81 protein-coding genes are annotated in these 83,480 nt (G+C 65.1%); 39 read left to right on the forward strand and 42 right to left on the reverse strand.

Features of this window, described 5'->3' with window-relative positions; translation table 11 throughout:
• On the forward strand, window positions 1–493 hold a 493-nt coding region (locus tag ACZYZ5_RS15620), incomplete at its 5' end, for an acyl-CoA carboxylase biotin carboxyl carrier protein subunit (protein WP_463902884.1).
• Here ACZYZ5_RS15620 and ACZYZ5_RS15625 read toward each other — a convergent pair.
• Window positions 459–1,388, reverse strand: a complete 930-nt coding sequence (locus ACZYZ5_RS15625) for a helix-turn-helix transcriptional regulator (RefSeq protein WP_463902886.1) — start codon at window positions 1,386–1,388, stop codon at window positions 459–461. The two genes, ACZYZ5_RS15620 and ACZYZ5_RS15625, sit on opposite strands and share 35 nt — an antisense overlap.
• 191 nt (window positions 1,389–1,579) lie before the next feature.
• Here ACZYZ5_RS15625 and ACZYZ5_RS15630 point away from each other — a divergent pair, with 191 nt between their 5' ends.
• Window positions 1,580–2,623 (forward strand): NAD(P)-dependent alcohol dehydrogenase, encoded by a 1,044-nt coding sequence (locus ACZYZ5_RS15630; RefSeq protein WP_463902888.1) that lies wholly within the window; start codon window positions 1,580–1,582, stop codon window positions 2,621–2,623.
• 164 nt (window positions 2,624–2,787) lie between these two features.
• On the forward strand, window positions 2,788–3,168 hold the full coding sequence (locus ACZYZ5_RS15635; protein WP_463902890.1) for a DUF7793 family protein: 381 nt from the start codon (window positions 2,788–2,790) through the stop codon (window positions 3,166–3,168).
• 64 nt (window positions 3,169–3,232) lie between these two features.
• Here the strand turns inward: ACZYZ5_RS15635 and ACZYZ5_RS15640 are convergent, their stop codons facing one another.
• Window positions 3,233–3,973: an IclR family transcriptional regulator gene (locus ACZYZ5_RS15640; protein WP_463902891.1), complete on the reverse strand. Its 741-nt coding sequence runs from the start codon at window positions 3,971–3,973 to the stop codon at window positions 3,233–3,235.
• A gap of 178 nt (window positions 3,974–4,151) precedes the next feature.
• On the opposite strand from ACZYZ5_RS15640, the gene ACZYZ5_RS15645 reads away from it, so the two are divergent.
• The 8 genes from ACZYZ5_RS15645 (at window position 4,152) to ACZYZ5_RS15680 (ending at window position 11,378) form a co-directional block, all read left to right on the forward strand.
• Window positions 4,152–4,655 (forward strand): tripartite tricarboxylate transporter TctB family protein, encoded by a 504-nt coding sequence (locus ACZYZ5_RS15645; RefSeq protein ID WP_463902893.1) that lies wholly within the window; start codon window positions 4,152–4,154, stop codon window positions 4,653–4,655.
• A gap of 2 nt (window positions 4,656–4,657) precedes the next feature.
• Complete coding sequence (locus tag ACZYZ5_RS15650; RefSeq protein ID WP_463902894.1) at window positions 4,658–6,160, forward strand: tripartite tricarboxylate transporter permease; 1,503 nt, start codon at window positions 4,658–4,660, stop codon at window positions 6,158–6,160.
• A gap of 69 nt (window positions 6,161–6,229) precedes the next feature.
• Entirely contained in the window at window positions 6,230–7,234 is a 1,005-nt protein-coding gene (locus ACZYZ5_RS15655) for a tripartite tricarboxylate transporter substrate binding protein (RefSeq protein ID WP_463902895.1), read from the forward strand.
• 31 nt (window positions 7,235–7,265) lie between these two features.
• Entirely contained in the window at window positions 7,266–7,895 is a 630-nt protein-coding gene (locus ACZYZ5_RS15660; RefSeq protein WP_463902897.1) for an RraA family protein, read from the forward strand.
• A 20-nt stretch (window positions 7,896–7,915) separates the two neighbouring features.
• A complete protein-coding gene (locus ACZYZ5_RS15665; RefSeq protein WP_463902898.1) occupies window positions 7,916–8,704 on the forward strand; it encodes an NAD(P)-dependent oxidoreductase in 789 nt (262 codons plus the stop codon).
• An 80-nt stretch (window positions 8,705–8,784) separates the two neighbouring features.
• Window positions 8,785–10,122, forward strand: coding sequence for a TRAP transporter large permease subunit (locus ACZYZ5_RS15670; RefSeq protein WP_463902899.1), 1,338 nt, complete (start codon window positions 8,785–8,787; stop codon window positions 10,120–10,122).
• Between the two features lie 12 nt (window positions 10,123–10,134).
• Window positions 10,135–10,392: a hypothetical protein gene (locus tag ACZYZ5_RS15675; protein WP_463902900.1), complete on the forward strand. Its 258-nt coding sequence runs from the start codon at window positions 10,135–10,137 to the stop codon at window positions 10,390–10,392.
• Complete coding sequence (locus ACZYZ5_RS15680; RefSeq protein WP_463902901.1) at window positions 10,389–11,378, forward strand: cyclase family protein; 990 nt, start codon at window positions 10,389–10,391, stop codon at window positions 11,376–11,378. The genes ACZYZ5_RS15675 and ACZYZ5_RS15680 overlap by 4 nt, the downstream gene beginning before the upstream one ends.
• A 118-nt stretch (window positions 11,379–11,496) precedes the next feature.
• Here the strand turns inward: ACZYZ5_RS15680 and ACZYZ5_RS15685 are convergent, their stop codons facing one another.
• From ACZYZ5_RS15685 to ACZYZ5_RS15705, 5 genes are all read right to left on the reverse strand, one after another.
• Complete coding sequence (locus tag ACZYZ5_RS15685; RefSeq protein WP_463902903.1) at window positions 11,497–11,988, reverse strand: hypothetical protein; 492 nt, start codon at window positions 11,986–11,988, stop codon at window positions 11,497–11,499.
• A 69-nt stretch (window positions 11,989–12,057) separates the two neighbouring features.
• Window positions 12,058–13,404 (reverse strand): permease prefix domain 1-containing protein, encoded by a 1,347-nt coding sequence (locus ACZYZ5_RS15690; RefSeq protein WP_463902904.1) that lies wholly within the window; start codon window positions 13,402–13,404, stop codon window positions 12,058–12,060.
• Window positions 13,404–13,766 carry a PadR family transcriptional regulator gene (locus tag ACZYZ5_RS15695; RefSeq protein WP_353916841.1) on the reverse strand — a complete coding sequence of 121 codons (363 nt, stop codon included), beginning with the start codon at window positions 13,764–13,766 and terminating at the stop codon, window positions 13,404–13,406. The genes ACZYZ5_RS15690 and ACZYZ5_RS15695 overlap by 1 nt, the downstream gene beginning before the upstream one ends.
• 119 nt (window positions 13,767–13,885) lie before the next feature.
• Complete coding sequence (locus ACZYZ5_RS15700) at window positions 13,886–14,599, reverse strand: GAF and ANTAR domain-containing protein (protein ID WP_463902905.1); 714 nt, start codon at window positions 14,597–14,599, stop codon at window positions 13,886–13,888.
• A gap of 27 nt (window positions 14,600–14,626) precedes the next feature.
• Window positions 14,627–15,307 (reverse strand): GAF and ANTAR domain-containing protein, encoded by a 681-nt coding sequence (locus tag ACZYZ5_RS15705; protein ID WP_463902906.1) that lies wholly within the window; start codon window positions 15,305–15,307, stop codon window positions 14,627–14,629.
• A gap of 637 nt (window positions 15,308–15,944) precedes the next feature.
• Here ACZYZ5_RS15705 and ACZYZ5_RS15710 point away from each other — a divergent pair.
• Together ACZYZ5_RS15710 and ACZYZ5_RS15715 are read left to right on the forward strand one after the other, a co-directional pair.
• Window positions 15,945–16,214 (forward strand): hypothetical protein, encoded by a 270-nt coding sequence (locus tag ACZYZ5_RS15710; RefSeq protein ID WP_463902908.1) that lies wholly within the window; start codon window positions 15,945–15,947, stop codon window positions 16,212–16,214.
• Window positions 16,211–16,588: a DUF6221 family protein gene (locus ACZYZ5_RS15715; protein ID WP_463902909.1), complete on the forward strand. Its 378-nt coding sequence runs from the start codon at window positions 16,211–16,213 to the stop codon at window positions 16,586–16,588. Before ACZYZ5_RS15710 ends, ACZYZ5_RS15715 begins: the two co-directional genes overlap by 4 nt.
• Before the next feature lie 82 nt (window positions 16,589–16,670).
• On the opposite strand, the gene ACZYZ5_RS15720 is transcribed toward ACZYZ5_RS15715, so the two are convergent.
• The 3 genes from ACZYZ5_RS15720 to ACZYZ5_RS15730 all read right to left on the reverse strand — a co-directional run bounded on the left by ACZYZ5_RS15720 (window position 16,671) and on the right by ACZYZ5_RS15730 (window position 20,093).
• A complete protein-coding gene (locus ACZYZ5_RS15720; RefSeq protein ID WP_463902910.1) occupies window positions 16,671–17,699 on the reverse strand; it encodes a cytochrome b/b6 domain-containing protein in 1,029 nt (342 codons plus the stop codon).
• 620 nt (window positions 17,700–18,319) lie between these two features.
• On the reverse strand, window positions 18,320–19,306 hold the full coding sequence (locus ACZYZ5_RS15725) for an electron transfer flavoprotein subunit alpha/FixB family protein (protein ID WP_463902911.1): 987 nt from the start codon (window positions 19,304–19,306) through the stop codon (window positions 18,320–18,322).
• Window positions 19,307–19,316: 10 nt separating this feature from the next.
• A complete protein-coding gene (locus ACZYZ5_RS15730) occupies window positions 19,317–20,093 on the reverse strand; it encodes an electron transfer flavoprotein subunit beta/FixA family protein (RefSeq protein WP_463902994.1) in 777 nt (258 codons plus the stop codon).
• A gap of 215 nt (window positions 20,094–20,308) precedes the next feature.
• Between ACZYZ5_RS15730 and ACZYZ5_RS15735 the strand changes: the two genes are divergently transcribed.
• Window positions 20,309–20,566: a hypothetical protein gene (locus ACZYZ5_RS15735; protein ID WP_463902913.1), complete on the forward strand. Its 258-nt coding sequence runs from the start codon at window positions 20,309–20,311 to the stop codon at window positions 20,564–20,566.
• A gap of 191 nt (window positions 20,567–20,757) precedes the next feature.
• On the opposite strand, the gene ACZYZ5_RS15740 is transcribed toward ACZYZ5_RS15735, so the two are convergent.
• Window positions 20,758–21,204, reverse strand: coding sequence for an Hsp20/alpha crystallin family protein (locus tag ACZYZ5_RS15740; protein ID WP_463902915.1), 447 nt, complete (start codon window positions 21,202–21,204; stop codon window positions 20,758–20,760).
• Between the two features lie 162 nt (window positions 21,205–21,366).
• Between ACZYZ5_RS15740 and ACZYZ5_RS15745 the strand changes: the two genes are divergently transcribed.
• A complete protein-coding gene (locus tag ACZYZ5_RS15745; protein ID WP_353917869.1) occupies window positions 21,367–21,555 on the forward strand; it encodes a hypothetical protein in 189 nt (62 codons plus the stop codon).
• Window positions 21,556–21,647: 92 nt separating this feature from the next.
• Here the strand turns inward: ACZYZ5_RS15745 and ACZYZ5_RS15750 are convergent, their stop codons facing one another.
• From ACZYZ5_RS15750 to ACZYZ5_RS15770, 5 genes are all read right to left on the reverse strand, one after another.
• Window positions 21,648–22,055 (reverse strand): VOC family protein, encoded by a 408-nt coding sequence (locus tag ACZYZ5_RS15750; RefSeq protein WP_463902916.1) that lies wholly within the window; start codon window positions 22,053–22,055, stop codon window positions 21,648–21,650.
• A gap of 312 nt (window positions 22,056–22,367) precedes the next feature.
• Entirely contained in the window at window positions 22,368–23,870 is a 1,503-nt protein-coding gene (locus ACZYZ5_RS15755; RefSeq protein WP_463902917.1) for an FAD-dependent oxidoreductase, read from the reverse strand.
• An 80-nt stretch (window positions 23,871–23,950) separates the two neighbouring features.
• Window positions 23,951–24,361: a four-helix bundle copper-binding protein gene (locus tag ACZYZ5_RS15760; protein ID WP_463902919.1), complete on the reverse strand. Its 411-nt coding sequence runs from the start codon at window positions 24,359–24,361 to the stop codon at window positions 23,951–23,953.
• A gap of 604 nt (window positions 24,362–24,965) precedes the next feature.
• The gene (locus ACZYZ5_RS15765; RefSeq protein WP_463902921.1) at window positions 24,966–26,165 is read right to left on the reverse strand and encodes an NAD(P)/FAD-dependent oxidoreductase; all 1,200 of its coding nucleotides are present in this window, start codon (window positions 26,163–26,165) and stop codon (window positions 24,966–24,968) included.
• A 222-nt stretch (window positions 26,166–26,387) separates the two neighbouring features.
• Entirely contained in the window at window positions 26,388–27,032 is a 645-nt protein-coding gene (locus tag ACZYZ5_RS15770) for a TetR family transcriptional regulator C-terminal domain-containing protein (protein ID WP_463902923.1), read from the reverse strand.
• A gap of 138 nt (window positions 27,033–27,170) precedes the next feature.
• On the opposite strand from ACZYZ5_RS15770, the gene ACZYZ5_RS15775 reads away from it, so the two are divergent.
• The 3 genes from ACZYZ5_RS15775 (at window position 27,171) to ACZYZ5_RS15785 (ending at window position 31,342) form a co-directional block, all read left to right on the forward strand.
• Window positions 27,171–28,694: an APC family permease gene (locus tag ACZYZ5_RS15775; protein ID WP_463902925.1), complete on the forward strand. Its 1,524-nt coding sequence runs from the start codon at window positions 27,171–27,173 to the stop codon at window positions 28,692–28,694.
• Window positions 28,695–29,606 (forward strand): carbon-nitrogen hydrolase family protein, encoded by a 912-nt coding sequence (locus tag ACZYZ5_RS15780; protein WP_463902926.1) that lies wholly within the window; start codon window positions 28,695–28,697, stop codon window positions 29,604–29,606.
• Between the two features lie 98 nt (window positions 29,607–29,704).
• Complete coding sequence (locus tag ACZYZ5_RS15785; protein WP_463902928.1) at window positions 29,705–31,342, forward strand: amidohydrolase; 1,638 nt, start codon at window positions 29,705–29,707, stop codon at window positions 31,340–31,342.
• A 340-nt stretch (window positions 31,343–31,682) separates the two neighbouring features.
• Here the strand turns inward: ACZYZ5_RS15785 and ACZYZ5_RS15790 are convergent, their stop codons facing one another.
• Window positions 31,683–31,820, reverse strand: a complete 138-nt coding sequence (locus ACZYZ5_RS15790; RefSeq protein WP_463902929.1) for a hypothetical protein — start codon at window positions 31,818–31,820, stop codon at window positions 31,683–31,685.
• A gap of 218 nt (window positions 31,821–32,038) precedes the next feature.
• Between ACZYZ5_RS15790 and ACZYZ5_RS15795 the strand changes: the two genes are divergently transcribed.
• The 8 genes from ACZYZ5_RS15795 to ACZYZ5_RS15830 all read left to right on the forward strand — a co-directional run bounded on the left by ACZYZ5_RS15795 (window position 32,039) and on the right by ACZYZ5_RS15830 (window position 40,514).
• Window positions 32,039–32,584, forward strand: coding sequence for a GNAT family N-acetyltransferase (locus tag ACZYZ5_RS15795; protein ID WP_463902930.1), 546 nt, complete (start codon window positions 32,039–32,041; stop codon window positions 32,582–32,584).
• A 49-nt stretch (window positions 32,585–32,633) separates the two neighbouring features.
• Window positions 32,634–33,899 carry a 3-hydroxyacyl-CoA dehydrogenase family protein gene (locus tag ACZYZ5_RS15800; protein WP_463902931.1) on the forward strand — a complete coding sequence of 422 codons (1,266 nt, stop codon included), beginning with the start codon at window positions 32,634–32,636 and terminating at the stop codon, window positions 33,897–33,899.
• A gap of 74 nt (window positions 33,900–33,973) precedes the next feature.
• A complete protein-coding gene (locus ACZYZ5_RS15805) occupies window positions 33,974–35,155 on the forward strand; it encodes an acyl-CoA dehydrogenase family protein (RefSeq protein ID WP_463902933.1) in 1,182 nt (393 codons plus the stop codon).
• A gap of 10 nt (window positions 35,156–35,165) precedes the next feature.
• Window positions 35,166–36,800, forward strand: a complete 1,635-nt coding sequence (locus ACZYZ5_RS15810) for an AMP-binding protein (protein WP_463902934.1) — start codon at window positions 35,166–35,168, stop codon at window positions 36,798–36,800.
• Window positions 36,801–36,885: 85 nt separating this feature from the next.
• A complete protein-coding gene (locus ACZYZ5_RS15815; RefSeq protein WP_463902935.1) occupies window positions 36,886–37,569 on the forward strand; it encodes a TetR/AcrR family transcriptional regulator in 684 nt (227 codons plus the stop codon).
• A gap of 147 nt (window positions 37,570–37,716) precedes the next feature.
• Window positions 37,717–38,625, forward strand: coding sequence for a hypothetical protein (locus ACZYZ5_RS15820; protein WP_463902936.1), 909 nt, complete (start codon window positions 37,717–37,719; stop codon window positions 38,623–38,625).
• Window positions 38,622–40,100, forward strand: a complete 1,479-nt coding sequence (locus ACZYZ5_RS15825) for a PGAP1-like alpha/beta domain-containing protein (protein ID WP_463902938.1) — start codon at window positions 38,622–38,624, stop codon at window positions 40,098–40,100. The genes ACZYZ5_RS15820 and ACZYZ5_RS15825 overlap by 4 nt, the downstream gene beginning before the upstream one ends.
• Before the next feature lie 18 nt (window positions 40,101–40,118).
• Complete coding sequence (locus ACZYZ5_RS15830; protein ID WP_463902940.1) at window positions 40,119–40,514, forward strand: hypothetical protein; 396 nt, start codon at window positions 40,119–40,121, stop codon at window positions 40,512–40,514.
• Window positions 40,515–40,585: 71 nt separating this feature from the next.
• On the opposite strand, the gene ACZYZ5_RS15835 is transcribed toward ACZYZ5_RS15830, so the two are convergent.
• Window positions 40,586–41,071 (reverse strand): tetratricopeptide repeat protein, encoded by a 486-nt coding sequence (locus ACZYZ5_RS15835; RefSeq protein ID WP_463902941.1) that lies wholly within the window; start codon window positions 41,069–41,071, stop codon window positions 40,586–40,588.
• A gap of 133 nt (window positions 41,072–41,204) precedes the next feature.
• On the opposite strand from ACZYZ5_RS15835, the gene ACZYZ5_RS15840 reads away from it, so the two are divergent.
• The gene (locus ACZYZ5_RS15840) at window positions 41,205–41,990 is read left to right on the forward strand and encodes a GNAT family N-acetyltransferase (RefSeq protein ID WP_463902942.1); all 786 of its coding nucleotides are present in this window, start codon (window positions 41,205–41,207) and stop codon (window positions 41,988–41,990) included.
• 26 nt (window positions 41,991–42,016) lie between these two features.
• On the forward strand, window positions 42,017–42,253 hold the full coding sequence (locus tag ACZYZ5_RS15845; RefSeq protein ID WP_463902944.1) for a hypothetical protein: 237 nt from the start codon (window positions 42,017–42,019) through the stop codon (window positions 42,251–42,253).
• 107 nt (window positions 42,254–42,360) lie between these two features.
• Here ACZYZ5_RS15845 and ACZYZ5_RS15850 read toward each other — a convergent pair whose 3' ends face one another.
• Together ACZYZ5_RS15850 and ACZYZ5_RS15855 are read right to left on the reverse strand one after the other, a co-directional pair.
• Window positions 42,361–43,647, reverse strand: a complete 1,287-nt coding sequence (locus ACZYZ5_RS15850) for an MFS transporter (protein ID WP_463902946.1) — start codon at window positions 43,645–43,647, stop codon at window positions 42,361–42,363.
• Between the two features lie 21 nt (window positions 43,648–43,668).
• Window positions 43,669–44,910 (reverse strand): M20 metallopeptidase family protein, encoded by a 1,242-nt coding sequence (locus ACZYZ5_RS15855; protein ID WP_463902948.1) that lies wholly within the window; start codon window positions 44,908–44,910, stop codon window positions 43,669–43,671.
• A 137-nt stretch (window positions 44,911–45,047) separates the two neighbouring features.
• On the opposite strand from ACZYZ5_RS15855, the gene ACZYZ5_RS15860 reads away from it, so the two are divergent.
• On the forward strand, window positions 45,048–46,079 hold the full coding sequence (locus ACZYZ5_RS15860) for an Lrp/AsnC family transcriptional regulator (RefSeq protein WP_463902949.1): 1,032 nt from the start codon (window positions 45,048–45,050) through the stop codon (window positions 46,077–46,079).
• A 320-nt stretch (window positions 46,080–46,399) separates the two neighbouring features.
• On the opposite strand, the gene ACZYZ5_RS15865 is transcribed toward ACZYZ5_RS15860, so the two are convergent.
• Window positions 46,400–47,422, reverse strand: coding sequence for an acetylxylan esterase (locus ACZYZ5_RS15865; RefSeq protein WP_463902951.1), 1,023 nt, complete (start codon window positions 47,420–47,422; stop codon window positions 46,400–46,402).
• 187 nt (window positions 47,423–47,609) lie between these two features.
• Between ACZYZ5_RS15865 and ACZYZ5_RS15870 the strand changes: the two genes are divergently transcribed.
• The gene (locus tag ACZYZ5_RS15870; RefSeq protein ID WP_463902952.1) at window positions 47,610–48,341 is read left to right on the forward strand and encodes a FadR/GntR family transcriptional regulator; all 732 of its coding nucleotides are present in this window, start codon (window positions 47,610–47,612) and stop codon (window positions 48,339–48,341) included.
• Between the two features lie 64 nt (window positions 48,342–48,405).
• Window positions 48,406–49,188, forward strand: coding sequence for a glucosamine-6-phosphate deaminase (locus ACZYZ5_RS15875; protein WP_463902954.1), 783 nt, complete (start codon window positions 48,406–48,408; stop codon window positions 49,186–49,188).
• A gap of 39 nt (window positions 49,189–49,227) precedes the next feature.
• Here the strand turns inward: ACZYZ5_RS15875 and ACZYZ5_RS15880 are convergent, their stop codons facing one another.
• The 8 genes from ACZYZ5_RS15880 to ACZYZ5_RS15915 form a co-directional block, all read right to left on the reverse strand.
• Entirely contained in the window at window positions 49,228–50,469 is a 1,242-nt protein-coding gene (locus ACZYZ5_RS15880) for an N-acetylglucosamine-6-phosphate deacetylase (protein ID WP_463902956.1), read from the reverse strand.
• A gap of 11 nt (window positions 50,470–50,480) precedes the next feature.
• Window positions 50,481–51,167, reverse strand: a complete 687-nt coding sequence (locus tag ACZYZ5_RS15885; protein ID WP_463902957.1) for an N-acetylmannosamine-6-phosphate 2-epimerase — start codon at window positions 51,165–51,167, stop codon at window positions 50,481–50,483.
• 45 nt (window positions 51,168–51,212) lie between these two features.
• Complete coding sequence (locus ACZYZ5_RS15890; protein ID WP_463902959.1) at window positions 51,213–52,151, reverse strand: ROK family protein; 939 nt, start codon at window positions 52,149–52,151, stop codon at window positions 51,213–51,215.
• A gap of 44 nt (window positions 52,152–52,195) precedes the next feature.
• Complete coding sequence (locus ACZYZ5_RS15895; RefSeq protein WP_463902961.1) at window positions 52,196–53,113, reverse strand: dihydrodipicolinate synthase family protein; 918 nt, start codon at window positions 53,111–53,113, stop codon at window positions 52,196–52,198.
• Window positions 53,114–53,159: 46 nt separating this feature from the next.
• Window positions 53,160–53,966 carry an ABC transporter ATP-binding protein gene (locus ACZYZ5_RS15900; RefSeq protein WP_307457530.1) on the reverse strand — a complete coding sequence of 269 codons (807 nt, stop codon included), beginning with the start codon at window positions 53,964–53,966 and terminating at the stop codon, window positions 53,160–53,162.
• Complete coding sequence (locus ACZYZ5_RS15905) at window positions 53,963–56,065, reverse strand: dipeptide/oligopeptide/nickel ABC transporter permease/ATP-binding protein (RefSeq protein WP_463902962.1); 2,103 nt, start codon at window positions 56,063–56,065, stop codon at window positions 53,963–53,965. Before ACZYZ5_RS15905 ends, ACZYZ5_RS15900 begins: the two co-directional genes overlap by 4 nt.
• Window positions 56,066–56,068: 3 nt before the next feature.
• Window positions 56,069–57,025 carry an ABC transporter permease gene (locus tag ACZYZ5_RS15910; protein WP_463902963.1) on the reverse strand — a complete coding sequence of 319 codons (957 nt, stop codon included), beginning with the start codon at window positions 57,023–57,025 and terminating at the stop codon, window positions 56,069–56,071.
• Window positions 57,026–57,137: 112 nt separating this feature from the next.
• A complete protein-coding gene (locus ACZYZ5_RS15915) occupies window positions 57,138–58,796 on the reverse strand; it encodes an ABC transporter substrate-binding protein (RefSeq protein WP_463902965.1) in 1,659 nt (552 codons plus the stop codon).
• Window positions 58,797–58,876: 80 nt separating this feature from the next.
• Here ACZYZ5_RS15915 and ACZYZ5_RS15920 point away from each other — a divergent pair, with 80 nt between their 5' ends.
• Complete coding sequence (locus ACZYZ5_RS15920) at window positions 58,877–59,761, forward strand: DUF4862 family protein (RefSeq protein ID WP_463902966.1); 885 nt, start codon at window positions 58,877–58,879, stop codon at window positions 59,759–59,761.
• A gap of 28 nt (window positions 59,762–59,789) precedes the next feature.
• Here the strand turns inward: ACZYZ5_RS15920 and ACZYZ5_RS15925 are convergent, their stop codons facing one another.
• On the reverse strand, window positions 59,790–61,508 hold the full coding sequence (locus ACZYZ5_RS15925; RefSeq protein ID WP_463902968.1) for a sialidase family protein: 1,719 nt from the start codon (window positions 61,506–61,508) through the stop codon (window positions 59,790–59,792).
• A gap of 568 nt (window positions 61,509–62,076) precedes the next feature.
• Between ACZYZ5_RS15925 and ACZYZ5_RS15930 the strand changes: the two genes are divergently transcribed.
• The 3 genes from ACZYZ5_RS15930 (at window position 62,077) to ACZYZ5_RS15940 (ending at window position 64,083) form a co-directional block, all read left to right on the forward strand.
• Window positions 62,077–62,427, forward strand: coding sequence for a DUF3846 domain-containing protein (locus ACZYZ5_RS15930; RefSeq protein ID WP_463902969.1), 351 nt, complete (start codon window positions 62,077–62,079; stop codon window positions 62,425–62,427).
• A 257-nt stretch (window positions 62,428–62,684) separates the two neighbouring features.
• The gene (locus tag ACZYZ5_RS15935) at window positions 62,685–63,284 is read left to right on the forward strand and encodes a GNAT family N-acetyltransferase (protein ID WP_463902971.1); all 600 of its coding nucleotides are present in this window, start codon (window positions 62,685–62,687) and stop codon (window positions 63,282–63,284) included.
• The gene (locus tag ACZYZ5_RS15940; RefSeq protein WP_463902972.1) at window positions 63,268–64,083 is read left to right on the forward strand and encodes an IclR family transcriptional regulator; all 816 of its coding nucleotides are present in this window, start codon (window positions 63,268–63,270) and stop codon (window positions 64,081–64,083) included. Before ACZYZ5_RS15935 ends, ACZYZ5_RS15940 begins: the two co-directional genes overlap by 17 nt.
• On the opposite strand, the gene ACZYZ5_RS15945 is transcribed toward ACZYZ5_RS15940, so the two are convergent.
• From ACZYZ5_RS15945 to ACZYZ5_RS15955, 3 genes are all read right to left on the reverse strand, one after another.
• Complete coding sequence (locus ACZYZ5_RS15945; protein WP_463902973.1) at window positions 64,065–64,247, reverse strand: SRPBCC family protein; 183 nt, start codon at window positions 64,245–64,247, stop codon at window positions 64,065–64,067. The two genes, ACZYZ5_RS15940 and ACZYZ5_RS15945, sit on opposite strands and share 19 nt — an antisense overlap.
• 393 nt (window positions 64,248–64,640) lie before the next feature.
• Entirely contained in the window at window positions 64,641–66,692 is a 2,052-nt protein-coding gene (locus ACZYZ5_RS15950) for a BCCT family transporter (RefSeq protein WP_463902974.1), read from the reverse strand.
• 10 nt (window positions 66,693–66,702) lie between these two features.
• Complete coding sequence (locus tag ACZYZ5_RS15955) at window positions 66,703–67,053, reverse strand: bifunctional 3-phenylpropionate/cinnamic acid dioxygenase ferredoxin subunit (RefSeq protein WP_463902976.1); 351 nt, start codon at window positions 67,051–67,053, stop codon at window positions 66,703–66,705.
• Between the two features lie 228 nt (window positions 67,054–67,281).
• Between ACZYZ5_RS15955 and ACZYZ5_RS15960 the strand changes: the two genes are divergently transcribed.
• Together ACZYZ5_RS15960 and ACZYZ5_RS15965 are read left to right on the forward strand one after the other, a co-directional pair.
• Entirely contained in the window at window positions 67,282–68,502 is a 1,221-nt protein-coding gene (locus tag ACZYZ5_RS15960; protein ID WP_463902977.1) for an NAD(P)/FAD-dependent oxidoreductase, read from the forward strand.
• A gap of 54 nt (window positions 68,503–68,556) precedes the next feature.
• The gene (locus ACZYZ5_RS15965) at window positions 68,557–69,693 is read left to right on the forward strand and encodes an aromatic ring-hydroxylating oxygenase subunit alpha (RefSeq protein ID WP_463902979.1); all 1,137 of its coding nucleotides are present in this window, start codon (window positions 68,557–68,559) and stop codon (window positions 69,691–69,693) included.
• A gap of 47 nt (window positions 69,694–69,740) precedes the next feature.
• Here the strand turns inward: ACZYZ5_RS15965 and ACZYZ5_RS15970 are convergent, their stop codons facing one another.
• The 4 genes from ACZYZ5_RS15970 to ACZYZ5_RS15985 form a co-directional block, all read right to left on the reverse strand.
• A complete protein-coding gene (locus ACZYZ5_RS15970; protein ID WP_463902980.1) occupies window positions 69,741–70,541 on the reverse strand; it encodes an IclR family transcriptional regulator in 801 nt (266 codons plus the stop codon).
• Between the two features lie 438 nt (window positions 70,542–70,979).
• Window positions 70,980–71,567 (reverse strand): GTP cyclohydrolase I FolE, encoded by a 588-nt coding sequence (gene folE, locus ACZYZ5_RS15975; RefSeq protein WP_463902995.1) that lies wholly within the window; start codon window positions 71,565–71,567, stop codon window positions 70,980–70,982.
• Between the two features lie 8 nt (window positions 71,568–71,575).
• The gene (locus ACZYZ5_RS15980; RefSeq protein WP_463902981.1) at window positions 71,576–73,903 is read right to left on the reverse strand and encodes an FdhF/YdeP family oxidoreductase; all 2,328 of its coding nucleotides are present in this window, start codon (window positions 73,901–73,903) and stop codon (window positions 71,576–71,578) included.
• A 12-nt stretch (window positions 73,904–73,915) separates the two neighbouring features.
• Window positions 73,916–74,785: a methylenetetrahydrofolate reductase gene (locus ACZYZ5_RS15985; RefSeq protein WP_463902983.1), complete on the reverse strand. Its 870-nt coding sequence runs from the start codon at window positions 74,783–74,785 to the stop codon at window positions 73,916–73,918.
• Between the two features lie 171 nt (window positions 74,786–74,956).
• Between ACZYZ5_RS15985 and ACZYZ5_RS15990 the strand changes: the two genes are divergently transcribed.
• Window positions 74,957–75,652: a GntR family transcriptional regulator gene (locus ACZYZ5_RS15990; protein ID WP_463902997.1), complete on the forward strand. Its 696-nt coding sequence runs from the start codon at window positions 74,957–74,959 to the stop codon at window positions 75,650–75,652.
• 31 nt (window positions 75,653–75,683) lie between these two features.
• Here the strand turns inward: ACZYZ5_RS15990 and ACZYZ5_RS15995 are convergent, their stop codons facing one another.
• The 5 genes from ACZYZ5_RS15995 to purU form a co-directional block, all read right to left on the reverse strand.
• Complete coding sequence (locus ACZYZ5_RS15995; RefSeq protein ID WP_463902984.1) at window positions 75,684–77,492, reverse strand: anthranilate synthase component I family protein; 1,809 nt, start codon at window positions 77,490–77,492, stop codon at window positions 75,684–75,686.
• Entirely contained in the window at window positions 77,489–78,364 is an 876-nt protein-coding gene (locus ACZYZ5_RS16000) for a bifunctional 5,10-methylenetetrahydrofolate dehydrogenase/5,10-methenyltetrahydrofolate cyclohydrolase (protein ID WP_463902986.1), read from the reverse strand. Before ACZYZ5_RS16000 ends, ACZYZ5_RS15995 begins: the two co-directional genes overlap by 4 nt.
• Window positions 78,361–78,987: a cyclodeaminase/cyclohydrolase family protein gene (locus tag ACZYZ5_RS16005; protein WP_463902987.1), complete on the reverse strand. Its 627-nt coding sequence runs from the start codon at window positions 78,985–78,987 to the stop codon at window positions 78,361–78,363. Before ACZYZ5_RS16005 ends, ACZYZ5_RS16000 begins: the two co-directional genes overlap by 4 nt.
• A gap of 131 nt (window positions 78,988–79,118) precedes the next feature.
• Window positions 79,119–81,611: a GcvT family protein gene (locus ACZYZ5_RS16010; protein ID WP_463902988.1), complete on the reverse strand. Its 2,493-nt coding sequence runs from the start codon at window positions 81,609–81,611 to the stop codon at window positions 79,119–79,121.
• 54 nt (window positions 81,612–81,665) lie between these two features.
• Window positions 81,666–82,580 (reverse strand): formyltetrahydrofolate deformylase, encoded by a 915-nt coding sequence (gene purU / locus ACZYZ5_RS16015; protein WP_463902990.1) that lies wholly within the window; start codon window positions 82,578–82,580, stop codon window positions 81,666–81,668.
• 120 nt (window positions 82,581–82,700) lie between these two features.
• Here purU and ACZYZ5_RS16020 point away from each other — a divergent pair, with 120 nt between their 5' ends.
• On the forward strand, window positions 82,701–83,381 hold the full coding sequence (locus ACZYZ5_RS16020; protein WP_463902992.1) for a GntR family transcriptional regulator: 681 nt from the start codon (window positions 82,701–82,703) through the stop codon (window positions 83,379–83,381).
• Window positions 83,382–83,480: the final 99 nt, after the last annotated feature.

An 83,480-nucleotide genomic window follows, 5' to 3' on the forward strand; every position in this document is an offset into this window, starting at 1 on the left:
ATCCCCGGACTTCACCTCCGAAACCGGCCTCGGCATCCACACCCGCTGGATCGAAACCGACTTCGCGGACACCATCGCCGCCGACCCGCGCTTCAGCACCACCACGCCCGACGGCGAACGCCGCACCATCACCGTCGAGCTGGACGGCCGCCGGATGGCGGTCGGCCTGCCGGCGGACCTGCTGGACGGCTGGGCGCTGTCTACCCGGGCTCTGTCCGGGGGGCCCCTGCCCGCGGGAATGTCCGTGGACGCAGCCGCCGACGGCGGTGCTGCTGCCCACCCGGGCGAGCTGCGCGCCGGGATGGCCGGGACCGTGGTCAAGTGGCTCGTCGAGCCGGGTGCCGAGGTCTCGGCCGGGGATCCCGTCGTTGTGCTGGAGGCGATGAAGATGGAAACCCAGGTCTCCGCACACCGCGGCGGGACCCTGACCGGCCTCCGCGCGGAAGCCGGTGGCGTCGTTACTGCTGGCTCGGTGCTGGCCCTGATCGGGTAGTCGATGACGGCCGCGGCTGCTCCGCCTCGGCCCGTTGGGTCTCTGAACGCTGGGTCGCGGCCCAGCTGGCCAGCAGCCGCAGCGCGTCCCCGGTGGGGGAACCGGGCTCGGCGGTGTAAACAAGCAGCGACAGGCCGGCGTCGGCGGCGAGATCCAGGCCCTCGTACATAAGGTGAAGGTCACCGACCACGGGGTGCCGGAGATGCTTGAGCCCGGTGTTGTGCTGGCGCACGTTGTGGGCCGCCCACCGGGTGCGGAACTCTTCACTGCGCGTGGAAAGTTCCCCGACAAGGTCGGTTAGGCCCCGGTCGTAAGGGTCCCGGCCGGCCTCGGTCCGCAGGATCGCCACCGTGTCATTCGCGGCGCGCTCCCAGTCCGGGTAGAACCCGTAGGCACGGCTGTCGAGGAAGATGAACCGGGCGTGGTTGGCCGGACGGACCGGGCCGGCGTACATCTCGGAATACAGCGCGTAGCCAAGCTGGTTGGCGGCGAGGATGTCCAGGCGTCCGTTGCGCACGAACGCCGGGGCGCCGGTCATCGCATCGAGCACCAGCTGCACACTCGCCCTGACGGGTTGGGCGGCGGGGCGGCGGCGCTGCGGCTTGCGGCTGGTGCTGGCGGCCCGGGCCAGGTCGAACAGATGCGCCTGCTCCGCCTCATCCAGCTGCAGCGCCCGCGCCAGGGCCTCCAGGACTCCCTCGGAGACTCCGGAGAGGTTTCCGCGTTCCAGCCGGGTGTAATACTCGACACTGACCCCGGCGAGCGTGGCGACCTCGCCGCGGCGCAGCCCGGGGACCCGGCGGTTGCCGCCGTAGACGGGCAGACCCGCCTGCTCCGGCGTGATTTTCGCCCGCCGGGTGGCCAGGAAGTCCCGGGTCTCGCTCTGGTTGTCCATACCTTCAACGGTAGAGGGTGCGGCGCTGTGAGGGAGTCCCTGCCAGTACCCCTCACAGCAGGGCCTCCCTCACCGGCGGCCGAGTGGTGTTTGATGGATAGTGCCCCCGATGACGACCGGGCCGAAAGGCCGCACCGGACCGGTGCCGGACGCCGGGGCACCCCCCCACACCATCCACAAGCAGGAGATCCATGCTTACCGTTAACGCTTACGCCGCCCCCTCCGCGACGGAATCCCTCGTGCCGACCACCATCGAGCGCCGGGACGTTGGCCCGCACGACGTCCTGATCGACATCAAGTTCGCCGGCATCTGCCACTCCGACATCCACACCGTCCGCGGCGACTGGGGCCCGCAGCAGTACCCGCTGGCGCCGGGCCACGAAATCGCCGGCATCGTCTCCGAGGTCGGTTCGGCCGTCACCAAGCACGCCGTCGGCGACCGGGTCGGCGTCGGCTGCATGGTGAATTCCTGCCGCGAGTGCGTCAACTGCCAGAAGGGCGAGGAGCAGTACTGCCTCGCCGGGAACACCGGCACGTACGGCGCCGTGGACCGCGACGGCACGATCACCCAGGGCGGCTACTCCACCCATGTGGTGGTGACCGAGGACTTCGTCGTGCGGATTCCCGAGGGCATCGAGCTCGACGTCGCCGCGCCGCTGCTTTGCGCCGGCATCACCACCTACTCGCCGCTGCGGCACTGGGGTGCGGGACCGGGCAAGAAGGTGGCGGTGGTGGGCCTCGGCGGTCTCGGACACATGGCCGTCAAGCTCGCCCACGCCATGGGTGCCGAGGTGACCGTGCTGTCACAGTCGCTGAAGAAGCAGGAGGACGGGCTGAAACTGGGCGCGGACCACTACTTCGCCACCAGCGACGAAACCACCTTCACGGATCTGGCGGGGTCCTTCGACCTGATCATCAACACCGTTAGCGCCAAGATCGACATCAGCTCCTACCTGCAGCTGCTGACCCTCGACGGCGCCCTGGTGAACGTGGGCGCCCCGGCCGAACCGCTCCCGGTGAACGTCTTCGCCCTGATCATGGGACGCCGGTCCTTCGCCGGTTCGGCAATCGGCGGTGTCCGGGAGACCCAGGAAATGCTTGACTTCTGCGCCGAGCACAACCTCGGCGCCGAGATCGAGGTCATCCCGGCAGGGAAGATCAACGACGCCTACGAGCGCGTGCTGGCCTCCGACGTGCGGTACCGCTTCGTGATTGACACCTCCACGCTGGGCTAGTCCACGCGCTGCCGCGGCAAAGAGCCAGGCAGGGGCCCGTCCGGTGTCAACCGGCCGGGCCCCTTCCGGTTCCGCTGGGTTGGGCGGGCAATAGGAACGTCCGCCGGGGCGCACCGGGACTACGCTGCCGAGCATCGTCCCAGCTCAGGCCTACAATGAACCCAATGAACCCTGAACCAGCTGTCGCCGCCGAAGGAAAGAATTCGCTGAGCGTGCGCGAAGGGATCATTGAATCCGTCTGGCGCCCCGGTTCGTTTGTGGACGTCGACGACGCCAAGGACGCCATGCTGGCCGTGGAACGAATCAGCGGCGGCACTCCGATGCCGATGCTCTCCGAAATGACCGACGTGGAGATCAGCGCGGCAGCCAGGTACGAGTTCGCGCAGACCACGGGCGTACTGGCCATCGCGGTTCTCGGGTCCAGCGCCGTGGACCGCGTGGTGGCCGCCGCCATGAGCCGGCACACCCTCTACCCGCACGAGTTTTTCACCTCCAGGATCGCCGCCATGACCTGGCTGGCGGACGTCGCCAGGGGCCGGGGCTAAGTTCTCCCTGTCCGGTTTGGGCGGGCGGGCTTGGGGCGCGCAGTTGTCCGCCAACGGTTTCCGGCTAGTACACGGAGCCTTGAAGCAGTTCTGACAGTCTGCCCGCGGCGCGGCGCAGTTCGGGAACGGCTGCCTTGAGTGCTGGTTCGGTGGCTGTCTCGACCGGGCTGGTCAGCGCAATGGACTCGCTGGGGCGGCCGGCCCGGTTCGGAACGGCGACGGCGACCGACAGCACGCCCGTGGCGCGCTCATCGGCGGAGTACGCATACTCGACCCCCGAATCGGGCAACCGGGCGCGCAGCTGCTCGACGGTAAATGTGGGTGCTTCTTGGCCAGCTGCGATGGCGGCGGCCGTAACCTGTTGCAGCTCCTCGTCGGTCGCCGAGGCCAGCAGGATTTTGCCTGCCGCGCCAACCGTCAGCGGGAGCCGCTTACCCAGGGGCAGATCGTAGGTAAGGGGCGATGCGCCGTCGACCCGGGCGACCAGGATTCTCTCAAAGCCCAGTCTCGTATAAAGGGATACCGTGAGTCCCGTTTGCGAGGCCACCTGCTGGAGAACCGGACGGGCAGAAACTACGAGCGGATCGTTCTCAAGATAGCTTCGGGCAGCGGGCAGGACGGCAGGTCCGATCCGGTACGACTTATCCGTCTGGCTGACCATGCCGAAGTCCTGAAGAACGCGCAGGATCCGCAGCGTGGTCGGCAGGCTCATCCCACAGGTCCTGGCCAAGTCACTGAGCCGCTGGGGCCGTTCCGCGCGCTGAAGCTCGGCAAAGACCTCCAGCGCGCGGGAGAGGGAACGCATGTTCCCCGCTTTTGGGCCATCCTCGGCTGAGCCGGCTGAGTGTGTCGAAGTCACCGTCATTCTTTCATTCTATGTAATTTCATTGCGCTTGACAGCGCGTGTGTCTCCTGTCACTATTTCTCTAGACGCAATATTCTTCCATTGTATGAAATTTAGGCTCATGGAAAGTAAGGAAACGATGACAACGGAGTCACTCATAACGAAACCCGAGAGCGCAGTCCGAGTGGCTCCCTCGGTGCTGGTGGGTATCGGCGCTTTTGCCGCGGTAGGCGTCTATGTTCTGGTCGGTTCCATCGAACTCAACCTCTGGACTTCACTGGGCCCCGGACCTGGCTTGTTCCCCTTCGCGATGGGGGCAGTTCTTGTCGGCATGGCCGTTCTGTGGCTGGTCCAGGAGCTGCGCAGCCCCAGCGACACCGCCGAAGGGGTCGACCGGCGACTGGTGGTCGCCGTTGTGCTGAGCCTGACGATCCTCGCCGCCCTGATGGACCTGCTCGGCTTCCAGCTGAGCATGTTCCTGTTCCTCATGTACCACCTGTTGCTGCGCGGCGGCCGGTCCTGGGTCTCCTCGCTGATCACGGCCCTCGCCGGAAGCATTGGAGCGTTCTACGCCTTCAATTACGGCCTGAACGTGACCCTGCCCGTTTCCGCCTTCCCGCTGCTGAACACGATCGGACTTTAGACGTGGAGACACTCAACGAACTTTTGGGCGGTTTCGCGGCCGCCATGACCTGGCAGAATCTGATCTTTGCTTTCCTGGGCTGCCTCCTCGGCACCATCATCGGAGTCCTGCCCGGAATCGGTCCCGTCGCCGGTGTGGCACTCCTGATACCCCTCACGATGAACCTGGATGCGACCGGCGCGATCATCATGCTGTGTGCCATCTTTTACGGCACCGCCTACGGGGGAACCATCACCAGCGTCCTGCTGAACACTCCCGGTGAAGCAGCCTCTGCAATCACGACCATCGACGGCTACGCGATGACAAAGATGGGCAAGGCCGGGGCGGCACTGACCATCGCCGCCGTCGGATCTTTTGTCGGCGGAACAATAGCAACCATCGGTCTGGTCGCGGCCGCCAAACCCCTCGGGGAACTGGGTCTGCTCGTCGGACCACCGGAGTTCTTCGCCCTGATGGTCGTCGGCATTTCCCTCCTCGTCGCACTGGCCGGCAAGTCCATGGTCAAAGCGGTCATCTCCGGCGCCCTGGGCCTCCTGATCGCCATGGTCGGCATCGACCCCGTAGCCGGTGCACCGCGGTTCACTTTCGGCATGGACCGGCTCCTGGACGGGGTCAGCTTCGTCGCTGTGATCGTGGGCGTCTTCGGACTCTCGGAACTCCTGTCCCACCGCAAGGACACCGCGACCCCCACGGTGCACGCACCGAACATGCGCTCGCTGCTTCCCACCGGGAAGGAATGGCGCCGGAGCGCCCCGGCCATGGCCCGCGGCACGGGCATCGGCTTCGGACTGGGCCTCATCCCGGGCATGACAGGCTCCGTGTCATCCCTGCTGGCCTATGGCGCCGAAAAGAAGTTTTCCCGCCACCGCAACCAACTGGGCAAGGGCGCCATTGAGGGTGTCGCCGGTCCCGAAACAGCCAACAACGCCCACGCAAACGCCGCACTGATCCCGCTCTTCACCCTCGGCATCCCGGCGTCACCGACGATCGCCGTACTCATGGGAGCCTTCCTCCAGCAGGGCCTCACCCCGGGCCCGACCCTCTTCACCGAACACTCCGAAATCGCCTGGGCAATCATCGCCAGCCTGTTCATCGGAAACCTCCTCCTGCTGGTTCTGAATGTTCCCCTGGTCGGTCTCTGGACCTCCATCCTCCGTGTACCGTCATCGATCCTGACGCCCCTCATCCTGCTCTTCATGGTCATCGGCGCCTACACGATCAACTTCAGCGTCTTCGACGTCTTCGTGATGATCGGCTTCGGACTGCTCGGACTCGCCCTGCGCCACTTGGATATCCCGCTGGCCCCCATGGTGCTGACCCTGGTCCTCGGACCGCTCATGGAGCGCTCCCTGCGGGAGTCCCTCGAAATCTCCCAGGGCGACTTCGGGATCTTCACCAGCCGCCCCATTTCCGCGGTCCTGATCGGCCTCGGCGTCCTGATCGTCTTCAGCCCGCTGCTTAAGCTCCGCAAGCCCAAGGCACTGAACGAAGATCCCGAAACGTAAACCGCCGGGATGGCCGGCTGTTCACATCCGGCACCTGCATCCACTCATCCACTTCAAAGGAGAAGAACAATGATCACCCGTTCACGAATCGCCACTGCCTTCGCGGCAGCAACCCTGATCGCACTCACCGGCTGCGGCGCCAACGCCGACGCCGCCAACACCGCCGCTAACGACTTCCCGAAAAAGGGCAAGTCCATCGACCTCGTCGTGGCCTTCGCCTCAGGTGGCGCCGTCGACACCGCCGCCCGGCTCATCCAGCCGATCCTGGAAAAGGAACTCGGCACCAACGTCGAGGTCATCAACAAACCCGGCGCCGGCGGACAGATCGGCTACACCCAGCTGACCAGCGCCAAACCTGATGGGTACACCATCGCTGCGACCGGTTCCCCCTCGGTGGTCGTCTCGCCGCTGGATCCCGCCCGCGGTGCCAAATACACCCGCGACAGCTTCCAGCCCCTCGGCCGGCAGGTCATCGACCCCGCCGTCATCGCAGTCCAGCCCGACAGTCCCTACGAGACGCTGAAGGAGCTCCTGGACGCCGCCAAGGCAGATCCGAAGTCCATGACCGCCAGCACCACCGGTCTGCAGACCGGTGAACACTTCGCCATGGCGCAGATCCAGGAAGCTACCGGCGCCGAGTTCGCGCCGGTCCACTTCTCCGAGGGCGCATCGCAGGCCACGACGGCGTTCCTCGGCAAGCACGTCGACATCCTCGTCGCCAACGTCAGCGACGTGACCGACCTGACCAAGCAGGGCAAGGCACGCGTGCTGGGCGTCATGACGGCCGAGAGGTCCCCGTCCCTGCCGGACGTTCCCACGTTCAAGGAATCCGGATACGAAGTTGAGGCCGGCACCGTCCGCGGCTACTCTGCCCCGGCCGGGCTGCCGGATGCCGTAGCCAAGAAGCTCGAAGCTGCCATCCAGAAGGGCATCGAAGACCCGGCCGTCGTGCAGAAGATGAACGACCTTGGCCTGCAGACCAGCTACCTCTCCGGCGAAGACTACAAGCAGTTCTGGGCCGGACAGGAAGAGGACTTCAAGAAGGTCCTCCCGCTGGTTCAGAAAACCGACTAGTCCCACGCGTTCCCCGACGGAAGAATTCATCATGACAACCCCAGCAATTGACACTATTGACACCGACTTTCCCCGCCCGGACCGGGACGTCGTGGAACGGCTCGCCAAGCTGCCGGCCGCCAACATTGGCGACGCCATGGACCGCCTCGGCGTCGCACACTCCGCGATCCAGGCCATCTGGCCCGGAGCTCTCCTCGCCGGGCCCGCCTTTACAGTCTGGACCCGCCCCGGAGACAACCAGGGCATCCACCGGGCACTGGAATTCGCCCGCCCGGGAGACGTCATTGTTGTCGCCGGAGGCGGGGACGAATCCCGCGCCCTCCTCGGTGAACTCATCGGTGAGCGGGCCATCAACCTCGGCATCGCCGGCTTTGCCCTGGACGGGGCGGCACGCGACGCCGAAGCCCTCGCTGAAATCGGCATGCCGGTCTTCGCCCGTGCCACCACCCCCGCCGGACCCTACAAGAACGGACCCTCCCGTCTGGGGACGCCGATCTCATTCGGCGGGATCCCCGTCCTTCCGGGCGACGTCATCATCGGCGATTCCGACGGCGTGGTTGTCATTCCCCGGGAACAGGCAGCCGCAGTAGCCGAAGCCGCGGAAGCAGTTTTCGCGGACGAAACCAACCGCCGGCGAGCCATCGTCGCGGCCCGCCACTAAGCAAGTAAGGACAGAAACTCATGACAGCGTGCACCGTCATAGGCCTCGGCGAAGCCGGAGCCACCTACGCCGCAGCACTCATCGCCGCAGGCCACACGGTCACCGGATTTGATCCCGTGGCCCCGTCCACTCCCGCTGGCGTCATCAGGGCCGCAACGGCAGCCGACGCCTGCTCCGGGGCGGACGTGGTCCTCGTCCTCACCGGTGCGGCGGCCGCGCGAGCCGTTGCGATGGAGTGCCTGCCGGTCCTGCCCGCCGGCAGCTGCTACGCCGACTTCACCTCGTCCTCCCCGCAGGTCATGCGCGAACTCGGCCAGTTTCCCAGCCGGGCCGCCTTCTCCGACGTCGCCATCCTCGGACCGGTGCCCACGCTGGGAGCGAAGACGCCCTTGATGGTGAGCGGGCCCGGATCCCAGACTGTCGCTGATCTCCTGGCCCCGATCGGTGCGGAAATCGAAATCGCTGATGGCGAGCCGGGTGCGGCCATGGCCCACAAACTCCTCCGCAGCGTGCTGATGAAGGGCCTGGCTTCCGTGGTCGTCGAAGCCGTCACCGCGGGCCGGGCAGCCGGGCTCGAACGGTGGATCCGGGCTCAGATCGCAGGGCAACTGGCCGGTGAAGGCCAGGCGGTCATCGACAGGTTCCTCACCGGCACCGCCAAGCATGCCCTGCGTCGCTCCAAGGAAATGCAGGACACCGCGAGCTACCTCTCGGACCTCGGCGTGCCGGCAGAGATGACGTCCGCCTCCGCCACCGCCCTGACCCGCATGGCCGAGGAAACGGCACCGGCGGCTCCTGCCTTGCGCTGACCCGTCAACAGGGAAAATCAGGGACAATAGCCAACGATGAACGTTGCAGCAGCAAGACCTTCCCCGGCAGGAGCGGCAACATGATCGGCATCTGGGCCCTGGGAGCCTACCTTGCCGTCATCCTGCTCTGGACGACCGTGCTCAAGCGCAGCGTCGGGGAAGCCATGATCCTCGGCTTCATGGTGGTGCTTCCCTTCACTGGAGCCTCCGCCGTACAAATCGGAGGGGCAGCGCTGTACTCGGCCGTGACCGACGAAATCGTCTTCGCCACCATGGCGTTCGTCTTCATGGGGTACCTGCTGGACAAGACCGGAGTGCTGGACCGGCTCATCGACCTGCTGAACTCGCTGATCGGCGGCGTCAAGGGCGGCCCCGCGTGGGTCTCGACCGTAGCGTCCGCCGGCCTCGGCGGTGTCGTCCACAACCAGGCGGCCATTGCCGCGACCGTCGGCTCCGTCACCATCCCCTGGATGGAGAAATCCCGGCTCGACAAGCCTTCGGCCGCGACACTCGTCGCCGGTAACGCCGGAATGGGCATCACCTTCCCGTTCAGCGCGTCGATGTTCGTCCTCGTCGGGTCGGCCACGGTCGGGCCCCTGCTGGACGTCGACGACCTCGTCCTGCCCCTGCTCATTGGGGGACTGTGGTGCTTCCTGCACCGGCTGATCGTTACGTGGCTGCTGATCCGCCAGAGCGGGATGGCCCCGCTGGATGCCGCACACCGGCTGCCCGTCCGGGCAGCGTTCTTCCGCGGCTGGGCGACGATGCTGCTGTTCGTCGTCGTGGCCATCCCGCTGACCATCACGTCCGGCACTATCGCCACGGCATTGTCGGACTGGACTGGCGGAGACATCAGCAAGTCCGTCAGCGTCATCGTCTGGATCCCCGTGGTCCTCATCATTACCGGGGCACTGCTGGGCAGAAAGCAGCTGCCAGGCAGCGGCCGCGCCTGGTGGGCGCTGCTGGAGAACTCCGCCCCCAGGTTCGGGATCGTCGGCGTCACCGTCGTCTTCGCCTTCGCCGGAGCCAACGCCCTCGCCGCCACCGGCCTCCCCGAGCAGATGACCACTGTGCTCAACCAGCTGAACCTGCCCTTGTGGCTGCTGGCCATCCTGATCGGCCTGATCGTCATCGCCGTTGCCGCCCCGCTGTCAGCGACGGCCACGATGGCCGCCGTCGGAACCGTCGGCGTCGCGACCCTCGTGGCCGCCGGCGTTCCGGCGACCACAGCGGCCGTCGCCGTGCTGGTCTTCTCCTCCTGCGAAGCAGCGGTTCCGCCCGGAGGGGCGCCGCTGTACGTTGCGTGCGGCATCGCAGACGTCGATCCCGTCAAAACCTTTGCCCGCCTGCTCACCCACTACGCACTGCCGCTGCTGGGCATCGGCGTGCTGATCATCGTCGGCGTCCTGCCGATCTAAGGAACCTAGACCATGCACCAGATCAGACGGGCCACCGAGATCACCTTCGTACTGACCCTCGCAGCCCTCCTGCTTGGGGGAGTGATGCTCGTGGCCGGCCAAGCAATCGCCCTGATCGCTGGCCAAGGCGCCTGGCTGGAATTCTTCAACGTATTCATCAAGACCCCGATGTGCCTCGCGGCCTCCGTTTGCGCGATCGCCGGCTTCCTCCTCAACTACAAGCGCCACCAGAAACAGGGACTGACCCCCGAGAAAGCAAGAACCCGATGACGGAAGCCCCGGACGCCGGAACCTACCCGACCTTCGCCGAACTGCTCCGCAGGGAAGGCAGACTCGCGGCGACCTCCTGGGGACTGTTCGCGGAATCCGACCGCGGAACACCGTCTTTCATCAGCCACGACGCCGTCCTGGACGCCAAACACTGCATCCGGACCGGAACGGTCTTCGGCCTCGACTACCCGGCCGACGCCTTCGATCCCGGAATGTCACTCAAACGCAGGGCGCCCCGGCACACCATCTACTCCTCACACCCGGCACACCGCGACGACTACGTGGATGGCTACTACCTTCAGGGATCCACCCAGATCGACGGGCTCAGGCACCGCCGGGCCGACGACGTCGGGTTCTACAACGGCACCCCCGACGACCGAATCAGGGAGGGCACACCGGAGCTCGGCATCCAGGGATGGGCAGACAACCCTATCGCCGGCAGGGGAGTGCTCGTCGACCTCGATGGCTACCGCACCGGCCGGGGCAATCCCATCGACCACGCGGGAGGTGAGCCCCTCAGCCTCGACCTGGTCCACTCCGCCATCCTGGCCCAGTCCCTCACCATCAGACCAGGCGACATCCTCATGCTCCACACCGGCTGGTGCGAATGGTTCCTGGCCCTGACCATAGAGGACAAGCAACGGATCCGTGACGGCCGAGGGGCGACCGGCATCGCCCAATCGCAGGAATTCGTCGCTTGGGCCTGGGACCACCGCCTCGCTTTGCTCGCCGCCGACAACTTCGCCGTCGAATGCCTGCCGGCCATATCCGGAAGCCCCTTCCGGCATTCCGCCCCGAACGACCACGGCATGATGCACCAGCAACTCCTCGCAAAACTCGGCATGCCCCTTGGCGAACTGTGGCGGCTCGGACCCCTCAGCCGGTACATGAAAACTACCGGCAACTGGGACGCCTTCGTCAGCATCAAACCACTGAACATCACCGGGGGAACCGGCTCACCCGCCAACGCCACGGCGGTGGTCTGACAGTCAGCGACTGAGCTTTCGGCGCTGCGGCGGCGCCGAAACCTTCCGCCGCAGGCATTGCAGCGGGCGCCGTGGAAGCTGGTCTGGCAGGCGGAGCCTTCACTGCCGACGGCCTAGATCACTCTCCGAGTACCCGTTCCTCGCCGTCCCCACCGGCGGAAATTCCGCTCAGGGTGTCGATGTAATCCAACGTCTTGGGGCTGACATGCCGCACGGCTGCCAGGGCCTCCCGGAGAACGGATCGCCTGGCCGGGTCACCGAGTGCGCCTCGGAGTTCCACGACCGTCTCGATGCCCTGGCCCTCGAACACGCGCGTGATGTCCTCGACCTGGGCCAGGCGGCCCGGCGAGGGCCAGTCGATAACTTCCGAGAGCTTGCCCGTATCGAGGTGCCGCCGGAATCCGCTGGTGCTGGCGGCATCCGGCCAGGCCGCAATCAGAGCGTCCACGCGCGGCTTGACGGTCTCGTGGTAGTTCTGCCGCCGCTGTAACGTGGCATCGACGATGATGGCCCCGATGTGGTCCCAACTACGGCTGGTTTCGGTCGAGGCGTCCATGCCGGGGGAGTCCGCTGGCGCCGGACGGTTGGCAGCATCATTATCGCTAGTCATAAGTGAATACTTCCATGTGTCGTCATTTTCATCCGCGCGGGAGGGCCGTGGCCCCCGAGGAAGGGCTGATCAGGCGAAGCCGAACACGGGCGGGAAGGCCAGGACAACGAGGGCTGCCCAGGCGCCGTAGACCGGAAGATACCCTGTTTGCCAGCGCTCGACCGCGGCAAAAAGGCGTCGGCCGCGCAGGAATCCGACGGCGAGCCAGCCGGCACGGAGCAAGTGCACCAGCAGCAGGATGTTCAGTCCGAGGGCCGCGATCTTGTTGGGGCTGTAGCCGAACTCGGCGATTCGGGTCAGCATCGCAGTGAGCATCACGGCATCCAGCGCCAGGGCCGCGACCACAAGGGCCAACTGCAGAGCATCAAACAGTCCGGGAGTCGTGAGCGAGTCGCGGGCGGAAATCGAGTAGAGCAGAAGGCACAGGACCAGCACGAGGATAGCGTCCATGAGAATCAGTAGGTTCCGGTCGATGTCGACCAGGCCACCCGTGGTGGCAAGCACCGGCAGAAGAACCAGCAGCATGGCAACGGTCAAGGGTGTGAAAACACGGGTGAGAACCGGGGCGATGTTTTCGACGACCTGCTGCTTGGCTTCCACCAGCCAGGTCGCGACCAAAAGCGCGCCGGGCATCGCGAACGGCAGGATCCAGCCTTCCAAAACCGGCTCGAAGTCGGCGCCAATGGCCTGGAAGGTCGCGGATGTCAGCGCGATCAGGACTGCGCCGCCGAGTGCAAGCAGCGTGTAGTAGATCGCGAGCTCGCCGGTAAATCGGACAAAGTCCATGCGCCGCTTGCCGGACCGCCACCTCCCGCCGACGTAGGCCACTCCCACCAGCAACCACAGGACGACCGGTGCGTGCAGCGCTGCGAGCATCTGGGTGGAACCGCCTGGCGCGAACGGGAAGGTATTGAGCGCAACTGCCAGAACGGCAAAGGAAACGCAGAGTGTCGCTGCCACCGCCCCTGTGAAACGGCGTTTCCACGCGAAGTATGCGGCAAGGAACGGGAAGACGAGCAGGAAGACGTTACGCGTCAGTACGTCGTCGTCGATCCACGCAAACCCGGCCTTGACCGCCACCCCCGCCCCGACGGCGAGTGTGAGGACGACCGCCAGCTCGCGCCACGGTGACGTGCCGGCGTCGTCGGAACCTTCCGGCACCAAAACGAGCTGCTTCCACAGCCGCTCGGAATGCTCGCGGGCAAACTCGTGTGAGACGGCGTCGAGGTTGCCCAGGCGTTTGATGGCCACGAGGAAGGCCTCGTCATCATCGAGGCCCGTCGCCTGCCGGTCGGCGATCTGCTCACGCAGGTGGTCTTCCAGCTCCTCGACGTCGGCGGGGGAGATCGCCTGCCTCCCCTGAACGTATCCGCGCCACCGGTCGATCTGGGCCTCCAGCTCAGCGTGCGGCGTCATCACGCCCACCCCTCAACCGCGGCGGAAGGCCGCGGTGTGGCCTGCCACACCTGCCGCAGCGCGTCTGCGACCACGGCCCATTGCTCCTGCCGGTCGGCGAGGGCGTCCCGGCCTGCTGGCGTGATTGCATAGTGCTTGCGCCGGCGCCCGGCATCGGACGTACCCCACAGCGACGACACGTAGCCGAGCCGCTCGAGCCGGTGCAGCAGTGGGTAGAGCATCCCGTCGGTCCACTGCATGCCACCGCCCGACAGCTCACCGACGCGTTTGAGGATCGCGTAGCCGTAGAGGTCGCCCTCCGTCAGGATGCCCAGCACCAGGGGCGTGGCTGAAGCGGCGACGAGGTCTTTGTCGATGCGCACTGAGGCTCCTATACCTAGATCTGAAGGGTATGAACCTAACATAGCAGATCTAGGTATGGGAGGACCTTCGTGGGAGGCCCGGGCCGTCCTCAGCGCGGCCGGGCAAGACATAATTGGTGTTAAAGGGTAATTCTGCGGTTGATGATCTTGTCCGCTGTTTCGTAGAGGCTCTGGTTGTGGGCGCGGGCATAGCCGCGCAGCAGCGCGAATGCCGCGCTCATGTCGACATTGGACGTGTGGGCGATTACGCCCTTGGCCTGTTCGATCAGGATGCGGCTATTCAAGGCGCGCTGCAGCTGTTCGTTGATCAGTGCGCTTTCCCTCGCGGCGCGTTCCTGCAGCAGGGTAATGGTGGCCACGTCAGCGAAGGCCTGGGCAATCGCGGCGTCGTCGGCGGTGAGGGGGCCGGTCTCGTGGCCAAAGAGATTCAGGGCACCAATGGTGCGGCTGCGCAGGCGCATCGGGACGGCGTGCAGCGACCGGAATCCCTGGGACAGCGCAGAGGACTGGAATAGTGGCCATCGGGAACCTTGCGCCGCGATGTCGTCGATGGTTACGACAGTTCCGGTCCGGTAGCAGTCCACGCACGGACCCGCGCCAGCCTCGAGCTGGAGGACTTCCACGAGCTGGCTTTCCTCGCTCGTAGAGGCCATTACCTGGAGGTCTCCGGCCGGATCGACCAGCACGAGTCCTGCGGCGGCGGCGTCAAGAATGCCGACTGATTCATCCACCAGGGTGTGGAGGAGGTCAAAGACGTCGTAGTCCGCCACTAATGTGTCCGCTATCTTGACGAAAGCGGCACTCACGCGTCCTGCGCGGCTTATCATCGCCATACCCGGATTCTACTGCACGCGCCCATCTCAGCCGCCTCCGGGGGTGAAGTCAAGGGTTCTGCTGACGACGTCGCGGGCGACCTCCCGGACGGTACGTCCATGGGAAAACGCGTGCGCCCGCATCAGCAGAAGTGCGTCCCGCGCGGACGTCCCGGCCTGTGCCAGGACCATCCCGGTGGCCTGGTGTACCTCGCGCCGTGACAGGGGAGAGCCATCCGGCGGGGCGTCGGTGCCGTCTCCGGGTGCAAGGGTCAGGAGCTGGCGCAGCAGCAGCCAGGTGGCGGCGTCGGCGAGCTGCAGGGCTGTGGAATGCTTTGCCGGGCTTAGCGGGCCGGATTCAGAACTGTAAAGCTCCACGACGCCGATATCCAGCGCGCCCAGCGCGAGCGGGAAAACGAAGATGGCCGCAACATCCAGCTCCAGCAGGGATTTTGCAAAGACCGGCCAGGCGGACTGCGGCCCCCTGCGCACATCCGGCAGAAGCACGGGTCTGCGGGTTTTGAAGGCTTCCCAGCGCGGGCCTTCCCCCAGATCGAACTGCAGCTCATCGATCCTTGCCGCCACTGCGTCGCTGGCACAAACCATTGTCTCCGGGGCCAGGCCGGAGAATACTGAGATCGCGGCCCCGGAGATCGGCAACGACTCAACGAACCCGGTGCAGAGGCCGGCATCGAGTCCCGGTGCCACCGAGTCTGTGCCATCACCCATGCCGGGCAGCCCGGCCGGTTGTTTCCATGAAGCCGAAACTTCCCGCCGGGGGAGAGACGTGCCACTCAATCGTCCGGTACAAAATACTGGCCATGGGGTCGCGCCTCCTCGGCCTGGTCGGAGTGCCATCAATCGCTGGGAAACACCCACGTGTTTGTTCAGTCTATGCCTGCTTACCATCGAGCCCGCTGGCGGCACCAGTTCCCCATTTCGGTCATGGCTGTCACAGCGGCATGTACCCGCCCCGGCGCCCTACCGTCTTGTTTCAAGATCAGATAAAATAAGTCCGTTGCCCTGGACCCCGGTAGCGCCATTATTCGGCGAACTATCCAGGAGGATCCCACCGATGCAAGGCAACCCCAACCTTCGACCCGCGTCCGTACACCCGTTCCACCGGTCCGGGGCCATCACTGATAGTCCGCGCCCCGGACCACCGCAAGCGAACGAACAGCAGGTTGGACAAGCGGAAGATGGCGAGCAAGCACCGGCGCCACCGGCCCAGGCCCGACAGCAGGAGCTGGCGGCCGAACTTGCCGACTTCTTATGGAAGCGGCAGGAACCGGGACTGGACCAGTTGCCGTCGTCCACAAAAGGTCCCAGTGGTGGGCAAGATTCCGGAATTTGGCGGGATCAGCTGTTGGCAGAGATCGAAAACCTCGCTGCGACGCTTAAAGAGAAGGTGGCCCGATACTCGTTGACACAGGCGCCCCAGCCCTCCGAACTAGCCGCGGAACCAGCCAACGAGACTGCCGTGCTATGGATTCAGGACGCCCTTGAGGATATTGCCGCGACTGCCCTGGGCATTGAAATGGCGTCACGCCAACTGTTCATCCAAGCGGCCTCGGACGGGGTTCAGGATTCGAAACGCGAAACAGCCCACGAACGAACGGCAGGGACCGCAGAATGACCAGCCCCATCGAGGTCGACTGGACCTATCTCGTTGAGTTCCTGGAAGCGCGCATCGCGGAGCAGGAATCAGTTATCCGGGAGGGAACCTTCGCCCTGGGGACCGCCGACGGTCCTGGAAGCGACGACAAAGTCACTTTGGGCCAGCTGATGCTGGACGAGTGCGCCCAGAAGCGGGCGATCATTGCCAGCTGGAAGGAAGCCGTCGCCGCCGAAGGGATCACCCATCTCAGCCAAGCCAAAGGGACAATTGCCATCGCCCGCAGGTCAATGCTCACCATTCTCGCGGGCTCCCACCAGGAGCATCCGGACTACGATCCGGCCTGGTCACCTGCCCTGCCAACAGGTGTGCCCGGAGAACCTGCGAAGGCCTGAAACGCATGGCCCGGGCGGGAGAGGGCCTACCCGCGGCGGGCGTGACTCGGTCTCGCCGCCCGCCACCTGCGGGCATCGAATCCTAGCGGCTGCTCACCTGACCGAACAGCTTCGCGATTGGTGCGAGCACGATCGGACGGGCGGCGTACCACCCGGCCACCGTGACGGCGATTGCGGCCGCGAAGAGCCAGAACCCGACCCAGTTCACCACGTCGGTGCCGCCGAACATGTGGTTCAGGTTGCGCAGCGCACCGGTCGAGAACACCAGGAACACGTGGATGATAATGAACAGCACGAAAAACAGCATCGTCGGGAAGTGAACCGCGCGTGCAGCCTCCACCGGGTAGACCTTGCTCAGCGTCTTCGCGTTCTTCGGCCAGAACTCGCTCATGCGCACACCCGTGATCGCCGCGAGCGGGGCCGCGATGAACACCACGATGAAGTACATCAACTGCTGCAGGCTGTTGTAGTTCACCCAGCCGTTCTCCACGGGCCAGTCGAGAGTCATGTACTGCAGCAGCGCGGAGAGCGCATTCGGGAACACCTCCCAGCTGGTCGGTACGATTCGCATCCAGTGCCCGGAGGCAAACAGCAGCACCACAAAGATCAGGCCGTTGACCAGCCATAAAATGTCGAGCGACTGGTGCAGCCACAGGTTGATGCTGACCTTCTTGCCACCGCCCTTCGGCGTCCAGAACGCCGGCGGCTTCTGCTGCGTCCGCACCTGGTAGCCGGAGCGGATGATGAGCACCATTAGGAATAGATTCAGGAAGTGCGACCACTGCGCCCACCACGGGAAGCCCGGCTCGGCCGTTGCGGGCAGGTGATATTCGCCGGGGTACCTCTCGAGGAACTCGGGCACGCCCGGCAGCGTCGTCACACCGCGCGCGGCGAGCACAAGAATCGCCGCGGCGGCCACGGCTCCGACCGCGAGGAGCACGACGCGCCTGATCCACTGGCCCAGGGTACGCGAACCGTAGAGCCTTGCCTCGGCCTTAGGCCGCACGGGTTTCTCAGCGGCGACGGGCGGCGCCGCCGGTGCTGGGGCGGCTGTCAGCGCGGGTGCCCTCGGGGTCGCCGTCGGCTCCTCCTCGGCAACGGGCTCCACCACGCTGACAGACGGGGCCGGGGCCGGGGCGATGTGTTCGGGGGTTGCCTGCACCGCGGGTGAGGCGGCGACCGCCGGGGCAAGCCCGGCCGGAGGCCAGGGTTCACCATTGGGAACCCGGGGAAGCCCTCGGCGAAGCGAGGTGGTTCCCATGGTCAGGGTGGCGGGTGCGGGAGCGGGAGCGGGAGCAGGTAACGTCGCTGCCGGCGCTGCTTGCGCAGCAGCATCTGCGGCCGGCGCCGGCGTCGGCGTGGCGTCTGCGGCGGGGGCTCCGGATGGAGCTAGCGCTGATGCCGAAACCTCGCCCGCTGGCGGCCAAGGCTCGCCGCCCGGAACCCGCGGCAGGCCGCGGCGCAGCTGCCGCGCCACCGCCGCACCTGCACTCACGGTAGGGACCGGAGCGGGAAATGTGGCCCCCGGTGCCGTTACCTGGGCAGCAGCGGGGGCGGAGGGGGCAGCGGCCGCTGGCCCGGCGGCGACCGATCCCGCCGCGGAATCAGACACAGAGCGTGCTGCGGTTCCGGCCGTGACAACGCGTGCGGGCGCCTGGCCTGCTGGAGGCCAGGGGTCCCCGCCTTCGACGCGCGGCAGGCCCCGCCGGATAGGCCGAGACAGAGTGGCCATCACTGATTCTTCCGAGCCTCAAGGGCGCTGATCAGCTGCGGCACAACCTTGAAGACATCTCCGACCACACCAAAGTCGGCGATCTCGAAGATCGGCGCGTCTCCATCCTTGTTGATGGCGACGATCGTCTTCGCGGTTTGCATGCCGGCCCGGTGCTGAATCGCCCCGGAAATGCCTAGCGCGATATACAACTGCGATGACACGGAAACCCCGGTCTGGCCGACCTGATGCGACTGCGGGATGTAGCCTGCATCCACCGCGGCTCGCGAAGCACCAACGGCGGCGCCGAGTGTATCGGCGAGCTGTCCAACGAGGGCGAACTGTTCCTCCGACCCGAGGCCGCGACCACCAGCGACAACTTTCGCGGCACCACGCAGCTCCGGCCGCGACGTGGCAACAACGGCCTCATCGAACGAGTCAATTCGCGCGGTCGGCTTCTCGGAGCGCGTCACTGCCAAGGCCTCCGACGCCTGCGGCTGAGCCGTAGCACGTGCTTCGATGGAGCCCTGACGAACCGTAATTACCGGCGGCCCAAACGTGGACGTTGACGTCACGTCGTAGGCGCCGCCATAGACGGAGTGGTGTGCCACGACGCCCTCGTCATCACGTGAGACACCGATCGCATCGACGGAAACCGCTGCACGCGAACGAGCAGCGTATCGGCCAGCAAGGTCGCGCCCATTCAGCGAATGCGAGATAAGGATCGCGTCCGGCTGCACCTGCTCCACAGCGGCGGCAAGCGCGTCAACGCCGGACACTCCGAGCTCGGAAGGATCCGGAGTCTCCGCGATCAATACGTGCGCGGCGCCAAGGGCTGCGGCCTCCTCGGCGGCGGCGCTCCCGTCCCCGGGCGAGGCAAGCACTAAGGCAATGGGCGTGCCAACTGCGGCGGCAGCGCCGAAGAGCGCGGCCGCAGCCTTCTCGAGTTCACGCGAAGCCTGGCTTTCGACGACGACGAGGATCGCGTCACGAGGGAATTCAGTCATGTCGTTTTCCTTAAGCCAGTCGGTTGTCTACAAGGAAGGCAGCGAGCTTCTCGCCGGCATCGCCCTCGTCAATGATCTTCACGCCCGCCGGCCGTGGCGGCTTCTCTGCAACGGTCAGCATGATCGAACGCGCCGCGGCGGGGTCATCGGGCGTGATCCCAAGGTCTGCGAGGGTGAGCACCTCTAGGGGCTTCTTCTTGGCCGCCATAATTCCTTTGAAGTTCGGGAAGCGCGGCCCGGGAAGCGCCTCGGTAATCGAAATCACCGCGGGCAGGGTCGCTGACACCTTCTGCACGCCGGATTCAACGGGCCTGGAGCCGGACACCACGCCGTCGCTGACCTCCACGGAGCTGAGGCCGGTGGCCAGCGGCACGTCCAGCAATTCTGCAAGCATCGCGGGAATCATGCCGCCGGAGCCATCGGTGGAGACGTTGCCAGCGATCACAAGGTCGAACTCAACGCGACGGATCGCTGCTGCTAGGGTTTCAGCGGTAAGTCCAAGGTCCGCACCGCGGAGCGCCTCGTCAGAGACGTGGGTGGCGCTTCCCGCGCCCATCGCAAGCCCCTTGCGTATCGTTGCCGTGGCGCCCTCGGGAGCGAGGGAAAGGACTGCGACCTCAGTGCCCTCGTTCGCGTCGGCATACGTCAGTGCCAGCTCCAAGGCCCGCTCACCGATCTCATCAATGACTGCCTCGCTGGATTGTCGATCGGCGAGACCTGTTTCAAGGTTCAGTTTTCGGTCCCCGTACGTGTCGGGAACCTCCTTTACTAGGACGATAATCTTCATCGATGGCTCTTCCTGTGGCGGGCTTGTCTCTCTGTAGGAGACATACCGGATCTCCATTGAGTCTACGAAAGTAGTGCCCCTCCTGCTGACAGCGCCCGTGTCGTTGAAGTACCCAGTCTTCGTCCGTGGCGGTGCGGGCCCTCAGAAGCTTCCAGACCACCAAGGTGTGGCCGTGACGCAGGGCTTTGAGGTCTTCAGAGGTTTACCTCAGATGCATGGAGTACCTGAGAGGTCCTTTGTATCTGGATGTGGCGGCGAAAGGCTTGTCTTTGGCGGGCGTTGCGTTGATGATTTTCGCGGAGGGCGGCTGGTTCACCGTCGGTATGTTCATGGTGTTCGTCGGTGTGCTGATCGGGGCATGGGCCATGTTTGCCGCGCGTCGGGTGCGGTCACCGAGCGGACCCGCCCGCCGGGCGCCTTTCGACGCGTGGAACCAGGGAAATGCCGGTCCGGAAAAGGACGGCAAATCCTGAACAGCGCGGATTCGCCAGGTTCGCAGCTCAGCCTGAGGTTCCGGGGCGAAGGTCCCGGCTAGTCCTTGTCGAGTTCGTCGAGCAGGGACTTCGCGTTGTCTACGCCGAGGTGCCACTTTTCGTATTCCGCGTAACCGTGCCTCCGCTCTGTCGTAGGGATCGGCGGCCAAGGGCTTGGTTCCGGTAGCCCCTCAGGTTAGGTAGTTCTCCGGTGCGTCCGGTGACCGGTTGCCACCGCGGCTGACGTGGATTTTTTTGGTCGAGGTGTCGGACTGCTCCGGAAGCTGAATACGGATTTCCAGGACACCGTCGATGTAGCTGGCCGCGACGGTGTCGGGGTTCGCACCCCGGGGAAGAGGAATGTTGCGTGAAAAGTCGCCGTAGCGTACTTCGCTGCGGTAGCCCGGCTGATCCTTGCGGCCCGGGTCGCTGCGCCGGGCGGTAATCTGCAGCGTGCCCTCGATGAAGTTGACGTCGATATCAGTATCAGGATCGACGCCCGGGATATCGGTTCTGACGACCAGGGTATCCTCGTCCCGGAATTCCTCGGTTCGAAGCCAGCCTTCTGCCTCGCCCTGCAGGAGCCGCCGGACGGGTTCGGGCACGTCGATTCCGGTGCGGCGGAAGATGTTTTCCATGCCTGTCTCCTTTGCTGGATGTGCCGCCGTGGTCCGATAGGACCGGCGGGTGTCATGGGCCGTACCCAAGAGTTAATCAGCATGCTTACGGTGCTGCAAGACCCCGGTTGAAGGTCCCGGATTCTTCTTCCCGATGCGGACTTCCGGTGAGACGATTCCAGTATGAGCGAGAAGAAGGATGCGGCTCCGCGGGAGCATGGGCGCCATCAGGAGGGCTACGCCGGTACGCCGACCACGCAACAACTGCGCATAGTGGGCCAGCGCAGACGGGACGCCGAGGAGAAGCTGGAGCACCATCTAAAAAAGGTGCGCCACAAAGATGATCTCCACGGCGACGCAAGCCCCGTCTGACGAGCCTCGCAGACGGTCGAACCTGGGCGATGGCCGGTAATCGGTCCGGAGGTGGGTGGCGCGGCGCTGCGATTTGACGTGCGCTTTTCCGGCTATTTGCTCTGGTTTTGGTCCGGTTTCATTTCGATGAGCTGAATCAGGTTGCCGCACGTGTCATCAAAGACGGCCACGACAGCCGTGCCAATGTCGGTCGGCGGCTGCGCGAACATCACACCCTTGCCGGTCAGTCTGGCGTGCTCGAATTCGATGTCGTCGACGGCGAATTGAGCGAGCGGGATACCGTCCCGGACGAGAGCATCCCGATACGGCTTCACGGCAGGGTGGTTCGCCGGCTCCAGCAGCAGCTCGGGACCGTCCGGCGATTCCGGCGATATAACGGTGAGCCAGAAGTTGTCACCGAGGGGTATGTCATGGCGTTTCGTGAATCCGAGCACGTCGGTGTAGAAGGCGAGGGCTGCTCGCTGGTCGTCCACGAACACGCTCGTCAGGGCAATTTTCATTTTTTCGTCCTCTTTCTGGTGGGCCATCGGCCGGTGATTCCGGCGGCCGGCCCGGGGTTGAAGTAGATTTTGTCCCGGCTAGCGCAATTGGATGAGTCCAGCATTGGTGGGGCGGAAACCACAGGCCTCCAAGTAGAAGCTCTTCAGATGCTCGTCGAAGTCCACATGGAGCCACTCGCAGCCTGCCGCCGTGGCGCGCTCCGCGCCATTCAAAGGCGACCTTCATGCGAATAGCATTGCAGATAGGATCCCGCGGAGGCTTCCCTTAGTGCCCGTCACTGTTTTCCTCCTGCGGACAGAGGCCCTGTGTTCTCACACGCGGTCCGCGGCCGGGAGCGTCTCGGTGGTGGGGCCTTGCAGGACGTCCCCGCCGGGAGTGAAGCGGGAGCCGTGCAGTGGGCAGTCCCAGGTTTTCTCGGCGTCATTCCAGCTCAGGATTCCGCGCATGTGGGTGCAGACGGCCGATACCCGGCAGGTGACACCGTCGACGGTGGACACGGCCACGGGTTTGCGGCCGTGCCGGACGATGATGCCTTCACCCTCGGCAGGGACCGTGGCTGCTGCGGCGTCGGGTGGGGCCGTTTCGGCTTTTGCCCACCCCTCGGCCATGGTCTTGAGGGTGTCAGCGTTGAGCGCGACGGCGGCGGCGGCCCCTTTGGGTGACGTGACCCTGTGGTGGATGGCGGCGGCCCAGGGGAGGTTGCCGCCGAGAATCTCGGCGGTAATGGCAAGCGATGCTGCGATGCCGTTGCTCATGCCCCATTTGTTGTAGCCGGTGGCGAAGAGAATTTTGCCGCCGCCGCGGGGCAACTTCCCGAAGAAGGGCACCAGGTTGGTGGCCATGTAGTCCTCTCCCGACCAGGTGTGGGTCGCTTCCGCGCCAGGGAAGTGCCGTCGCGTCCAGTCCTGCAACTCATCCAGGCGGGCCCTGGGGGAGGGCTCCCTGCCGACCTGGTGCCCGTTGCCGCCCCCGATGAGCATCTCCCCGGCGTCGCTCGGGTAGGTGCGGAGCGAGCGGCCCGGCGTCTCAGCGGAGAGGTACATTCCCGACGGAAGGGGGGTCGAGGCCGGCACGCGAAACGCCGTGGCGTAGGACTGGGAGGCTTTCAGCTTGGCGAAGTACAACCCCCGGTCCAGGATGGGGATGCCCGTGGCCAGCACGACGCGCCCTGCGTAAACGTTCCCGGCGTCGGTCATGATGGTGACGTTGCTTCCCTTGGTGACACCCCGGACCCGCACCTGTTCAACAAGAATTCCGCCATGGGCGCGGAAGTCCGCGGCGAGGCTCTCAAGGACGTCCATGGGGTTGAACTGTGCCTGGTCCGAAAGGCGGATGGCGCCGCGGGTAGCGAACGGGAGCCCGGGGTCCGCCACCTCCTCGACGGCCAGGCCGGCGGCCTGGCTCACGGCGAGCTCCGACCGGACGCGGTCCGCACCTTTGTCGGATACCGCGAAAGTGTATGCATCGCGACGCTGGAAGGGCACCGCCCTGTCTTGGAGATGCCGGAGCAGCCAGGCCTGCCCTTCCCTGTTGGCTTCGACGTAAGCGTTGACGATCTTCTGGGGATATTGCCCACGCAGTGCGGACAGCACGGTGCCCTGCAGAAGGCTCAGCTTCGCGGTGGTGTTGCCGGTGGTCCCCGCCCCCGCGGAAAGGGCCTCCAGCACGGCTACCTTCATGCCGGACCGCGCGAGAAGCGCGGCTGTCGCCAGCCCCGTGATCCCGGCCCCCACAACGACCGTTTCGTAGGTGGAACCGGGAACGAAATTGTCAACTGGAATTGCTCGGTCTCGGTCCAACCAAAGTGAGGTCATAGCAGCACTTCCTGTCCTTTTGAGCTGCGCATCAAGGAGAGCCCTGATCCGCGCAAATCGACGAAGCTCGACAAAGTTGCTCAGCCCGATGCAGCCAAAAGGGCGGCGCAGGCCCGTTCGCACCGTCGGCATGCCGCGGCACAGATCCTGCAGTGCTCGTGCATGCCGGCGTGCCTCTCGCATTCCTCGGCACACGCTGAGCAGGCGGCGCGGCAGGCCTCCAGCATCGCGCGGCGAACGCCGGGGTTGGCTGCCGTCTGCCGCATCAAGATGATGCCGGTGGCAGCGCAGACGTCAGCGCAGTCCAAATCCGAGCGGAGGCATGAGACGAGGTCGGAGACCATGTCCTCAGCAAGGCAGGCGTCTGCGCAGGATGTACAAGTTTGGGCGCACTGATGGCAGGCGGCAATACATTCGGCCAGCTTTGATTTCTCTGAAATTTCGGCCGCCTGAGGGTGGACGTCGAGCATGGCAGCAATGTGGTCGGACATGATTCAGCTCCTGTCACGGGTTAGGGGGCGGCCGGCCTTCAGGCCGTCATGCCCCACGATAAACGCGCTCTGACCGCGCCGTCAGCCCCGTAAAGCCGGGCCGTCGAGACCGGCAGCTCCTCATTTCTCAGGCCGACGGCGATCCCGGCGGTACAGGATGCCCCACCGGCGGGGAGACGGCCATGGATTTAAGGAATGCCTGATCCCGTGGGGAGAGCGGGAGTTGGCCGTTTCGATCCACCACCTCCTCCAAAGTCTCGGGGTGATCGCTCGCGCGAATGAGCGTCGCGGTCACACTCCGCGGAAGGATGACACTGCCGGGATTAGCCCGCAGCCATTCCTGTGTCTGTGGATCTAGCCTGTTCCAAAGATGCTCGATAGTCATGTTGCTCACGGTTCCTTCTAACGGCATGGTTCAGAAGCGCCGAATCCCGGACTGACGTCGCGATGGTTGGCCCGAAAAATGATTCCCGCACTCCAACCGCGACAAGACCACATGACTATTCTGGCGGGTCCCCGGCACACAGCTCAAGACCTCCACCAGAGCCCCACCGATCAGCCCTGCGTCAGTGCCGAGCCAAACCTGCCAGGTGGCCATTCAAGCCTAAGCGCGGCCCTTAAGAATCAGGTTCCAGTAGACCTGAGGGAATATATCGCGGTCCACAACCCACGATGCGCGGCTCTCTTTCCACGTGGGCACCTTCGGGATAGAGGGCATGGGCCGGTGCTGGGCATCGAACTCAGCGAAGACAACCGTGGCGCGGGAAACCGTGAAAGGGCACACCGAATATCCGTCGTACTTTCCGGTCAGGGGTTTTCCCTTCCGGGCCGCAACCAGGTTCTTGGCCAGGACCTTCGTCTGCTTTCGCAGCGCACCGCCGGACTTGGAGTTGGTGGTCGCCGCGGCATCCCCCAGGGACCAGATGTTCGGATAACGGACATGCCGGAGGGTCTGCGAATCCACTTCCACGAATCCGCCGGAGTCACCCGGGGCGGGCAGATCCGTGGCCTTGAGCCAGTCCGGCGCCGACTGCGGCGGGACGGCATTGAGCACGTCGTAGCGCAGCTCCTCGGCGGATCCGGTGGCAGCGTTCCGGATCAGCGCGTTCTGGCCCGGTGCGTCCACCGACACCAGTTCGCTGTTGAGACGCAGTTCAATGCCGTACTCGCTAATCTTGCGATTGAGCTCGTCATCCACGCCGGGTACGCCAAACACGGTGGGGTAGGGCTGGACCATGACCACCCGGATGTCCTGGAGCACTCCCTGCTTCAGCCAGTAGTCGCAGGCCAGGTACATCGGCTTTTGCGCGGCCCCGCCGCACTTGATGGGGCCGGAGGGCATGGTGAAAACAGCGGTCCCGGCTTTGAGGCCGCTGAGCAGCGTCCAGGCCTTGGCCGCCAGGTTGAATTCATAGTGGGACGCACCCGACGGGGAATGGACGGCCTCGGCCAGACCCGGGATCTTGTCCCAATCCAGCTGCAGGCCGGGGCAGACCACCAGGTGGCCAAACCCCAGCCGGCCGCCCGAGGCCAAAGACACCGTGTTGCCCGCCGGGTCAATGTCCACCGCGCCGTCCCGGATCCATTTCACGCCGCGCGGCATGACGGAGCGCTGGGGCCGGATGGCTTCTGAAGCCTTCGCCCTCCCGCCGGCGATGTGGGAGAACAGCGGCTGGTAGAAGTGTTGGTCCGCTGGCTCCACCACGGCCACATCCTTCACCCCGTAGCGATGGAGGCGCGCCGCGAGGGAAACGCCGGCGTTACCCCCGCCGATAATGACGACTTCGTGGTGCTGCCCGGCCATGGTGCTACTTCTCCACGATCTTGCCGCGGGTAGGGCCCTGGGGCGCGTTCCATTCCACGGGTGTTCCCTTGCTCAGTGACATCGGCACTCCTCGGATTCGGCCTTTCCGGCAGCACACGGGTGACCAGCCACCGGAGCCTCAATACTAAGCATGATGAGCTTTATTGGGTAACGTCCGCTTTAGGCGAGAGCATTCAGCATGGCTGGCAGGCGGTCCAGCGGCTAATGATCGAGATGTGAGAAGTTGCGACTGCTGATGTGATCGAGGAGCGTGTCCCGATCGAGGCCCAGAAGGGCCGAGGCGAGACTGGCAACCAGGTCCAGCACGTCATCGCTGCTGGCGGTGCCGGCCAGAACATCCATCACCAGCCCGTCCTCCTGGGCCACCAGGGTACGCGCGATCTTCGCCGGTTCAAGGACCGGAATGAACTCGCCGGTCTGCATTCCATCGGCAATGATCTTTTCGTACGTCAGTTGCTGGGTGCGGGTGAGTTCCTCTTGGATCCGTCGGTGCTCGATGTCCCTGAGCGAGTGGGTCCAGTATTCGTAAAGAATCCGGGAAGCATCATCCTCCAGTCCCGCCGTCGTACCCGCGCTGATGACTGCGGCGAGCCTGACGGTCGGACTCAGGCCGGGGTCCGCTGCCTCTGACAGCCTCGCGAGAAATCTGGCGGAAGAGGCTTGGACGGCTGCTGCGGTAATTTCGGCCAGGCTTCCGTAGTAATACAGGACGGCGTTGGCGGCCATGCCTGCCTCCGCCGCAATCGCCCGCAGCGTCGCAGCTTCTGCGCCGTCCCGGGCAGCGACGGCCTGTGCTGCCGCCGCGATCTCCCGGCGGCGCACTTCCCTCTTGCTGAGGATTGTCATTGCCGCTCCTCCCCGTGGACCGATGCCTATTGACATCGACTCTAGACCAGTATTGAATGGCATTCAAATTTGAATGTGATTCAAATAGCTTTGATTCGATGAGGAGTCTCGTTGTCACATCCCCTTACACCACCCACCATGCCACCCCCCGCCCCTCCGGTTGCCGCTGCAAGCAAGGGATTGAAGGCCGGATCGATCGGCATTGGCCCGACGGTGGCATTAGGTCTTGCTGCGGTGGCCCCGGCTTACAGCCTGGCCGTGACCCTGGGCTTCGTTGTCCTGGCGGTCGGGTCGAGCACACCCGCGGCGTTCCTTCTGGGATTTCTGCCTATCCTGTTCACAGCCTTCGCGTTCCGGGATCTCAACAGGGAAATGCCTGACTGCGGCGGGGTATTCGTGTGGATCTCACGGGTATTCGGACCGTGGGCTGGCTGGTTTTTCGGCGGCTGGGTTCCCCAGGTCGCCACCTTTATCTCCAGCGCGGCCCTCGCGCAGGTTGCCACGACGTATCTTCTGACCTTATTGGGGCTCGGCTGGGCCGCCTCCCAACCGGTCATCGTCGCGGCCATCGCGTGCGGGCTGATCGCCCTGAGCGGCGTCGTTGCGGCCCGGGGAATCGAACTATCCGCATGGCTTCAGTACGCGCTGATTGCCTTGCAGCTAATTGCGCTTGGAGGTTTCTGCGTCGGGGCCTTTACCGCCATGGCTGTCGGCGCCGCGGCGGAAGGTGCGGAGCAGCCAAGGCTTGACTGGTTCAATCCCTTTGCCGCCGGCGATCTCTCCGGCCTGGTCCACGGCGTCATCCTGTGCCTGTTCATCTACTGGGGCTGGGACGCGCTGATAGCGGTCAATGAGGAAACGACCGACCGCAAAGGAACACCCGGGCGGGCCGTGGTCATCACCACCGTGATCCTTCTGTTCTTCTACGTCGTGACCGCGACGGCGGCCGTCGGCTTTGCCGGGACCGCAGGCATCACGGATCCCGCAACCGTCTCGGACGTCCTGTCTGTGCTCGGGCCCCAAGCCACCGGCGGCCTCTTCGGGCAGATCATCATTCTCGCCGTCGGCATCTCGGCGCTGGCGGCCCTGATGACGGTCGCGGTTAGCACCCCCCGGTCCTGGCTCAGCATGGGAACTTACGGCGCACTGCCCGCGGCCACCACGAAGATGCATCCCTCCAGGGGGACACCCACGACATCGATCCTCTGGTGGGCGCTCCTGAGCATTGCCGTGACAGTGCTTCTGACAGCGATCAGCAACGACTTCATCGGCCTGGCCATACTTTCGGTCGGCCTGATGATCGCCGCCTACTACGCCGCGACGGCGCTGGCCTGTGTCGTATATTTCGCTCCCCAGATGCGCACTTCCGCCTCCGCCCTTGCCTTGAAGGGCATCCTCCCGGGCCTGGGCGCCCTCCTGATGACGGGAGCGTTTGCCTACAGTGCCGTGGACATGCTGTCCCCCGAATACGCCGGGCTCTCCTGGCTCGGCATCGGAACCGTGTTCTGGATCGGAATCGGCGCCTTGGCCCTGGGCGCTCTGGTCATTGCCATCATCCGCCCCAGACTCCGGCCCTACTTTGCCGGGCAAACGATCCCCCGGGGAACTTTCTCCACCCGCAACGAACTGCAGTCCGTCCTGAGCAGCGAAACCGAGGCATAAATGCGCGTCCTATCCATTGCGGCAATCCAAACGAAACCCGTTCCCTACGACGTCGAAGCAACCTGGGAGCGGTTCGCCGCCCAGGCCGAAACCGCCAAACAGCTCGGTCCTGAGGTCGACATCATCGTCGCACCCGAACTTCTGCTCGCCGCACCCGGGGAATTCCTGATCCCGGACCCGGAGGGCGAAACCCGCTCCGCCGGCCCCATCCCCGGCGCGCTCACCGACCGGATCGCGGAGCTGGCCCGCCGACTGGGGGTCTGGCTCGTGCCCGGCTCCCTCCTGGAAACCGATGGCGGAAACACCTACAACACGGCAATCGCCGTCTCCCCCGAAGGCGAAATCGTGGCCCGGTACCGGAAGCTCTTTCCCTGGCGCCCGTTCGAAACAACGACGCCGGGCGACTCGTTCGTGACCTTCGACATCCCCGGCCGGGGACGCGTGGGCCTCGCGATCTGCTTCGATGGAAGCTTTCCCGAGGTCGCCCGGCAACTTGCATGGCTGGGAGCGGAAGTCATCATCCAGCCCACCCTCACCACGACTCGGGACAGGGAAATGGAAATCGTGATGTCACGAGCCAATGCTTTCGCAAACCAGGTCTATGTCGTCAACGTCAACGGCGCCGACCCCTCAGCGGTCGGCGAAAGCGTCATTGTGGACCCGGAAGGCACCATCATGCAGCACGCCAGAGGAGGTGAGGAAATCCTCTACGCCGTCCTCGACCTGGACCGGGTCAGCCAGGTCCGCCGCTACGGAACCCACGGCATCAACCGGCCCTGGGCGCAGCTCCAGGACCAGCAAGGCATCCTCGCCTTCCCCATGTACGGCGGCGCACACTTCCAGCCCCCGGCATGGACCGCACCCGACCCGGACGCATCCCGCGCGGAGCAATTCAGCGGCTCAAGATCCTGACACCCTCCCGGCAGGGCAGCGTGCCCGCACCAGGAACGTTGCGGAGACAACCGGTCAGCGGCCGCACACACTCAATACTCAAGATCAGGGGAAACCGGATGCCAACCAATTCCAGGACCGCGGACACTGTCATCGTCAATGCCAAGGTGCATACGCTCGATCCAGGACAACCGTCTGCCAGCACAATCGTCCTCTCGAACGGAAGCATCGTCGCAGCAGGTGGCAAGCACCTTCTTGGCGAGCATCGGGGTCCCCGCACCCGAGTGCACGATGCGTACGGCCAAACAATCACTCCGGGGCTGATTGACGGGCACATCCATCCCGTCCAGGGGTCCGAGATCACAATCGGCGTCGATTTCGGCTCAGTATCAACGTTCGGCGGATTCCTTGCCGCCCTGCGCACCGAAGCCGCGAGGGTGCTTTCGGAGGATCCTGCGGGGTGGGTCCGCGGATGGAACCTTGACTACGGCGTGTTTGAAGGCAGACGAATATCCGCTGACCTGATTGAGGCGGCGGTCGCTGGACTGCCGACGTTCATTCTCCTGTTTGACCTTCATACCGCGCTGGCGAGCAAAGAAGCTTTGAGAAGGAGCCGCATCACAGGTGGGCGACGGTTTGGCGACACTTCAGAGATTGTTGTTGACGAAGCCGGACAACCGACCGGGGAGCTGCGGGAAGCCACTGCCTACGAATTGGTTGCAGCCATCGCGCCGACCCTTTCTGCGGTGCAGGCCGTTGAGAGGGCGCGGGAGCTGATTTCTTGCTTGTCGAAAACCGGCATTACCTCTGGAACGGTGATGGATGGTGATCCGGCGTCGCTCGACTTCATCCACAAGATCGACAGCACCGGACCGGGGCTGCCGGTCCGGCTGGTTTCCGCACTCGAGCACAGGCCAGGCATGGCTGCTGAAGAAGCAAGGTCATACCTCTTGTCGAAGGATCGAAAGGGTCGCCGCTGGCGCGGTGGGCTCATCAAGCTATTACTGGATGGAGTCATCGACACAGGAACCGGTTGGCTCTACGAACCGGACACTTCTGGCGACGGACTGAAATCATTCTGGCCCAATCCGGCTGACTATGCTGCAACCGTCAAACAATATGGCGACGCAGGATTTCAGATCGCGACGCACGCTATCGGCGACCGAGCCATCGGTGCCGCGATCGATGCGTATGTCTCGGCCGGCGTGCATTCCCGGCGAGGAGCTCCGCACCGGATTGAGCATCTGGAGTGCCTTGCGGACAGGGATCTTGCCCGTCTGTCCACCGCAGGAATTACCGCATCGATGCAGCCCCTGCACATGCAATGGCGAAAGGCGGACGGATCCGATTCATGGTCCAGTCGTCTGGGGGAGGAACGATCCAAACGGGCCTGGAGGATCCGTGACGTCATAGATTCAGGTGCGCCCGTCGCGCTGGGCTCGGACTGGCCGGTGGCCCAGTACGACGCACGCATCGGCATGGCTTGGGCACGCCTGCGCCGCATCCCAGGCCGGCCTGATGCGGCCGTCTTTGAACCGACACAGACGCTGACGGCGCTCGAAGCACTCAAAGGCTTCTCGGTCTGGGCCGCCGAGGCCCAGGGCGATCATGACCAAGGAATCATCCGACCGGGGAACAGGGCCGATCTCGTGATCTGGGCCGACGACCCTCTCTTGGTTTCCGCCGACGACCTCATCGAGCTCCCGATCGAATCGACCTGGCTGGATGGAGAAATTGTCTTTGGCGGGCAAGAGTAAGCGGACGTCGTCGGCCCAGGGCCAGGCCTGCCGAAGGTGCAGGCGTGCCGGTCATGCGTCCTGCTCCATTCTGGCCAGCGGGCTCACCAGAATTTCTGCACGCCGGCGGCGGCGTCACGCAGCCGGGACCCGTCCAGGGAAATGGAGCACTCCTCCAGGCCATCACCACCGTCGGGCTCCGGTGCAGGAACTGACCGATATGGACGACGACGGGAAGCTCATACGGCGGGGCGCCGGTCCAGACCGGCGGCACGTAGCGCACTGCCCGCCCGCGCGGGGGAGGGGGTGGCACCGGAAAGTCCTGGAAAAACGTCATGGAGGGGCCTTTCGTCGGGGGGCGTCACCGCGGACGGCCCGGGAGCTGGAGCGTGATGGGTTGCGTCGTCAGGGGACCGCCGCATTCGTCCGAGCCGCCGACCCTGATCCACTCCAGCTGGTACTGCTGCCGGGCGAGCAGGGTGCCGTCTTGCGCGAGCACGTGAGTTTCCACTTCGCCGGGCACCTGGCCGCGGACGGGCAAACGACGTCGGTCCTGCTGCAAGCGGTCACCTGCCCGCCGGCAACCATCAGCACGACGGCAGAGAGAAGGATCCCCAAATTCGACCTCATTTCGCCAGTCTAGACAGGTTCACGGCGGACTGTTCGGGTCCCTCGCCCGTCGGACGCCGTAGCTCCGCCTCTGGTTGACTGGTCCGTATGATCAGGGGTGCCCGGGAAGAGGACCTGTCGAAGATGCGGGGCATCGAGGCCGCCGCGGGCGAGGCATTCCGACTGCTCGGCATGGCAGCGATCGCGGACGATCCGCCGCCCGCCGTTGATGAACTGGCGGTCTACCAGCAGGAGGGAAGAGCCTGGGTGGCCACGGATTCCGCCGACGATCCGGTCGCCTACATTCTGCTCGACGTCGTCGATCGGTGCGCGCACATCGAGCAGGTGACCGTCCACCCGCACTACGCCCGCCGCGGTATTGGCCGGGCGCTCATCGAGCAAGCGGCCCGATGGGCAGGAGCACGCGGACTGCACGGACTGACCCTGACGACCTTTGAAGAAGTTCCCTGGAACGCCCCCTACTACCGGCGCCTCGGTTTCCAGGCGGAGCCCGAATCTCAATGGTCGGAACGCATCCGGCAGATTGTGCAGTCCGAACGTGACCACGGCTTGGCGGCCTGGCCGCGTGTTGTCATGAAGAGGGCCGTCACGTCCACGGGCAGCTCGCCAGTCCCGCCACAACCAACTGAATGAAACTCAGTATCTATTGACGTGAGACTCAGTTTCACGGTAGAACGGTGACATGGTTCCTGACAATGTCGTTGAAACTGCCACGCTCGCCGGGGCCGGCACAGCGGCCTCCCGGGGCCCCGGAAAATCGGCCAGCGCGTACGCGGAGGCCCTTCTGGCCGCTGAGCGGCACGGGAGGCGGGGCGTGCCCGGCGCAGACCCGCGCCCCGTCCGAAGCGTTGGAGTCATCGGAGCCGGGCTCATGGCCAGTCAGCTCGCCCTGCTCTTCGCCAGGCAGCTGGGGGTTCCGGTGCTGATCACCGATTTGTCCCAGTCCAGGGTGGACGGGGCCCTGAGCGGGATCGCAGGACACCTGGACAAGCTGATTCGGCGCGGGCAGCTCACTGAGACGGCGGCGCGGGAACTTGGCGGCCTTGTCCGCGGAACGGCGGACAAACGAGAATTCCGGAACTGCGACGTGGTCATTGAGGCCGTGTTCGAGGAGCTGGGCGTCAAACGCGCCGTCTTCGCCGAGATCGAGCCCCTGCTGCGCGCAGAGCCGCTGCTGCTGACGAACACCTCGTCCCTTTCCGTGGCAGCAATCGGCCGCGGCCTGACCCATCCGGAACGCCTGGTGGGACTGCACTTCTTCAATCCGGTGGCGGTGCTGCCGCTGGTGGAAACCATCAGCACCGAAGACAACGACGACGTCAGCGTCGCCGCTGCCTGTTCGCTCGCTCGGCGCCTGGGCAAGGCCGCGGTGCTGGTCGCGGACACGCCGGGCTTCGTGGTGAACCGGATCCTGAGCCGGCTGTTCGGCGAACTTCTCCGGATCATTGATGACGGGGCGGAGGTACAACTGGCGGACCACGCCCTGGATCCGCTGGGGTTGCCCATGACCCCGCTGACCCTGCTGGGTTTCATCGGACCCGCCGTCCAGCTGCATATCTGCGAGTCCATGCACGCCGCCTACCCCGACCGCTTTTACGTCAGCACCAGCCTGGCCGCCATTGCGGCCGCGCGCCTGCGCGGCTATCTCGACAAATCGGGCACCGTGCTTCCCGAGGCGGCCGCCCTGCTGCCGCAAACCGGCGCCGCCCCTCCGGCACCCGGCGCGGAGTCCATCCGGGCACGGATCCTGGATGCCCTGGCGGAGGAGGTGGGCCTGATGCTGGCCGAACATGTGGTGGCCGGACCGGCGGAAGTGGATCTGTGCATGCTGCTCGGCGCCAACTTCCCCGAGCACCAGGGCGGACTCACACCGATGCTTGACCTCAGCGGCGCCTCCCGGCGCGTGTGGGGAAGGGAATTCCACCCCGGCCCCGGCTTTGCCGAATAGCCACGGCGCGCGGCCCGTCCACGCAAGCGCCGCCTCACCCCCGTTCCGCACTTCCTCCCCAAAGGATCCAAGCCATGCCCGACTATGACGTCTCCGAACCGCTCGATACCGACTACTACTCCGTCTTTGCGAATATTCCTGCCTCCGACCGCGAAGTCTGGGACCGCGCCAGGGCCTTCACGGTGGAGGCCATGCCGCAGATGAACGACTACTGGGAGCGCGCCGAGTTCCCCGCCCACCTGGCGAAGCGGATGGGCAGCATGAACCTGCTGGCCGACGGCCTTGACGTGCCGGGCCTGGACCTGATGTCGCCCCTGGGCGCCGGACTGGTCAACATGGAAGTCTCCCGCGGGGACGGTTCGCTGGGTACCGTGATCGCAGTCCAGGGCGGCCTGGCCATGCGCTCGATTGCACTCTTCGGGTCCGAAGCCCAGCGCGAGACCTGGCTTGGTCCGCTGGGCCGGGGCGAAAAGCTCGGCGCCTTCGCCCTGACGGAACCGGACCACGGCTCGGACTCCGTGGCACTGGAAACCACCGCCACCCTCGACGGCGGGGAGTACATCCTCAACGGGGAGAAGAAGTGGATCGGCAACGGAGCGGCGGGGGATGTCACCGTGGTCTGGGCACGCGACGACGCCGGGGATGTCCGCGGCTTCCTGGTGGAGCAGGACCGTGAGGGGTACGAGGCCGAAACCATCACCGGAAAGGCGTCGCTCCGCGCCATCCACCAGGCCCGGATCCGGCTCAACAACGTCCGCATCCCCAAAGCCAATCTGCTCCCCGGCGCGCGCACGTTCAAGGACACGTCCAAGGTCCTCGTGGCGACGCGGCTGGGCGTGGCCTGGTCGGCCCTGGGCCACGCCACCGCCGTCTACGAAGCCGCGCTGAACTATGCCACGCAGCGGACACAGTTCGGCAAGCCGCTCGCGAAGTTCCAGCTGGTCCAGGAACGGCTGACCTACATGCTTTCGGAGCTGACCAGCATGCAGCTCCATTGTGTCCATCTGGCGGGTCTTGACGCGGCCGGTCTGATGCGCCCCACCCAGGCCGCGATGGCGAAGTACCACAACACCCGCAAGGCCCGCGAGCTGGCATCCATTGCCCGCGATATGTTGGGCGGCAACGGCATCCTTCTGGAAAACCACGTGATCCGGCACCTGCTGGACATCGAATCCATCCATACCTATGAAGGCACACAAAGCATTCAGACCCTACTGATCGGCCGCGATGTCACCGGACAAAGCGCCTTCGCCTAAAGGACCCGCCATGACCACAACCGAGCGTCCCAACGAAACACCGCTGAGCCCCCTGCGGTTCCTCCAGCGCTCCGCCGAGGTCTTCGGACAGAAGACAGCGATCATCCACGGCGACCGCTCCTACAACTACTCGGACTTCGCCGCCGAAGCCCAACAACTGGCCAAGGCGATCAGGAGCAGGATCCAGCCAGGGGACCGCGTGGCATTCCTGTGTCCCAATGTGCCTGAACTGCTGATTGCCCACTACGCCGTTCCCCTCGCCGGGGGCGTCCTGGTGGCCCTGAACACGCGGATGACCGCACGGGAACTCCAGTACATCCTGGGACACTCCGAAGCCAGGCTGCTGTTTGCCGATTCGGAGCTGCTCAGCACCGTGGCGGGGCTGGACCTTGGTCTGACACAGCTGGCCGGCGTGATCGAAGTGCCCGACAGCACCATCCCCGATCCTGTGGTCCCGGCGGGCATCAACACCACCAGCTATGCGGACTTCCTCGCGGGACCGGAAGGCCGGGTCGCAGATCTGCCGTGGGGGGTCCAGGACGAACGCGCCCCCATCACGCTGAACTACACCTCAGGGACAACGGGCAAGCCCAAGGGCGTGCTCTATTCACATCGCGGGGCTTACCTGAACTCACTCGGGGAAACCATCCACAACCGGTTCACCGGCGACACCCGCTATCTGTGGACACTTCCGATGTTCCACTGCAACGGCTGGTGCACAACGTGGGCGGTGACCGCCGTGGCGGGTGTCCATATCTGCCTGCGTGCCGTGCGCGCGGATGCAGTCTGGGACGCCATCGACACCCTCGGCGTCACCAACCTCTGCGGCGCACCCACGGTGTGCGGCATCATTGCCGGCGCGCCACAGGCGCACGAGCTGACGGCGCCGCTGCTGATCACGACGGCGGGAGCTCCGCCCTCGCCCGCGATCATCACGTCCCTGGACTCACTCGGGATCACCGTGGTGCACGTCTACGGGCTGACCGAGGTGTACGGCCCCTACACGATCTGCGAGTACCAGTCCGAGTGGGATGATCTGTCCCCTCAGGACAGGGCCGTGAAGATTTCACGGCAGGGCGTGGGGATGCTGCAGGCCGAGACGGCCCGCATCGTGGACCTGGACATGCTCGACGTCCCGGCGGACGGCACCACGCTGGGGGAAATCGTGCTGCGGGGCAACAACGTGATGCTCGGATATTTCAAGGACCCCGAGGCCACTGCCGAGGCCTTCGCGGGCGGCTGGTTCCACACCGGAGACCTCGGCGTGATGCATCCGGACGGCTACATCCAGCTCAAGGACCGGGCCAAGGACATCATCATCTCCGGCGGCGAGAACATCTCCACCATTGAGGTCGAGCAGGCCATCAGCAGCCACCCTGCGGTGTTGAACGTGGCCGTGATCGGCGTCCCGCACGAGAAATGGGGCGAACGTCCGGTTGCCTTTGTCATCCGCAGCAGTTCCAGTCCGGTCACCGCCGAGGAAATCCGTGCGCACGTCCAGGGCCTGCTCTCCGGATTCAAGGTGCCGGACCGAATCCTCTTCCCCGACCAACTCCCGCACAACTCCACCGGCAAGGTCCTGAAGTCCCAGCTGCGCGCCCTGGGCGTCAGCGCCGAGGCGCTCAGCCAGGAAGCGGCAAAATGAGCGGGCAGGCCCCTGGCCCGCGCAGGCCGGACGCCCGCTGACCGTGGCTTCGTGGAGATGAACGACGCGCTGTTACTGTACCGGGATGGCATCAGTGGCTAATTTCCGTTCCGAGGTGGCCGAGGCCGCCCTGGATCTGTTCACCGACAACGGCTACGACCCGACCAGCGTTGACGATATTGCACTGGCGGCCGGGATCTCCCGGAGCACCTTCTTCCGCCAGTTCCGCGCCAAGGAAGACGTGATCTTCGCAGACCACGAAGCCTTGCTCGATGAGCTGGGCAGCTACCTGACCGCGGGCCATTCCGATCCGTGGGAAGCCGTGTGCCAGGCCGCGGCACTCGTCTTTGGCAAGTTCTCTGAGCGCCGGGAAATAGCCCAAAAACGCTACCACGTGGTGCAGGCGGTGCCCGCGCTCCGGGACCGGGAAACGATCATGGTATCCCGCTATGAGCGGCTTTTCTCCGGCTACCTCCGCCAGGCCCTCCCGGGCCTGGCGGCACTGGATGCGATCCGGTTCGCGGCGGCCGTCACGTCCACGCACAACTATGTGCTGCGCGAAATGATGCTGGATTCGCCCCGCGGATCCCTCCGGGACCTGGAACACGAGTTGCTGGCCGTACGCCGCATCTTCGGCGTCCTGTCACCGGATGACCCGTCCGTTGCCCCCGCCGGGGACGACCTCGTGGTGGCTGTTTTCCCCCGCTCCACACCTACCGCCGAGGTGGCGCGCCGCATCCGGGACACGCTCGACGGGCGCTCCGCCTAGCCGCCACGTCCTACTCCGGCCTGTGGCCGGGGACCGCCCAGACGCCCCACCCTGGGAAGTTGTCCCCATGGCCCCATACTGGGCCGTGCTGTAGCGTGCCTCTCATTGGTTGAGCCTCCGACCAGTTCCGAACCGAAGGTCTCAGACATGCCAGATTCCGCAGTGATCCCTGCGACAACCACCTACCGGATGACCAGCCTCGCCTGGGCCTTGGCCGTGCACGGCGCCACGGAAACGTTGCGGGGCGAAGCCGGCGTGGACCTCTCGGGCTACCGTCCCGGGCCGGAGGTTGCCCTCCTGGCAGGGCTGGACGAACCGACCCGGGCCGGAATCGCCAGCGAGCTGACCACCGCCGGGATCACGGATGCCGCCGGAAACATCCAGCCCCAGTGGCTGCGGGCGTTGGGGCAGGCTGCAGCCGCGCCGATCCGGGTGAGCCTGGTGTCACGCTCGGGGGGCCTCTCGACGCATTGCCGGGTGGACCTCTTTGAAGGCCGCGGCATCGCCGTCGAATTTACGCGCCCGGTCGCCGCTTCCCCAGACGGAAGGGTTGCCGCGGTCAACGTCGCCGACGCCGTCACGGTCACGCTGCTCTCGGAGGCGGTCCTGTGGCCGGTGCTGGCCAGGTCGATGCCTCCGTTCTCCGAGCTGACCGCCGGGGGAGGGGGCCCGGACGCCGGCCCTGAGGATTCCGGTCCGGTCCCCGGCCGGGACGGCGCGAAGACGACGCTCTCGGCTGCCGACGTCGCCGCCCTTGCCGGCGGAGGGGCCGCCGGAGTTCCCCCCGGCGTCGCAGCCGCCGTGGCCGCGGCGAAAACCACCGTCTACCTTGAGGTGCAGTCCCGGGCCGCCGGCACCGACTTGCCGTACCGCGCGGCCGGCGTCTGGGCGTTGTCCGACAGTTTGTATTCCGTCCGCACCGGCGGACCTGCCACGGCGCGCCGCCTGGTAATGGTGGAATCCCCGGGCGGCGACATCGCCCGCCAGCTTGTTTGGCACGTGCTCGGCGCCCACGATTTACTGGCCCGTCGCACCGGCGCGGAGCCGGCGTCATGAGCCTGTACGGAATGGACCTTGAGCAAGGTGAGCATCTCGCCAAGGAACTCACCCGTGCGAGCCAGCGATTCGCGCAGCTGAGCGGGCAACTGACGCCGATCATCACGGCCGGTCTCTGGCGGGGGCCCGACGGCGAGCAGTTCCGCGGCGATTGGAAGTCCCACAGCAGGATGCTGCTGGCCGCCTCGCAGGCGTTGCGGGATGCATCCGAGGCCGTGCGGGAAAATGTCCGCCAGCAGCAGGACACCAGTTCCGGACGCACGGCTGCCGGCCAGCCCGCCGGAAGTCAGCCCGGCGGCAACGCGGCGGCGGCGCTGCTGGACAGCTTCCTGGCGGGTGCCGCCGACGCTGCCGGCGACCTGTGGGACGGAACCGGTGAGGTCATCGACACGGTGGGCGGCAAGGTCGGCGACGGCCTGAGCTGGCTGGGCGGCCGGGTTTCGGAGTCCGTGTCCAACCTCGGTGACGCGGGCGGCGACGTGGTTGGCAGTCTGGGCGACATGGGCGGCCTGGGCTGGGATTTTCTCAGCACCGGGGAGCCTCCTTCGGTCACCGAACTGCTTGCAGGCGGAACCGGGCTGCTGGCCGCCGGGCTGAATGCGAACGCTGTCCTGTCCACCGCCGGGCTCCTGCACCCGCACATCCTCGATGACGGCTCGCCGGTGGCTGGTGACCCGCACACCGTGGGCGTCGGCTCAGACCCGGCGCAGAACGGCCACCGCAGCACCCCCGTGCCCAGCAGCCTCGCGCAGATCATGGGAGGAGTCACGGCGGCCTACGACGACGGCGGCAAGGCCGGGACTCCGGACGCGGCAGTTCGGATTACCGTCGTGGACAAGGGCAGCGGGCCGGCGTACATCGTGACCATCCCGGGCACCTCGGAATGGAACGTTCGCTCAGGGTCCAACCCGATGGATACCGTCGGGAACCTGTCCTCCGCGGCCGGCAACATGTCGACGGCTTCGCAGGCCGTGGAGATGGCGATGCTCCAGGCCGGGATTCCAACCGACGCGCCGGTGATGCTGGTGGGACACTCGCAGGGCGGGATGACTGCCGCCAACCTTGCGGCCGATCCAGAGTTCCGGGGCCGCTTCGACGTCACCAACGTCATAACCTACGGTTCCCCGATCGACTCCACCCGCATCCCCAGCGACGTGAACACCCTCGCCCTGCAGCACCCGTTCGACGTCGTGCCCCGCCTGGACCTCGGCAACTCAAAGCCCGGGGGCCCCGTCCTGGTTGGCTGGGAAAGCAGCAACGGCGCCACGGTAGTCACGCTCCCCAGCCCGGCCGGCACCGGAATGGGCGACGTTATGGGCAATCACGACTACAACGCCTACGTCGCGTCCGTCGAGGCCAACGAATCCTCGGGTGCCCTCGCGGCCTACCGGAATGATCCGTCGACTCAAGCGTTCATAACCTCTGAGCCCGGCGAGCTCAGGTCAACAACGTCCGGCATCGGCCGAGCAGAATAGAGTCGTAACATGCGAAAAATGTTCACCGTACTGGCCGTGGGTCTGCTGGCCATGGTCCTGGCGGGTTGCGGGGCAAAACCGGGAGCCTCGGACACGGATTACGCCGCTAAGTACAAAGCGGCGGTCGAACAGTTGGCTCACGTCGCCAGCGTGGACGCCAGCTACAAGTCCTCCGGTGGCATGGGCCGGAGCGGGGATGTCTTTCTGCACGCCGACACCTCGGACCGGGAAGCGATGATGGGCCTCCTGCGGGATGCTTTTCCGGCGATTGTGGACGCCGCCGCCGGCGACCCGGAAGTGAATCTGGCGATCCAGGTGATCTCCTCGGATGAAGCCGCGGCTGTTTCGCCCACCGATCTGGGGTATTCCGGGGCCGGGTCTTTGACCAGTTACCGGACGTTCCTCGGCAAGTAACCGGTTCGGCCGCGACACCGGACCGTCGCAACAGGAGGCGGCGCTCGTGCGCGAAGGACGCGGCTGACCGCCTAGTTCTCCGTCAGGAGTCTCGCGTAGTTCGCCATCGAGCGCTGATACCGGGGCAAATGGGGAATGAGTGCCTCAAGCGCGACGCGGAGGGCCTCATCATGACGACCGGCGTCTCGTAGCGCCAGGGCCCGGACGGCGCTCGGTGCCCCGCCCAAAGCATGCGGGTCGGCGTGGGCGAGGATCTTTAAGGCTTCTGCCGTGTGCCCCAGGGCACGCTGCGAGCTGGCCATCTGGACATATGTTCGTGTCTGCCGGGTGGCGTCGAGCCCGGCAGCGAGCCCGGACTCGTAAAAGGAGACGGCGTCCAGAGTCAGTCCGGTTGAATCGCGGATGCAGGCGCGTTCGAAATCTGCGCGTCCGTCGGTTGCGGGTGATGCGGCAGCGAGTTCGTCCAGTTCGTCGACGATTTCGTCGCCGTCGGTCGGTGATGCCGCGAAGGCCGTCCAGAAAGCGGCCATGCGGCGCTCCCACTCGTCAATTGTCATTGGCCGATCCTACGCGCGCCCAGGTGCTCACAGGCGATCCACCGCCGCATCGGCGGGGTCGCTTGGGGGTGTCCAACAGGCCCTGTCGCCGGACGCCCGGCCTGCGTAGCGTGACGCTGTACCGTGGTGCACGATGGCTACTTCGAAACTTCTTATGGCGTACGACCGGCAGCTCCGGACGGATGCGGAGACTCCCAGTGCGGTCGCCGTCGAGCGTCTGGGCCCCTTGCGACTTGTCACCTTTGCCGGCGGCCGCGGTTTCGTGACCTATCAGGACCTCGGTGGTGCCGGTGCGGAGACAATCGGGGACTGGGTGGCGGAAGCGCTGGCGTTCTACCGTGCGGATCCGGCAGTCGTGCGGGTCGAGTGGAAGACCCGCGGCCACGATCAGGCGCCCGGACTCCATGAGGCGCTGCTGGAGAACGGATTTGTGCCTGAAGCGACGGAATCGGTCATGATCGGTCCGGCCAGCGCCTTGGCTGTGGACGTGAATCTTCCGCCCGGCGTCGGACTGCGGAGAGTGACCGAGGAACCGGACATCCGCGCGATGAGCGCCATGCAGGACAAGGTTTTTGGCAGTCCCGCCTCCGACGGCAACGCTGAGGCGATCCTGCGGCGCGTGGCACTCGACGACGGGATGGAACTGTGGGTGGCCGAGCATCAGGGGCTGATCGTCAGCGCGGGCCGTCTGGAACCGGTTCCGGACACGGAATTCGCCGGCATCTGGGGCGGGGCGACGCTCGAAGAATGGCGCGGCCGGGGGATTTACCGTGCCTTGACCTCCGCCCGTGCCCGGGCCGCGTTGGCGCTGGGCAAGAGCCTCATCCACAGCGATTCAACGGAATATTCACGACCGATCCTGGAACGCTACGGGTTGCTTCGGGTGTCAACGACGACGCCGTATTGCTGGTGTCGCTAGGCTTCAAGCCGTGACAGACTGCCGCTATGAGTATCGAGCAATGGTGGCCGAAGCTGAAGCTCTCGACGCGGGATTGGCTGATTGAAAATAACGGCGACGTCGTGCCGGCGGAGGTACTTCGTGAGATTGAGGATGCTGGCGGATCGGCCGCTTCCGGTGCCTGGTGGGTGGGTGAGTACGGGCCCTCCGGCTTCTATTTCTCGGACGAGGCCATCGACTGGATTGAGGCCGTAGGAAACGGCGAAATACCCGGCGGTCGCTGACGTCTGCAGGGATTCTCCACGTCAACCAAGAAGTGCCCCCAGCTGGCAAAGGTGGGGGCACTTGATGGAGGCCTGCCCGGCCAATCCTGACGAGTCCTTTGAGCTGCCTAGTGCGTCAGGTCCTTGCCCTTCGTTTCTGGGATGGTGAAGACGAACAGCGCGCTGACCAGCAGCAGGGCCACGGCGTACACGTTGAACACGTTGGCCAGGCCGATGGTCCCGAGCCAGGTCTGCAGGTACGGGGCGGTCCCGCCGAACACGGCCACGCAGATGGAATACGGGACGCCGACGCCGATGGTCCGGATGCTCGTGGGGAACAGTTCCGCGTAGACGGCCGGGACGATCGCGGCGCTGGCGGCAATGAAGATCAGCATCACGGACATGGCCACGGCCAGCTGCCAGGCCGAATCTTTCAGCAGCCAGGTCATCGGGAAGTGCATGACGGCGCTTCCGGCCGCACCGGCCCAGAGCACCTTTTTGCGGCCGATCTTGTCGGACAGCTTGCCCCAGAACGGCAGGGCGGCGATGAACACGATGTTGGCGACCACACTGGCCCAGAGGGTTTCACCGCGATCGATCTTCAGCGTGGTGGCGGCGTAGCTCGGGGCCACGACCCCCCAGATGTAGTAGATCACCGTGAGGCCCACGGTCAGCCCGATGACCTGCAGGGCCTGCTTGCGGTACCGCACGATCTGCGGCCAGATCGGGGCGCGCTTCTCGGAGCCCGTCTCGCCTTCGAAGGCCTCGGACTCGTGCAGCTTGGAGCGCATGATCAGCGCGTAGAGGCCCATGACGGCACCGACCAGGAACGGGATGCGCCAGCCCCAGTCATTCATTGCCTCGGTGCTCAGGGCCATGTTGAGAACGGCGCCCAGCAGCGTGCCGGCCAGGATTCCCACGGTGCCCGAGGTGTAGATCAAGGTGGCCCACAGGCCGCGCTTCTCTTTCGGGGCCACTTCGGAGAGGTATGTCTGCGACGATGGCAGCTCACCGCCGTGGGCCAGGCCCTGGATCAGCCGGGCCACCAGGAGCATCACCGAAGCCCAGACGCCGATGCTCGCGAAGGACGGCGCGACGCCGATCATGAGGCTGCCCAGCGACGCCAGGCCGACGGCGAACGTCATGGATGTCTTACGGCCGATGCGGTCGCCGATCCAGCCGAAGAGGAAGCCTCCGACCGGACGTGCCACGAAGCCGACGGCGAAGATCGCCAGCGTCGCCAGCACCGCCGAGGCGGGATCGGCCTTGCTGAACAGCTGGCTGGCGATGAATGGCGTGAACGTGGCGTAGATCGCCCAGTCGTACCATTCAACGGCGTTCCCGATGCCCGTCCCGAGGAGGGTCTTCCGCGTGGCCGCCGGGCTGGAGAGCCTGGGATTGGTGATGGTGGTCATGATGTCTCCGGGGAAGTAGGGCTAGGAAGCGGGGGATGTGGGGTGGACGGCGGACGCCAGGGCCGCGATCCGGGCGATGGCGAGCTCGGCGTAGAGCGCCGCGCCGTCGGCGAGGACGCCGTCGTCGAACGTGGCGTACGGGGAGTGGTTGAAAGCGGTTTCGGTGTGGTCCGCTTCCGGGGCGACGGCGCTGAGCCCGATGAAGGTGCCCGGCACCTCGGCCATCACCCGGGAGAAGTCCTCGGAGCCGCTGAGGGGGGTGGCCCAGCGGGTCAGCCGGGACTCCCCGAACAGGTTCCGGATGGTTTTCTCCGCGGTGAGGGTCTCGTCTTCGTCCGTGATGCTCAGCGGGTATTCCCCGCGGTATTCAACATCCACTTCCAGCCCGTGAGCGTGGGCGATGCCCTTCACGAGCATGGGAACCGCGGTCATCATCCGTTCGCGGGAGGCGTGGGAGAACGTCCGGACGGTCGCCTCGATGCGCGCCGATTCGGGGATGACGTTGCGGGTGGTGCCCGCGTGCAGGACGCCGACTGTCAGGACGACCGGGTCGAACATGTTGAACTGTCGGGTGATCATGACCTGCAGCGCGGTCACCATCTCGGCGGCCGCGGTGACGGGGTCCTTGGCCGCGTGCGGGGCGGAGCCGTGGCCGCCGGCGCCCAGAACGGTAATGAACAGCCCGTCCGAGGCGCTCAACATCACGCCCGGCTTCGTGGCGAACTGGCCGTACGGCTCCAGCGAGGAAAAGACGTGCATGCCGTAGGCGGCGTCCGCGCGCCGGCCCGCGGCGTCCAGCACCCCTTCGCGGATCATGTGCCCGGCGCCGTCGTAGCCCTCCTCGCCCGGCTGGAACATCAGGACCACGTCGCCGGCCAGCTGCTCGCGGCGTTCGGCCAGCAGGGTGGCCGCCCCGGCCAGCATCGAGGTGTGGAGATCGTGTCCGCAGGCGTGCATCGCACCGTCGACCCTGGAGGAGAAGTCGACGCCGGTGCGCTCCTGGACGGGGAGGCCGTCCATGTCCGCGCGCAGCAGGACAACAGGTTTGTCGGCCGAAGCGTGCGGCGCACCGCCGCGCAGGACCGCGGTGACCGACGTCGTGGTGTCGCCGAGGGTGATTTCGTACGGCAGGCCGTCGAGGGCTTTGAGAACTTTCTCCTGGGTGCGGGGGAGTGCCAGGCCGATCTCCGGCTCCTGGTGCAACTCGTGGCGCAACCGGGTGATCTGGTTGTGCAGTTCCCTGGCATCGGCGGTGACCGACATATGTTCCCTCTTCCCGAACGATTGGTAAGTACTAGCACCCATTGTGGAGTGACTGGAGTCACATGCCGGGGAGTGGCTGGAAAAATGCAAAAGTATGATGGTTAGAACAGGAATCGTGCATCGCTGGAGGGGGTCACGTGGACATTAGTGAGGAAGACCTTCAGCTGATCAACGCACTGCAGATCGCGCCGCGGATCAGCTGGGCGGATGCCGCCGGCATTCTGGGCGCCCACGCCACCACCCTGGCTGCCCGCTGGGACCGGCTCAAGGCCTCCGGCACCGCCTGGAGCACGGCCCATCTGATCGGCGACCCGAAGCAGATGTGCCTGGCGCTGGTGGACGTGGACTGCGAAATGAAGCTGCGCGCCGACGTCACGGCCGCGCTGGCGGCCATCCCCGAGGTGGTCACGGTGGAGGAGGCGGCCAGCAACCGTGACCTCATGCTGACGGTCATCACACCCACCCTGGCCCACTTCAGCGGCCACGTGATGCCGCAGTTCAGGAAGATCCCGGGCCTCACCAAGTACCAGACGTCGCTGTGCACGCGGCTGCACTCCGGCGGGTACGCGTGGCGGCTGAACGTCCTGGACAAGTCGCAGAAGGCGGCGCTCCAGGCGCTGGCGGGGCCCGAGGCCGCCGGTCTGGCCTCGGCCGGGAACCAGGGTGCGCCGCTGCCGCGGAGCCACCTGGATCTGATCCCGTTCCTGGCCAGGGACGGCCGGGCGGCGGCGGCGGACATCGCCCGCGCCCTGGGCCGCAGTCCGGCCACGGTCCAGCGGCAGCTGAACCGGGTGCTGGCCAGCCAGGTCCTCTCGTTCCGCTGCGAAATCGCGCAGAAATACTCGGGATATCCGGTGGCCTGCCAGTGGTTCGCCAACGTCCCGCCGGGCCAGCATGAGGCCGCCGCGGCGGAGCTGCGCAGCTTCCGCAACATCCGGCTCAGTGCCTCCACCACCGGCCGCACCAACTTCGTGATCCTGATGTGGCTGCAGTCCCTAGCGGACGTCATGAACGCCGAGAAGGCCCTGCAGCTGCGGATCCCCGGAATCCAGCTCGTGGAAAGTGTGGTGGTGCTCAACGCCGCCAAACGGGTCGGCTGGATGCTGAACCCGGATTCGACGGCGACCGGCGCCGTGGTCCCCGCAGCTGAGCTGGCACCGACTGCGTGAGCCCGGAGAAGCAGGCCGCTCTGCGAGTCCGTCTTGCGGCCTGGTTTTTCTTATTGCTTGGGCCACTTCACGTTCAACAGCAGCAATCCCAGCAGGAACGCGTCAATGGTCATGATGGCGGCCATGAGGTAGGCCCAGCCGATCATCATGGGTTGCTCACCGACCGAAAGCCCGCAGTGTGGGGGTGCATCCGAATGCCCGTGACAATCTCCTGACCTGGAATCCCCCCAGACACTCGATAGTCGTCCCAGTGTGCCACGGGGGCGCCCGCGAGGGAACGGCGGAGACGCGCAGCTGAAGACAGCCACTTCTGTCCGCGTCTAGCCGGCAAGCAAAGCAGCCACGTAGTGGAGCTGGCTGACCCAGTGGTGTTCCTGCCCGCCCTCGTGGTTATTGAACCGGTAGACCTCGATCGACTTGGGAGGGGAAGCCTGCGCGGAGCCCGCCGCTCCTGTGCCGTAGGCGTTGTAGGCGGCGAAGACCGTGGACGGCGGGCAGATATCGTCCATTTGCGCCACCGAGAACAGGGCAGGCGCCGTGGCACGCCGGCCCAAGTGCACGCCGTCGAAGTAGTTCAGGACCGCAAGCGCGGGCTCATAGCGGTCCCGGTGGCGGCCCAGGAAGCTGGCAATTTCCGGGTATGGGCCGCGCGGGGCGATGTCGATGGCGCGGGGGAAGTCCTGCAGGAACGGCACATCTGCCATTGTGCACACAATGCCGTTCAGCCGCCCGGCCGCCAGCCCGGCGGCGGCGATCGCCAGGCCGCCGCCCTGGCTCAGGCCCGCCAGCAACACCTTCGTGGCATCCACCTCGGGATGACTCTGGGCAGCCTCGACGGCCCTGAACGCGTCGACGAAGACGCGGCGGTAGTAGTAGTCCTCCTTGGCGGAAATGCCGCGCGTCATCAGCCCCGCGTAGGCCACGTCTCCGGCCGAAACGTGCGGGTCCGGGGTCTCGCCGAGGATGCCGCCGTAGCCCTGGCCGCGCGTGTCCATGATGAACTGCGCGTAGCCTGCCTGCGCCCACTTCGTGTCCTGCTGGACCAGGCCGCGCCCGCCTGAATAGCCGATGTACTGCACCACCACGGGCAATGCGCGTCCGGGGTCCCGGTTTGACGGCAGGTGGAGCCAGCCCTTGATCCGGGCCCCTCCGAAGCCTGCGAATGAGACGTCGAAGCTGTCAATGACACTGAGGTGGTTCTCCACCGGCGTGTAGATGGCGCCGAGCGGGAATTCCCGGGCCTCGGCAATGGTCCGGTCCCAGAACTCGGTGAAGTCCCCGGGCTCGACGGCGGATGATGAATAGCTGCGCAGCTGATCCAGCGGGAGGTCGAAGAGGGGCATAAGGTCTCCAGGGTTTGGGCAGGCGGTTCGCAGGTGATCCTACGTCCCATCTTGGGCCATTTCACCCTGTAGTTCCGTGAATGGCAAAAAAAATTCTGGTAGTAGTAAAATGAGACATTGGACGTCCCATCTCCTGTAGGCTGATTTACAAGAGTGGTCGATCACAGCCACGGCCAGAAGGAGTGACATGAGCATCGAATCCCAGGTAGTGTCTCCGGCCCGCTTCAGCGCTCAAATCAGGTCCCATGCGCTGCAGACGCGCATTATGGACCTCATCCTAGAACAGGGACTGGACGTCGGGGACGCATTGCCCACCGAAAGTGAGCTGTCGGCGGTGCTGGGTGTCGGGCGCAACACTGTCAGGGAATCCCTGAAAGTACTTCAGGCGCTAGGGGTGATCGAGATCCGGCATGGGTTCGGCATGTTCGTCGCACCGAACAACTTCAGCGCGCTGACCGACGGGCTGGCCTTCCGCGGCCGGCTGTCGCTTCGGCACCGGGGCGAAGAGGCCATGGAGCTGATTGACGTGCGTCAAGCGCTGGAATCCGGCCTCATCGGGTCCGCGATCGACCTCATGACCGACGGGCAGCTCGGCGACCTCCGCGGCACCATGGAACTGATGGAAGCGGCTGCGGAAGCGGGGCAACCCCTGGCCGAACTGGACGCGGAATTCCACCGCAAGCTCTACGCCCCCCTGAACAACGAGCTGCTCATCAATCTCATGGACGTCTTCTGGAAGGTCTATCGGCAGATCCATCAGGCCCTGGGCTCAGGCCCTGTCGACCTGGCAGAGCAGGCCCGCGTCCACTGGGAGATCTACCAGGCCGTAGCCGACAAGGACAAGACCCTGGCCTCCGAGCGACTGCAACGCCACTTTGATGGCATCCGACTGAAACTCAAGGACGTCGCGGCCCGGTAGCTGTCCGCCGGGGCCAAACCGCCCACGCCCAAATGGAGAACCACCGAAGAAAGCGCTTCCCGTGATGGAAATTTTTGTTGTGCCCAACGCCGGGGGAACCGGCGCCGTTGCTGCCGGCATCCTGGCCGCCGTCATCCGCAGCCGCCCCGACGCCGTCCTCGGCGTTGCCACGGGAGGCTCACCCCTGCCCGTGTACGAGGCCCTGGCGGGCCACCGTCTGGACATGTCCGGTGTGCGCGGTTTCGCGCTGGATGAGTATGTCGGGCTGCCAGCGGGCCATCCGCAGAGCTACGCCGAAGTGGTGCGCCGCGAAGTGACGGAACGGCTGCACCTGGACCCCGCCCGTGTCTTCGTCCCCGACGGCGGTGCGGCGAATCCTCAGGAGGCGGCGCAGGACTACGACCGCGCCATCGCACGGGCCGGCGGGATTGACGTGCAAATCCTGGGGATCGGACACAACGGGCATCTGGCCTTCAACGAACCGGGCTCCGCCCTGGACTCGCGCACCCGGGTGGAAGCCCTGACGGAGCGAACACGCCGGGCCAATTCCCGGTACTTCGACAGCCCCGGTGATGTCCCCCTGCGCTGCATTACTCAGGGCCTCGGAACGATTATGGAAGCCCGGCAGTTGCTGCTCGTGGTTCATGGGGAGGACAAGGCCGACATCCTCTGCGAGGCGCTGACCGGTCCCGTTTCCCCCGAGTGCCCGGCCTCAGTGCTGCAGCTGCACCCGCACGTGACAGTGGTCGCCGATGAGGCAGCGGCGGCGCGGCTCGCGGACGTCCCGGCAGCATCCGGCGGCGGAACGGAACCGGTCAAGGTGCGTGCGGCAGCAGCCGTCGCCTGAACCGGTCGCCGCCCGAGACGGGCGGCAACCGGCGGCGGATCAGGCGGGGAGGCCCAGGAGCTGCCCGCCGCGCAGAACAGCGGCCAGTTCGAAGTGCTGGTCGACGGCGATGATGTCGGCGCGCATTCCGGCGCGGAGGCTGCCGATTTCGGATTCCAGGCCCAGGACGCCTGCGGGGACGAGGGATGCCGCCATCACGGCATCGGCAGGGCGTACCCCCGCCGCGATGGTCGTGCGGACAACCGCCAGCAGGGTCGCCGTTCCTCCGGCGAGGGCGCCGTTGCTCCGCAGCGTGGCCACCCCGCCGAGCACCACAACGTCGGAGGGGCCCAGCACGTAGTCCCCGTCGGGCAGCCCGGTTGCCGCCATCGAGTCCGTCACCAGAGCGATGTTCCCGGCTCCGGCCAGATCAAAGACCATCCGGACTGTCTCCGCGTCCAGGTGGACCCCGTCGCCGATGAGTTCGACCACGACGGACCCGGCGGACGCCAGCCGCAGGCAGGCCGCGACCGGCCCGGGGCTCCGGTGGTGCAGCGGCGGCATTCCATTAAACAAGTGGGTCACGGTTGGCCGGGCGTGCCGTCCGAAACGTCCCGTGGCGCTGCCAATCAGGTCCGCGGCGTTCGCCAGGGAGGCAGCTGTCGTCCGGGCATCGGCGTCGGTATGGCCCAGCGAGGGGGTGACGCCGGCCTCGGTGAGCATCCGGACCAGCTCGCCGGCGCCCGGAAGCTCGGGGGCGTAGGTCATCGTCCGCAGGGTCCCGTCCGCGGCCTCCAGCATGTGCCGGAGCATGTCCGGATCGGGGTCGCGGAGCCAGTGCGGGTTCTGCGCGCCGCAGCGGGCGTGCGAGAGGAACGGCCCTTCGGAATGGATGCCCGCGATGAGCCCGTCGGCGGCCAGCGCCTTGAGTACGCCGAGCGACCGGAGCAGTTCACCGCCGGAGGCTGTGACGAGGCTGGCCAGCAGTGTGGTGGTCCCGTTGCGGTGCAGGAAGTCCACGGCCTGCCGGCACGCGTCATCGTCGCCGGTCGGGAATCCGCCGCCGGCGGCGCCATGGCAATGCAGGTCCACGAGCCCGGGCAGAAGTGAGCTGCCGTGCGGCAGCGGGATCTCTTGCGCATCGGGAAACTGCGCGGCATCGAAGCCGCTGCCGGGTCCCGCGTAGGCAATCCGGCCACCAGCCACCGCCACCACGGAGTCCGCGGCACAGGCGCCGTCGCTGAGGAGGGTTCCCCGCAGGACGTAGCCGGGGGCGGTCGCGGTGTGGCGGGATTCCGTCATGGAGTCAGTCCTCAGGAGTGAAGCGCGGCGGTGAACCAGCCGGTAATGGTGGCCGGGTGGGTGATGGCGGTGCCGACGACGACGGCGAACGCGCCGGCGTCGAGCGCCTGGCGGGCCTGGCCCGGCGTGTGGATCCTGCCTTCGGCGATGAGTGGCCTCCCGAGGCCGGCCGCGGCGATCTGCTCCAGCAGCTCCAGGTCAGGTCCGTGGGTTTTGGCGCGTTCACCGGTGTAGCCGGCGAGGGTGGTGCCGATCAGGTCCGCCCCGGCCTCGACCGCGGCCGCAGCGTCGTCGAATGAGCCGCAATCCGCCATGACGAGCGCCTGGGAGCCGGCCCGGACCCCGGCGACGGTCGCGGCCAGGCTCAACCCGTCCGGTCGCGGGCGGCGGGTGCCGTCGATGGCTACGACGTGCGCTCCGGCATTGGCCACGGCCATGGCATGCCGCAGCGTCGGGGTGATGAAGACGCCGTCATGGCCGTCCTTCCAGAGCCCGATAACCGGGACCTCGACGGCGGCGCGGGCGTGCTGGATATCGGCCAGCCCCTGGACCCGGACGGCCGCGGCACCGCCGATGACCGCCGAGGCCGCGAGTTGCGCGGTGGTGCGGGGGTCCCGCATCGGTTCACCGGGGTATGCCTGGCAGGAAACGATGAGCTGGGAGCGGAGGGACTCAAGGCCCGCGGGGGTAAGGATCATGTCTGCCTGGTTTCTGTTGTGCGGCCCGGTGGAGGCGGACGGGGGTCAGTTGAAGACTAGCCTTGCGGCGCCGACGATGGCTGCGGAATTTTCCAGCGTGGCGCGGAGGACAGGCACACGCACCAGCGGGTCCAGGAGCTCCCGGCGCAGGGCGGCTTTCATGGGCTTCCACCACAGCTCACCGGCGTCGGCCAGGCCGCCGGAGACCACCACGATCTCGGGGTCCAGCACGTTGACGAGGCCGCCGACGGCCTGGCCGGCGGCAGCGGCCGCCGTGCTGACGGCCGTGCGGGCCGCAGGGTGGCCGTCGTGCGCCAGTGCAAATACCGCGCGGGTATCCGGGACGGCGGCGGACCCGCCCAGCCGCAGGAAAGCCGCGTGGATGGCCGGTCCGGAGGCCACGGCTTCCACATGGCCGGAGCCGCCGCAGGTACACGGCAGCGCCTCGGCGCCCGCGTACGCGTACGGGGACGCGAAGTGTCCGACGTGACCGCCCACGAAGCGGTGGCCAAGGACTGGCCGGCCGGCCAGCACCAGGCTTCCGCCCACGCCGGTTCCGAAGGCGATCAGCAGCGAGCTCGCCGTCCCGGCCGCCGCCCCGCGCCAGGCTTCGCCGAGCGCATGGGCGTGGACGTCATTCACGGCGCGGACCGCGCCGGGGGGAAGCCCCAGCCGCCGGGCCAGGCCCTCGGCCAGCGCCGTCCCGGCCCAACCCTGGATGGCGTCCGTCGCGGAAACCACCACACCGCGCCCGGCATCGACCACCCCGGCGGAGCCCACCCCCACCCCGACGACGGAGAGGCCGTCGGCCTGGGCGCGGAGCAGCATCCGGGAAACGAGCGCCGCGGTGGCGTCCACGACAGCCTCGCTGCCGGAACGGTTCAGCGTCGGAATCGTCTCCGAGAACAGCAGTGCGCCGTCCTCCGAGACCACCCCGGCCGCCGTCTTGGTGCCGCCAAGGTCCACGCCGACAGCGTGCGCCATGTTTCTCCTCAGTCCTGGGTCGTTGCGGGCGTGCTGGACAGAGCCTAGATCAGGCCGTTGCGTTCGAGGATGACCTTGATCGCGGTGGTCTCGTCCTCGTTCAGCGCGGGCATCGGCGAGCTCATGGTGTTGGACTCGATGATGCCCATGAGCTGCAGCGCCGTCTTGAAGGCACCCAGGCCCGCCGCGCCGCCGGAGACCCGGCCGTTGGGGGTGTAGACGATCTCGAACAGGTCGGCGATGCGGTCCTGTTCGGCGGCAGCCCTGGCCCAGTCGCCGGCTGCTGCGGCGTCCATGAGGTTCCGGTAGCCGCGGGGGTCCACGTTGCCCAGACCCGGGACGACACCCTGCGCTCCGCCGAGGAGGGCGCCGTCGACGACGACCTCGTGACCGGTGAAGATGTCGAAGTTGGGGATGTCCCGGGCGGCCAGCAGGAGCTGGCGGAAACCGACGTCGTCGCCGGAGGAGTCCTTGACGCCGGCGATCACGCCGTCCCGGCCGAGCCGGACCAGCAGGTCGGTGGGCAGCTTGAAGTGAGTCCGGACGGGGACGTCGTAGGCGAAAATCGGTGTGCTGACGGCGTCGTGGATGGCGCGGAAGTGGGTTTCCGTCTCCTCCGCGTTGCCGATCGCGTAGTACATCGAGGTCACCACAATCGCGTCGGCGCCGAGGTCGATGACCTTGCGGGCCTCCTCGATGACGCGGTTCGTGGTCTGTTCGTTGGCTCCGACGATCAGCGGAACGCTGCCGGAGTTGGTGGCGGCGATGGTGCTGACGACGAGCTCGCGCTCGGCGTTCGTCAGGTAGGGAACCTCGCCGGAGGATCCGAGGACGAAGAGGCCGGACACGCCGCCGTCGAGGAGGTGCCGGGTGAGGTTCTGCAGCGAGCCGGTGTCGATGCTGCCGTCGGCGTGGCGGGGGGTGACGACCGGGGGGATGACGCCCTGGAATTGGGTAGACAAAGGTAGCTCCAATGATGGTTCGGTGGACTGGGACAAGATGGGGGAATCAGGGGTGCAGCAGGCTGGGCGCGGCGCCAAGCAGCTTCTTGGTGTAGTCGTTGCTGGGATGGTCGAAGACCTGCGCGGCCGGCCCCTCTTCGACAATTTCGCCGAAGTACATGACGCAGATCCGGTCCGAGACATAGCGGACCGTCTGGATATCGTGCGAGATGAAGACCATGCCGAGGTTCAGCTGGGTCTTCAGGTCCGAGAGCAGGTTCAGCACCTGCGCCCGCACCGAGACGTCCAGCGCCGAGGTCGGCTCATCCGCGACAATGATGTCCGGGTCCAGGGCCAGAGCGCGGGCAATGGCAACGCGCTGGCGCTGGCCGCCGGATACCTGCGACGGCGTGACCTCGGCGGCGGAGTAGGGCAGCCCGACGAGCGCGAGCAGGTCCTTGACCTTCGCGGCCCGCGTCGCCGCGGTGCCGATCCCGTGGATCTTGAGCGGGTCGGTGAGGATATCCTGGATGGTCATGCGGGGGTTGAGCGCCGTGGAGGGGTCCTGGAAGACCACCGAGACCGTGCGGCCAAATTCCTTGCGCAGGGCGGCGTTCCGCTTGATGGCGGGCTTCCCGTGGAACAACACCTCACCTGACGTGGGGGTCTGCAGCCCCACCAGCACGGAGGCCAGGGTGGATTTGCCGCAGCCGGATTCGCCGACGATCCCCACGGTCTCGCCGCGGCTGATGGTGAAGTCCACCCCGTTGACGGCCTTGACGATGTTGGGCCGGAAGAGGCCGCCGGTGCGGGCCCGGTGGTGGACCTTGACGTTTTTCAGTTCAATCACGGGTTTCCCGGTTGATGTGCTCACTTGGCATCCTCCTTGAGGTGGCTGGCCCAATAGTGGTCGCTGGCTTCGCCACCGGCGGACTCCACAGCCGTCAGGACGAGCCGCTGGTCCGGGTTGGCGTCGGGCCGCAGCGAACGGGGGGCGAACCTGTCGCCGGCGGCGAACTCCCGGGGCGAGGGCACGGTGCCGGGGATCTGGTGCAGCCGGGCGGCGTCGGCCTCAATGGAGAGCACGGCGCCGAGCAGTCCGCGGGTGTATTCGTGCTGGCGGTTCTGCAGCAACGCGGATGCCTGCGCGGACTCCACGACCTGCCCGGCATACATCACGGTGATGCGGTGCGCGAGCGACGCCACCAGGGCGAGGTCGTGGCTGACGAACACCATGGCGAAGCCCAGCTGTTCGCGCAGCTCGTTGAGCAGCTGCACCACCTGGTGCTGGACGGTCACGTCCAGGGCGGTGGTGGGCTCGTCCGCGACCACGATGCGGGGGGAGCGGGACAGCGCCATCGCGATCAGGACACGCTGCCGCTGGCCGCCGGAGAGCTCATGCGGGTAGCTGGCGAGGGTGCGGACGGGGTCCAGTTTGACCATTTCCAGAAGCTCGGCCGGCGTCTTGCGACCGCCGCGGCGGGTGAGCTGTTCCAGCTGGTCCTTGATTTTCATCGAGGGGTTGAGCGAGCTCAGCGCGTCCTGGTACACCATGGCGATCTGCTGGCCCCGCAGCCCTTCGTAGGCCTTGGCGCTGCTGTTGCCGGTTGCGGGGTCCAGCAGCTCCTTGCCGTCGAAGGTGATCGAGCCGGAGATCTTGGCCGTCTTGGGCAGCAGGCCCATGATGGCCAGCGAGGTGATGGACTTGCCGCAGCCGGATTCGCCGACGAGCCCCATGGTTTCACCCTCGCGGACGCTGAAGGAGACGTTGTCCACGATGGCGGTGTCGCCGAAGCGGCCGGGGAAGCGGATGGAAAGGTTCTTGACCTCAAGGACCGTGCGGGCGCTATCCGGGACCTGGGGGAGGCGGTCCGTCCGGACGGCCTCGACGGCGGTCAGCAGCTTCAGCTCCTGGTCCAGCAGAGCGTGCGAGGTGACCGTCGAGGCCTCCCTCTCCTGCGGGAATCCGGCTTCGGGAACGGCATCGCCGGCGGCGCCGCGGACGCCGTCGAGCTCATGCTGCTCCACCACGGAGCCCTGGGCCACGGACGTGCCGATCTCGGCGTCGACGGCGACGGCGGCGGGGGAGGACCCGTCGTCGTCCTTCACGACAGGGGCCCGGCGGAGCTTCGGATTCACCATGGCATCGGTGAGGCCCTCGGCCAGGATGTTCAGGGCGAGCACCGTGAGCAGGATGGTGAGGCCGGCGAACGTGGTGGCCCACCAGCCGCCGGAGAGGACAAGGTTGCGGCCATAGGAGATCACATTGCCCCACGACGGTGCGGGGTCCTGGACTCCGGCGCCGAGGAACGAGAGCGAGGCCTCGAGAATGATCGCGTCCGCGACCATCACCGTCGCGAAGACCAGGACCGGGGCCGCGGTGTTGCGGACGATGTGCTTCAGCAGGAGGTAGAACCGCCCGGCCCCGATCACCCGGGCGGCCCGGACATAGTCTTCCCCGTATTGGGAGAGCACGTTGGCGCGCACCACCCGGGCGAGCTGCGGCGTGTAGATCACCGCGATGGCCACGATGATGGTGGGCACCGTGTTGCCGAACGCGGCCAGCAGCACCGCGGCCAGGGCGATGCCCGGGAAGGCCATGAGGATGTCCATGAGCCGCATGATCAGTTCGTTGACGGGTTTGCTGGAGGTCGCGGCGAGGGAGCCGAGCAGCGCACCGGCGGCGACGGCCAGCGAGACCGCGCCCAGGCCGATCATCAGGGAGGACTGGGCGCCGTAGAGCAGGCGCGAGAAGATGTCGCGGCCCAGCCGGTCGGTGCCGAAGAGGTGCTCGCCGCCGGGCGCCGTCGCCGGAATGAAGGACTCCAGGGGATCGTGCGGGGCGATGAGGGGCGCAAAGACGGCGGACAGGGTGATGGCCACCAGGAAGACGAGGGCGAGCCGGGAGGTCCAGGGGAGGGCCTTGAACCGGACACCGGGGGCGCTGAGGCGCTCAGCGAGTTTGCTGCGCATGGGTCAGACCGTCCTGATTCGGGGGTTGATGAGCAGGTAGAGAAGGTCGACGGCGATGTTCACGAGCACGAAGGTGACCGAGATGGTCAGGACCACGCCCTGCACCAGGTTGACGTCGAGGTTGGTGATGCCGTTGAGGATCAGCTGGCCCATGCCGGGCAGCGCAAAGATCATTTCAATCACGACGGCGCCGCCAAGCAGGTAGCCGATCCGCAGTCCCAGCACGGTCACCGGGGTGACCAGGGCGTTCCGGAGGACGTTTTTGGACACGACCTCCCGGTAGGGGACACCGTTGCCGATTGCTGTCCGGACGTAGTCGCGGTCCAGTTCCTCGACCATCGAGGTGCGGACCACCCGGATGAGGGAGGCGGAGACCGGGATGGCGAGGGCCAGGGCCGGGAGCGTCATCGAGTTCAGCCACCCGCCGAAGCCGGATTCGGGCGCCGCGATGCCGCCCGACGGGAAGGAGGGGTTGGCGCCGAGGGCGAACCACTGGATCAGCAGGATGCCCAGCCAGAAGGACGGCGTTGCCACGGCTGCGATGGAGAAGACCCGGACCAGTTGGTCCTGCCATTTGTCCCGGTACAGTGCGCCGATGATGCCGAACGGAAGCGACAGCATGACGGCGATCAGCACCCCGAGGAAGGTGAGCTGGAGGGTCAGTGGAAACGCGGTGGCGATCATGTCGGCCACCGATTTCGCCGGCGGTGTGGTGACTCCGAGGTCGAACTGGAGCAGCTTTGCCAGGAACCGGAAGTACTGCAGCACCAGTGGGTCGTTGAGGCCGTTGTTCTGGCGGTATTGTTCCTTGGCTTCCTCACTGGCGCCGTCGCCAAGTGCGCTGCTCGCCTGGTCGCCGGGGGCGGCCTGCAGGACGAGGAATACCAGCAGGGTAATGCCCAGGATCATCAGGGGCAGCGCAGCAAGTCTGCGGCCCAGCAGACGCAATATCGTGACCAAAGTTGTCTCCGGAATTCGTGGAAGTGTGTCCCGGCCTCAGCCGGCGCGGGTGGCAAGTACTGCGGTCCGGGCGGAAGGGGGGCCCGCCCGGACTGCAGTCATTCGGCCTGGATCAGGCGGTGCGGCCGACGCCGATGAAGCCGACTCCGGTGGTTGGCAGCGGCTTGAAGCCACTGAGCTTCTTGGCATCCCAGGCGCTGGGAAGCTGGCGGTGGAAGATCGGGTACAACGGGAGCTCCTCGGACACCAGATCCACGATATCGCCGGTCATTTTCTTCGCCTCAGCCTTGGTGGACTGGCCGGCTTTTGCCATGAGGTCCACCAGAGTGGCCCTTTCCGGAGTGGAGGCCCAGTATGCCCGGCCCTTCATCCAGGTGTCGCCGGCGTAGAACCAGCTCAGCAACAGGTCGGCGTCGTTGCCGAAGACGGAGGGATCGCCCGGGGCGGCGACGACGGAGTAGTCTCCCTTGCCCACGCGGTCCGTGTACAGCGCGCCGGACTGGAGGTTCTTCAGGGTGACCTTGACGCCGGGGATCTTGTTCCAGGATTCCAGCATCAGCGGGGCCACATCCTTGACCCAGGCCGTGTCCGTGGTGAGCAGCTCGAACGCGAGGTTCGTGACACCGGCCTGCTTCAGCAGGTCCTCGGCCTTCTTGGGGTCATAGCCGTAAACGTTCTTGGCCTTGACGTAGTCCGGGTGCCCCTCCTGGAAGTAGGAGCTGGCGGCCTTGGCGTTCCCGAACAGCGCCTTCTTGATGATGGAGTCCTTGTCCAGGCCATAGTGCAGGGCCTGGCGGACCAGCTTGTTGTCGAACGGGGCCTGGGCGCAATTGAACATCAGGAAGAGCAGGCCGAAGGACTGGACGGATTCCACGGTCGCCTTCGATTTCAGTCCCTCAATGTCGAGGTAGGGAACATCCTCGATCGCCTGCACACGGCCGGACTGAATCGCCGTGACACGGGCGGCCGCGTCGGAGAGCAGGAGCCAGTTCATGCCCTTGGCCAGTGCGGGCATGGGGCCGTTGTAGTCCGGGTTTGCCTCAAACACGATCTTGTCGTCCTTGACTGCGGAGACCAGCTTGTACGGGCCCGTGCCGACCGGCTGCGCGTCGAATGCCTTGAGCTGGTCGGAGCCGAGCGGGAAGTTCGCCACGGCCTTGGGGACGATCTTGACGACGGAGATACGCGGGGCGAAGCCGGGGAAGGCGTACTTCAGCGTGAACTCTACGGTCTTCGCGTCGACGGCCTTGACGTCCTGGATGAACGGGATGAACTGGGAGAACAGCGATTTGTTCGCAGGGTCCATCACGCGGGTGAAGGAGAAGACCACGTCCTCGGCGGTGACCGGGGAACCGTTGTGGAACTTGGCACCGTCGCGGAGTGTCACCTGGTACGTGGTGTCGTTGATCTGCTTGGGATCGGCGGCAGCGAGGGCGTTATATGGCTCGCGGGTGGCGGGATGCAGTTCCACTAGGCCCTCGTAGACGTGCAGGTTGGCGGCCAGCGGCGTGGCGCCGGAGGACGACAGCGGGTCGAACCCGGTCGACAGGGCGTATGAGATGCCCACTTCGATGATGAGGTCTTTGTTGATCGGTGCGGTGTTGGCGGCAGCTCCCGCCGTCGTGGTGGCCGCACCGCCGCAGGCGGCGAGGGAGGTCGTGAAAGCCGCGGCCACGCCCAGCGCGCCCGACAGCTTGAGGAAGCTCCGGCGGCTGGCGTCATTGACCAGCGGCAAGTTCGTTGATGTCCTGCTCATAATTTGCCTCACCATTCGAATATATTTATCGGATGTAGGACGTCCGATGCTTGTAGAGAAAACTGTAAGGGGCATCACATGGGCCCGTCAAGCGGATGAGGTGCCGCACGCCGGCGGACCCACAAGTCGACGTCCGCAGCGAAGAGCTGTCAGCTATCCCGGCCATCCGCGGCCTCGAACTTCCCTACCGCGCGTGGGGAGGGGATCCGTGGCCCGCCGGGGCGGACGCCGGGTGGTCAGCCGTAGTCACTGCAATCCCAGGAACCATGCAACGGGTCGCCGGGGACGCCCGGTTCGGTCTCGCCTCCTCGGACCGGGAAGGTCGTCGGGCCGCCCTTGACTTCACGGCGGGCATCCTGAGCCATGTCGCGGACCTTCGGGATCACGGGCACCGGGTGGAGGCGGTCGCGCTGCACTCCGCACCGTCCGGGCATGGCTCCCCGGCTGCCTTCGCGGAGTCGCTCGGGGAAATCCTTGGGTGGGACTGGCAGGAGACCTCCCTGGTGGTCGAACACTGCGACACTCCGCGTGCCGGGCTGGTTCCCGAAAAGGGTTTTCTCTCATTCCGTGACGAGACCGATATCGTCCGGGCGTTCCGGGAGCAGGGCCGGGACGTCGGCATGCTCGTGAACTGGGCCCGGTCCGTCATCGAGACCGGCGGGAGCCGCACGGCCGCAGACCACGTGGCCGGGGCACGCGAGGCCGGCGTCCTCAGCGGGCTGATGTTCTCCGGTTGCTCGCCGGAAACCACCGAGTTCGGGTATCCGTGGATCGATGCCCACCTGCCCGCCGTCGAGGTCGAGGGGGCCCCGGCCAGCTCCCTGCTCAACGCCCGCGAGATCGCCCGATGTCTCGGCGAAGCCGCCGAACCGCCGATCATCGGTCTCAAGATCGGCTTGCCCCGGGAAGCTGTAGCAGCCTCCGAGCGGGCAGCGCGGGTGCGGCAAATGTGCGCGCTCGTGATGGCGAACGCCGGCTGAAAGGCGGATCCCAGGCCCCAAAGGGGCCTCAGGGGCCGAGGCTAGTCTCCACCTGAACCGCACCCGTGGCCAGGTCGAAATGGAATATTCGCCCGATTCGCACGTCCTGATCGCCGTAGGTCCCTTCGCCAACGAAGGTGAGCGTGAGGACGCCCCGGGCCACGTCCTGGTCCGTGACCGTGTAGCTGGGCGTGAAATAGAGGGTTTCCTCGGCCGGGGCAAGATCCGCGGCCGAGAATGCCTCGGCGCCGGGTCCGGACAGCCGGACGGCCGTTGCCGTCCGGGCGCCGTCATTCCGGGTTCTTCCCGTGAAGGCAAGGATGTCGCCTGCTTTGTAACCGGGGATGATCACGCCATAGTTCAGGTCCTGCGCCTCGCGGCTCCCGATGACCTGTGTGCCGGGCGAGTAGCCCAGGCCGATCTCCTTCCACGTCTGTACACCCCAGTCCCCGCTGTCCGAGGAGATGCTGTGGAACTTCCCGACGTTCTGCCAGACGGCGGGCCGGCCGGGGGTGACGGAGCGCAGTTCCATGTCGAAGACGAGACCGGCCCCCGAGGTGGCAGGCGAAATGATCTTGGCGGCGGTCAGCTGGGCCGAAAGCTGCTGGGCCGGGAGGGAACAGAAGACGATTTCCCGGTACCCCTGGCGCTCATACAGGACGCCGATATTGCCGTCTGGCAGCCGCGTCGCCGTCGAATAGGCTGAGCTGCCCGGGCAGAGAACCAGCTTGGCGGGCCAGGTCAGCCCATTGTCGGGGGAAAGGCTGAGGACCGTGTTGCGCCGCAGCCCGGTGTCGTGATTGTTGCTGGCCAGGAGCCACGAATTTGTGGACTCCGAGGCGAAGGTTCCCAGGACCGGCGCGCCGTCAAAACGCACCAGCGAGCCGTTGTCGCTGGGATCAGGCAGGTCCTCGACCGGAAGCAAGGGACCCCAGCTGTGGCCGCCGTCCTCCGATACGGCCGCGAGGCGGCGGGGAGTGGCCCGGCTGTGCAGGAGGAGCCGGCCGTCCGCGAGGGCGGCGACCTTGTTCTCGTTGGGGCCGATTCCGCCGGGCCCGGCGCCGAGAAGTTCCCCGAGCGTCCAGTTTTCGCCGTGGTCATCGCTGTAGGCGGAGGCTGCCATGATGGCCCCGCCGGCCAGGACGACAAACTGCTGCACCAGACGTCCGCGGAACGGCCCCGTATGGATCTGGATACCCTGCCCCGCGGACGCGAAGATCCCCGTGATGGCGGGAGCCTCGCGGCCGGAGATTCCGGCTGCGGCCCGGCGGACCTTCAATTGTCCGGTGATCCGCCGGTGCTGCCAGGTCAACCCGTCGTCATCGGAGAAGCTGACATCGCAGTGTTGCACCTCGTCTTCCGGTTCCAGTCCTGTCCTGGCTTCGAAGAAACCGGCGTGGGTCCCCGCGGCGTGGAACATGAAGATCCGTCCGGTTTCGGCATCAACCAGCAGGCTCGGGTCGCCATAGCCGTGCAGCCCGACGCCGGTTCGCACCACCTGCTGGCTCTCCCAGGTCCGCCCGCCATCGGTGCTGCGGCGCAGTAAAAGATCAATCGGGCTCGGGAGATCATCGAGGTTGGGACGGCCATCGTAGGCAGCAAGGACGGTGCCCCGCAGTGAGACGGCCAGAGCCGGGATCCGGTATTGCCGGTATCCGCCGGCACCGCGGACCGCGAGCACGTGCTCAACGTCGGGACGGGCCAGCGGAATATCCGGGGACCCAACAAGGTGAAGGTGGGATGTCATATGTCCATCCTAGGGCGCTGGCCCGGGGCTCCGCGGCGGCGATCCGGAGGCGGGGGCGGCAGACATGGGCGATATGTCGTAGGGCGGGCGGTGAAATTCTTTGCATCTCTTTTGCCTCCGCGTGGGTTCCATAATGTGCGCGAACCCCGACGACTGGCATTAAAAAAATAAGTGGGTATGGTGATGGGTAGGTAGCGTTTAGAAAGGCGTGATTCCAGTGTCAGAAAAGTCTCCCAGAAATAGTAGTACCAAAAAAACGGGAAAATCGATTCTCGAAAAGAGAGCCGAAAAAAGGGCAAAAACCGAAACCAGCGAAAATCTCTTCGCAAAGCCGCGCAAAAATCAGCGGTGACACGGCGCCCATGGCGGCCCACCGGCCGCATGGGCGCCCGAGTCCCCTTTGCCGCTAAGGGTTCGGACTTAATTCGATTCGGGAGCCGAATTTGCACGCGGAGCGACAGGTGCCGGGGTGTATCTAAATGCCCGAAACGGGCCGCCTAATTCCCGCCTGGGCCACATGTCAAAACTTTCGGGGTCGGCGCCCGTTCAATCACAGAAAGGATGAGTCATGCGCGCGAAACGCATTGCCCTGATTATCCCGGCAGGCCTACGTGAGCCCATCCGCGCCGAAAGAATCAACACGGCCCTGGTCGCGCGACAGACCCTGGTTGAAGGAAACGTCGAAGCAATCACCGGTAAGGATTGGCACGTTTATCTGAACGACGAGGCAGACTTTATCCCGCTGCCACTCAATCCCCGTGCCGAAGTGCTGATCCGCGAAGCAGGTTTACCTCTCGGGGAGACCGTCAGCGGGACGGCTGTGTTCCTCGGCCACGAGGACAACGGTGATGAAGCAGATGCGCCGGCACACCTGCTCCAGCTGGCCGAACGCCTCTTCTGCACCGCGCTGGCCGCCTAGCAACAAGGGAAGATCCGCGCAGCGAAGCCCTTTTCAATCGCTGCACCGGGGGCAACGGTCTGAAGCTAGCGCAGCACGACGGTTCGGTTGCCCTGAAGGAAGACGCGGCCTTCGCAGTGCCAGCGGGGCGCCCTTGAAGCTGGGCTGAAAGGCCCGGCACCACGTCACGAGCTTCGAAGAGACCATCCGGAAGGTGCTCTAGGCACGGGGCCGGTGTTAGGCCCAGAATCGGAATCGGAAACGAGAGGACTCGCGGAATGGCCATCGAAGTTCGTCCGGCGACGCAGTTCGAGGACGTAAAGGCAGTGCTGGGCCCCAAGCGGCCTGATGCCAACGTGTGCTGGTGCCTGAGCTACCGCATCCCCTCCAGGCAGCACCTGGGGTTGCGCGGCCCGGAGCGCGGGGAACTGGTCAGGCAGCTGACCGGCCAGGATCCGCCGCCCGGCGTGCTCGCGTACGACGGCGAGGAGGTGGTGGGCTGGGCGGCTGTCCATCCGCGCGCCGACACCAGTTTTGCCCGCAATCGCAAGATCCCCCACGTGGACGACCTCGACGTGTGGTCGGTGTGGTGCATTCGGGTGCGGCCCGGGCACCGCGGCAAGGGAATCTCCCACCAGCTGTTGAAGGGCGCCGTCGACTTCGCCCGCAGCTACGACGCGCCGGCCATCGAAGGCTATCCGGTCGATAACCAGGGCCAGCACGTGGACCTCACCATGGCCTATGTGGGCACCCGGAAGCTCTTCGAAGAGGCCGGGTTCGCGAAGGTCTCCACCACGGACTCCGTCATCAACGGCTTTCCGCGCGTGCTGATGCGCCTGGATCTCAATGAGAGTATGGATCATGGCTTCGAAGAATGACCCCGCATCCGACCCCGACGTCGACGCGGAGGGCCAGCATGGCGGTGTCCAGTCAGTGGACCGGGCGCTGGCGGTTTTGCAGATCCTGGCCAGGGACGGCCATGCGGGCGTAAGCGAAATCGCCGCGGAGATGGGAATCCACAAGTCCACCGTCTCCCGGCTGCTCGGTTCGCTGGTGAGCAGGGAGATGGTCCACCAGAATAGCGAGCGCGGCAAGTACCAGCTGGGCTTCGGCATCCTGAGGCTGGCAAGCTCCATTCCCGGTCGGCTCAGCCTGGTCCGTGAGGCCCGGCCGGTAATGGAAAGCCTTGCCGAGGAATTCAAGGAGACGGTGAACCTCGCCGTGCTGCGCTCCAACTTCGCCGTCAACGTGGACCAGGCCATGGGTCCGTCAACACTGGCTACTTATGACTGGGTGGGCAGCCTGACGCCGCTCCATGCGACGTCGAGCGGGAAAGTGCTGCTGGCGGCACTGTCCGCTGACGAACGGGACCGCGTCCTGAAGGAAACCGGGCTTCCGGCCCGGACGCCGCGGACCATCACCAACAGGAACAAGCTCGAAACGCAGCTCCTCGACGTCGCCCGCGACGGCTACGGAGTTGTCCGCGAGGAGTTCGAAATCGGCCTCAACTCGATGTCCGTGCCGGTGTACAACCATGTGGGCGCAGTAATCGGGGCGGTCAGCATTTCCGGGCCCGCCTTCCGTTTTGATCCGGAAAAGGCGCCGGGACTCCTCGAGGCGTTGAAAGAGGCCGGGCTACAGATCAGCGCAAAGATGGGCTACACGGGCGCCCCGTGATCGTGCCTGTGGCCGGGCTGCGGTCCTTCGCGTGGGGGGCTTGATGTGATGGCGTAGTACCGGCGGTCCTGGCCCTCCTCGATTCCCGGAATCAGGTCGAGGCCCACGGAGCCGTCCACGGCGAAGCCCTTGATGTCCTTGCCGAACTCCGCTCCGTGGCCCACAAAGTATTGAGCGATCCGGCCGTCCGCGAATTCGGGCAGTACTGGGATTTCCCAGTTGAACGGTCATGGTTTTATGGCTGATTCACGGGGCGGGACGCCGCCGCAGTCAGCGGGCACCGAGGTCACTGTCAACATACGAGCCGGGGCGATTTCCGTTGTCGTGTTGGCAATTGCAGCCCCCATCCAGCTGCAGCCGAACAGTCACTGGAGTTGAGGACTCCAACTGGATATTCACGAACTCCTTCCCGTCGCTGCTAACCCGGAGAGTCTGTTCTTGGTCGTGGTGCTGGGACATGTAAATAACCTTTGCCATGCGTTGGAGATGGGTGCTCGGCGGCACGGGCCGGAACAAGCCGCGTGCCGCCGAGGTGGGTTGCTACTTAAGGTGCGCAGCTATTTACTGTCCGGGTCCGGATGCCGGGCCTCGACCGCCGGGATGCTCCCCGTGGGAGTCCCTCCCAGACAGTCCGAGTCGGGGCACTTTTCGGCGCAGTCGTGCTTTGTTACGAGGTCGAACTGCACGCCGCCGTGTTGTTCCACGCCAGTGCGTATGGCCCGCTCCACTACGGATGTGGCCAGGCGACGCCGCAAGGAGAGGGGATCGCGACGCAGGTCCTTGGTGAGGGCAAAGCAGAGCAACAGCATGACGATGACGAACGGTAGCGCTGCCACGATGGTGATTCGTTGCAGGCCAGCCAAGGCTTCTGATGGTTCATCGCCTCCGGCCAGCAACATGACCGCCGCCACGGCGCCGGTGAGGCAGCCCCAGAAGATGACCACTCCGCGGCGGGGGTGCTCGGCGCCGTTGGAGCTGAGCGATCCCATCACGATGGAGGCAGCGTCGGCGCCAGTGATAAAGAAGATAGCGACCAGAACCATGGCCAGCACGATAACGGCCGTGGTAGCCCAGTCAGGCATGCTCAGGTTCTTAATCAGGTCGAAGAGCGCTCCGTCGAAGTTGACGGACGGTGTCCCGTTGACCATGGTGACCAGGCCGGGGGTATTGGCCTTGTCGGCTTCCTGCTGGACGTGGAAGGCGGCGCCTCCGAAGACGGCAAACCAGATCACGCTGACGACGCTGGGCACCAGCAGCACACCGGTGACGAACTGGCGGATGGTGCGGCCGCGGCTGATGCGGGCGATGAAGAGGCCCACGAAGGGAGTCCAGGAGATCCACCAGGCCCAGTAGAAGATAGTCCAGCTGGTCATCCAACTACGCAGTGACTCATCGCCGACCGCTTCAGTCCGGGACGACATCTCGGCCAGGTCGCGGGCGTAGTCGCCAACCGCGGAGGGGATCAAGTTAAGGATGAAAAGGGTGGGGCCGGCGACGAAGACGATGAGTGCTAGGACGACGGCCAGGACCATGTTGATGTTGGAGAGCCACTGGATGCCGCGGCTGATGCCAGAGACGGCCGAAGCGACGAAGCATAAGGTCAGGACGGCGACGATCGCCACGAGCACGGGGGTGCCGATTTCGCCGAACCAACCGTTGGAGGTCATGCCGCTGCCAATCTGCAGGGCGCCCAGGCCCAACGATGCAGCGGTACCAAACAAGGTGGCGAAAATGGCCAGGATATTGATGAACTTCCCGACTGGCCCTTCGACCGTCCTGACACCGAAGAGCGACGTGAAGGCGACGGAGATCAGTTGCCTGCGACCCAAGCGGTAGGTGCCGTAGGCCATTGCGATGCCGACAACTGCATACATGGCCCAGGGGTGCAGGGTCCAGTGGAAGATCGAGGTGGCCATGGCAGTCTGGATGGCTTCGGGGGTCCGTCCGTCCACGGTGCCGGGCGGGGGAGAGATGTAGTGGTAGAGCGGCTCGGCCACGCCGTAGAACATCAGCCCGATGCCCATGCCGGCGGCGAACATCATCGCGACCCAGGAGACAGTGCGGAATTCGGGCTTTTCGCCGTCCTTGCCCAGCGGGATGTCGCCGAACTTGCCCAGGGCCAGCCACAGGACGAAGATCACGAAGAGAGATGCCATGAGCATGAAGAGCCATCCGGTGTACTCCATGACCCAGTTGAGGGCACCCGTGGAAGTGTCGGACAGACTGTCGCGTCCCACGAAGCCCCAGATAACAAAGGCAATGGCGATGACGCCTGTGATCCCGAACGTGATCTTGTCGAGAATGAGCTTATGGTTCCGGCGATCCGCAACTGCTTGCTCGGTCTTGGCATGACGCAGCTCTTCGAGGATCTGCTCGTACTCTTCGACGTCCGGCAAGGTGGTTGCGCCTCCTTCCTCCGGATCGAGGACAGCGGGGTTTCTGTCTACTTCGCCGGAGACACCAATGACTGCTTTACTCTTCTCCCCACTTTGAGGTTCTTCGTTACGCGGAGCCTCTGCCACCCCGGTGTCAGCAGGCAACTCCTCGGGTGTATGGGATTTTAGGTCACTATTAAAAGCCATGAGCGGGTCCTTTGCTCGGTGAGGCATGGGCCTGCGGTTAAACATGGCCCTCGGGAGTCAGACCGGGCGGAAGGTTGGGGGCCTCGTCCGATTCGATGATCATGATGTAGCCGTCGACGATTTGCACTTCGTGGGTGCGTAGCGGCAGTTTGGCTGGGGGTGCATCCAAGGCTCCAGTGCGGAGGTTGAACCTGGATGCGTGAAGGGGGCACTCGACCCAGCAGTCCTCTACGTAGCCGTCAGCCAGTGAGGCATCTTGGTGTGTGCACGTGTCGTCGATGGCGAAGATCTCGCCGGTTTCAGTGTGGAAAACGGCGATTGGCGGAGCAGTCTCGAGCCGTAGCGCCTCCCCGGCAGCGAGTTCACTGAGCGGGCAGGCCTTGTGCATGGGGCACCTCTTTTATGTTCAGGGGATTGAGTTTGCGCCAAGTGGGTTAGGACGGGATCGTTCCGCATGACTCAACGGAAATCGCACTAAGCAACAGATTGCGCCTGATAACGGCGGATGTCAAGGGTTTTCGCTGATATGGCGGGGATCTTGACACGCAACGTGGGATACGTCACGCTGTTGCATATCGCGATCACCGTTGCGTAAGAAGCAGTTGAGGTGTGAAGTATGGAGACGCTTGCTGTCGTTGGAGCATCCCTCGCCGGCCTCTCGGCTGCCCGTGCTGCCCGTGCGCAGGGTTTCGCCGGACGGCTGATCATCATAGGAGATGAACCACACCGTCCGTATGACAGGCCCCCACTGTCAAAGGACTTCCTCCTGGGCACAATTACGACTGAGGACCTCTTTCTGGAAACTGATGGAGACGGTCTCCAGGCAGAGTGGATTCTGGGCGTCGGTGCTCTCGGTTTGGACGCGGAGACCCGGACCATCCATCTGGCAGATGGACAATCCGTCACGGCTGACCGGATCGTCATTGCTACGGGCGCCCGTTGCCGGCAGATCCCCGCCTTGAAGGGCCTGGACAATGTCTTCACCCTGCGGACCATCTCGGACGCACAAGGACTGGCCTTAAAACTGGTTGCCGACGACCGCATAATCATTATCGGTGCCGGCTTCATCGGTGCTGAGGTCGCCTCTGCCGCTGCATCACGCGGCATGGATGTCACCATGATCAATAACAACGCCGCGCCATTCACCGCGCAACTTGGCCCGGACATGGGCGCCACGGTGGCGAAGCTCCACACCTCGAAAGGCGTCGAACTTATCTCAGGCACCGCGATCGAAGAGTTCGACACGACCGACCGAGAGGTCACCGGCCTCCTGTTGGCTGACGGACGCCGACTTCCCGCAAACGTCGTAGTGGTCGGAATTGGCGCCGCGCCGAACATTGAATGGCTCGAAGGCTCCGGGGTGAATCTTTGCGACGGCGTACTATGCGATTCCATGGGCCGCACCAATGTCCCAGGCATCGTCGCCGTCGGAGACTGTGCAGCATGGTTTGAAGGCGGACTCGGCCGACACCGCCGGGTTGAGCACTGGACCGGCGCGCTGGAGCGCGCTGCCCTCGCTGTCCAGGCGCTGCTCGACCACGGCGCGCCTCAGCAGCCGCTGAAACCGTCCTATTTCTGGTCCGACCAACACGGCGTGAAAATTCAGTTCGCCGGCCACTCTGCAGGGTACGACCGGTTGAAAATTGAAGCTGGCGACCCGCAGGACCACAACTTCCTTGCCATCTACTATCAGGGCGAGACCCCCGTGGCAGTACTTGGTATGAACCAACCGCGGCTGTTCACCAAGTGGCGTCGCAGCATCGGCAATCCCACTGCCAGGCCAGCCCCGACCGGGCTCTTTTCCGCAGCAGCATCGCTCGCAACACCAATTTCTTAGTCTTACCAAGCTTCCACACGCAATATCGCAGTGCACTTCTGAGGAGGAGAAATTTTGGCCCCTGAAGTAACCACCCCGAGCCTCATCCCCACGCTGCCGGGATCGACTTACGTGGATGCGGCCGTATTCCGCGCCGAGCAGGAGCGCATTTTTGAGCAAATGTGGTTCTGTGCCATCCGGGCCGCGGACCTGGACAAGCCCGGTGCTTGGCGGACCGTCCAGGTTGGCCGCGAGAGCGTGCTGATCACTCGTACCCGTAAGGGACAGATCCGCGCCTTCTACAACATTTGCCGGCACAGAGGTGTCAAGCTGTGCATGGAGGAGCGGGGTGAAGCTGCCCGCAACTTTCAGTGTCCCTACCATGCCTGGACCTATGACTTCGATGGCAAGTTGATTGCCGCTCCAAACCTGACCAAGATGCCGGACATCGACCGTGACGAATACGGCCTGGCGAAGGTCCACATCCGCGAGTACCTTGGCTACGTATGGGTGTCCCTGGCTGACGAGCCGCCGTCATTTGAGGAAGACGTCATTGGCGCCATCGAGGAGCGTCTCGGCAGCGTGCATGCCATCGATGGCTACGACGTCGCCAACCTCAGTCTCGGGCGCCGCATCAAGTACGACGTCAAGGCCAACTGGAAGCTCATCATTGAGAACTTCATGGAGTGCTACCACTGCGCCACGATTCACCCTGAACTCACCGAAGTCCTTCCGGAATTCGCCGACGGGCTTGCGGCGCAGTATTTTGTTGGCCACGGCGCCGAATTTGGTGCTGACGTCAAGGGCTTTACTATCGACGGCTCCGAGGGCCTGGACCTGATTCCAGGTGTCAGCGAGGATCAGGACCGTCGCTATTACGCCATCACCATCAAGCCCACGGTGTTTGTGAACCTCGTTCCGGACCACGTCATCATCCACCGGATGTTCCCGATGGCTGCCGACCACACGATCGTCGAGTGTGACTGGCTGTACCTGCCCAGCGTGGTGGAGAGTGGAAAGGACGTCACGGCGTCGGTAGAGCTGTTCCACCGGGTGAACCAACAGGACTTTGATGCCTGCCAACGGTGCCAGCCCGCTATGGGATCAAAGATCTACGCTAAGGGTGGCGTACTGGTTCCCAGCGAGCACCACATCAGTGCCTTCCATAACTGGATCAAGGAAGTTGTAGGGGACGTCATTCCGACTCTGTAGTCGTGCGCCCAATTGCCCGCCGATAGGCCCGACCTCTGCGGTCGGGCTTATCGGCGCCTGAAGCCTATCTTCGCGCTAATCGACAGGCCAGCCTCGCGGAGCCCTTCGATGAGTCCGGGATCCTCTTCCGGAGTGAACCGGAACGCAGGACCGGAGACACTCACGGCGGCGATTACATTCCCGAGATGGTTATAAATGGGAACTGCGACCGCTGTCAGACCGACCTCGAACTCCTCGTGGACTACCGCGTAGCCCTGACGGGAAATTTCAAGCAGCTGCTTCTCCAGTTGCGCACGATTTGTCACGGTACGCGGAGTGCGGGCAGGCAGGCCGACGGTCTTGAGGATGGTGTCCCTTTCGTCGGCCGAAAGGGCAGCAAGCAGAACCTTGCCGCTCGACGTGGCATGCAGGGGCGTCAGGCTGCCGACCCAGTCGTAGGTTGCGAGCGTGGAGGGGCCCATGGCCTGGTCCACGTTGACGGCGTAGTTCGATCGCAGGACAGCCAAGTTCACGGTTTCCTTGTAGTGCGCAGCGAGGCTCTCCAAAACGTCTCTGGCCTCGCGCACCACGCTCAACCGGCCTGGAATGGACGATGCCAACCGCAGAATTCCAAAGCCCAGCTGGTACTTGCCGCGTTCGCTGTTCTGGCGGACCATTTCACGACCCACCAGGGACCCCACCAGGCGGGATACTGTGGATTTGTGGACGCCCATCTCCTCAGCGATCTCACTGACGCCGGCATCACCCTCACGGGCGAGGATATCCAGGATCTGGAGGGCACGGTCCACCGATTGGACGCCTCCGCCCTGTGCGTCTACGCCCTGATCCGGGTGGTTGCGTGCGGCCATGTCGCTTCGTGTCCTTGTCCATGCGGAGTACCCAGGCCTGGAAGTCCCAGCCGAACTGCCACCTCGTCATGTTTCATCCTAGACCGGCTCAGGCGCTGGCTCGTCAACCGGCACCTCAGCCTTCACGCGGCCGAGAATTCCAAGACTAAAAACCGGGCGCCCCAAATGTGGGGTGCCCCTCCGGTGGCTGCAGACGACGTCGTGCGCACCTTCAGCATCCGGAGATCCACGGCTGTGTTTAGGTTTTGCGTATGAGGAATTAGGTGCTGCCCCGCCGCCCGAAAGCGATGCTTCGATGAGCTACCTCCCCAGGTTTTCAGGCCATCGAAGCATCGTTCACGGGAACGGGACGGTCCAGCCATGGGGGGAACTGGGGGAGGCCCGGGTACCAGGCCAGGCCTCCCGTAGTGCAGGACTCGGTGTGTGTCCTGAGATTTCTTAGCGCCCGTGTATCAGGCTGAGCGCCTCAGCCCGGGCCGCCGGCAAACGGAGCTCCCCGCGGACGGCTGAAGTGATGGTCTTGGCCCCGGGCTTGCGGACGCCGCGCATCGACATGCAGAGGTGCTCGCACTCAACTACCACAATGGCCCCCAGGGGCCGCAGCGAACTGACCAGCGCATCAACGACCTGGGTTGTCAGCCGTTCCTGGACCTGGGGCCTGCGTGCAAAGACATCGACGAGCCGGGCCAGCTTGCTCAGTCCCGTGACGAGCCCCTCAGCCGATGGGATGTAGCCAACGTGGGCTACGCCGTGGAACGGCACCAGGTGGTGCTCGCAGGTGGAGTAAAAGGGGATGTCCTTGACGATGACCATTTCTCCGTGCCCAAGGTCAAAGGTCTTATCGAGCACGGCCAGTGGGTCCTCATGAAGCCCGCCAAATATCTCCGCCGCCGCCCGGGCTACCCGAGCGGGCGTATCCACGAGCCCTGGCCTGTCCGGGTCCTCTCCGATCGCAAGTAGATATTCGCGGACGGCCTGCTCAACCCGCGGCCCGTCCACACTGGTGGACGCTGTTGCCGTCGACATGTCGGCGCTCACGCTTCGGCCCGTTCCAGCCGCACGATTACGGACTTGGATGTCGGCGTACCGCTGGTGTCGGCTACCGAATCGAGCGGCACGAGCACGTTGGTCTCCGGGTAGTAGGCTGCCGCACAGCCCTTCGGCGTCGAGTACGAAACGATCCGGAAGTTGTCCGCCCGCCGCTCTGTCCCGCGGAACTCGGAAATCAGATGAACCATGTCACCGTCCCTGAAGCCCAGCTCAGCGATGTCAGCCTCGTTGACAAGAACCACCCGACGCCCACCGTGGATACCACGGTATCGGTCATCCTTGCCATAGATGGTGGTGTTGTACTGGTCATGTGAGCGAAGCGTTTGAAGGACCAGCCGCCCCTCGGGGATTTTGATGAATTCCAGCTCATTGCCGGTGAAGTGGGCCTTGCCTGACGGGGTCTCGAACTGTCTGGCGTCCCGCGGAGGGTGGGGGAGGACAAAGCCGCCAGGGTGCTGGATCCGCTGCTCGAAATTTTCGAAGCCGTCGATGACCGCCTCGATGTGCTTCCGGACCAGGGAGTAGTCGTCTTTCATCGAGAGCCAGGCAGCTTTAGGCATGTTGGGCAGTGGGAGGTTGTCACTGTCGGTGAAGAGCTTATGGGCGAGGTTGCACACTATGGCCACTTCTGAGTGGAGGTGCTCGCTTGCCGGCTTAATGCGTCCGCGGGACGCATGGACAGCGCTCATGGAGTCTTCCACCGTCACTCGCTGGTCGCCGGTGCGCTGCGCGTCCTTCTCGGTCCGACCCAGCGTCGGGAGGATCAGCGCGCGTCGGCCCGTGGACACGTGGGAATGGTTCAGTTTCGTGGAGATCTGTACCGTCAGGCCTGTGTTGGCCAATGCCCGCTCCGTGACCTCGGAATCCGGGGCCGCCCGGACGAAGTTTCCGCCCATCCCAATGAAGACGCGGACTTTGCCGTCCCGCATGGCGCGAATCGCCGCAACGGTGTCGTAGCCGTGCTTACGAGGGGAAAGGAACTTGAACTCCTGGTCCAGCCTGTCATGGAACGACTCTGGCATCTTTTCGAAGATGCCCATGGTCCGGTCGCCCTGGACGTTCGAGTGGCCGCGTACGGGGCATACTCCTGCTCCGGGCTTGCCGATGTTGCCTTGGAGAAGCAGCACGTTGACGACGTCGCGGAGGGTGGGAACTGAGTGTTTGTGCTGTGTCAGGCCCATGGCCCAGCAGACGATGGTGGCATTGGAGGCCAGCAGGCGTTCGCCCGTGGACTTGATCTGCTCCAAGGTCAGGCCCGTGGCTTCGACTATCTCACTCCACTCGACCTTTTCGAGGTGCCACAGGTATTCGTCGATGCCCACGGTGTGGTTCTTGATGAATTCGTGGTCCAGGACTGTAGTCAGTCCCGGGGTCTTCCTCCCCTGCGCCTCCGCCTCGAGGAGGTATTTGCCAAGCCCTTGGAAGAGGGCCTGATCCCCGCCGGCCCGGATCTGTAGGAAGTCGTCGGTCAGTTGCGTGCCCACGAGCGTGCCGGAGATCGTCTGTGGATTCTCGAACCGGAGGAGCCCGGCCTCGGGAAGCGGGTTGACGGAGACGATGACGGCGCCGTTCTTCTTCGCTTTTTCCAGGGCGCTGAGCATGCGCGGGTGGTTAGTACCTGGATTCTGCCCGGCAACGAAGATCAGCGAAGCTGTCTCCAGGTCGACGAGGCTGACCGAGCCCTTGCCGATGCCGATGGTTTCAACGAGGGCTGAGCCCGTGGACTCGTGGCACATGTTGGAGCAATCGGGGAGATTATTCGTGCCAAGTCCCCGCACGAGGAGTTGGTAGAGGAAAGCGGCTTCATTCGAGGTCCGCCCGGACGTGTAAAAAACTGCCTGGTCGGGATGATCCATTTCTTTCATCTCCTGGGCGATCAGCTCATAGGCTGCCTCCCATTCGATAGGCGTGTAGTGCGTTGCCCCCTCGGCCAAATGCATCGGGTGCGTCAGCCGGCCCTGCTGACCCAGCCAGTAGTCGTCCCGCGTTTTCAGGTCCTCGATGGAGTGTTTGGCGAAGAACTCGGGGCTGACGCGGCGGCGCGTGCCCTCCTCGGCCACTGCCTTCGCACCATTTTCGCAGAACTCAGCCGCGTTGCGCTTTTCGTGTTCAGGCCACGCGCAGCCCATGCAGTCGAACCCGTCGACCTGGTTGACTGCCATCAGCGTTTGGACACTGCGCAGCGGACCCATCTGCTCGAGGGAGATCTTCAGCGAATTCACCACCGCGGGGATTCCGACGGCCTTGGTCTTGGGTTTGGTGACGGTCAGCTTTGACTCGTCGATGTTATGTAGGGGAGCTCTTGAAGCCATGTGATCTTCCCTTCAGATCTTGGCAGGAAAACGGGTGTGGGCTGCAACTCTTTGAGGCCATGTGCTTTGCTGCTGCGTCGGCAGACTGTCCACGAGGCCCGGGAGGCGCGCCAGGTCATTGAAGGTGTAAACGTGGAACCCGGCAAAAAGAGGATCTCCCGCCAGCTCGTGATGAACTTGGCGGATCAGCTGGGCACTGTCGTAGTTAAAGTCGCCACGCCGCCACAGGGCACCCGCCATTCCTGTCCCGCGGGCCAGCTTGATGGAGCGGCCTACGCCGAGGCGCGCTCCCATGGACACCAGCTTCTTGATGGAGACCGGACCCGGGACCCCAACCCACACCGGAAGCATTACGTCGTTTTTGCGGATCGCCCGGAGGTAACGGCTGATTGCCTGCGTGGAAAAGCACATCTGAGTAACCAGTGAGGAGGCCATGGGCGCCTTGGCCCGGAGGCTGCTCATGAGCTGCTCCTGGCTGAGCCCGGGGTGGCCTTCGGGGTAGCCTGCGATGCCCAAGGAGAACTTAGGCGAGTACGCCTTGACCGCATCCAGGAGTTGTCCGCTCCATGAGTAGGGACCAGCAGGCGTGCGCCGGTCACCGGCAACGAGAAACAGCTCGGAAACTCCCGCGCCCTGCAACTGCCGCAGCAGGGAATGCAGCTCGGCCTGGCTGGTAATGCTTCGGGCGGCGAGATGGGGAACTGTGTGGTAGCCCAGTCGCGCGAGATTTGTGGATGCTTCTACGGTCCGGGCGGGACCGTGATGCGGAAGGCACGTCACACTGACGGAACCCGGTGCATCGAAGGCCAGGGGGAGTTGGGTGAGCAGATCGGCAGACGGCACAACTTCCAGCCGCACCCTTGCAGCAGCTTCCTTGCTCATTACGCTCCGTTCTTTGAGCCGACCCGTCCAATGCCCGGTGGGGGGCAGCGTCCATTCGGAGGGGAAAGCTTGACATTCCTATGCTGATATAGTGATATATCAGTTCTAGGAATACTATGTTCATGGAGCCTTCACGTCAAGGCTCAGTTGTACGTCGGGAGGGACTTGGAAATGGCAAGTGGTGGCGGATTGACGGTGGATGCGGGAGGATCCTACCTGCCGGGGAGGCAGGACGACGAGTCCTTCGCCGACTTCGCCTATAGGGTCTTGTGCGACGAATTAATCGTTCTGGACATCAAACCGGGTGAACCCCTCAACGATGAAGTGATTTCCAGGCGCCTCGGGGTTGGCAGAACGCCGATCCGGGAAGCTATGAAGCGGCTCGAGAGCGACCATTTGGTGGTGGCCTATCCCCGGCGGGGAACCTTCGCCGCGGGCGTGGACATAACTGATCTGGCTGAAATCTCCGAGATACGCCAACTCCTAGAGCCTGCAGCAGCATCGCGCGCTGCGCGGATGGCGTCGCCGCAGCTTCGGCAGGAGCTCAGGGACTTCGCCCGGGAAGTCGGGCAGCTTCTGCCGAGGATGCACTCGCAACGGGATCTCATGCGCCTGGACATGCGGGTCCACCGGATGATCTACCGGGCCACTGGAAGTCGGCACCTTGAAGAAGTCCTGATTCGATACGACAACCTGGCAACGCGGATTTGGAGCCTTGTGCTGGAAAAGCTACCGCCAGTGTCGGAGCATATTGCCCAACATATTGAGCTTCTCGAATGCATCGCGGAAGGGGACTCCGAAGCAGCTGCACGGCTGACCACCCAGCACGTCGCCGACTTCGAGAATCTGATCAGGGCCGTCCTGTAAACCATCTGGCCTGGAGCCGCACGGCATGACCTCAACCAGGAAAAACTGCGCCTAGAACGCCAAGGATGGCCTTGGCTTTGGTGTGGATCTCTGCCAGCTCATCGTCTGGGTCGGAATCGGCTGTAATGGCCCCGCCGATACCCACGGACAGCCGCTGCCGTTCCGCAGGAGGGGTGTGGAAGACGGCGCTGCGAATGGTGACCGAAAGGTCTGCGGCACCGTTTGGGGAAAAATAGCCAACCACACCTGAATAGGGTCCGCGCGGTTGGGATTCCAAGTCGTCGAGGATGTCCATGCTGCTGATCTTGGGTGCCCCGGTCATGGAGCCGGGAGGATAGGCAGCTGCAACAACAGCCGTCCTTGACCGGTCACGGGAAATTGTGGCCTCTATGGTGCTTACCAGCTGGTGCACCGTTGTGTAAGACTCCAGGTCGCAGAGCCGTGTCACGGAAACTGTTCCCGGTTCGGCATGGCGGGACAGGTCGTTTCGCATCAGATCCACGATCATGATGTTCTCGGCCCTGTCCTTTGCCGAGGTCATCAGGTCATGCTTCAGCTGCCTGTCTGCCCGGGGCGACGTGTCCCGCCGTCGGGTTCCCTTGATGGGTTCGGCACGGACGTGACCGCCGGCGGTGATACTGAGGAACCGCTCCGGGGAGGAACTGGCGATGGTTACTGCACCAAGCTGGACGAGGCTTGCGAACGGCGCCGGGCTGGCCCGGCGTAGTCTGCGGTATAAGTCCCACGGATCCATGCGCTCGTGGAGGTTGGTGAAGATTTGGGTGGTGAGGCACACCTCATAGGAGTTTCCCTGCACGATTTCGTCCTGGGATGCGGCGATTTTTTCAAGGTAGGACCGGCCGGAGTCCGCTGCGCTGAACTGTACGGCCGGCAACCGGCTGCTGAGGGGCCGGGGCACGGAAGGCAGGCGCCGGATGCGTCGGGCGACGTTCCTGCACCATTGCTGGCCCTCTGCGCCGGCTTCGGCAAGAAGGTACAGGCAACGTGCCTCGTGGTCGAACACCACGGCCCGGCTGCAACGGATCAATGAGGCATCTGGCAGGGGTGATTCCACCGCGTTACCGCCACACTCGCGTTTGAGCTCGTAACCCAAGTAGCCCAGCCAGCCGAGGGCGAACCCCAAGCCGGGGGGAAGAGTGGGAACCGGTGCCTGGCTGGTGCCCCAGTTCCTGTCCAGCCAGCTGAAGAACGGACCCTGAAACCTCGCTATCACCAGCTTTGATTCCATGATGGTCACACCGTTCAGGTGCTGTGCCCTCATTCCGCGGGCGCCGGAATCGTCAGCCATGATGCTGTAGCGGTTACGTCCGGCCGCGGGGTCCACTGCCGCGTTCGAACTGTCCAGCCAGACGCGGTGGCTGGACAGCCCGTAGAGCTCGTGGAAGGCTGCTTCCGGATCCGGGTATTCCGCAAGCGGCACACAGTGGAGGGCAGGGGTGGCAGGCAGTGTCCGGAGACCGCGAACTGCGGCGAGAGCGGGAAGCTGCGCCAGGGCCTCGGCAGCGTGAACGGGCGCTTCAGGATGCGAAGGGTCCAGGACTGTGATGTCAGCCGGGGCCCCTACCCGGCCGTTCTTCGGCCCGGCGAGTATTCGGAGCAGGCAGTTTCGGGTGTCGGCCCGGCTGGTCATGAGGACAACTTCGGGGCATTCGCCGGGCGCGTGCAGCACCTCCCGGTCGGTTTGAGTTCGCACCGTGCAGAAGGAACTCAGCACCCGTTCGAGCGCGGAAACAAAGACTAGCCCTTCAGGCGTATCCCCGCCCTCGACGGCCACGACAACGGATTCCAGGTGCTGGCAGCTGTTTTTGCCGTGGATCACCCGGCAGTTCCAGGGACCAAAATACGCGACTGTTTCCGCGCGGCCTCGGTTGTGTGCAGGAGAAGCAGGGATGTGGTGACGGAGCCGACGCCGCCGGGGACGGGGGTCAGTGCCGCGGCAACGCCACGCACGCTGGCTTCGTCGACATCCCCCACGAGGGAGCCGTCGGGAAGGACATTGGTGCCGACGTCGATCACTACGGCAGCGGAAGAAATGTGGTCGCCTTTGAGCAGGCCGGTCCGCCCGGCCGCGACGACCACGACATCGGCGGTCTTCGTGTATTTCTCCAGCGGACCTGACTTGGAGTGGCAGACGGTAATGGCCGCGTCGCGTCCCAGCAGCAACAGGGACAATGGCATCCCCACGACGGCGGAACGGCCAATGACGACGACGTTCCGGCCTGCGAGTGGGATGTCGAAGTGGTCAAGGATCTCGATTACGGCGCGGGCCGTGGCAGGTGCGAACGAGGGCTGCCCGACAGCCAGTCGGCCAAGACTCAACGGGTTTGCGCCATCAATGTCCTTCTCCGGGGCAATGTGCCCGACCAGCACATCTGTCTCGACACCGGGAGGCAGAGGCGTCTGGAGGATGATGCCGTTCACTGACGGATCAGCGCTGAGGTCCTTTAGTGCAGCGGCCAAGACCTCCCCGCTAGCATCGTGGCCAAGCTCCACAATCCGGCAACTGATCCCGGCCCTTTCTGCAGCCCGTTCGATGGACCGGACATACCAGTGCGTGGAGCCGTCGTCCGTGGCCACCACCACTGCGAGCGTCGGGTGCAGCCCGTCGGCCTCGAGGCCCCGGGCCTCATCGTGGGCTTTCTGCTGAATGGTCTTTGCCAGCGTTTTTCCGGAGAGGAGTGAAGTGCTCAACCGAGAATCCTTTCGCGCACACGCCGTACGAGGGAGTCCGCTGCCAGGATGACCTTTTCCTCCAGGCCGTCGGTCTGGTCAGCCAACCGCGAACGGGTTGCGGCGTCTTTGATGGCCACCACGTTAATGTCGATGTTCACCCGGGCCGTGGTGGCGGCTGCCCGGGCTGCGTCGACGGCAGCGGCGACGTCGCTGATCACGTTGGCGTTCGCGACCTCGAAGAGTTCCGTGGCAAGATCCACGATGGCGCCGGCGAGCCCGATGAGCTGGGCGGGGGGTTGCGCGGCCAGGATGAGGGCTTCCTGGATGGATGCCGTTCGTGCGGCCCTAAGATCTTCCTTACCGGACGGAAGTTTGTACGAATCGATGACGCCTTGGAACGCATGTTGGTCAGCGTCGGCCAGGCGCAGGGCCTCGACTACGAGTCCGTCGGCGGCGCTGATGGTCCTTTGAACGAGTTCGGCGTGCTGCTCGTATTTCGCACCGGTGGTGTATCTGGCAACCATGGCGACGAGCGCTGCCCCCTGAGCGGCGTGGAGTGCCGCGGCTGCGCCGCCGCCTGGGGTGGGTTCGCGTGAGGCAAGGTTGGCGAGGTATTCGGTGATTGTTTCTGAACTGATCATGTGTCTTCCTGGGCTGAAGCTCGAGTCGACTGGGCGGGGTATGGGACGAGCCATGGAAGAGCGGCGGCCCGGACTCTGGTTCGAGGCCATGAGTCCGGGCTGCGCGCGCCCTTTAATGGTCCGGCGATTGGTTAGCCGCGGAGCCTGGTCATCGTGGGGTCGTAAAGCGGATCTGCGGTGACTGTGGCTTGGATGCGCCGTCCGAAGTACTCGATCTCGACGGAGTCACCAACGGAGACAGCGGCCGGGAGGTACGCGTAGGCGATTGGCTTGGCAACGGTGTAGCCGTAGGCGGCACTGGTGACATAGCCGACCGCCTGGTCTTTGTAGAACACCGGTTCCTTGCCCAGCACGATGCTGCGGCCGTCATCGACCGTCAGACAGCGCATGCGGCGGGCGGAGCCTTCCTCGGTGCGGCCTTCCAACGCGGCCTTTCCGACGAAGCTTTCCTTGGTCATCTTGACGGCGAATCCGAGGCCGGCTTCCAGGGGGTCGTGCTCGGTGGTCATGTCAGTGCCCCACGAGCGGTAACCCTTTTCGAGACGCAGCGAGCTGAAGGCGGCCCGGCCCGCGGCGATAACGCCGTGAGGCTGTCCGGCCTTCCACAGGGCATCCCAGAGGCGCTGCCCATTGTCCGCGCTGGTGTAGAGCTCCCAGCCCAGCTCGCCGACGTAGGACAGGCGCATCGCGGTGACGGTGACGCCGCCGATGACTACCTTTTTGGCACGGAAGTAACGGAGGCCGTCGTTGGAGAAATCGTCGCTGCTGACGGTGCTGATGAGGTCCCGTGCAAGGGGGCCCCACAGACCAATGCAGCAGGTGCCCCCTGTCGTGTCGCGCACCTGTACCCAGTCGTTGGCGGTACCGCTTTCCGTCTGGTGGCGTGCGGCCCGCTCAAAGTAGGCGGTATCGATGTTTCCGTTGGCTCCGAGCTGGAAGGTGTCTTCGCTCAGGCGGGCAACGGTGATGTCGCTTCGGATGCCGCCGGCGTGGTCCAGCAGGAGGGTGTAGGTGACTGCGCCGGGCTTCTTTGTCATGTCCGCGGTGGTGAGTTCCTGCAGCAGCTTCAATGCTCCCGGGCCGGAGACCTCTAGGCGCTTGAGCGGAGTCATGTCGTACATGGCCACTGCCGTGCGGGTCTTCCAAGCTTCCGCGGCGGCAATGGGCGAGCTAAACATCCCCGACCAGGCATCACGGGCCGGGGGCTGCCACTCAGCAGGCATCTCCTTCAGCAGTTCCGCGTTGGCTTCGAACCAATAGGGGCGTTCCCATCCGCCGCCCTCCAGGAAGAATCCTCCCAAGGCCTTGTGGCGGGCGTAAAAAGGGCTGACTCGGAGGTTGCGGGGGGAGAGCTTGGACTGGAGCGGGTGGAGGACGTCGTAGATTTCAACGAAATTCTGCTGTGACGTTTCGCTGACGTATTCCGGGGTCAGCTGGACCTCTTCAAAGCGGTGAATATCGCAATCACCCAGATCGATCTCCGATCTGCCGGTGGTCAGCAGTTCGGCAACGGCGCGGGCGATACCGGCTGAGTGGGTCACCCAGACGGCTTCGGCGACGAAGAAGCCGTCCAACTCCTTGGACTCGCCCACCAGGGATCCGCCGTCGGGGGTGAAGGAGAAGATGCCGTTGAAGCCATCCTCGATGTCGCTTTCCCGCAGCGCCGGCAGCATGCGCTTGGTGGCTTCCCATGCCGGGAGGAAGTCTTCCAGGGTGAAATCGAGCCGGGAGGGCATGTTGTGTTCGCTGATCGCGGCCGGCTCGTAGGTGGCCAGGTCCGCAAGGTCCACGGGCATGGGGCGGTGGGCGTAGGAGCCGATGCCGTAGCGTTCGCCGTGCTCGCGGTAGTAAAGGTCCTGGTCCTGGTGTCGCAGGATGGGCAAGGAGGCGCCGTTGGGCAGGTCGTTCTTGCCTTTCAATGCCGGCACCGGTGTGGTCTTGACGTACTGGTGGGCCAAGGGCAGAAGGGGGACGGACATGCCGATCATTTCGCCGATCTTGGCCCCCCAGAAGCCTGCGCAGGAAACCACGATGTCCGCGGGGACAACACCTTCGGAGGTCTGGACGCCCGTGACGCGCCGGCCGGACTGTTCAATACCCGTGACCGTGGTGTTGCCCCGGTACTTGACGCCCGCGGCTTCCGTACGCTTGATCAGCAGCTGAACGGCGCGGGCGGCGTTGGCCAGGCCGTCGCTGGGGACATGGAGTCCACCCAGGATGTCTTCCTCGTTCAGGAGCGGGTAGAGCTCCATGCACTCTTCACGCGAAAGGATCTTGCCGCTAATTCCATACGATGCGGCGTATCCGAGCTTCCGCTTCAGGTCCGCGAGACGGGTCTCGGTTGTGGCGACCTCGAGACCGCCGACCTGGTTGAAGCAGTTGACGCCGTCCTCGGTTAAGGACAGCAGCTTCTCCACCGTGTACTTGGCGAAGAGCGCCATGGACTTTGAGGCGTTGGTCTGGAAGACGAGACCGGGGGCGTGAGACGTGGAGCCCCCGGGCATGTTCAGCGGTCCCTGGTCCAGGACGGTGATGTTGTTCCAACCCCGGGTGACCAGTTCGTCGGCCAGGTTCGTGCCGACGATTCCAGCTCCGATAATGACAATGCGTGGCGTCGATGCCATGTGGTTTCTCCTGCTGATTTTCGTGTGTTGTCTTTGCTGGTTCGGTGGTCGTGTTTAGCGGAACACGACTGTGCTGGTTTGGTCCAGCAGCACACGGTGTTCGCAGTGCCACCGCACGGCGCGGGACAGTGCCAGTGCCTCGGCGTCCTGTCCAACCGTTGAAAGGGCGGTCGGTCCGTAGCTGTGGTCGACCCTGATGACTTCCTGTTCGATGATTGGCCCCTCATCCAGTTCCGCGGTTACGTAGTGGGCCGTGGCGCCCACTAGCTTGACTCCACGGTCGTAGGCCTGGTGGTAGGGGCGTGCACCCTTGAACCCAGGGAGGAATGAGTGGTGGATGTTGATAGCCCGGCCTTCCAAAGAGCGGCAGAGGTCGTCGGACAGCACCTGCATGTACCGGGCGAGCACGACGAGGTCGATGTTATTCTCGTCCACCAGTTCCAAAAGGCGCCGTTCGGCATCCAACTTTGTATCAGGGGTCACGGGGAGGTAGACGAAGGGAAGGCCCGCGGCCTCGGCCATCGCCCGGTGGGTTTCATGGTTGGAAACGATAAGGGCGATGTCGCCCCCGAGGCTTCCGCCCCGCCAGCGGAAGAGCAGGTCGTTCAGGCAGTGGCCGAACTTGGACACCATCACGAGGACGCGTTGCTTGGTCTGGTCAAAGAAGCTGAATTTCATGTCGAACCGGTCAGCGATCGCACGGAATTCTTCCTGGAGCCTCTCCGGGGTGTGGTCCGCCGAGCCGGAGAAGGCGGTGCGCAAATGCAGCGTCTGGCGGAGGCCGTCGTCGAACTGCTGGTGTTCGTCGATGTTAAAGCCACGCTCAAAGAGGAAGGTCGTGACCGCCTGGACGATGCCCGCGCGTTCGCCGCACGACAGTGTGAGCACGAATTTCTGCGTTTGGTCTTCCACGCGGGCCTCCGACTGAGTCAGCGTGCTGGTAGATGAGTCTGTCGCCACTAGGGTCATGTCTCCTCCTTAGATATATTTCAAGAATCACAACTGATATATTAGCGTGGAACTCAGCGTATACTGGTCAATGGGTGAGGTCAATAGCCTTCTTGGCTTGAATGAAAAGGGGACCACGTTATGGCTTTTGAAGTTCTGGCAATCGCTGACGATGCGGCAAAGAGGTCGTTGGCTGACGTAGCCTACGAGCGCATCCTGGACCGGCTGCTGATGCTTGACATCAAGCCCGGCGATCTCCTCAATGACGACGACCTCGCCAAGGACCTCGGCGTCGGGCGGACTCCGGTACGTGAAGCCTTGAAGCGGCTGGAGCTCGATCGCCTGGTAGTTTCCTATCCGCGAAGGGGAACTTTCGCGACGCGAGTGGAGGTCACCGACCTTGCGTTCATATCCGAAATACGCACCCAGCTCGAACCCCTTGCCGCCTCCCGGGCTGCGCGGGTGGCGACGGAATCGGTGAGGGAGCGATTGCGGGGTGTTATGCGCGATGTCGAGTCTTTCGACACCAGTACGGCATCCGTGGTCGAAACCCTGCGGCTGGATGCTCGGGTGCACCAAGGCATATACGCCGCCGCCGGCAATCCCCACCTCGAGGACGTTCTGATTCGCTACGACAATCTCGCGACACGAATCTGGTGCATGGTCCTGGATCGCCTTCCCGACCTTTCGCGCCACGTGCATGAGCACGAGGACCTGCTCCGTGCCGTTATCGACGGTGATGAGATTCAGGCGGCCGAGCTCGCGCGCATCCACGTCAGCGGCTTTGAGCGCGCTGTACGCGAAGCTCTTTTCGCCGCCTAGGTGTACTGTGCCGGGACGTTGTTGACACGTAGGGCTTGAAAACGAGGAGGACCTCCGGGCTAAGTGGAGCTGTCTAGTTCACACACTTTGCACACGGAG

Source organism: Pseudarthrobacter ribosi, assembly GCF_055412865.1.

Coding starts and splice junctions, on each gene's coding strand:
- ACZYZ5_RS15625 (WP_463902886.1), bottom strand. CDS start 1,388: ATGGACAACCAGAGCGAGACCCGGGACTTCCTGGCCACCCGGCGGGCG.
- ACZYZ5_RS15630 (WP_463902888.1), top strand. CDS start 1,580: ATGCTTACCGTTAACGCTTACGCCGCCCCCTCCGCGACGGAATCCCTC.
- ACZYZ5_RS15635 (WP_463902890.1), top strand. CDS start 2,788: ATGAACCCTGAACCAGCTGTCGCCGCCGAAGGAAAGAATTCGCTGAGC.
- ACZYZ5_RS15640 (WP_463902891.1), bottom strand. CDS start 3,973: ATGCGTTCCCTCTCCCGCGCGCTGGAGGTCTTTGCCGAGCTTCAGCGC.
- ACZYZ5_RS15645 (WP_463902893.1), top strand. CDS start 4,152: ATGACAACGGAGTCACTCATAACGAAACCCGAGAGCGCAGTCCGAGTG.
- ACZYZ5_RS15655 (WP_463902895.1), top strand. CDS start 6,230: ATGATCACCCGTTCACGAATCGCCACTGCCTTCGCGGCAGCAACCCTG.
- ACZYZ5_RS15660 (WP_463902897.1), top strand. CDS start 7,266: ATGACAACCCCAGCAATTGACACTATTGACACCGACTTTCCCCGCCCG.
- ACZYZ5_RS15665 (WP_463902898.1), top strand. CDS start 7,916: ATGACAGCGTGCACCGTCATAGGCCTCGGCGAAGCCGGAGCCACCTAC.
- ACZYZ5_RS15670 (WP_463902899.1), top strand. CDS start 8,785: ATGATCGGCATCTGGGCCCTGGGAGCCTACCTTGCCGTCATCCTGCTC.
- ACZYZ5_RS15675 (WP_463902900.1), top strand. CDS start 10,135: ATGCACCAGATCAGACGGGCCACCGAGATCACCTTCGTACTGACCCTC.
- ACZYZ5_RS15680 (WP_463902901.1), top strand. CDS start 10,389: ATGACGGAAGCCCCGGACGCCGGAACCTACCCGACCTTCGCCGAACTG.
- ACZYZ5_RS15685 (WP_463902903.1), bottom strand. CDS start 11,988: ATGACTAGCGATAATGATGCTGCCAACCGTCCGGCGCCAGCGGACTCC.
- ACZYZ5_RS15690 (WP_463902904.1), bottom strand. CDS start 13,404: ATGACGCCGCACGCTGAGCTGGAGGCCCAGATCGACCGGTGGCGCGGA.
- ACZYZ5_RS15700 (WP_463902905.1), bottom strand. CDS start 14,599: ATGGCGATGATAAGCCGCGCAGGACGCGTGAGTGCCGCTTTCGTCAAG.
- ACZYZ5_RS15705 (WP_463902906.1), bottom strand. CDS start 15,307: ATGGGTGATGGCACAGACTCGGTGGCACCGGGACTCGATGCCGGCCTC.
- ACZYZ5_RS15715 (WP_463902909.1), top strand. CDS start 16,211: ATGACCAGCCCCATCGAGGTCGACTGGACCTATCTCGTTGAGTTCCTG.
- ACZYZ5_RS15725 (WP_463902911.1), bottom strand. CDS start 19,306: ATGACTGAATTCCCTCGTGACGCGATCCTCGTCGTCGTCGAAAGCCAG.
- ACZYZ5_RS15730 (WP_463902994.1), bottom strand. CDS start 20,093: ATGAAGATTATCGTCCTAGTAAAGGAGGTTCCCGACACGTACGGGGAC.
- ACZYZ5_RS15735 (WP_463902913.1), top strand. CDS start 20,309: ATGGAGTACCTGAGAGGTCCTTTGTATCTGGATGTGGCGGCGAAAGGC.
- ACZYZ5_RS15740 (WP_463902915.1), bottom strand. CDS start 21,204: ATGGAAAACATCTTCCGCCGCACCGGAATCGACGTGCCCGAACCCGTC.
- ACZYZ5_RS15745 (WP_353917869.1), top strand. CDS start 21,367: ATGAGCGAGAAGAAGGATGCGGCTCCGCGGGAGCATGGGCGCCATCAG.
- ACZYZ5_RS15750 (WP_463902916.1), bottom strand. CDS start 22,055: ATGAAAATTGCCCTGACGAGCGTGTTCGTGGACGACCAGCGAGCAGCC.
- ACZYZ5_RS15755 (WP_463902917.1), bottom strand. CDS start 23,870: ATGACCTCACTTTGGTTGGACCGAGACCGAGCAATTCCAGTTGACAAT.
- ACZYZ5_RS15760 (WP_463902919.1), bottom strand. CDS start 24,361: ATGTCCGACCACATTGCTGCCATGCTCGACGTCCACCCTCAGGCGGCC.
- ACZYZ5_RS15765 (WP_463902921.1), bottom strand. CDS start 26,165: ATGGCCGGGCAGCACCACGAAGTCGTCATTATCGGCGGGGGTAACGCC.
- ACZYZ5_RS15770 (WP_463902923.1), bottom strand. CDS start 27,032: ATGACAATCCTCAGCAAGAGGGAAGTGCGCCGCCGGGAGATCGCGGCG.
- ACZYZ5_RS15775 (WP_463902925.1), top strand. CDS start 27,171: ATGCCACCCCCCGCCCCTCCGGTTGCCGCTGCAAGCAAGGGATTGAAG.
- ACZYZ5_RS15780 (WP_463902926.1), top strand. CDS start 28,695: ATGCGCGTCCTATCCATTGCGGCAATCCAAACGAAACCCGTTCCCTAC.
- ACZYZ5_RS15785 (WP_463902928.1), top strand. CDS start 29,705: ATGCCAACCAATTCCAGGACCGCGGACACTGTCATCGTCAATGCCAAG.
- ACZYZ5_RS15795 (WP_463902930.1), top strand. CDS start 32,039: ATGATCAGGGGTGCCCGGGAAGAGGACCTGTCGAAGATGCGGGGCATC.
- ACZYZ5_RS15800 (WP_463902931.1), top strand. CDS start 32,634: ATGGTTCCTGACAATGTCGTTGAAACTGCCACGCTCGCCGGGGCCGGC.
- ACZYZ5_RS15805 (WP_463902933.1), top strand. CDS start 33,974: ATGCCCGACTATGACGTCTCCGAACCGCTCGATACCGACTACTACTCC.
- ACZYZ5_RS15810 (WP_463902934.1), top strand. CDS start 35,166: ATGACCACAACCGAGCGTCCCAACGAAACACCGCTGAGCCCCCTGCGG.
- ACZYZ5_RS15815 (WP_463902935.1), top strand. CDS start 36,886: ATGGCATCAGTGGCTAATTTCCGTTCCGAGGTGGCCGAGGCCGCCCTG.
- ACZYZ5_RS15820 (WP_463902936.1), top strand. CDS start 37,717: ATGCCAGATTCCGCAGTGATCCCTGCGACAACCACCTACCGGATGACC.
- ACZYZ5_RS15825 (WP_463902938.1), top strand. CDS start 38,622: ATGAGCCTGTACGGAATGGACCTTGAGCAAGGTGAGCATCTCGCCAAG.
- ACZYZ5_RS15830 (WP_463902940.1), top strand. CDS start 40,119: ATGTTCACCGTACTGGCCGTGGGTCTGCTGGCCATGGTCCTGGCGGGT.
- ACZYZ5_RS15835 (WP_463902941.1), bottom strand. CDS start 41,071: ATGACAATTGACGAGTGGGAGCGCCGCATGGCCGCTTTCTGGACGGCC.
- ACZYZ5_RS15840 (WP_463902942.1), top strand. CDS start 41,205: ATGGCTACTTCGAAACTTCTTATGGCGTACGACCGGCAGCTCCGGACG.
- ACZYZ5_RS15845 (WP_463902944.1), top strand. CDS start 42,017: ATGAGTATCGAGCAATGGTGGCCGAAGCTGAAGCTCTCGACGCGGGAT.
- ACZYZ5_RS15850 (WP_463902946.1), bottom strand. CDS start 43,647: ATGACCACCATCACCAATCCCAGGCTCTCCAGCCCGGCGGCCACGCGG.
- ACZYZ5_RS15855 (WP_463902948.1), bottom strand. CDS start 44,910: ATGTCGGTCACCGCCGATGCCAGGGAACTGCACAACCAGATCACCCGG.
- ACZYZ5_RS15865 (WP_463902951.1), bottom strand. CDS start 47,422: ATGCCCCTCTTCGACCTCCCGCTGGATCAGCTGCGCAGCTATTCATCA.
- ACZYZ5_RS15870 (WP_463902952.1), top strand. CDS start 47,610: ATGAGCATCGAATCCCAGGTAGTGTCTCCGGCCCGCTTCAGCGCTCAA.
- ACZYZ5_RS15875 (WP_463902954.1), top strand. CDS start 48,406: ATGGAAATTTTTGTTGTGCCCAACGCCGGGGGAACCGGCGCCGTTGCT.
- ACZYZ5_RS15880 (WP_463902956.1), bottom strand. CDS start 50,469: ATGACGGAATCCCGCCACACCGCGACCGCCCCCGGCTACGTCCTGCGG.
- ACZYZ5_RS15885 (WP_463902957.1), bottom strand. CDS start 51,167: ATGATCCTTACCCCCGCGGGCCTTGAGTCCCTCCGCTCCCAGCTCATC.
- ACZYZ5_RS15890 (WP_463902959.1), bottom strand. CDS start 52,151: ATGGCGCACGCTGTCGGCGTGGACCTTGGCGGCACCAAGACGGCGGCC.
- ACZYZ5_RS15905 (WP_463902962.1), bottom strand. CDS start 56,065: ATGCGCAGCAAACTCGCTGAGCGCCTCAGCGCCCCCGGTGTCCGGTTC.
- ACZYZ5_RS15915 (WP_463902965.1), bottom strand. CDS start 58,796: ATGGTGAGGCAAATTATGAGCAGGACATCAACGAACTTGCCGCTGGTC.
- ACZYZ5_RS15920 (WP_463902966.1), top strand. CDS start 58,877: ATGAGGTGCCGCACGCCGGCGGACCCACAAGTCGACGTCCGCAGCGAA.
- ACZYZ5_RS15925 (WP_463902968.1), bottom strand. CDS start 61,508: ATGACATCCCACCTTCACCTTGTTGGGTCCCCGGATATTCCGCTGGCC.
- ACZYZ5_RS15930 (WP_463902969.1), top strand. CDS start 62,077: ATGCGCGCGAAACGCATTGCCCTGATTATCCCGGCAGGCCTACGTGAG.
- ACZYZ5_RS15935 (WP_463902971.1), top strand. CDS start 62,685: ATGGCCATCGAAGTTCGTCCGGCGACGCAGTTCGAGGACGTAAAGGCA.
- ACZYZ5_RS15940 (WP_463902972.1), top strand. CDS start 63,268: ATGGCTTCGAAGAATGACCCCGCATCCGACCCCGACGTCGACGCGGAG.
- ACZYZ5_RS15950 (WP_463902974.1), bottom strand. CDS start 66,692: ATGCCTCACCGAGCAAAGGACCCGCTCATGGCTTTTAATAGTGACCTA.
- ACZYZ5_RS15955 (WP_463902976.1), bottom strand. CDS start 67,053: ATGCACAAGGCCTGCCCGCTCAGTGAACTCGCTGCCGGGGAGGCGCTA.
- ACZYZ5_RS15960 (WP_463902977.1), top strand. CDS start 67,282: ATGGAGACGCTTGCTGTCGTTGGAGCATCCCTCGCCGGCCTCTCGGCT.
- ACZYZ5_RS15970 (WP_463902980.1), bottom strand. CDS start 70,541: ATGGCCGCACGCAACCACCCGGATCAGGGCGTAGACGCACAGGGCGGA.
- folE (WP_463902995.1), bottom strand. CDS start 71,567: ATGTCGACGGCAACAGCGTCCACCAGTGTGGACGGGCCGCGGGTTGAG.
- ACZYZ5_RS15980 (WP_463902981.1), bottom strand. CDS start 73,903: ATGGCTTCAAGAGCTCCCCTACATAACATCGACGAGTCAAAGCTGACC.
- ACZYZ5_RS15985 (WP_463902983.1), bottom strand. CDS start 74,785: ATGAGCAAGGAAGCTGCTGCAAGGGTGCGGCTGGAAGTTGTGCCGTCT.
- ACZYZ5_RS15990 (WP_463902997.1), top strand. CDS start 74,957: ATGGCAAGTGGTGGCGGATTGACGGTGGATGCGGGAGGATCCTACCTG.
- ACZYZ5_RS16005 (WP_463902987.1), bottom strand. CDS start 78,987: ATGATCAGTTCAGAAACAATCACCGAATACCTCGCCAACCTTGCCTCA.
- ACZYZ5_RS16010 (WP_463902988.1), bottom strand. CDS start 81,611: ATGGCATCGACGCCACGCATTGTCATTATCGGAGCTGGAATCGTCGGC.
- purU (WP_463902990.1), bottom strand. CDS start 82,580: ATGACCCTAGTGGCGACAGACTCATCTACCAGCACGCTGACTCAGTCG.
- ACZYZ5_RS16020 (WP_463902992.1), top strand. CDS start 82,701: ATGGCTTTTGAAGTTCTGGCAATCGCTGACGATGCGGCAAAGAGGTCG.